General features: G+C 41.2%; 121 protein-coding genes, 3 riboswitches and 1 other annotated feature (2 of these 125 running past the window's edge). Of the genes, 81 read left to right on the forward strand and 40 right to left on the reverse strand.

All coding sequences use genetic code 11. The annotated features are described in order from the left end of the window. The 3 genes in view from sbcD to NSQ52_RS05405 are tightly spaced (at most 17 nt apart) and all read left to right on the forward strand, a layout consistent with a single transcriptional unit that may run on beyond the window. Window positions 1-457 carry the final stretch of an exonuclease subunit SbcD gene (sbcD, locus tag NSQ52_RS05395; RefSeq protein ID WP_342467931.1) on the forward strand. The gene continues 719 nt to the left of window position 1, outside the view, so only the last 457 of its 1176 coding nucleotides appear in the window; its start codon lies beyond the left edge, outside the window; the stop codon is at window positions 455-457. Continuing rightward, window positions 454-3849, forward strand: a complete 3396-nt coding sequence (gene sbcC / locus NSQ52_RS05400; protein WP_342473981.1) for an exonuclease subunit SbcC — start codon at window positions 454-456, stop codon at window positions 3847-3849. Before sbcD ends, sbcC begins: the two co-directional genes overlap by 4 nt. A gap of 17 nt (window positions 3850-3866) precedes the next feature. Then, window positions 3867-4166: a hypothetical protein gene (locus NSQ52_RS05405; protein WP_017360217.1), complete on the forward strand. Its 300-nt coding sequence runs from the start codon at window positions 3867-3869 to the stop codon at window positions 4164-4166. Window positions 4167-4213: 47 nt separating this feature from the next. Here the strand turns inward: NSQ52_RS05405 and NSQ52_RS05410 are convergent, their stop codons facing one another. The 8 genes from NSQ52_RS05410 to NSQ52_RS05445 form a co-directional block, all read right to left on the reverse strand. Beyond that, window positions 4214-4432 carry a spore germination protein gene (locus NSQ52_RS05410; protein ID WP_003211468.1) on the reverse strand — a complete coding sequence of 73 codons (219 nt, stop codon included), beginning with the start codon at window positions 4430-4432 and terminating at the stop codon, window positions 4214-4216. Between the two features lie 22 nt (window positions 4433-4454). Next, window positions 4455-4889 (reverse strand): spore germination protein GerPE, encoded by a 435-nt coding sequence (locus NSQ52_RS05415; RefSeq protein ID WP_008348609.1) that lies wholly within the window; start codon window positions 4887-4889, stop codon window positions 4455-4457. Continuing rightward, window positions 4889-5065, reverse strand: coding sequence for a germination protein GerPD (locus NSQ52_RS05420; RefSeq protein ID WP_003210893.1), 177 nt, complete (start codon window positions 5063-5065; stop codon window positions 4889-4891). The genes NSQ52_RS05415 and NSQ52_RS05420 overlap by 1 nt, the downstream gene beginning before the upstream one ends. After that, window positions 5062-5676 (reverse strand): spore germination protein GerPC, encoded by a 615-nt coding sequence (locus tag NSQ52_RS05425; protein ID WP_008348607.1) that lies wholly within the window; start codon window positions 5674-5676, stop codon window positions 5062-5064. Before NSQ52_RS05425 ends, NSQ52_RS05420 begins: the two co-directional genes overlap by 4 nt. 31 nt (window positions 5677-5707) lie before the next feature. Then, entirely contained in the window at window positions 5708-5941 is a 234-nt protein-coding gene (locus NSQ52_RS05430) for a spore germination protein GerPB (RefSeq protein ID WP_035392485.1), read from the reverse strand. A 14-nt stretch (window positions 5942-5955) separates the two neighbouring features. Beyond that, window positions 5956-6177 carry a spore germination protein gene (locus NSQ52_RS05435; RefSeq protein WP_003211745.1) on the reverse strand — a complete coding sequence of 74 codons (222 nt, stop codon included), beginning with the start codon at window positions 6175-6177 and terminating at the stop codon, window positions 5956-5958. Between the two features lie 127 nt (window positions 6178-6304). Next, window positions 6305-6466: an aspartyl-phosphate phosphatase Spo0E family protein gene (locus NSQ52_RS05440; RefSeq protein WP_008348605.1), complete on the reverse strand. Its 162-nt coding sequence runs from the start codon at window positions 6464-6466 to the stop codon at window positions 6305-6307. A 122-nt stretch (window positions 6467-6588) separates the two neighbouring features. Continuing rightward, window positions 6589-7683 carry a CotH kinase family protein gene (locus tag NSQ52_RS05445; RefSeq protein WP_342473982.1) on the reverse strand — a complete coding sequence of 365 codons (1095 nt, stop codon included), beginning with the start codon at window positions 7681-7683 and terminating at the stop codon, window positions 6589-6591. Window positions 7684-8589: 906 nt separating this feature from the next. Here NSQ52_RS05445 and NSQ52_RS05450 point away from each other — a divergent pair. After that, the gene (locus tag NSQ52_RS05450; RefSeq protein WP_007499116.1) at window positions 8590-9495 is read left to right on the forward strand and encodes a fumarylacetoacetate hydrolase family protein; all 906 of its coding nucleotides are present in this window, start codon (window positions 8590-8592) and stop codon (window positions 9493-9495) included. Between the two features lie 91 nt (window positions 9496-9586). Then, window positions 9587-9955, forward strand: a complete 369-nt coding sequence (locus NSQ52_RS05455; RefSeq protein ID WP_007499115.1) for a YisL family protein — start codon at window positions 9587-9589, stop codon at window positions 9953-9955. Window positions 9956-9993: 38 nt separating this feature from the next. Here NSQ52_RS05455 and NSQ52_RS05460 read toward each other — a convergent pair whose 3' ends face one another. After that, window positions 9994-10521: a DUF2777 family protein gene (locus tag NSQ52_RS05460; RefSeq protein ID WP_342473983.1), complete on the reverse strand. Its 528-nt coding sequence runs from the start codon at window positions 10519-10521 to the stop codon at window positions 9994-9996. Between the two features lie 155 nt (window positions 10522-10676). On the opposite strand from NSQ52_RS05460, the gene asnB reads away from it, so the two are divergent. The 4 genes from asnB to NSQ52_RS05480 all read left to right on the forward strand — a co-directional run bounded on the left by asnB (window position 10677) and on the right by NSQ52_RS05480 (window position 16487). After that, window positions 10677-12518: an asparagine synthase (glutamine-hydrolyzing) gene (gene asnB / locus NSQ52_RS05465; RefSeq protein WP_047945600.1), complete on the forward strand. Its 1842-nt coding sequence runs from the start codon at window positions 10677-10679 to the stop codon at window positions 12516-12518. A 147-nt stretch (window positions 12519-12665) separates the two neighbouring features. Next, window positions 12666-14183: a phytoene desaturase family protein gene (gene crtI / locus NSQ52_RS05470; protein ID WP_058337497.1), complete on the forward strand. Its 1518-nt coding sequence runs from the start codon at window positions 12666-12668 to the stop codon at window positions 14181-14183. Then, window positions 14180-15655 carry a phytoene desaturase family protein gene (gene crtI, locus NSQ52_RS05475; protein WP_342473984.1) on the forward strand — a complete coding sequence of 492 codons (1476 nt, stop codon included), beginning with the start codon at window positions 14180-14182 and terminating at the stop codon, window positions 15653-15655. Before crtI (NSQ52_RS05470) ends, crtI (NSQ52_RS05475) begins: the two co-directional genes overlap by 4 nt. Beyond that, window positions 15648-16487 (forward strand): phytoene/squalene synthase family protein, encoded by an 840-nt coding sequence (locus NSQ52_RS05480; RefSeq protein ID WP_178897181.1) that lies wholly within the window; start codon window positions 15648-15650, stop codon window positions 16485-16487. Before crtI (NSQ52_RS05475) ends, NSQ52_RS05480 begins: the two co-directional genes overlap by 8 nt. A gap of 84 nt (window positions 16488-16571) precedes the next feature. Here NSQ52_RS05480 and NSQ52_RS05485 read toward each other — a convergent pair whose 3' ends face one another. Continuing rightward, entirely contained in the window at window positions 16572-17948 is a 1377-nt protein-coding gene (locus tag NSQ52_RS05485; RefSeq protein ID WP_019743129.1) for an MATE family efflux transporter, read from the reverse strand. Window positions 17949-18061: 113 nt separating this feature from the next. Here NSQ52_RS05485 and NSQ52_RS05490 point away from each other — a divergent pair, with 113 nt between their 5' ends. From NSQ52_RS05490 to NSQ52_RS05500, 3 genes are all read left to right on the forward strand, one after another. After that, complete coding sequence (locus NSQ52_RS05490) at window positions 18062-18928, forward strand: AraC family transcriptional regulator (protein WP_024720034.1); 867 nt, start codon at window positions 18062-18064, stop codon at window positions 18926-18928. 14 nt (window positions 18929-18942) lie between these two features. Further along, complete coding sequence (locus NSQ52_RS05495; protein WP_024720035.1) at window positions 18943-19503, forward strand: GNAT family protein; 561 nt, start codon at window positions 18943-18945, stop codon at window positions 19501-19503. A gap of 63 nt (window positions 19504-19566) precedes the next feature. Beyond that, window positions 19567-19842, forward strand: coding sequence for a hypothetical protein (locus tag NSQ52_RS05500; RefSeq protein WP_008348576.1), 276 nt, complete (start codon window positions 19567-19569; stop codon window positions 19840-19842). A gap of 111 nt (window positions 19843-19953) precedes the next feature. Here NSQ52_RS05500 and NSQ52_RS05505 read toward each other — a convergent pair whose 3' ends face one another. Then, the gene (locus tag NSQ52_RS05505; protein ID WP_017360201.1) at window positions 19954-20490 is read right to left on the reverse strand and encodes a serine O-acetyltransferase; all 537 of its coding nucleotides are present in this window, start codon (window positions 20488-20490) and stop codon (window positions 19954-19956) included. 386 nt (window positions 20491-20876) lie between these two features. Between NSQ52_RS05505 and NSQ52_RS05510 the strand changes: the two genes are divergently transcribed. The 6 genes from NSQ52_RS05510 to NSQ52_RS05535 are packed head-to-tail and all read left to right on the forward strand — an operon-like array spanning window position 20877 to window position 29187. Then, the gene (locus NSQ52_RS05510) at window positions 20877-22223 is read left to right on the forward strand and encodes an aspartate aminotransferase family protein (RefSeq protein WP_008348573.1); all 1347 of its coding nucleotides are present in this window, start codon (window positions 20877-20879) and stop codon (window positions 22221-22223) included. After that, window positions 22210-23706 (forward strand): aspartate aminotransferase family protein, encoded by a 1497-nt coding sequence (locus NSQ52_RS05515; RefSeq protein WP_342473985.1) that lies wholly within the window; start codon window positions 22210-22212, stop codon window positions 23704-23706. The genes NSQ52_RS05510 and NSQ52_RS05515 overlap by 14 nt, the downstream gene beginning before the upstream one ends. After that, the gene (locus NSQ52_RS05520; RefSeq protein WP_056407991.1) at window positions 23703-25484 is read left to right on the forward strand and encodes an IucA/IucC family protein; all 1782 of its coding nucleotides are present in this window, start codon (window positions 23703-23705) and stop codon (window positions 25482-25484) included. Before NSQ52_RS05515 ends, NSQ52_RS05520 begins: the two co-directional genes overlap by 4 nt. Next, window positions 25481-26035, forward strand: coding sequence for a GNAT family N-acetyltransferase (locus NSQ52_RS05525; protein WP_342473986.1), 555 nt, complete (start codon window positions 25481-25483; stop codon window positions 26033-26035). Before NSQ52_RS05520 ends, NSQ52_RS05525 begins: the two co-directional genes overlap by 4 nt. Then, window positions 26010-27359, forward strand: a complete 1350-nt coding sequence (locus NSQ52_RS05530; RefSeq protein ID WP_342473987.1) for a lysine N(6)-hydroxylase/L-ornithine N(5)-oxygenase family protein — start codon at window positions 26010-26012, stop codon at window positions 27357-27359. Before NSQ52_RS05525 ends, NSQ52_RS05530 begins: the two co-directional genes overlap by 26 nt. 13 nt (window positions 27360-27372) lie before the next feature. Next, a complete protein-coding gene (locus NSQ52_RS05535) occupies window positions 27373-29187 on the forward strand; it encodes an IucA/IucC family siderophore biosynthesis protein (protein ID WP_342473988.1) in 1815 nt (604 codons plus the stop codon). Between the two features lie 45 nt (window positions 29188-29232). On the opposite strand, the gene NSQ52_RS05540 is transcribed toward NSQ52_RS05535, so the two are convergent. The 5 genes from NSQ52_RS05540 to NSQ52_RS05560 form a co-directional block, all read right to left on the reverse strand. Further along, on the reverse strand, window positions 29233-30090 hold the full coding sequence (locus NSQ52_RS05540; RefSeq protein WP_342473989.1) for a GNAT family N-acetyltransferase: 858 nt from the start codon (window positions 30088-30090) through the stop codon (window positions 29233-29235). A 97-nt stretch (window positions 30091-30187) separates the two neighbouring features. Then, window positions 30188-31123, reverse strand: coding sequence for a hypothetical protein (locus tag NSQ52_RS05545; protein WP_024720042.1), 936 nt, complete (start codon window positions 31121-31123; stop codon window positions 30188-30190). Window positions 31124-31240: 117 nt separating this feature from the next. Then, complete coding sequence (gene metH / locus NSQ52_RS05550; RefSeq protein ID WP_342473990.1) at window positions 31241-34669, reverse strand: methionine synthase; 3429 nt, start codon at window positions 34667-34669, stop codon at window positions 31241-31243. Next, window positions 34653-36494, reverse strand: a complete 1842-nt coding sequence (locus NSQ52_RS05555) for a bifunctional homocysteine S-methyltransferase/methylenetetrahydrofolate reductase (protein ID WP_007499079.1) — start codon at window positions 36492-36494, stop codon at window positions 34653-34655. Before NSQ52_RS05555 ends, metH begins: the two co-directional genes overlap by 17 nt. Before the next feature lie 78 nt (window positions 36495-36572). Further along, window positions 36573-36691: riboswitch (SAM riboswitch) on the reverse strand. 81 nt (window positions 36692-36772) lie between these two features. Beyond that, window positions 36773-37264 carry a YajQ family cyclic di-GMP-binding protein gene (locus tag NSQ52_RS05560; protein WP_024720044.1) on the reverse strand — a complete coding sequence of 164 codons (492 nt, stop codon included), beginning with the start codon at window positions 37262-37264 and terminating at the stop codon, window positions 36773-36775. Window positions 37265-37485: 221 nt separating this feature from the next. Here NSQ52_RS05560 and NSQ52_RS05565 point away from each other — a divergent pair, with 221 nt between their 5' ends. The 3 genes from NSQ52_RS05565 to NSQ52_RS05575 all read left to right on the forward strand — a co-directional run bounded on the left by NSQ52_RS05565 (window position 37486) and on the right by NSQ52_RS05575 (window position 41115). Then, window positions 37486-38334 (forward strand): S1 RNA-binding domain-containing protein, encoded by an 849-nt coding sequence (locus NSQ52_RS05565; protein WP_024720045.1) that lies wholly within the window; start codon window positions 37486-37488, stop codon window positions 38332-38334. A 157-nt stretch (window positions 38335-38491) separates the two neighbouring features. After that, the gene (locus tag NSQ52_RS05570) at window positions 38492-39469 is read left to right on the forward strand and encodes a BMP family ABC transporter substrate-binding protein (RefSeq protein ID WP_025207132.1); all 978 of its coding nucleotides are present in this window, start codon (window positions 38492-38494) and stop codon (window positions 39467-39469) included. Next, window positions 39466-41115: a methyl-accepting chemotaxis protein gene (locus NSQ52_RS05575; protein ID WP_058337490.1), complete on the forward strand. Its 1650-nt coding sequence runs from the start codon at window positions 39466-39468 to the stop codon at window positions 41113-41115. Before NSQ52_RS05570 ends, NSQ52_RS05575 begins: the two co-directional genes overlap by 4 nt. Before the next feature lie 41 nt (window positions 41116-41156). On the opposite strand, the gene NSQ52_RS05580 is transcribed toward NSQ52_RS05575, so the two are convergent. After that, window positions 41157-42014: a DegV family protein gene (locus NSQ52_RS05580; protein WP_008348544.1), complete on the reverse strand. Its 858-nt coding sequence runs from the start codon at window positions 42012-42014 to the stop codon at window positions 41157-41159. Between the two features lie 141 nt (window positions 42015-42155). On the opposite strand from NSQ52_RS05580, the gene NSQ52_RS05585 reads away from it, so the two are divergent. Both NSQ52_RS05585 and NSQ52_RS05590 read left to right on the forward strand, forming a co-directional pair. Beyond that, complete coding sequence (locus NSQ52_RS05585) at window positions 42156-42998, forward strand: YitT family protein (RefSeq protein WP_007499067.1); 843 nt, start codon at window positions 42156-42158, stop codon at window positions 42996-42998. Between the two features lie 14 nt (window positions 42999-43012). Continuing rightward, the gene (locus NSQ52_RS05590; RefSeq protein ID WP_159159537.1) at window positions 43013-43468 is read left to right on the forward strand and encodes a BsuPI-related putative proteinase inhibitor; all 456 of its coding nucleotides are present in this window, start codon (window positions 43013-43015) and stop codon (window positions 43466-43468) included. A gap of 40 nt (window positions 43469-43508) precedes the next feature. Here NSQ52_RS05590 and NSQ52_RS05595 read toward each other — a convergent pair whose 3' ends face one another. From NSQ52_RS05595 to NSQ52_RS05605, 3 genes are all read right to left on the reverse strand, one after another. Continuing rightward, window positions 43509-43700 carry a DUF3813 domain-containing protein gene (locus NSQ52_RS05595; RefSeq protein WP_008348541.1) on the reverse strand — a complete coding sequence of 64 codons (192 nt, stop codon included), beginning with the start codon at window positions 43698-43700 and terminating at the stop codon, window positions 43509-43511. Continuing rightward, window positions 43697-43849 (reverse strand): hypothetical protein, encoded by a 153-nt coding sequence (locus NSQ52_RS05600; protein WP_008348539.1) that lies wholly within the window; start codon window positions 43847-43849, stop codon window positions 43697-43699. The genes NSQ52_RS05595 and NSQ52_RS05600 overlap by 4 nt, the downstream gene beginning before the upstream one ends. An 88-nt stretch (window positions 43850-43937) precedes the next feature. Then, on the reverse strand, window positions 43938-44750 hold the full coding sequence (locus NSQ52_RS05605) for a Cof-type HAD-IIB family hydrolase (protein WP_039167379.1): 813 nt from the start codon (window positions 44748-44750) through the stop codon (window positions 43938-43940). Window positions 44751-44887: 137 nt separating this feature from the next. On the opposite strand from NSQ52_RS05605, the gene NSQ52_RS05610 reads away from it, so the two are divergent. The 13 genes from NSQ52_RS05610 (at window position 44888) to NSQ52_RS05670 (ending at window position 59367) form a co-directional block, all read left to right on the forward strand. Beyond that, window positions 44888-45673, forward strand: a complete 786-nt coding sequence (locus NSQ52_RS05610; protein ID WP_008348536.1) for an alpha/beta fold hydrolase — start codon at window positions 44888-44890, stop codon at window positions 45671-45673. Window positions 45674-45719: 46 nt separating this feature from the next. Continuing rightward, on the forward strand, window positions 45720-46028 hold the full coding sequence (locus NSQ52_RS05615; RefSeq protein WP_003211530.1) for a metal-sulfur cluster assembly factor: 309 nt from the start codon (window positions 45720-45722) through the stop codon (window positions 46026-46028). 122 nt (window positions 46029-46150) lie between these two features. Next, window positions 46151-47596: an FAD-binding oxidoreductase gene (locus NSQ52_RS05620; RefSeq protein ID WP_340939423.1), complete on the forward strand. Its 1446-nt coding sequence runs from the start codon at window positions 46151-46153 to the stop codon at window positions 47594-47596. Continuing rightward, on the forward strand, window positions 47593-48141 hold the full coding sequence (locus tag NSQ52_RS05625) for an MFS transporter (RefSeq protein ID WP_178930025.1): 549 nt from the start codon (window positions 47593-47595) through the stop codon (window positions 48139-48141). The genes NSQ52_RS05620 and NSQ52_RS05625 overlap by 4 nt, the downstream gene beginning before the upstream one ends. Before the next feature lie 138 nt (window positions 48142-48279). After that, window positions 48280-49317 (forward strand): N-acetyl-gamma-glutamyl-phosphate reductase, encoded by a 1038-nt coding sequence (argC, locus tag NSQ52_RS05630; protein ID WP_340939420.1) that lies wholly within the window; start codon window positions 48280-48282, stop codon window positions 49315-49317. A 20-nt stretch (window positions 49318-49337) separates the two neighbouring features. After that, window positions 49338-50558, forward strand: coding sequence for a bifunctional ornithine acetyltransferase/N-acetylglutamate synthase (gene argJ, locus NSQ52_RS05635; RefSeq protein ID WP_342473991.1), 1221 nt, complete (start codon window positions 49338-49340; stop codon window positions 50556-50558). Between the two features lie 14 nt (window positions 50559-50572). Beyond that, window positions 50573-51349: an acetylglutamate kinase gene (gene argB, locus NSQ52_RS05640; RefSeq protein ID WP_340939417.1), complete on the forward strand. Its 777-nt coding sequence runs from the start codon at window positions 50573-50575 to the stop codon at window positions 51347-51349. After that, the gene (locus NSQ52_RS05645) at window positions 51346-52497 is read left to right on the forward strand and encodes an acetylornithine transaminase (protein ID WP_342473992.1); all 1152 of its coding nucleotides are present in this window, start codon (window positions 51346-51348) and stop codon (window positions 52495-52497) included. Before argB ends, NSQ52_RS05645 begins: the two co-directional genes overlap by 4 nt. 70 nt (window positions 52498-52567) lie before the next feature. Then, on the forward strand, window positions 52568-53629 hold the full coding sequence (locus NSQ52_RS05650) for a carbamoyl phosphate synthase small subunit (RefSeq protein WP_017367005.1): 1062 nt from the start codon (window positions 52568-52570) through the stop codon (window positions 53627-53629). Further along, the gene (locus NSQ52_RS05655; protein ID WP_342473993.1) at window positions 53622-56702 is read left to right on the forward strand and encodes a carbamoyl phosphate synthase large subunit; all 3081 of its coding nucleotides are present in this window, start codon (window positions 53622-53624) and stop codon (window positions 56700-56702) included. The genes NSQ52_RS05650 and NSQ52_RS05655 overlap by 8 nt, the downstream gene beginning before the upstream one ends. Beyond that, the gene (gene argF / locus NSQ52_RS05660; RefSeq protein WP_024720054.1) at window positions 56699-57649 is read left to right on the forward strand and encodes an ornithine carbamoyltransferase; all 951 of its coding nucleotides are present in this window, start codon (window positions 56699-56701) and stop codon (window positions 57647-57649) included. Before NSQ52_RS05655 ends, argF begins: the two co-directional genes overlap by 4 nt. Before the next feature lie 103 nt (window positions 57650-57752). Continuing rightward, window positions 57753-57932, forward strand: a complete 180-nt coding sequence (locus NSQ52_RS05665; protein WP_008348517.1) for a YjzC family protein — start codon at window positions 57753-57755, stop codon at window positions 57930-57932. A gap of 169 nt (window positions 57933-58101) precedes the next feature. Next, window positions 58102-59367 (forward strand): MFS transporter, encoded by a 1266-nt coding sequence (locus NSQ52_RS05670; protein WP_007499050.1) that lies wholly within the window; start codon window positions 58102-58104, stop codon window positions 59365-59367. A 119-nt stretch (window positions 59368-59486) separates the two neighbouring features. Here the strand turns inward: NSQ52_RS05670 and NSQ52_RS05675 are convergent, their stop codons facing one another. Further along, window positions 59487-59681, reverse strand: a complete 195-nt coding sequence (locus NSQ52_RS05675) for a YjzD family protein (RefSeq protein ID WP_024720055.1) — start codon at window positions 59679-59681, stop codon at window positions 59487-59489. Window positions 59682-59893: 212 nt separating this feature from the next. On the opposite strand from NSQ52_RS05675, the gene NSQ52_RS05680 reads away from it, so the two are divergent. The 4 genes from NSQ52_RS05680 (at window position 59894) to NSQ52_RS05695 (ending at window position 62550) form a co-directional block, all read left to right on the forward strand. Beyond that, a complete protein-coding gene (locus tag NSQ52_RS05680; protein ID WP_326242248.1) occupies window positions 59894-60634 on the forward strand; it encodes a hypothetical protein in 741 nt (246 codons plus the stop codon). A 75-nt stretch (window positions 60635-60709) separates the two neighbouring features. Next, window positions 60710-61285, forward strand: a complete 576-nt coding sequence (locus NSQ52_RS05685; protein ID WP_041093111.1) for a hypothetical protein — start codon at window positions 60710-60712, stop codon at window positions 61283-61285. A 90-nt stretch (window positions 61286-61375) separates the two neighbouring features. Then, a complete protein-coding gene (locus tag NSQ52_RS05690) occupies window positions 61376-62341 on the forward strand; it encodes a BMP family ABC transporter substrate-binding protein (RefSeq protein ID WP_017360174.1) in 966 nt (321 codons plus the stop codon). 11 nt (window positions 62342-62352) lie between these two features. Further along, window positions 62353-62550 (forward strand): ComZ family protein, encoded by a 198-nt coding sequence (locus NSQ52_RS05695; protein WP_024720057.1) that lies wholly within the window; start codon window positions 62353-62355, stop codon window positions 62548-62550. Window positions 62551-62562: 12 nt separating this feature from the next. Here the strand turns inward: NSQ52_RS05695 and NSQ52_RS05700 are convergent, their stop codons facing one another. Next, on the reverse strand, window positions 62563-62796 hold the full coding sequence (locus NSQ52_RS05700; protein WP_008348506.1) for a hypothetical protein: 234 nt from the start codon (window positions 62794-62796) through the stop codon (window positions 62563-62565). A gap of 169 nt (window positions 62797-62965) precedes the next feature. Here NSQ52_RS05700 and NSQ52_RS05705 point away from each other — a divergent pair, with 169 nt between their 5' ends. From NSQ52_RS05705 to NSQ52_RS05745, 9 genes are all read left to right on the forward strand, one after another. Next, window positions 62966-63904 carry a beta-ketoacyl-ACP synthase III gene (locus NSQ52_RS05705; RefSeq protein ID WP_024720058.1) on the forward strand — a complete coding sequence of 313 codons (939 nt, stop codon included), beginning with the start codon at window positions 62966-62968 and terminating at the stop codon, window positions 63902-63904. 21 nt (window positions 63905-63925) lie between these two features. Beyond that, on the forward strand, window positions 63926-65167 hold the full coding sequence (gene fabF, locus NSQ52_RS05710) for a beta-ketoacyl-ACP synthase II (RefSeq protein ID WP_008348501.1): 1242 nt from the start codon (window positions 63926-63928) through the stop codon (window positions 65165-65167). Between the two features lie 77 nt (window positions 65168-65244). Next, window positions 65245-66039 (forward strand): DUF2268 domain-containing protein, encoded by a 795-nt coding sequence (locus NSQ52_RS05715; RefSeq protein ID WP_056407963.1) that lies wholly within the window; start codon window positions 65245-65247, stop codon window positions 66037-66039. Between the two features lie 170 nt (window positions 66040-66209). Continuing rightward, complete coding sequence (locus tag NSQ52_RS05720) at window positions 66210-67190, forward strand: ABC transporter ATP-binding protein (protein ID WP_047945538.1); 981 nt, start codon at window positions 66210-66212, stop codon at window positions 67188-67190. Window positions 67191-67213: 23 nt separating this feature from the next. Next, window positions 67214-68209 carry a dipeptide ABC transporter ATP-binding protein gene (locus tag NSQ52_RS05725; RefSeq protein ID WP_029575386.1) on the forward strand — a complete coding sequence of 332 codons (996 nt, stop codon included), beginning with the start codon at window positions 67214-67216 and terminating at the stop codon, window positions 68207-68209. A gap of 86 nt (window positions 68210-68295) precedes the next feature. Then, complete coding sequence (locus NSQ52_RS05730; RefSeq protein ID WP_039167353.1) at window positions 68296-69930, forward strand: peptide-binding protein; 1635 nt, start codon at window positions 68296-68298, stop codon at window positions 69928-69930. 77 nt (window positions 69931-70007) lie between these two features. After that, a complete protein-coding gene (locus tag NSQ52_RS05735) occupies window positions 70008-70958 on the forward strand; it encodes an ABC transporter permease (protein WP_007499031.1) in 951 nt (316 codons plus the stop codon). A gap of 33 nt (window positions 70959-70991) precedes the next feature. After that, window positions 70992-71891 carry an oligopeptide ABC transporter permease gene (gene opp4C / locus NSQ52_RS05740; protein ID WP_008348491.1) on the forward strand — a complete coding sequence of 300 codons (900 nt, stop codon included), beginning with the start codon at window positions 70992-70994 and terminating at the stop codon, window positions 71889-71891. 165 nt (window positions 71892-72056) lie between these two features. After that, window positions 72057-72809: a YjbA family protein gene (locus NSQ52_RS05745; RefSeq protein ID WP_025207150.1), complete on the forward strand. Its 753-nt coding sequence runs from the start codon at window positions 72057-72059 to the stop codon at window positions 72807-72809. Window positions 72810-72844: 35 nt separating this feature from the next. Here the strand turns inward: NSQ52_RS05745 and trpS are convergent, their stop codons facing one another. Together trpS and NSQ52_RS05755 are read right to left on the reverse strand one after the other, a co-directional pair. After that, the gene (gene trpS, locus NSQ52_RS05750) at window positions 72845-73840 is read right to left on the reverse strand and encodes a tryptophan--tRNA ligase (RefSeq protein ID WP_008348488.1); all 996 of its coding nucleotides are present in this window, start codon (window positions 73838-73840) and stop codon (window positions 72845-72847) included. Between the two features lie 53 nt (window positions 73841-73893). Next, window positions 73894-74112: a binding site (T-box leader), on the reverse strand. A 44-nt stretch (window positions 74113-74156) separates the two neighbouring features. Further along, complete coding sequence (locus NSQ52_RS05755; protein ID WP_223255625.1) at window positions 74157-74420, reverse strand: DUF3899 domain-containing protein; 264 nt, start codon at window positions 74418-74420, stop codon at window positions 74157-74159. Between the two features lie 449 nt (window positions 74421-74869). Between NSQ52_RS05755 and NSQ52_RS05760 the strand changes: the two genes are divergently transcribed. The 8 genes from NSQ52_RS05760 (at window position 74870) to spxA (ending at window position 82292) form a co-directional block, all read left to right on the forward strand. Then, complete coding sequence (locus NSQ52_RS05760) at window positions 74870-76528, forward strand: peptide ABC transporter substrate-binding protein (RefSeq protein ID WP_050827153.1); 1659 nt, start codon at window positions 74870-74872, stop codon at window positions 76526-76528. Between the two features lie 109 nt (window positions 76529-76637). Beyond that, window positions 76638-77567, forward strand: a complete 930-nt coding sequence (gene opp3b / locus NSQ52_RS05765) for an oligopeptide ABC transporter permease (protein WP_035392438.1) — start codon at window positions 76638-76640, stop codon at window positions 77565-77567. Further along, the gene (gene opp3C, locus NSQ52_RS05770; protein ID WP_035392435.1) at window positions 77567-78595 is read left to right on the forward strand and encodes an oligopeptide ABC transporter permease; all 1029 of its coding nucleotides are present in this window, start codon (window positions 77567-77569) and stop codon (window positions 78593-78595) included. Before opp3b ends, opp3C begins: the two co-directional genes overlap by 1 nt. A gap of 18 nt (window positions 78596-78613) precedes the next feature. Beyond that, on the forward strand, window positions 78614-79675 hold the full coding sequence (locus tag NSQ52_RS05775) for an ABC transporter ATP-binding protein (protein ID WP_035392433.1): 1062 nt from the start codon (window positions 78614-78616) through the stop codon (window positions 79673-79675). Beyond that, window positions 79668-80594, forward strand: a complete 927-nt coding sequence (locus NSQ52_RS05780) for an ATP-binding cassette domain-containing protein (protein WP_035392432.1) — start codon at window positions 79668-79670, stop codon at window positions 80592-80594. Before NSQ52_RS05775 ends, NSQ52_RS05780 begins: the two co-directional genes overlap by 8 nt. Before the next feature lie 105 nt (window positions 80595-80699). Then, window positions 80700-80987: a hypothetical protein gene (locus NSQ52_RS05785; RefSeq protein WP_144678923.1), complete on the forward strand. Its 288-nt coding sequence runs from the start codon at window positions 80700-80702 to the stop codon at window positions 80985-80987. Between the two features lie 137 nt (window positions 80988-81124). Further along, window positions 81125-81703: a GNAT family N-acetyltransferase gene (locus NSQ52_RS05790; protein WP_144678922.1), complete on the forward strand. Its 579-nt coding sequence runs from the start codon at window positions 81125-81127 to the stop codon at window positions 81701-81703. 193 nt (window positions 81704-81896) lie between these two features. Then, window positions 81897-82292, forward strand: a complete 396-nt coding sequence (gene spxA, locus NSQ52_RS05795) for a transcriptional regulator SpxA (protein WP_003211421.1) — start codon at window positions 81897-81899, stop codon at window positions 82290-82292. Window positions 82293-82332: 40 nt separating this feature from the next. On the opposite strand, the gene NSQ52_RS05800 is transcribed toward spxA, so the two are convergent. Continuing rightward, complete coding sequence (locus tag NSQ52_RS05800; protein WP_007499010.1) at window positions 82333-82998, reverse strand: TerC family protein; 666 nt, start codon at window positions 82996-82998, stop codon at window positions 82333-82335. 264 nt (window positions 82999-83262) lie between these two features. Here NSQ52_RS05800 and mecA point away from each other — a divergent pair, with 264 nt between their 5' ends. From mecA to pepF, 4 genes are all read left to right on the forward strand, one after another. Next, a complete protein-coding gene (mecA, locus tag NSQ52_RS05805; protein WP_008348474.1) occupies window positions 83263-83928 on the forward strand; it encodes an adaptor protein MecA in 666 nt (221 codons plus the stop codon). A gap of 85 nt (window positions 83929-84013) precedes the next feature. Then, entirely contained in the window at window positions 84014-85534 is a 1521-nt protein-coding gene (gene cls, locus NSQ52_RS05810; protein WP_008348473.1) for a cardiolipin synthase, read from the forward strand. Between the two features lie 161 nt (window positions 85535-85695). Further along, a complete protein-coding gene (locus NSQ52_RS05815) occupies window positions 85696-86856 on the forward strand; it encodes a competence protein CoiA family protein (RefSeq protein WP_342473994.1) in 1161 nt (386 codons plus the stop codon). A 214-nt stretch (window positions 86857-87070) separates the two neighbouring features. Then, window positions 87071-88897, forward strand: coding sequence for an oligoendopeptidase F (pepF, locus tag NSQ52_RS05820; RefSeq protein ID WP_282746884.1), 1827 nt, complete (start codon window positions 87071-87073; stop codon window positions 88895-88897). A 227-nt stretch (window positions 88898-89124) separates the two neighbouring features. Here pepF and NSQ52_RS05825 read toward each other — a convergent pair whose 3' ends face one another. The 5 genes from NSQ52_RS05825 to NSQ52_RS05845 all read right to left on the reverse strand — a co-directional run bounded on the left by NSQ52_RS05825 (window position 89125) and on the right by NSQ52_RS05845 (window position 92545). Then, the gene (locus NSQ52_RS05825) at window positions 89125-89298 is read right to left on the reverse strand and encodes a hypothetical protein (protein ID WP_041092061.1); all 174 of its coding nucleotides are present in this window, start codon (window positions 89296-89298) and stop codon (window positions 89125-89127) included. A gap of 297 nt (window positions 89299-89595) precedes the next feature. Continuing rightward, window positions 89596-90507, reverse strand: coding sequence for a ClpXP adapter SpxH family protein (locus NSQ52_RS05830; RefSeq protein ID WP_007499002.1), 912 nt, complete (start codon window positions 90505-90507; stop codon window positions 89596-89598). Beyond that, window positions 90504-90902, reverse strand: coding sequence for a thiol management oxidoreductase (locus tag NSQ52_RS05835; RefSeq protein ID WP_007499001.1), 399 nt, complete (start codon window positions 90900-90902; stop codon window positions 90504-90506). Before NSQ52_RS05835 ends, NSQ52_RS05830 begins: the two co-directional genes overlap by 4 nt. A 277-nt stretch (window positions 90903-91179) precedes the next feature. After that, complete coding sequence (locus NSQ52_RS05840; protein ID WP_008348461.1) at window positions 91180-91944, reverse strand: lytic transglycosylase domain-containing protein; 765 nt, start codon at window positions 91942-91944, stop codon at window positions 91180-91182. Between the two features lie 25 nt (window positions 91945-91969). Beyond that, window positions 91970-92545, reverse strand: coding sequence for a CYTH domain-containing protein (locus tag NSQ52_RS05845; protein ID WP_144678919.1), 576 nt, complete (start codon window positions 92543-92545; stop codon window positions 91970-91972). Window positions 92546-92762: 217 nt separating this feature from the next. Here NSQ52_RS05845 and NSQ52_RS05850 point away from each other — a divergent pair, with 217 nt between their 5' ends. The 4 genes from NSQ52_RS05850 to NSQ52_RS05865 all read left to right on the forward strand — a co-directional run bounded on the left by NSQ52_RS05850 (window position 92763) and on the right by NSQ52_RS05865 (window position 95568). Then, entirely contained in the window at window positions 92763-93128 is a 366-nt protein-coding gene (locus NSQ52_RS05850; protein ID WP_008348459.1) for a hypothetical protein, read from the forward strand. 33 nt (window positions 93129-93161) lie between these two features. After that, the gene (locus tag NSQ52_RS05855) at window positions 93162-93791 is read left to right on the forward strand and encodes a GTP pyrophosphokinase family protein (protein ID WP_008348457.1); all 630 of its coding nucleotides are present in this window, start codon (window positions 93162-93164) and stop codon (window positions 93789-93791) included. 65 nt (window positions 93792-93856) lie between these two features. After that, window positions 93857-94657: an NAD kinase gene (locus NSQ52_RS05860; RefSeq protein WP_008355343.1), complete on the forward strand. Its 801-nt coding sequence runs from the start codon at window positions 93857-93859 to the stop codon at window positions 94655-94657. A gap of 17 nt (window positions 94658-94674) precedes the next feature. After that, a complete protein-coding gene (locus NSQ52_RS05865; RefSeq protein WP_178897242.1) occupies window positions 94675-95568 on the forward strand; it encodes an RluA family pseudouridine synthase in 894 nt (297 codons plus the stop codon). Window positions 95569-95608: 40 nt separating this feature from the next. On the opposite strand, the gene prpE is transcribed toward NSQ52_RS05865, so the two are convergent. Then, window positions 95609-96352, reverse strand: coding sequence for a bis(5'-nucleosyl)-tetraphosphatase PrpE (gene prpE / locus NSQ52_RS05870; RefSeq protein ID WP_144678918.1), 744 nt, complete (start codon window positions 96350-96352; stop codon window positions 95609-95611). 160 nt (window positions 96353-96512) lie between these two features. On the opposite strand from prpE, the gene NSQ52_RS05875 reads away from it, so the two are divergent. The 10 genes from NSQ52_RS05875 (at window position 96513) to NSQ52_RS05920 (ending at window position 105421) form a co-directional block, all read left to right on the forward strand. Continuing rightward, the gene (locus NSQ52_RS05875; RefSeq protein WP_342473995.1) at window positions 96513-98360 is read left to right on the forward strand and encodes a monovalent cation:proton antiporter family protein; all 1848 of its coding nucleotides are present in this window, start codon (window positions 96513-96515) and stop codon (window positions 98358-98360) included. 53 nt (window positions 98361-98413) lie between these two features. After that, window positions 98414-98523, forward strand: a riboswitch (TPP riboswitch). Between the two features lie 78 nt (window positions 98524-98601). Continuing rightward, entirely contained in the window at window positions 98602-99312 is a 711-nt protein-coding gene (gene tenA / locus NSQ52_RS05880; RefSeq protein WP_017367022.1) for a thiaminase II, read from the forward strand. Then, window positions 99287-99904: a thiazole tautomerase TenI gene (gene tenI / locus NSQ52_RS05885; RefSeq protein WP_144678917.1), complete on the forward strand. Its 618-nt coding sequence runs from the start codon at window positions 99287-99289 to the stop codon at window positions 99902-99904. The genes tenA and tenI overlap by 26 nt, the downstream gene beginning before the upstream one ends. Beyond that, the gene (gene thiO, locus NSQ52_RS05890; protein WP_178930038.1) at window positions 99888-101000 is read left to right on the forward strand and encodes a glycine oxidase ThiO; all 1113 of its coding nucleotides are present in this window, start codon (window positions 99888-99890) and stop codon (window positions 100998-101000) included. The genes tenI and thiO overlap by 17 nt, the downstream gene beginning before the upstream one ends. Beyond that, window positions 100997-101200, forward strand: coding sequence for a sulfur carrier protein ThiS (thiS, locus tag NSQ52_RS05895; protein WP_008348442.1), 204 nt, complete (start codon window positions 100997-100999; stop codon window positions 101198-101200). Before thiO ends, thiS begins: the two co-directional genes overlap by 4 nt. A 4-nt stretch (window positions 101201-101204) precedes the next feature. Next, on the forward strand, window positions 101205-101972 hold the full coding sequence (locus tag NSQ52_RS05900; protein ID WP_007498979.1) for a thiazole synthase: 768 nt from the start codon (window positions 101205-101207) through the stop codon (window positions 101970-101972). Further along, window positions 101969-102982, forward strand: coding sequence for a thiazole biosynthesis adenylyltransferase ThiF (locus tag NSQ52_RS05905; RefSeq protein WP_024720132.1), 1014 nt, complete (start codon window positions 101969-101971; stop codon window positions 102980-102982). The genes NSQ52_RS05900 and NSQ52_RS05905 overlap by 4 nt, the downstream gene beginning before the upstream one ends. Before the next feature lie 17 nt (window positions 102983-102999). Continuing rightward, window positions 103000-103806 (forward strand): bifunctional hydroxymethylpyrimidine kinase/phosphomethylpyrimidine kinase, encoded by an 807-nt coding sequence (gene thiD, locus NSQ52_RS05910; RefSeq protein ID WP_024720133.1) that lies wholly within the window; start codon window positions 103000-103002, stop codon window positions 103804-103806. A gap of 149 nt (window positions 103807-103955) precedes the next feature. Beyond that, window positions 103956-104732, forward strand: coding sequence for an enoyl-ACP reductase FabI (gene fabI / locus NSQ52_RS05915; RefSeq protein WP_003211867.1), 777 nt, complete (start codon window positions 103956-103958; stop codon window positions 104730-104732). Between the two features lie 113 nt (window positions 104733-104845). Further along, entirely contained in the window at window positions 104846-105421 is a 576-nt protein-coding gene (locus NSQ52_RS05920; RefSeq protein ID WP_274660967.1) for a CotO family spore coat protein, read from the forward strand. 37 nt (window positions 105422-105458) lie between these two features. Here the strand turns inward: NSQ52_RS05920 and NSQ52_RS05925 are convergent, their stop codons facing one another. From NSQ52_RS05925 to NSQ52_RS05945, 5 genes are all read right to left on the reverse strand, one after another. Beyond that, window positions 105459-105902 (reverse strand): CotY/CotZ family spore coat protein, encoded by a 444-nt coding sequence (locus tag NSQ52_RS05925; RefSeq protein ID WP_008348434.1) that lies wholly within the window; start codon window positions 105900-105902, stop codon window positions 105459-105461. A 209-nt stretch (window positions 105903-106111) separates the two neighbouring features. Continuing rightward, window positions 106112-106603 (reverse strand): CotY/CotZ family spore coat protein, encoded by a 492-nt coding sequence (locus NSQ52_RS05930; protein WP_144666782.1) that lies wholly within the window; start codon window positions 106601-106603, stop codon window positions 106112-106114. A 147-nt stretch (window positions 106604-106750) separates the two neighbouring features. Next, entirely contained in the window at window positions 106751-107236 is a 486-nt protein-coding gene (locus NSQ52_RS05935) for a spore coat protein (protein ID WP_008348431.1), read from the reverse strand. Between the two features lie 88 nt (window positions 107237-107324). Continuing rightward, window positions 107325-107660, reverse strand: a complete 336-nt coding sequence (locus NSQ52_RS05940) for a hypothetical protein (RefSeq protein ID WP_035392394.1) — start codon at window positions 107658-107660, stop codon at window positions 107325-107327. Between the two features lie 44 nt (window positions 107661-107704). Then, window positions 107705-108091 (reverse strand): spore coat protein, encoded by a 387-nt coding sequence (locus tag NSQ52_RS05945; RefSeq protein ID WP_007498962.1) that lies wholly within the window; start codon window positions 108089-108091, stop codon window positions 107705-107707. 177 nt (window positions 108092-108268) lie between these two features. Between NSQ52_RS05945 and NSQ52_RS05950 the strand changes: the two genes are divergently transcribed. From NSQ52_RS05950 to NSQ52_RS05970, 5 genes are all read left to right on the forward strand, one after another. Then, entirely contained in the window at window positions 108269-108619 is a 351-nt protein-coding gene (locus NSQ52_RS05950; protein ID WP_035700339.1) for a DUF1360 domain-containing protein, read from the forward strand. A 71-nt stretch (window positions 108620-108690) separates the two neighbouring features. After that, window positions 108691-108819, forward strand: a complete 129-nt coding sequence (locus tag NSQ52_RS05955; RefSeq protein WP_008348422.1) for a hypothetical protein — start codon at window positions 108691-108693, stop codon at window positions 108817-108819. 84 nt (window positions 108820-108903) lie between these two features. Next, on the forward strand, window positions 108904-109125 hold the full coding sequence (locus tag NSQ52_RS05960) for a hypothetical protein (protein ID WP_008348420.1): 222 nt from the start codon (window positions 108904-108906) through the stop codon (window positions 109123-109125). Window positions 109126-109209: 84 nt separating this feature from the next. Further along, window positions 109210-109347 carry a YjcZ family sporulation protein gene (locus tag NSQ52_RS05965; protein ID WP_008348419.1) on the forward strand — a complete coding sequence of 46 codons (138 nt, stop codon included), beginning with the start codon at window positions 109210-109212 and terminating at the stop codon, window positions 109345-109347. A 136-nt stretch (window positions 109348-109483) separates the two neighbouring features. Beyond that, complete coding sequence (locus NSQ52_RS05970; RefSeq protein WP_008348417.1) at window positions 109484-109741, forward strand: stage VI sporulation protein F; 258 nt, start codon at window positions 109484-109486, stop codon at window positions 109739-109741. A gap of 16 nt (window positions 109742-109757) precedes the next feature. On the opposite strand, the gene NSQ52_RS05975 is transcribed toward NSQ52_RS05970, so the two are convergent. Beyond that, entirely contained in the window at window positions 109758-112067 is a 2310-nt protein-coding gene (locus tag NSQ52_RS05975) for an ATP-dependent helicase (protein WP_144678914.1), read from the reverse strand. 126 nt (window positions 112068-112193) lie between these two features. On the opposite strand from NSQ52_RS05975, the gene NSQ52_RS05980 reads away from it, so the two are divergent. Further along, a complete protein-coding gene (locus NSQ52_RS05980) occupies window positions 112194-112451 on the forward strand; it encodes a hypothetical protein (RefSeq protein ID WP_008348414.1) in 258 nt (85 codons plus the stop codon). Window positions 112452-112534: 83 nt separating this feature from the next. Here the strand turns inward: NSQ52_RS05980 and NSQ52_RS05985 are convergent, their stop codons facing one another. The 3 genes from NSQ52_RS05985 to NSQ52_RS05995 are packed head-to-tail and all read right to left on the reverse strand — an operon-like array spanning window position 112535 to window position 114284. Then, a complete protein-coding gene (locus tag NSQ52_RS05985) occupies window positions 112535-112969 on the reverse strand; it encodes a GNAT family N-acetyltransferase (protein ID WP_047945552.1) in 435 nt (144 codons plus the stop codon). A 6-nt stretch (window positions 112970-112975) separates the two neighbouring features. After that, entirely contained in the window at window positions 112976-113491 is a 516-nt protein-coding gene (locus NSQ52_RS05990) for a YjcG family protein (RefSeq protein ID WP_024720139.1), read from the reverse strand. A 52-nt stretch (window positions 113492-113543) separates the two neighbouring features. Beyond that, window positions 113544-114284: an esterase family protein gene (locus tag NSQ52_RS05995; protein WP_019743058.1), complete on the reverse strand. Its 741-nt coding sequence runs from the start codon at window positions 114282-114284 to the stop codon at window positions 113544-113546. Window positions 114285-114504: 220 nt separating this feature from the next. Then, window positions 114505-114584: riboswitch (SAM riboswitch) on the forward strand; it runs 42 nt beyond the window's last position.

A 114584-nucleotide genomic window follows, 5' to 3' on the forward strand; every position in this document is an offset into this window, starting at 1 on the left:
ACTTGCATACAGCTTTTCTGAAGCAGGCTACGCCAAATCAGTCACCATTGTGGATGCAAAACCGAATGAAACAGCAAGCTGGAAAGAAGTGTTTTTATCAAGCGGTAAACCACTTATGAAGTGGAAGGCGACTGAAGGGCTGAGCCAAGTACACAATTGGCTGGATGAAAAGCGGGATCTTCAAGCCTGGATTGATTTAGAGATTCACTTAACAGATCAGCTGTCGATCGAACAAATTCATCAGCTTAGAAAACAGCATAGTGGATTTGTCCATATTAGACCAAAGTTTAAAGAGTTACAGCAAAAAGAAGAACAAAAACAAGTGGAAAAGCTCTCGATTGAAGAGCGGTTCGTGAAATTTTATGAGCGTCAGACAGGTGGAGGTCTACCTGATGAAAAAACCGTCAAGCTATTTTTAGAGCTTGCCAATGACATGCAAGAGGAGGAAGCGAATTGAAGCCGATCACGTTAACCATTAAAGGACTTCATAGCTTCAGAGAAGAGCAAACCATTGACTTTAGCTCCTTATGTGATGCAGGTGTGTTTGGTATTTTTGGACCGACTGGAAGCGGAAAATCGTCCATATTAGATGCCATGACACTCGCACTCTATGGCAAGGTCGAACGTGCACTCAATAATACGCATGGTATTTTGAACCAAGCTGAAGAAAAGCTGTCTGTCTCCTTTACGTTCGCTTTGCAAAGAGAACACCATATTTCTTATAAAGTGGAACGTGCCTTTAAACGTGCAGATGAAATGAAGGTTAGAACGACGTTATGCCGATTGATTGAAATTGGTGATACGCAGACAGTTCTTGCAGATAAAGCAAGTGAGGTCAATCGTAAAATAGAAGAATTACTTGGTTTAACCATTGACGATTTTACGAGAGCGGTTGTTTTACCCCAAGGAAAGTTTGCGGAATTCCTTTCATTGAAAGGAGCCGACAGACGCCAAATGCTTCAGCGTTTGTTTAATTTAGAGAAATATGGTGATCAGCTCGTCAAACGTTTACGCGCAAAGGCTCAAAATCACTACGGACAGAAAAACGAACTGCTGGCTGAATTGACTGGATTAGGAGAAGCTGGGCCAGAGGCATTAGCGAAAGCTAAAGAAGCAGCTGCGCAGGCGCAAGCTATTTTTCATGAGAAAAAACAAACGCGGGACGAAGCGTTCACTGCTTTTACAAAAGCGCAAGCCATCTGGCAGTATCAAAAGGAACAAGAAGCGTACGAGAAGGAACAACACAACCTCAATCTGCTGGCATCCACGATGGAAGAGAAAAAGAATCAACTTCACATTGCAGAGCAGGCAGAGACATTAAAGCCTTATGCGGATGCATTAACAAAGGCTGAAAAGCAGCTCTCTCAAGCATCAAAAGAGAAGCAGGAAGCAGAAAAACATTTACTTCATCAACGAACGATCTATGATCAAATGACGCAGGAGTATGAGCAAACGCGGCAAAAGAAAATGGAAAATGAGCCAGAGCTTCTTCAAAAGAAAGAGCAGCTTATTCAATTAAAAGAAATTGAACGAAAAAAAGAAACAGCTCTTCAGGAAAAGACCGTACTAGAGCAGCAAAACCATGAAAAAGCGCAGCAATTGACTCAAAAAAAAGCGGAAGCCGAAAACGTGCAATCTTTATTAGAGCGTGCGCTTGCGAAACAAACACAGTTGAAGCATGAGCTGGAACAATTACAAGTCTCTGTCAAAGAGCGGAAACTTGTACAAGACGCACTTCGTTTCAGTGAAAATGTTCAAAGAATGAATGTGAGCATTCAAAAGGAAGAACAAAAGATTGAGAAGCTAAGACAGCGTTCAGCAAAGGCGACACAATCGTATGAAAAGCTTCAAAAACAGCAAAAAGATCATCATGAAAAAATAAATCAATCGTTTCAAGCGATAGAGCAATTGTATTTTTATGTATGTGAATTTGAACGAGGTCTTACAGAATGGAGTCATAAAGAGCAGGACAAAAAACAAGAAAAATTAAAACAGCGTGATGTTGTCAGATCGGCAGAATTAAGAAAAGAATTAGCGGCAGAGCTAGTAGACGGTGAACCATGTCCTGTTTGTGGATCGATTCATCATGATCCAAAGGCTGTGATAGACAATGACCATGAAGAAACGGTTGCCCAAATTGATGAATGGATTGTAAAAATGGATAAAGAGCTCAAGCTGGCAGAGGAATATGCTAGAGACATGTTTGCTGCAAAGCAGCTGCTTGAAACGCATGCCAATCAATTAGTTAAACAGTTCTCCTTTTTATCTCAAAAAGCCCCCGATTCGGAAGTAGCTGCAGCAGTAGAAGCAGTACAGAATCCGCAGTCTTTGCACCAGCTGATTCAAGAATGGAAAGGCGTAAAACAAGATATTCAAGCAATCGAAAGCAAACGAGCTCGTTTAATGGACGTCACTTATGATCAAGCGGCAGAAATGAGCAAAGTAAAAGACCAACTGACATTTGAGCAGCAGCGCATACAAGAACTAGACATGCTGATCAAGGAGCTTCGATCTGAGCTTTCCGAACAACTGACGCAATTTGAACAGACCTTTCCTCACCTGACAATCAACCAAGTGCAGGAAATGCAGCAACAAATTGACGAAAAGGATCAACAAGCGGAAGGTTATCAAGAGCGTATTGAGAAGAGTATTTCTTTTCTAGAGGAAAAACAGCAGGCAAAAGAGCATCTGCAAACAGCTATATACGATCTAGAGAAGGAACTCGATAAGCTGGCGCATCAGCTGGGAAGCCAGCAACACCTGATCGATCAATATGAAACAGATTTACAGCGATATCCTTTAAAAGCGGCTTCTCTTTCTGATGAACTGTACGAAGTTCAACAATCTCTTGTTCATCTAAATGAAAAAGAACAGCAATCGTACGAGCAATTTAAGCATGCACAGCAATTATTTAGTGAGGCACAAAGCCATTTCTCAAGCAGTGAACGTCAGCTCCAAGAGGCGAAGCGGCGAAAACAAGAAGCTGAGAAAGCGTGGCAAAAAGAAACAGCATCTACTCCTTTTGCTCATCCTCAGGAGATAGCACCTGCTTTAATGGATCGATCTGTACGTCTTACAGTCAAACAGGAAATTGAGGAATTTGAGGATAAAAGAAAGCAATGTGCAGCAAACTTAAAGCGAATTTCTGAACTGTTAAAAGGTGAGTCGCTGGATGAAGACGAGTGGACAGACATTCAACTAAAAAAAGAAGCGGCAGAAAAAGCGCTTGAAGAAGCGACAGCGCTGAGTGGATCTGCACAGGAGCATCTGCGAGTGATTGAAGCAAACCATCAGCGCTTTGCAAGCATTCATGAACGCCTTGAAGAACTGCAGCAAGAAATTGACCGGCTGGATAAGCTTCAAACGGTGTTTAAAGGGAATACATTTGTTGAGTTCCTAGCAGAAGAACAGCTAGAAAGTGTCAGTCGTGATGCTTCTCATCGTCTTGGGATTTTGACAAGACAAAGGTATGCCATTGAAGTCGATTCAGAGGGCGGTTTTGTGATGCGGGATGATGCCAATGGAGGTGTCAGACGTCCGGTATCCAGCTTGTCTGGGGGAGAAACTTTCCTGACGTCTTTAGCACTTGCCCTTGCTCTGTCTGCACAAATTCAGCTGAGAGGTGAGTTCCCGCTGCAATTCTTCTTCTTAGATGAAGGATTTGGTACACTCGATCAAGACTTGTTAGATACGGTGATTACAGCATTAGAGAAGCTACAATCTCAAAATTTGGCTGTTGGTGTGATCAGCCATGTGGAAGAATTAAAGATGAGACTGCCAAAGAAACTGATTGTCCACCCAGCAGATCCAAGCGGGAAAGGAACAACAGTCTCGATGGAATTAATGTAAAGTGAGGTGATCTCAGGATGGCAAAGCAAACGATTGGATTATGTGAGCTGTGCGGAAGACAAGAGGTCGTCCTTACAGAACATCACTTAACGCCAAGAGAAGAAGGAGGGGCCTTTCTACCGACTGCCTTCCTGTGTATCCCTTGCCATAAACAGGTACATGCTCTTTATACAAACCAGGAGCTTGCCGCACGTTTGAATACGCTGGATGCCCTAAGACAAGATGAAAAGCTTGTTCCGTACATCAAATGGATTCGAAAGCAGCCGGCAAGCAAGCTGGTCAAAACAAAGAAATCAAGACAACGCAGAAAGAAATAAGCATAAAAAAGCGCTCCTCTAAATGAAATGAGTGTAGAGGAGCCGCTTTATGCATTGCCTACCATATTCTGATCATTTAAGTCAGGATCCACATAGTTGGTGGCGCTAATGCCATTATTTAAAATCAAGAAATCTCCGGTATTCCCCGCTCCAGAGCCTAAAGCAGATTTTGAAGAACTTTTAGGCGAAAGATAAAATGAGTCACCGACGTTTACGACGCCCCCAGAAATCGAGTTAATGTAAATGGGTCCGACAATTGCTGGCATAATCGACATCCTTTATTCGAAGTCATATCACCATCATATGCGCAGGTAGGTCCAATTGTGAGTTTGGCGGATGTTCGTCGTTGTTGCTAAATAACTCTCGAATATGCTTCACTCGCGCAACGGCATTTATTCCGCACGTAGAGCCAATTTGATAGATAGAGGAGGAAGAGACCCCTTCTACATGAATGGACGACACTTTAATGAGAGGCTTTTCATGATAAAAGGCCGTTCTAACCGCTCGTTCTGGCAGCATCAATGGGATCGGCTCATAATACACTTCAAATTCTTTTGCATCTAGGTTTTCAGCTTCATTTCCATAAAATAAACTAATCGTTCGCTGGACAGCTAGCACCTTCACGTTCGGACAGAGCTCTTGTGTATCACCAATTTGAACAACACTTGCAATCCCGACAGAATTCACCTTCGAGAACTTCACTTGAGATGTGCGCTTGATCATTATCGAGGGGCTAGAGGAACAAACGGGCCAATAATTAATGATTCTGGCGGTGTATCGAAAATCGATGACAGTTGTACATGGTCCGTGTCCCCGATAATAAATAGGGAAGAGGACGATACCCCAACTACTTTAATGCTTCCAGTTTCGATGTTGCGGTTGACGACTGTGAAATTCATCCGTTTTCCTCTCCTTTCGTTTCATTTGGAATATGGGCTAAAAAGTGCTCGATTGCCCGTTTGACATCATGTTTCACGTATTCAGCAATTTGCTCGGAACGTTGAAGCGGGGTCATATCTTCCCTTTGTGGCAGCTGCCCCGCATAATATTTGATTCTGCTGTCTATTTGTTTTCGAATGTCCTCAATGATATGGTGTTTGTTGCTTTCATCAAGCGAGCCTTCGTATCGCTGCTCTAGTTCTTCAAGAAGCTGCGGTGCTTCTTCATTTAAGAATGCATCGACAAGCTGGCGTGTTTGATTGAAAAATTGATCAGCCATTTCTTGCTGCATCATTCCAATTCCCGGGGTTGTTGTTTGGCCCACTTCAAAATTTTGAACACTATTTGGATCAGATGGATTGAGGCCGATATTTAATGTGCCTTCCAGCCGCTCGATTTTCAGTTGATCAAATTGATAATCAATCCGTTCAATCGTTGTTGTCGGTTTATCTTTGATCATTTGCATTTCCTGCTGAAGCTCGTTAAGCCTTTTTTCAAGCATCATGATTTGCTGTGTTTGCTTTTGAATGATGCCATACATTTGTGAAGCGCTGTTTTGATAGTCATACATATGCATACACCTCCGGGGATTGCAGATGAACTTATGTTGTTGGTGACTGAAGCGGTACAAAAGGTGCCGTGCTTGCGCCTTGAGACTCTTCAATTCCTTGTGTGCCTGCTGCGGCAGGTGCTGACTCTACATAGCTTCCAGTGTTATACAGATTGGAGAGTGCCTTGATTGATCCAGCACTGCCGATTTGCAGAACGGATGAGTTACTCACAGACTCCACACGTAAGTAATTAATTTGTATCGCTTGATTAATATAGAAGTTCAATGGATTCTCACTCCTTACAAGTTACCAACAAGCGGTTGATCAATGACATCACTATCATACGTATTTGTCACACTTTTATAGTTGCTAATGCGTAATTGATCACCAGTGTTAAAACTGCCTGCGCCGGCAAACGTTTTAACCTGACTATTTGGAGAAATGGTGATGCAGTCTCCAACATGAACGACTCCGCTCGTTCCGACGGCATTTACTTTAAAGGCTCCAACAATAGCCGGCATAGCGGTGCACATCCTTTAGAAAAATAGGGCACTTCGTTTTTGGGCGTTTCACCATAGCTTATGATGGGTCTTTTAATATGTGATTGTCTTTTTGAAGAACTTTGATGAGAGGAATGAAGTGTATGGTTTACCCTTTATTCGAGCATTCTTTAGAGGTGGTTTTGATGCCTTTATTTAAGAGTGTGTCAAGCTCTTGACTGCACCTGATGGTTTCTTCGGCATTCATTCCGAATTTTTTTGCGGTCTCAATCAAATGTAATCTTTTTTGTTCAATTTCATAATTGATCATAACGGACGCCAACTCTCACATTTTTTATCAAATAGAAGGATATGGTTAGTATACCCTATTTTTCTATAAAAAAAGCTCTTTCGTCAATATGAGAACTAAAGTGACAAAATTCGAAAGTGTGTTTACAGGCGCGATGTCTCTTTTTTAATCTCAGTTTGTAAATAACGTCGTCTTTTGTTGATATACTGTCGGATTAATTCTCGCTCTGAACGCAGCATGTCTTGTCGGTTTTTCGTATATGGATCATCTCCAATTCGCTGCTCAATCGAAGCATGCCATGTCTCAATGATGGGGAGAAGCCGTTTTTCTAAAAAATGTGTATCTAGTACGTGCTGGAAAAGGGCATAATAGTCTCTTTTAAATGCAGGGATGTCTAGTAATCTAGCGGTTAATGTATTGAAACCGCTGACTGGAATATAATCAAACGCCATTTCTTCTCCGTGAATATCACGACCCCAAGTCGCATCATAATCCCAAGGCATTACTTGAAACCTTCCTTGATCATTCACATAAAGCGCATAGTTATGAACAAAGCCATCAAAATTTTGGGTACACACGACACCAATGAGCCAGCGGAAATATTGTGTTACATCAAGGTACTGCTCAATCTTATTTGCAAACGTGTCGTCCCTTGCGGTGTTCAAAAAGTAAATAAATTCACTCAGCTGCTTGTCGTGTTCAGGAGTTCCCGTTTTTTTCTCATAACCGAGAAGAAGATGTTTTTTTGGCTTTTTATCAAATGAACTTAAAAGAGAGAAATTGGCGTCATCATCTACAGCATAATAAATGCCGCCTCCATGCAGCTGTCGTTTTTGGAGGAACAGCTCATCTACAGATTCTATTTTTAAATAAATGCCTTCTTTTCTTCCATTAATGGTCAGAAACACATGAGAAGCGGATGGGCTGAATACACCCATCTGTTCAAAGAAATAAAAAGACAGCCTGTTGCGAATGAAAGAAGGATCATTGTACTCTGCATTTAAGTGAAAAAGGGATTCGCCCTGTCTTTGCTTTGGTTTTCGATATTCAATTTGATAGGATTTTTTCTTGAGCTTTCGGATGTGTGATCCTCGGTATGAGGCATAAATATGTGACTTCGTTTGGCCGGTTTTCAGAATGGCCTCGACGGGTTCATCGTTCCATACGTCCTTTTTTAATTCCATGAGATCTTTTGGATGAATCCAGATATCCAGTTGTTTTAAAGGTTCTTTGTCCATGCGTTCATCACCCTCCTATATCTCCTCCACTATATGAAAATGAAGGAATGTCCTGTACCTGCTGGTAGGTATTCATGGAGTTTTCTAAGAAAGAGGCATTCGCCAAGAACACTTGTCTATCGAGTCTCGTAACATAAAGCAGAGAAGATAAACAGCTTTGTCTGTTTGTTTTGTCAGAGCACAGATTGGGAGGGGAATTGTTCGTGAGCACATTTGATCATTCGCATATTGAACATGCAGTTGATTCACTTCGAAGTGAGGGGCGTGATCATCACTTAGATCGTGAACCAGAATCGGGATATTCGCACAAATCATCTCGTTCTCGTCATTCAAATCGCCGTCACTGGTTCTTTGGTGGAGGAGGCTGCCGTAAGTCACATCGCAGCAAAAAAAGCCATAAAAGCTATCGTTCTAAAAAAAGCTATCGCTCTAAAAAAAGTCGCTGCTCAAAGAAAAGTGTAAAGAGCGAGAAACCATGCAAAAGCAAAAAGTCGTATAGAAGCAAGAAATCATGCAAAAGCAAAAAGTCGTATAAAAGCAAAAAGTCATACCGCAGTAAAAAGAGTAAACCAAAAAAATCATGCCGCAGCAAATACAGATCTCATAAGAAAAGCTGCCGCAAATCACATCGCAGCCATCGATCTAAGCGTTCTCATCACCATAAACGGAGTCACTCTTGCCGAAGATGCGGAAAGAAAAAACATCATTCCCGCCATCAAGGAAATGTTGATCGTAAATGGGATCAAGGGAATATGTGGGAGTATCGACGCTACCGCTAAATATCAGGTCTTCATTTTTGAAACCCTTTTTAAAAGAGAGTATGATAAAAAAGGGTTTTTTTTATTTCGTAGAGAAATAAAAATGAGACATCATAATGTAGTGAAATGAAGATTGTGAGGGGAAAACATGAAGTTTTTTACAGGTGAGATACATAACAGATTGTTTATCGGGGTCGTCATTGATGATGAATGGGTGATGGACGTCAAAAAGGCAGAAGCAAAACTATTTGAGCTGGAGACATTGCCAAACTCTTTATCTGAATGCATCAACATGGGGGACAAGTTTGTCGAACACGTCAAACAGCTTCTTGATTGGGCGGAGAAAAAAGAAGAAGACCGTGGCTCTTATGTCTATCCGCTTTCGGACGTGACACTCCATGCACCGATTCCAAAACCAACGAAAAACATCATGTGTGTTGGGAAAAACTATCAAGATCACGTCATGGAAATGGGAAGTGCGGCAGATATTCCTAAAGACGTGATGATCTTTACAAAGGCGCCTACCTCTGTTGTAGGGCATGAAGCGGACATTCTTCTCCATGAAGATGTGACAAGTGAATTGGATTACGAAGGGGAGCTTGCCATTGTCATTGGCAAAACAGGAAAGAATATTGCTCCTGAAGAGGTCCACGATTACATTTTCGGTTACACCATTTTAAATGATATAACGGCAAGAGATTTGCAGAAAAAACACAAACAATTTTTCATCGGAAAAAGCTTAGATACAACTTGTCCAATGGGACCTTATATCGTTCACAAGTCAGTGATCGAGGATCATGGAGCACTCCATGTGGAAACAAAGGTAAACGGAGAGGTTCGTCAGTCTGCCAGTACGGAATTAATGATCTTCCCAATTGAAGACATTGTGTCAACTCTTTCAAAAGGGATGACGCTGGAAGCGGGAGACATCATTGCAACAGGTACACCTTCTGGAGTCGGCAAAGGTTTTGAACCGCCAAAATTTTTAGCCTCAGGCGATCAGGTTGAAGTAACAATTGAACCAATTGGGACGTTATCAAATCGCGTCAAATAAAGGCGTGTTGACACAGGATTGTCGCTTTGTGTTCGACTTATTTCGTGGTACGATGAGAAGGTAATTGTTCTGATAAAGGGGGAAATCACAAATGGGAACACATTTACATATTACAGCGTGGGTGCTAGGTATTATTTTATTTTTCGTTGCCTTTGCATTAGCAGGTAAAAACGATAAAGGCGCTAAAATTGTGCATATGATCGTACGACTGTTCTACTTGATTATTATTGCAACAGGCGTAGAGCTGTATGTTCGCACAGGAATGAAAATCCCGGGTTACGGGGGCGAGTATGTTGGAAAAATGATACTTGGTATTCTTGTGATTGGTTTCATGGAAATGGTCCTTGTACGCAAGAAAAAAGGAAAATCGGTGACGGGTGTATTCATTGGTTTTATTGTGGTTGCCATTGTGACCATTCTTCTCGGCTTACGTCTGCCGATCGGTTTCCATATCTTTTAAGATAAAAAGGGCATTGCTTATCAAAAGCAGTGCCCTTTTTATGTGAGATCAAACTGAGACATCAGCCGGTGACCGTCAGACGTCGTCCATTCCAATTGAACTTGATTTGTACCCGAATGATGGTGGAATTGAAGGGCAAGTGATTGCATGTCTCCTGAAAACTGAAAAAAAGACACGCGATGAGAAGGATGGAAGGAAGAGAAGACACAATCATAGACGGAAAAGCCAAGCTGTTCTACATAGTCAATGATCTGATAAAAGACGCTTTCCGGTACGAACATGAGCAAATCAAGCCACCCTTTAGAAAGAGACGCTGGATATTGAATACATTCTCCGCCTTTTACCTCCATCAACTGTCCGTTTTCACAAAGAACGACAGACCCGAGCAATTCTCCTTTTGTCCATCGCTCCTTTTCTTTCAAACAGATCATAGAACTTTGAAGGCTTTCAGGCAGCATGATGTCTCCTTCTTCGTCTTCAATCAGACAATGACCGTTTTCCATCAGTAAGTACCCGTTACACCATTTTGGGTGGTTTTGCTGAAGATATGTCATTCGGTTCTCCATTCGCAAAACCTCCTTTCCTCTTTCTTTTCTTACCAAATGAAGCTTGTCCTATACACAGGGGGAAAAAGGACAAATCAACTATCAAGGAGCCGATGCATAAACTAAGAAAGGCTAAATGAGAACACTTGATGAAAAACGGATGGGAGCTGATGATGATGTGTGGAATAACAGGCTGGGCAGACTTTAAAAAGCAGCTCATCCAACAGGATCATGTAATCAATCAAATGACAGAGACATTATCTAAACGAGGGCCGGATGATACAAATACGTGGAAAAGTGAGCACGTTCTTTTCGGCCATAAACGGTTAGCCGTTGTCGATGTTGAAGGCGGAAAGCAGCCGATGACATATACCCATCAACACCATGATTATACGGTGGTATACAATGGAGAACTTTATAACACGGAGGATATACGAAAAGAATTATTCAAAAGGGGGCACCGCTTTCTTGGGCATTCTGATACAGAGGTTCTTCTTCACGCCTATACAGAATGGAAGGAAGAGTGTGTGACCCATTTTAATGGAATTTTTGCATTTGTCATTTGGGATAGTGAACGTGAATTATTATTTGCAGCGAGAGACCGGCTCGGTGTCAAGCCATTTTTCTATACAGAACGTCATCATTCCTTTTTGTTTGGCTCAGAAATCAAAGCACTTCTGGCTCATCCTGAAATGAAAGCCAAAGTGGATCATGAAGGGTTATCAGAAATCTTTGGTTTAGGGCCGTCTAGAACACCAGGGCAAGGCGTATTTAAAGGGGTGAAAGAGCTGAGACCTGCTCATGCCTTAACCTTCTCAAAAGATGGTTTGCGTGTGTGGAGGTACTGGAATGTCAAAAGCAAGCAGCATACAGATTCGCTTGATGACACCGCTCAGCACGTGAAGGAACTCTTTACGGATGCTGTTACAAGACAACTCGTCTCTGATGTGCCTGTATGTACGTTTTTATCGGGCGGTGTGGATTCTAGTGCCATTACGGCCATTGCCGCCAAGCACTTTGAGAAAATAGGGAAAGCCCCGCTGCATACGTATTCCGTTGATTACGACGGAAATGATCAATTCTTTGAAGCAAGTCAATTTCAGCCGAATGCTGACGGCCCGTGGATTGATCGAATGACCAAAGCGTTTCAAACGAATCATCACAGCTGTATCATTGGGCAAAAAGAGCTGGCTTCTTATTTGAAAGAAGCGGTTGAAGTGCGAGATTTGCCGGGGATGGCAGATATTGATTCATCCTTACTATGGTTCTGTCGAGAAATTAAAAAGGATTTTGTTGTCGGTTTATCAGGTGAATGTGCAGATGAAATTTTTGGAGGTTACCCATGGTTTCACATGGCAAGCGAAACCAATGGATTTCCGTGGATGAGATCAACGGAAGCACGCATTCAGCTTCTTCAAGACTCATGGCAAAAGAAATTATCACTGAAGGAATATGCGCAAAGCAAATATGAAGAAACCGTGGCAGAAACCCCTCTTTTAGATGGGGAAACTGGAGTAGATAAAGCCCGAAGAGAACTTTTTTACTTAAATATGATTTGGTTTATGACAACACTGCTGGATCGAAAAGATCGTATGAGCATGGGGGCGAGCCTTGAGGTACGTGTACCATTCGCAGATCATCGTCTTGTTGAGTATGTATGGAATATTCCTTGGGAAATGAAAATGTATGGAAATCGGGAAAAAGGGGTTTTGAGAAAAGCATTAGAGGGAATTTTACCGAATGAAGTGCTTTATCGCAAGAAGAGCCCTTATCCGAAAACACATCATCCTGCTTATACTCAGGCGGTAAAAGAGATGTTAACAGATTGTCTCGCGCAAAAGGATTCTGTGCTTCATGAATTTTTAGATCCACATCAATTAAAACAGCTGATTGAAACAGAAGGGGCTTCTTTCCAGGTTCCTTGGTATGGTCAGTTAATGAAAGGCCCACAGCTCATTGCCCATTTGGCACAGATTCATCATTGGTTTGAAACATATCGAATTGATATAGAAGCATAACAAAGGGTCGGCTTTCTTGCACTTGTTGAAAGGAAGTCGGCTTTTTTGATACATAACATGAGACTTTTAGAGCACATCAAAAGTTGATCTAACCGCTTCAATTTGTATAATTAACTTAAAGTGAATTAATTTGGAGGAAAAAGGATAATGAAAATCATTGTGATCGGAGCAGGACCAGGGGGACTTGCAGCAGCTATGATGTTGCAAAGCAAAGGACATGATGTTCATATATATGAAAAACAGTCCTTTGTTGGCGGACGTAACTCTAAGTTTCAACTTGGTGATTTCACGTTTGATACAGGTCCTACTTTTCTCAGTATGATTCATATTGCAGAGGAACTATTCACCTTTGCCGGTAAAAATCTCTATGATTATATAGATGTGATTGAATTAAAAGAAATGTATAGATTAATCTTTCAAGATGAGAAGCTTGATATGATTCGAGATCGAGACGAAATGTACAAACGTCTAGAAGCCTTTGCACCTGGTGAGGGCGAGGGGTATGTACGTTTTATGAATGATACAAAACGAAAAATGGACCGCCTAACGCCGATTCTACAAAGTAAAATGGATCGTTTCCATCATTATTTGCGTCCAAAAGTCATCAAAGCACTTCCTCAGCTCTCATTAAATAAAAGCTTATATGATGTGCTGTCGGATTATTTCTCAAATGAATCGGTGAAATATGCCTTTACATTCCAATCAAAATATTTAGGGATGTCACCTTGGGAATGCCCAGGAGCGTTCTCAATTCTTTCCTTTATGGAGCATGACACAGGCGTTTATCATCCGAAAGGCGGAGTGAATCAGCTGTCAGAAGCGATGGCAAAGGCAGCTGTTGAATCTGGGGCTACCCTTCATCTATCAACTGGAGTTGACAAGTTGCTGACGGAAGGCAGGAAAGTGAAGGGCATTCGCTTAGAAACTGGTGAAGAAATACAGGCAGATGAGGTGGTCGTAAATGGTGATTTTGCACACGTGATGACAAAGCTTGTAGAGCCGGGTCTTTTAAAGAAATATAGCGAGAAGAAACTGAAAAAGAAAAAATTCTCATGTTCCACCTTTATGCTGTACCTAGGTTTAGATACGATATATGATGAGCCACATCATACCATCGTTTTTTCCGATGACTATGCGAAGTTCGTCAAAGAAATTACGACAACCTTTGAGCTGCCGGATGACCCGTCCATTTATATTCAAAATGCAAGTGTGACAGATGATTCGCTTGCGCCAAAAGGCAAGTCCGCTCTTTATGTGTTAGCACCCGTTGCCAATAATCAAAGCGGTATTGACTGGGAAGCGCATCAAGAAGAATTTAGAGAGCTTTTGCTGGATACGCTGGAGCGGAAAACAGGCTTTAAGAATATCAGGCAGCATATTGAAGTCGAGCGGATGATCACGCCTAAGCACTGGGAAGAAGAGATGTACGTGTATGAAGGAGCTACATTTAATCTTGGTCACCAGTTGACGCAGATGATGGTACTCAGGCCGCATAATGAATTTGATGAGTTGAAACACTGCTGGCTCGTTGGTGGAGGAACCCACCCGGGCAGCGGATTGCCAACCATTTTAGAATCAGCGCGTATTACGACAAATGCGATTCTGTCAAAAGAGAAACATACGCACAAAAGAGTGCCACATCAAGAAAAGGGGAGCGCCTCATGAAAAAACATATATTGATTGCTGGCGGCGGTATTGGCGGAATGATCTCAGCCCTCTATTTAAAAAAAGCTGGACATGATGTCACCCTTGTTGAAAAAAATGAACGGCTCGGCGGGAGACTTGCTTTTGTACGTGAGAAAGGATATAAAGTAGATGAAGGTCCGACCATTGTCCTACTTCCTGATATGTTAAAAGGCATTTTACATGACGTAGGCATTGATGAAACATCTCTTGATCTCTTGCAGCTCGATCCGCTGTATACGATCCACTATCAAGATGGAACCTCCTATACGAAATACTCTGATACACTGCGACAACTAGAAGAAATCAAACGTGTATTTCCAAAGGAAGAACAGGGATATTTAACATTTATGCAAGAAATGACGGATCGGTTTCAAGAAGGGCAGGAAGCTTTTCTAGAAAAATCATTTCATGAAAAACGAACCTTTTTTACAAAAGCGAACATGAAGATTTTAATGAAATTAAAAGCATATCGAACCGTTCAAAGTTCTCTCAAAAGATATTTTTCAGATGAGCGCCTCCGAGATGCATATGCACTTCAAACCCTCTATGTCGGAGGAAATCCGTATGAAGCATCTGCCATTTATTCGCTTGTTTCATATAGTGAGCACGCACACGGAATTTACTATTTAAAAGGCGGATATGCGAGTTTAGTAGATATATTGGAGAGACAGCTCTTAAAGACGGGTGTACACATAAGAAAAAGTGAAGAAGTCGCACAATTTGAGTTTGAGGGGAAACGTGTGGTCAAGGCAAAAATAAATGATGAGCACATAGCAGCTGATGCATTTGTGATGAACGGAGATTATCCAGCGGCGTTAAAACAGCTTGGTTTAGGTGAACAAGACCGGCGTAAATACGTTCCATCCTCCGGCTGCGTGATGGTGTATCTAGGGTTAAACAAAGTATACGATGAAGCACCTGTTCATCAATTTTTCATTGGAGAACACTTTGATCAGCATATGAGAGAGGTGTTCCAAACGAAAACGATACCTCAAGATCCATCATTTTATACATTTAATCCATCGACCATCGATCCATCCCTTGCCCCAGAAGGCAGCAGTGTCCTATATATGCTCATTCCTGTTCCATCAGGAGATCACATCAATTGGGAACAAGAGACAGACTTTGTGGATAAAATGGTGGAGCGTCTTGAGAAAAGAGGCTTTCCACAGCTGCGAGAGGCGGTTGTCTGGCAAAAGGTGAGAACACCGAATGATTCAATGCGAGAAGGATTGTTTGAAGGCGGCAGCTTTGGACTCGCTCCTAATTTGTTTCAATCAGGTGTGTTTCGCCCGCAAGTAAAGGTTGCAGATGTAGACAATCTATATGCGGTAGGTGCTTCCATCCATCCCGGCGGCGGGGTACCGATCGTGATGCAAAGTGCAAAGCTCATGGCTTCTGTACTGCTTAAAGAGCTGAACAACAGAAAGGAAGTGAAGCTAAGTGGTTGATGTGCAAACAGCATTGAAAATATGTGAAGAGACCATTCAAACCCATTCAAAAACGTTTTATCGTGCCTTTTCCATGCTGCCTAAAAAGAAAAGACAGGCTGTTTGGGCCGTATATTCTTTTTGTAGGAGAGCGGATGACATTGTAGATGAGTCTCCTTCACCAAAGGAAGAACTGGCGTCTTTTCAGGAGGCATTTGAATGTTTCTTGCAAGGAGAAGTAGATCGTGATGATCCAATGTGGGTGGCGCTGGAGTATACATTTCAACAGTTTCGTATGGATGAATCCCCATTCCGTGACCTGCTGCGAGGACAGGAGATGGATTTAGAGCAACATCGATATGAAACGTTAGATGAACTGCTCATCTATTCCTATCATGTCGCAAGTACAGTTGGATTAATGCTGCTTCCGATCATTGCACCGCGTAAAAAAGAACAGCTAAAAGAAGCTGCGATTTCCCTTGGGATTGGCATGCAGTTGACCAATATTCTTCGAGATATTGGTGAGGATAAGGCGGAAAGGAACCGCATTTATTTGCCAAAACAAGTCATGGATCAATTTGGGTATACAGAGCAAGAATTACAAGAAGGGATCGTCAATCAAGCCTTCCAGCATGTATGGGAATATATTGCTTTTGAGGCAGAGGCGTACTATGAGGAATTTTTTGACCATCTCCATGAATTCCCACTTTATTCAAGGATACCAGTGAAAGCAGCTGCTCACTTTTATAAGGCTATTTTAGATAAAACTAGAGAAAACGAATACCGCGTCTTTACGAAGCGGTCATATATTTCAACACAAGAAAAAGCACTTATTTTAGAAGATATTACGTAATGAAAAGAAGACAAAGGGTAAAATAGAGTTCGTTCGTTTTAGCCCCTTGTCAACAATCTGAAAGGACTGCACCCGCAGTCCTTTTTATGTGGAAGTAAACCGGTACTCCGTCCATACCCTTGAACGCCACCGCCTATACATGAAGATACCTCTTACCCATTCATCCACGATAAAAGAAATCCAAACCCCGATAAGGCCCATCTCAAGTTGAATGCCTAATAAATAAGCGATCGGAAGGCCGATGCCCCACATTGAAATCATCGCCATATAGACTGGAAACTTCGCGTCACCAGCTGCCCGCAAGGAGTTGATGATGACCATATTAAAAGAACGTCCAGGCTCTAAAATAATTGTCAATATGAGGAGGAGACTCGCTATTTGAATGATCTCACTGTTGCTAGTGAAAAAAGTAAGTAAATGCGTCGATGATAAAGATAAAGCAGTAGAAGAAAGAAGTGAGATGGCAATGGCCCAGTATAAGCTTTTCATGCATCTTCGATAGGCCGCATCAAATTCTTTCGCCCCGATCAGGCGCCCAATTAAGATTTGCGTTCCTTGGCTAATGGCGGCACCAAATAACATAATGAACATCATCAAATTCTGGGTATAGACTTTTGCTGCCAGTGCTTGGGTGCCCATAAATGTGATAAACAGCGTAATAATCATTTGAGAGCCATTATAAGAAAGTTGTTCTCCAGCAGAAGGAATGCCGATTTTTAGCAGTTTTTTTAAATGCGTTCGCTGGATGTAAAACATTCGCTTGAATGAAAACCGCAATCCAATGCGGTGTCGAACAATGAGAATCATGGCTGTAAGACCGATCAACCGTGCAAATGATGTGGAAAGAGCGACACCCATGACACCTAATACAGGGAAGCCAAATGGTCCGAAGATGACCAAATAATTACCAGCAACGTTTAACAGGTTCATACCGATGGTGACATACATCGTATCTCTCGTGAATCCATAGCTTTTTAAAATAGCACTATATGTCATAATGAGCGCCTGAATAAAAGAAAGCAGGCCGACAATCTGTAAAAAGACGGTTGCATCTGGCATGAGCTCGCTTGATAATCCCATCATATGCAGGATGGGCACAGCTAACACAAACATAAGAAGACTGATCACAAAGCTAATGAGGAAGTTGGTGCCTAGTGAAACATAGGCAACTTGGGTCGCTTCCTGCTTGCGGCTCGCTCCTAAAAGCTGCGCAATGACAATCGTCGTCCCAGTCGTAATGAAGCTGAACATCACAATCAATAGATTTAATAGCTGATTGCTTACCCCTACTGCGGCAACACTATTGTCAGAATATTGGCTGAGCATCAGTGTATCTGCGCTCCCCATCAGCATATATAAAGAGATTTCGATAAAAATAGGCCAAGTTAATGCAAATAATGAAGGGTGGGATTTTTCACTTTTGGCTTGAACCTTTTGTATTGTCAGTGCTTGTGGTTTCATCACATCGCCTTCTTTCGTATAAATCCGATTTATAGTGTACCTTGCATCGACTATAATAAGAAGAGATGAAACCGAAACTTATTGGAGAAATCCGACTTCATAAGGGGATGAATATGGGTCCGTTTATTACATTTACTGTACCGCCATTTCCAGTCTATATTGCTTCAGGCAAAGGTGTATTCCATCGAGGAGAACGACATATCTCCAGAATTTTCACCGTATTTGATCTTCTTTATGTCACGAAAGGTGAACTATGGATCACAGAAGACGAGGTGCCTCATCACGTAAAAGAGGGAGAATATATCATCTTATCACCGGGACTTGCCCATGGTGGACATCTGCCATGCAAAGAAGAAACACTTTATGAGTGGCTGCATTTTTCAATTGATTCATTTGAGTTTACAGATCGGCCGAGAGAACACTGGTTTGACATGAAGCAAAATCAAGCCACTTTTGAAAAAGCAGCAAGCTATGAATTTCGTCTGCCCCGAAAAGGAAAAGTGAAAGGGGGAAGCGTGCTACAGAAGCATCTTTCAGCGATGCACGCTTTAAATGATGATGCGTCTGAACTTCAGCTCAAAAAGCAGCTTCAATTTGAGGAAATGCTCATTCATTTACAAAAAGAAGCATTTCATATTCCAAGTGCAAAGGAGACTGTCGCTTCAGAAGTGGTTCACTATCTTGAACGTCATTTTACGCAAAAATTACAGATGGAGAAGCTGGCAGAGATTCTTCATTATCATCCTGATTACATGACAAGGTGCATGCAGACCGTGTACGGACTGACGCCGAGCCAGTACATCAATCGACTCAAAATTGAAAAAGCCAAAAGCCTGCTTGCTTCAACGAATGAAAAAATAGCTCTTATTGCAGAACATGTAGGCATTGAAGACCCTACTTATTTTTCAAAGCTGTTTCGGCAAAATGAAGGCATGACGCCTATCGAGTATCGTCATCTTGCTAAAAGAACGACAAAGTAAAGGAACGTGAACAGATGAAAGGGAAAAAAGAAGAGATTGTGAGCATACGTCCATTAGACGAAACCGATTTAGAAGTGGTATGGCATTTAAGGTTTAAAGCACCAGACCAGGCCTATCGAAAGTGGAATGCACCGTATTTTATTGAACATGACATATCGCTTGCTGCATTTAAAAAACGCTATTTACAGGATGATTCTGTCCTGCCAAAACTATTTGGCATTGATGTCGGAGGTGAATTAAAGGGCACAGTTTCTTATTATTGGGAGAATGAACGCACACGCTGGCTGGAGTGTGGGATTCTTATTTATGACTCACGTTTTTGGAATGGGGGCGTTGGAACAAAGGCATTGCGTCTATGGATCGATGAACTCTTTTCACACATTGATATCCCACGCATCGGTCTGACCACCTGGTCTGGAAATGAACGCATGATGCGTTGCGCAGAGAAATGCGGGTTTATCCTTGAGGGAAGACTGCGTAAGGTACGTTACTATCAAGGGGAGTATTATGATTCGATGCGGTATGGGATGCTGAGAGAAGAATGGCAAAGCCTTCCGCACCATTCATTTGAATAGTTGTTTTTAAGATTAGGAAAAAAGTATAGTAAGATTAAATAAATTGAAAAAGAAGGGTGGCGGATGAATGTGAAATGGATTACAGGTTGGTTTGTATCCATCTTAGTCGCAATCTACCTATTCGTCGATGCACCAAAACACGGGAAAAATAAATGGTTATGGGCCATCTTAGGCCTTTTACTCGGGCTCTTCACACTTGGAATATATCTCATTCAAACAGGAAGAAAAGGGTTGGGCTGGACAGTACTGATTGTGTCCATTCTCATCTATGCGATTGCCATCCTCGTCTTTGTCTTGTACTTTCTCATGCTGGTCTTCGGGTACTCCAACGCAAATTAGAGAGTACGGCTGTCATAGGATAAATGGTGATGGGGCTCGGGCAGGATAATCCTCATGTTTAACCATCTTATTTTATCTCATGTGGTTCACTGCTTTGGTCAAGTAAGTCCTTCATAAAGAAGGGCTTTTTTCTTTTATTTTCTGAGCAGGGACACCTGCAATGACAATCCGCTCTTCATGAAAGGAGCGATTCACTACTGCATTTGCTCCGATGGAAATATGATTCGCAATATAAATATTTCCAAACAGTTTAGCGCCAGGGCCGATCCATACATGATCTCCGATGACGGGCACATCTTTTTCATGATGGTTTTGACCGATATTTACGCCTTGATGAATATCACAAAACGCGCCGATTTTGGCATGCTTGTTCACAATCAACAGCCCAGTATGGTTGATTCTGAGCCCAGGTCCAAATACACCAATTGGGATATCAAAGCCAAGCTGCATGCCTTTCTTTTTATGTAAGTAACGATAAAACCATTTGCGTAACGTAGCACCGCTATTCGTATAGTACTCATATTTTCGTAAATATCTTTGATATTTCCAAATATCATCCCCAAGCCACTTTGGTCTTTTTCGATTGATGGCAAGTGCTTTCTGATCTTGTGCCAAGTAGTGGTGAAGGTCATGCTTCGTTAAAATCATCAGATCTCCCTCGATTCCCTTTCGTTTCAGAGAAATTATACCATCATAACCATTTATATCAAGATAAAATAACGTTCATTTTTTGTTTTACTACATTCATTTCATTCTGCCGTCCCGTATCAAACAAGGGAGCTACAACGAATAGAGCAAAAGAACCAGGAAAATTGATTTGTAATTTTTTTCAATATTTTTCATACTCAAACGTTACATCGCCTTATGGCTGTAGATGTTTGTAAAAAATACACGAAATTACTCGTTAAAAAGAGAATATAGCATTCATATGCTTTTAGAATCATCTTTTTGAATACAATTGACTTTCGTATCTTACATCCTCTAGGCTAGTAAATGAAAATGATAATCTTTATCAATTGGAGGAGTGTTTTATTATGTCCATCAAAACCGTTTCTAAAAATCAGCAATTTTTAGAGCAACAAAGTCAAAGAGAATCTAATGCAAGGTCTTACCCGAGACGGTTCCCATTAGCCATGCAAAAAGCCGAAGGTATGATCGTGACAGATGCAGATGGTAGAGAATTTTATGACTGCCTAGCAGGTGCAGGAACCCTTGCCCTTGGTCACAATCACCCGGTTGTTATAGATGCTATTGAACGTATGCTTCATGAAAAAAGACCGTTGCATACGCTGGACATCACTTCAGAGATTAAAGAAGAATTTGTGAATGAGATTTTTTCTCACTTGCCAGAAGAGTTTGCAAAAAGAGCGAAAATTCAATTTTGTGGACCAACTGGTGGTGATGCTATAGAAGCAGCAATTAAATTAGTCAAGACAGCGACGGGAAATCGTTCCATTCTATCATTCCACGGAGCATATCATGGTGCTACACATGGCACGATGTCATTAAGCGGCAACTTATCGCCAAAGGAAAAAGTACAAGGATTAATGCCAGATGTTCACTTCCTGCCTTATCCATATGAATACCGCTGCCCATTTGGAATTGGCGGTAAAGACTCACATCGCATTTCAAGCTCTTATATTGAGCGTGTATTAAATGACCCTGAGAGTGGAATTCTCCCGCCAGCAGGCATGATCTTTGAAGCGGTGCAAGGGGAGGGCGGCTCCATCCCGGCATCAATTGAATGGATACAAGAAATGAGACGAATCACAAAAGAAAAAGGAATTCCACTTATTATTGATGAGGTTCAATCAGGCATCGGCCGAACTGGTAAGATGTTTGCCTTTGAACATGCTGGTATTGTGCCAGATGTCATTGTGTTATCAAAAGCAATTGGGGGAAGCCTTCCACTATCCGTTGTGATTTATGACAAAGACTTAGATCAATGGAATCCAGGTGCACACATTGGCACGTTTAGAGGAAATCAAATGGCGATGGCAGCTGGAACTGCTACGCTTAAATTTATAAAAGAAACCAATCTGCTTGATCATGTAGAAGCGCTTGGTCAGCGTATGCAGGCCAATCTAAAAGACATTCAAAAACAAGTGCCTGCTCTCGGTGATGTGCGAGGAAGAGGATTAATGATTGGTGTTGAAGTTGTGAATCCAGATGAGAAACAGGATGTGGACGGCAGTTATCCAGCAAATCCAGAGCTAGCCAGTCTCATTCAAAAGAATTGTTTTGATAAAGGCTTAATTGTGGAGACAGGAGGCCGTTTTGGAAGTGTGATTCGATTCTTACCGCCTTTGATCATGACAGAAGAACAGCTTGAAAAAGTCATCACGATTTTTAAAGAGGCAGTTTACGATGCAGTCAACTAAACCATCTGTCGATTCATTATTTATTCAACAAAGCCAGCTTGGGAGGGAGTCCTTCCAAGCGGCTCTCTACACATCCATCGACAGCTTACTGGCAGAGTGGCAAACAAGCAGAGGACCGTATAGCGGAATATTGCCTGGGAAATTAGCGGCTCATGTCGAATCGTTATTCCAGATTCAACCGGCTGGTGAATCCATTGAGTCTGTTTTTCAAGATATAAAAAATCATCTTTTACCACATTTAGTTGATGTGTCACACCCTAAATGCTTGGCACATTTGCATTGCCCACCTCTTATCCCTGCTCTGGCAGCAGAGGTGATCGTAAGTTCCTTTAACCAATCAATGGATTCCTTTGATCAAAGCGGCATTGCATCTTTGGTTGAGGAGGAAATCCTCAAGTGGTTAGGTGAAAAGTTTTCTTATGGAGAACGAGCAGATGGGACCTTTACGAGCGGTGGAACCCAATCTAACTACATGGGACTGCTTTTAGCAAGAGATGCATTTTGCGAAAATACTTGGCAATGGAACGTACAGCAGAAAGGGTTGCCGAGCGAGGCAAACCGTATGCGGATTCTTTGCTCCAAGAATGCCCACTTCACTGTGAAAAAATCAGCATCTCAGCTAGGTTTAGGTGAACAGGCTGTTGTGTTAGTTGAGACGGACGAACATCACCGAATGGACCTGCATGATTTGCAGAAGAAGCTTATGGAGCTTAAAGAGCAGGATTTGCTTCCATTTGCAGTCGTGGCGACTTGCGGGACAACTGATTTTGGCAGTATTGATCCTGTACGTGACATATATGACATGGTGAAGCCTTTCGGTTTGTGGATTCATGCAGATGCTGCCTATGGAGGGGCGCTTGTATTAAGCAAAACCTTCCAAGGAAAATTAGATGGCATCGAGCTGGCTGATTCGATCACGATTGACTTTCATAAGCAATTTTATCAGCCGATCTCCTGCGGGGCATTTTTACTAAAGGATAAAAGACATTTTGGTTTGATTGATTACCACGCAGATTATCTCAATCCAAAGGAAGATGAACTGGAAGGCATTCTGCATCTCGTGAATAAATCTGTTCAGACGACGCGCCGGTTTGATGCGCTAAAACTCCTTCTCTCTCTGCGTATGATTGGAGAAGAAGGGTTTGCAAGTATCATTGACCATACCATCCATTTTGCGAAAGATGTGGCTACGTTGATTGAGAAAAATGAGCATCTTGAGGTGATCAATCCTGATCCTGAAATCAATGCAGTCGTGTTTCGTTTTATAGATGATCAACAAGCAGAGGACATCAATAAAATCATTCATCGCACACTTTTCCAAACAGGAACGGCTGTCGTAGCAAAAACAGTAGCCGATGGTCAAACTTGCTTAAAATTCACTTTGTTAAATCCGAGAACGACTATTACACATATTGAGGAAATCCTTTCTGACATTGTTGATATCGGGATCGCTCATATTCAATCCGGGAGGGTACTACGTTGAGTCAATATAAACAAATGGCTGAAAATGCAACTATGCAAAGCTTTTTAAACTGTTTTTTACGTGAAACAGGAATTGATCGATCTGCAAAGAAAGAGACAAAAGCAGACGGCTCACTTGTATTTGTAGCGGCATTAGCAAAACAAGATCTTGAGCTTGTCATTCCGATTCGATATTTTTCGCCTGTAGGCCGTCATCTCTTTGATTTTCCCGTTCGCTTTCGCCCGCAAGGCAGTGAGCAACAGGGAACGATCATCGATTACACCACACTTGTTGCTTTATGTTCAAAGGAACTTCTCATTGAATATGGCCGCACAGATGCAGAGGATGAGTTCATGCTTCGCATCATTTTAAGCTGCCGGAATATTGAACGATTTATCAGAGAGAGAGAAAGTGATCGAGCGGCTCTTTCTTCAGCTGATTTTGAATATATTGAAGCGGAGCAGTCACTTCTTCTTGGGCATTTAACGCATCCTACACCAAAAAGCAGACAAGGAATGACAGAAGAGGAGGAAGCTATTTATTCTCCTGAGTTGAAAGGCTCTTTCCAGCTTCATTACTTTAAAGCACATCCGTCAATTGTGCTTCAGGATTCTTCTCTTTCACAATCTGCGGCAAGTCTCATGTTTGAGGAGCTCATGCGCCAGATGCCAGAAGAAAAAGAGAGACTGACGACGTTAACAGAAGGCGGTGAATATGTCCTGATTCCGATTCATCCGCTACAAGTCCAAGTGGTCATGGAGAAAGCGTTCGTCAAGCGTTATATAGAGGACGGGATGCTGACGTATTTAGGGCCGCTAGGATCTGAATACACAGCGACATCTTCCTTTAGAACGGTCTATCAAAAAGACTCTGCGTACATGCTTAAATTCTCTGTCCCTGTAAAGATCACAAACTCTTTACGCGTTAACAAACAAAAGGAACTTGATCGTGGAGTTGAGATGTCTCGTATCTTAAAAACAGAATTAGGCGTTTCTTTATATGACAAATTCTCTGGATTCCGTGTGATTGAAGATCCTGCGTATCTATCTATTCAAGGGGATGAGGCGGAATCTGGCTTTGAAGTCGTCATTCGTCAAAATCCATTTTTGCATCATGAAAAAGGGGCAAGCTTAATTGCAGGGCTATGTCAGGATCATGCATATGGAGAAAAATCACGCCTTTCAGGCATTATCCATGAATTAGCAGACGCTGAAGGCAGATCAACAGAAGATGTCAGCCGTGATTGGTTCACACAATATTTATCGATTGCGTTAGAGCCGATGCTTTGGCTGTTTGAAACGTATGGACTTGCCCTTGAAGCCCATCAGCAAAATGCTGTCGTACAGCTAAAGAATGGATATCCGCACACATTCTATTATCGTGACAACCAAGGCTACTATTATAGCGAATCGAAAAAGGATCAGCTTGCGAAGCTTGTTCAAAACTTAAGCGTCAGAAGTGAAACCATTTGTGCAGACGATGTAGCGGTTGAGAGACTGCGTTACTATTTCTTCTTTAATCATTTGTTTGGTCTTGTGAATGGTTTTGGTACAGAGGGGCTTGCAAAAGAAGAAGATTTATTAGCCCTGATTAGAGACACACTGCTTGCGCATGAAGAGACATATGGTGCATCTGAGCTGACGAACAGTCTTCTTCGGTCACAGGAGCTGCCTTCAAAAGCGAACTTACTCACGCGGTTTGAAGATATGGATGAGCTGACCGGTTCTTTAGAAACTCAATCCAGGTACACGTCTGTGTTGAATCCGCTCTTTTTACATAAGGAGGCGCTGATTGGATGAGGCATCGAATTGGGTTCATTCGCGCTGAATATGAACGGGACGTCCAGCTTGTCCACAAGTGGATGCAAGAAGAGTATGTCCACCCATTTTGGCATTTGAATATTCCATTTCCTGCTTTTGAAAAGCACTTTTATCAGGCCATTCATGATCCGCATCAAACCCTTTATTTAGGAACCATTGATGGCATGCCGATGAGCTATTTTGAAGCATACAATGTGAAAGGGGATATCATTGAATCGTACTATCAGCCTTCTCCGCATGATCAAGGCATTCACCTGTTAATTGGAGAGCCAGATTATGTAGGGAAAGGATTTGCGGCTCCGCTGCTTCAAGCCATGACAGCATTTCAGTTTGAGCAGAACAAACGAACAGAAAAAATCGTGGCTGAGCCAGATATTCGGAACGAAAAAATGATTCATGTCTTTGAAAAGTGTGGATTCGAACGAGTGAAACCAGTTACTTTACCAGATAAAACAGGTCTTTTGATGTTTTGTCATCGAGATCGATTTGAAAGGAAGTATAACCATGACGCGGTTCAACAAGCAAAATAATGTAGTGGATGTCATTGGGATTGGCATTGGACCATTTAACCTAGGGCTTGCTGCATTATCTGAAGAAGTAGACGAAATTGACGCTTTGTTTTTTGAAAGAAGTGAAGCGTTCCACTGGCATCCAGGTATGCTCATTGAAGGGACAACACTTCAAGTCCCCTTTTTAGCGGATCTTGTCAGTATGGCAGATGTGAAAAGCAAATATAGCTTTCTCAACTATTTGCAGGAACAAAACCGTTTGTATTCATTTTACTTTCTAGAAAACTTCCATATCCCGCGCAAGGAATATAGCCATTATTGCCGCTGGGTCGCGGATCAATTAAATTCTTGCCGTTTTGGCATGAATGTCGAATCTGTCTCCATCGTTGAAAAAGCTGGAGAAAAACGATATGAAGTGCATGTCCGTCATGTGAAAGATCAAACGGTAGAGGTGTTTGAAAGTAAGCATCTTGTTTTAGGTATCGGTACACAGCCTGCGGTACCAGCATCTCTTCAGCCAGCTTTAGGGGATCGGGTGTTTCATTCTGCTGATTACTTGAAACGAAAGAAAGAAGGCTGTTTTAAAGGAAAATCCGTGACGGTCATCGGTTCTGGTCAAAGTGCAGCAGAAGTATTCTATGACATTTTATCAGACGATGAGGCGAAGGATATTCATTGGTTTACACGCTCTAAAGGGTTTTTCCCAATGGAATATTCAAATTTGGGTCTTGAGTATTTCTCTCCAGACTATATTGATTTCTTTTATGAGCTTCCGCAGCCTAAAAAAGATGCGCTATTAAAGCAGCAAGATTTGCTGTATAAAGGCATCAGTTCAGCGATGATCCGAGATATTTATCACTTGCTTTATGAACGTTCTGCTTGCGGAGAGCAGCTGAACACCGTGCTGCAGGCGATGACGGAAGTCAATTTGATTGAGGAAACGAGGGACGGCTTATCGCTTTCATGCAATCAATGGGTCAAAGAGGAATCCTTTACGCATGAGACAGACATTGTCGTCTTGGCAACGGGCTATCAATCTGTATTACCGCCATTTATTGATCCGATTTCCCATCATATTCAGTGGGATCATCAAGGACGCTTCCAGGTTGAACGTGAATATCGATTGAAAACAGACACATTAAGTGAGAATGATATTTTTGTACAAAATGCAGAGCTTCATACACATGGAGTAGGCGCACCAGATTTAGGGCTAGGGGCGTACCGAAACAGTGTCATTATCAATGAACTGGCTCGTCGACCTGTGTATCCACTTTATCAAAAGCATGTTTTCCAGACATTCGGTACACATAAACACGCAAATACATTTGAAGAAATCAAAGGGTAAGGAGGATGAACCGATGAGTGTACAAGATGAATTGAAAAAAGCGGTCAATCCTGCTGCTTGGAAAAAAGCAAACCAGCGAATGGTGGCAAAAATGCTGTCCGAATATATGTATGAGGATATGCTTCATCCCGTTCAGCTAAATCATCAGGATGGCATCGCCCAATATGAATTAATCATTCACGAACAGAAGAAATATCGTTATCTCGCAAAACCTCGTTTGTTTGATAGTTTTGATACGATTGCTGAATCGATCGAGTGCTGTCAAGACGGAACATGGACAAAGGATGTTAGTGCCATTGTGTTTTTACTAGACATTCAGCCAATCATCCCAATGTCTTCTGAAACAACTGGTCATCTGATCAAAGAGCTTCACCATACCTTGTTAGCGGATGTTCATTTGCTGTCGAAAAAAGCACTTCGTGCAGATGAGCTAACAGATACAGATTATGCATGGATTGAGGGCGAGATGACTGGTCATCCGTGGATCGTCTATAACAAAGGGCGTATTGGATTCAGCTACGATGATTACTTAGCCTATGCACCTGAAAGGCAGGAATGTGTGCAGCTGTCTTGGATTGCTGTTCACCGAGAACTTGCGACTTTCCATGCGGTCGATCATGAGAACTATGAGCACATCATTGCCAAAGAATTAGACGAAGTCACGATTCGTCAATTCCAACGTGTGTTAAAGGATGAAGGGCTGAATGCGGCTGATTATTATATGATGCCTGTTCATAAATGGCAGTGGACGCATATGATCATCCAGCATTTCCCTGAAGATTTAGCCATGCGCCGTATTGTGTATTTAGGAGAAGGGCTGGATCAATATATTCCACAGCAATCGATCAGAACCTTTACAAACATCTCAAATAAAGGCAAGCATCATATTAAACTGCCAATGAGTATTTTAAATACGCTAGTGTACCGGGGGCTCCCATCAGAACGTACGGTGATTGCACCTCGTATTACAGCACATATTAAAGGAATCGCCGATCAAGACGCCTTTTTATCCGATGTATGCCGCGTGATTTTACCGGGTGAGAATGCGAGTATCAATGTTGATCATCCTTATTACAGCAAGCTACCTGGTGCGCCATATCAATACCTTGAAATGCTTGGGGTCATTTTTAGAGAAAGCATTTATACGTATTTAGATGAAGGGGAGAGCCCTGTTACGTTGGCGGCACTGACGTATGAAGATCATGAAGGCGAGCCTTATCTGAAGCAGCTCATTGAAAAATCGGGTCTGTCAGCAAAAGAATGGATGGCGTCATTCTTCCACGTTGTCATGCCGCCGCTTCTGCACTTTATGTATCAATATGGCACGGTGTTTTCACCGCACGGACAAAATACAATTCTTGTATTAAAAGATCACAAGCCGCATCGTTTGGCGATCAAAGATTTTGTTGATGATGTGAACATTAGTGATCAACCGCTGCCTGAATTGGCTTCATTAGAAGAAGAACTAAAGGAAGTGCTGCGTAGTGAGCCGCCTGAGGGTCTTGTACAATTTATTTTTACGGGTCTGTTTATTTGCAATCTTCGTTACGTGTCAAACGTGTTAGACAATCACAATCTGTTAGATGAAACGACGCTTTGGCGCTTGCTTGCAGAAGAAATTCAGCAGTATCAAAAGCAATTTCCACAGCTAAAAGATCGTTTTGCTTTATTTGATCTATTCCAGCCTCAGCTGACAAAGCTTTGCTTAAACCGTAATCGCATGATTGATTACGGCTATGGAGATGGAGATGACCGGCCGCATGCATCAGAGCATGGCAAGGTCACAAATGCACTCGCTCAAGTTCTCTCATCCGTAGGCGAAAAATAAAAAAGAAAAGCTGTAGACAACATCTGTCTACAGCTTTTTGATTTTTTAAGAAAATGCTTGTGAGGCCAGGAAATAGAGAAGCGCCGGATCGTTCTGCTTTTCGTTCCCGCGAATCATCATAAAATGTGCGACGTTTGTTTTCGTAAATCCTGCTTCTACAAGTGATGCATGCAGGCGTTCAGTTGTTTCTTCCTGCATATCTAAACGAAAGGCGCCAGAATAAGACGTGAGAAGTGATTGAATGAGTGATAGCGCCGTTTGTTCATCGTTTGCTGCAAGCGGGCCAATCATCAGATTAGCTGGTGTTTCCACACCAAAAGCGAAGCCGGTGATTTCGTGGTGTTCATCCTTTGCGATCAGTTTAAATGCTGCTCGCTCCATTCGCTTTATTAAGAAGTTTGATCGATTGGTCCCTGCGCCTTTTTCATCCAGCCTTTCAATAGACGGGAGGTGCGTTTGATCAGCGGGAAAAAGATGAATCTGATGTGACGGGTGAAGGGCACTAGGATTTGTTTTTTGTGCTTTGTATGTATGAATATAACCGGCTGTCTGAAAGCCGATTTTTTCATAAACTGGGCGTCCTTGTACAGTAGCAGTTAAAACGACAGGGACACTTGGATCACTATGACGAAGCAGTGTGTCAATCATTTGACGGGCAAGACCGAGGCCTCGATGTGTCTCAGATACAATCACCGCCCCAATTGATGCCACACTGTCATACTGAAAAAGTCCAGCGCATGAAATGACTTGTCCGTCAGTTGTTGTAAAACCGGTAAAATGTCCATTTGTTAAAAGAGATGTGAGCTCTTCCGCATTGTAATCAGGCCAGTCGACCTCTTTTGACAATGCGACAAGGTCTGGTATGTCATCAAGGGTTAAAGTTCGTTGTATAACGTTTGGCAATACACGCAACTCCTTCTTAGCTGATTTCACTATATGTATCGTACCATAAGAACGCATAAGAAAAAGGAAAAGGGGATACCTTTTCCTTTTGTATAGTTTAATAATTGAGGTCACGGTTGTATTCATATTCAAAGGTGAGCTGTAAGTTTTTAATTGAGACAACGCCTACTTTGATTAGCCGTCCACCGATCAATTGAGGAACCTCGGTTGCATTAAAAGAAACAAAAAAGCGGTCTTTAGCTGGCACTTGACTTGTTTTATAAGAAGAGATGTCAACTTTTTGACCGTTCCAAGGTACGTTCACTGTTCCGCCTTTTAAGGAAGAGACGGTGAATACATAATTATATGCATTTGTACTGCCTTTTTCAGCTTCTAATGACAGGCCAGTGACAACGGCATCCTGCGGCAAGCTGCTTAAATCAAAAGAAGAATTGGGAGATCCGGCTTCATTGAAACTATTCAATGTGGCAGGTGATCCATATCGTTTGGTTGTGGCTTTTTCAATACTTTTATCAAAGACAATACGATACATGTTGTCCTCTTCATTTAATAATTGCTTTGGTTTGACGGCTAAATAGTAGTCAGTGCTTGCGGCAATTTTTGGCATATGGATGATTTCATTTTGGTTGTTTGTCCGCACAGAGGAAGACACGAGTGACCCGCTCTGATTGTAAAGATAAAGATCAAAATCATTTCCAGCTTTCACATTGACGAGTTTGATAGAAAAGCGGCCATCTGCTCCATCAAATTTAGAGCTGGTGAACCGGTAAAAATCAATGTCATTCATAGAAGAGATACTACCTTCGTGATATAAATAGGTCTTGTTTAGATGAAGAGAGTGCTGTAAGAATTGAGCTTTTTCCATCGTATCATTGTTTGCATAATCACTGTCTGGATACAGATGCTCCAATTCTTCTGTATAATATGTTGTTTGTTTCGTAGAAGTTTCACTCGCTTGAGCAGGTGATTGGAAAAGAGGGCTAGCGATAAAGAGGCCTGTAAGCAATAAAACCCCGATCTTCTTTTTGAACATGACAAACATCTCCTTTTAAGTAAATGACTTTCATTTATAATATCGGTAAATAAACGTAATTTTTCATATTTATTCCATTTTTATTTATAAAAAGAACCTCCCATTCAGGAGGTTTTTTTAGTGAACGTTAAAATATCGAGCTTCAGGATGAGAAACGACAATGGCTGAAACGGATGCTTCGGGCTCCATCATAAACCCTTCTGTGAGATGAATCCCGATTTTTTCTGGCTGCAGCAGGTGGAATAGTTTTTCTTGGTCTTCTAGATTAGGGCACGCTGGATAGCCAAAGGAATAGCGCTGACCTTGATATTTGGCTTGGAACCGTTTCTCCATCGTGAAATCGACTGGGTCTGGGAATCCCCATTTATCACGAATTACTTGATGCGTTCGTTCAGCCAATCCTTCTGCAAGCTCAAGTGCTAAAGCTTGGACCGCATGCATTTTCAAATAGTCACCCTCTTGTTTAAATTGCTGCGCAACCTCTCGTATGCGGGCGCCAGCCGTCACTGCAAATAAGGCGATATAATCTTTATCGTTCTCTCCGCTTTTCCGCACATAATCAGAAATAGACCGGTACGGAAGTTTTTCCTGTCTTGGAAATTGGAATGTCTCAATGACGCGGTCAGGCGCTTTTGGATCATAGATATGCAGGTCATTCCCATTTGAATTGGCAGGGAAGAATTGATAGACGAATGCAGGTGCAAACCAGTTTTTCTCTCTGCCTTCTTGAAGAAGATCTGTGATCAGCTGTTTTAACTCCAATGCTTTTGGATGCTGTTCAGCCAAGAGCTTTTTGACCTTTCCTTTTAAACCGAGATGATGGCCGATCAGCATTTGCTCATTGACATAGGGCATTATGTGGTGCAAATCAATATCCCGTACATAATGGCGTTTCGTATTTTCTGGCGTGAAAATGGCTGCCTCCGGAAGTGTCGCGCGTTTTTCTAGTAATTCAATCACGGCTTTTGGCTGCGTTGTTTCTTTTTCCTTATGGAGTGTTTCTTGATCCTCTAAGGGTTTTGTTTGAAATTGAAGAGGGTTCGCTCTTAATTCATTCGCTAAAGACAGGCCGTCCATTGCATCTTTGGCGTAAAGGACGGGGCCATCATATTGAGGCGAAATTTTCATCTTCGTAAACTTCCGGGAAAGCGCCGCGCCGCCCACCAAAATGGGAACAGAGATGTTTGCTTTTTGTAAATCTTGAGCGGTCAAGACCATTTGCTGTGCTGATTTGACAAGTAAACCTGATAATCCAATCATATCTGGCTTTTCTTTTTGCACCGCTTCAATCAATGTTTGTGGGGTTACTTTGATTCCGAGATCGACGACGTGAAAGCCATTATTGCTCAAAATGATGTCGACCAGGTTTTTCCCTATATCATGGACATCGCCTTTGACGGTGGCGAGGAGAATCTTCCCTTTGCCGCTTGCGTCCTTTTTCTCCATAAATTGCTCAAGGTATGAAACAGATGCTTTCATGACCTCAGCGGATTGGAGGACTTCAGCTACAATCAATTCGTTTTGATTAAAAAGGCGCCCAACCTCTGACATTCCCTGCATTAATGGTCCATTGATGACATGAAGAGGTGATTCAAATTTCTCCAAAGCAAGGGCCAAATCATCAATCAGGCCTTCTTTGGTCCCTTCGACGACATAGAGTGCCAGCCTTTCATCAAGTGATAAGGAGATCTTTGGTTTCTTCTCTGTTTTCTTTTTCCCGCGATAAAATTGGGTAAACTCAGCAAGGGTTTGATCATTTGTTTCATAAAGTAAAGTTTCAGCCAGCTTGATTTCTTCCTTTGGAATTGAAGCGAAGCGTTCAAGCTTTTCAGTATTCACGATCGCATAATCAAGCCCTGCTTTTACGCAGTGATACAAATAAACGGCATTCAATATTTCTCTGCCAACTGGCGGGAGTCCGAAAGACACGTTACTAATGCCTAAAATGGTGAGACATTCAGGCAGTGCTGCTTTGATTCGCTCAATGCCTTTAATCGTCTCTTCAGCAGCACCAATATACTGTTCGTCTCCAGTACCTACTGGAAAGACAAGCGGGTCAAAAATGATATCACTCGCAGGGATTCCATATTTTTTCGTGAGCAGGTCATGGGATCTTACGGCAATCTCAAGTTTTCGATCTGCAGTGACGGCCATCCCTGTTTCATCGATTGTTCCCACAACAAGTGCGCCGCCATATAGCTTGACAAGCGGAAGAATCTCTTCAAAGCGCTCTTCTCCATCCTCTAAATTAATAGAATTGATAATGGCTTTTCCTTGAGAATACATGAGTGCTTTTTCGATGACATGTTTATCGGTTGAATCAATGACAAAAGGAGCTTTCACTTTTTTCATGGCTTCTTTTAAAAAGCCTTCCATGTCTGCTATCTCATCACGATCAGGGTCTGCTAGACACACATCAATGACGTGAGCGCCATTTTTCACTTGAGCACGGGCAATTTCTGCCGCCTCTTCAAACTTTTGTTCTGCAATGAGCCGTTTGAATTTGCGTGAACCAATGACATTTGTGCGCTCACCAACAAAGAGGGGGCGCATCGCTTCTTCATAAATGAGGGGCTCGATGCCTGATACGGTATGCGGTGATGACTCATGCGTCATGCTGCGGGGCTGAAGCGAACGTACTTCATCTGATAATGCCTGAATATGTGCAGGCGTTGTACCGCAGCAGCCGCCGACGATATTTAACCAGCCTTCTTTTGCAAAAGCGGCAATTTTTTTAGCAAGCGAAGTAGGGGATTCGTGATATTGCCCTTCTTCATCAGGGAGACCAGCGTTTGGATAGCAACTGACAGCCGACTTTGAGATGGAGGAGAGTGTACGGATATGGTCTGTCATAAATTCTGGACCAGTTGCACAGTTTAGTCCGACGCTGATTGGTTTCATATGCTCAAGTGAGATATAAAAGGCTTCAATATCTTGACCGGCAAGGGTGGTGCCCATTGGTTCAATCGTCCCTGACACCATCAGTGGTAGCTCAATACCGGTTGCTTGAAAGGCTTCTTGAATACCTTTAAATCCAGCTTTGACATTCAGCATGTCTTGACTCGTTTCTAAAAGAAGAGCATCACATTTCCCATCAATCAGGGCGCGGGCTTGTTCTTCGTAATTTGCAACGAGCTCTTCAAACGTTGTGCCGCCTGTTACGGATAATGTTTTTGTAGTGGGTCCCATTGCGCCTACAACAAAGCGGGGCCAGTCTGGTGTCGACAAACGGTCTGCTTCACGCTTTGCCAGCTGAGCTGCTTTTACGTTCAATTCATAGGCGAGATGGCCAAGTCCATATTCATCGAGAACGAGCTTCGTCGCGCCGAATGTATTTGTTTCGATTAAATCTGCACTTGCTTCAAGATATTGCCGGTGAATCGTGGAGATAATATGAGGGGCTGTGACGTTCAAATATTCGTTACAGCCCTCATACTCTTCTCCGCCAAAATCCACTGCTGTGAGATCGGCGTTTTGAATCATTGTGCCCATTGCACCGTCAAGGACGAGGATGCGTTTTTTGAGCTGTTCAGTGATAGTTGGCATGGATGTTTGGCTCCTTTTCTTTCTGATGGATGTAAGTTGTCAGTTCTGCTGTTAAATCTGATCGAAGGAAAGGGGTAATTAAATAGATACCATTAAACAATTCGCAGGCTGTATCTAATAAAGAGCGGGCAATCGCTAACCCTTCTGTCCGCTGCTTTTCTTTATCTTCGCCTGCCTTGGCCATAATCTCACGAATCGAGTCAGACAATTTAATGCCGGGAATTTCATGATGAATAAACTCAGCATTTCGGCTGCTTGTTAGCGGCATAATACCAATGTAAATCGGTTTATCCAAATGTCGGCTTTCTTCATGAATCTTCACAAGCTGTTCTTCAGAATAAACAGGCTGTGAGATAAAGTAATCGGCACCGTATTCGATTTTCTTCTCGAGGCGTTTGACCGCTTTATCAATATGACGGACATTTGGATTAAACGCACCAGCCACTGAAAAATTGGTCTTTTTCCCGAGCGGCTTCCCAGAGAAAGATAGTCCCTCGTTAAATTGTTTGATCAGACGGATCAAATCAAAGGAGGTTAAATCATACACAGATGTCGCACCTGGGAAGTCTCCAATTTTAGACGGATCGCCTGTGATGGCTAAAATATCGGTTAGTCCAAGCGTGTCTAGCCCCATTAAATGAGATTGTAGTCCAATCAAATTGCGATCACGACATGTGATATGGACAAGTGAACGCATATCAAGCTGCTGTTTTAATAAAGCGCCGCATGCCACATTGCTAATACGCGGGGTAGCTAGAGAGTTATCGGCCAGTGTGAGGGCATCAATGCCTGCACTTTTTAATTCGTTCGCTGCGACGAGGAATTTTTCAAAGTTCAGCTTCTTCGGCGGGTCCAGCTCGACGATAATCGAACGTTTTTTCACAGCAAGCTCGTCAAGACCTGGTTCTGTCCGTTGATCTTGGATGGAAATGATTTCTTCTTTTAATACTTTCACTTCTTTTTCGGTGATAGGTGCTAAATCTTTGACCGCCTCAGCCATGGCGCTTATATGCTGAGGGGTTGTTCCGCAGCAGCCTCCAATGATTCGTGCGCCCTGATTTCTAAACTCAAGTGCACTTTTTCGGAAATAATCATTATCTGTATCATAGACGAGTCTGCCTTCTTCAAGGGAGGGAAGACTGCTGTTTGGATAGACAGATAAATGGGAATTTTCCAAAAGCGGAACGCCTTCAAGTGCCTGAATCATATGATAAGGGCCTAATCGGCAGTTAATGCCGACGACATCAGCGCCAAGTGAGGATAATTCAGATAAACCGTCTTTTAGCGGTGTACCGTCCTGTAATACACCTTGCTCATGCATGGAGACGTTCATGACAATCGGAAGCGCAGTTTCTTTGCGAGCAATCTCAAGAACGGCTTTTGCTTCTTCAATATCGTAATACGTTTCAAGCAGTAACCCATCAGGCTCTTCATTTAAAAGGATATAGAGCTGTTCTCTAAAGCTCCGTTTAATCTCGTCTAAAGAGTAGGCATTTTTGTTAAATGTTCGAATGCCGCCGATCGTTCCGAGGACATAAGCTGAGCCAGCGGCTGCTTTGGCAATTTGTACAGCTTTTGTGTTAATGCGTTTTGTTTCTTCCTCTAAACCGTAGCGGGATAGTTTAATATAATTCGCACCGTATGTGTTCGTTTGAATAATGTCCGCTCCAGCTTGCACATATGCTTCGTGCACTCTTTTGACTTCATCTTCTTTCGATAAATTTAATTCTTCAAAGCAGCGGTCAATGCCATAAGAGTATAAAAGTGTTCCCATTGCTCCATCAGCAATCAGTACGCGATTTTGTAAGTCTTGTAATAGGCCCATTGGTTTCCTCCTTATTTCTATGTAACAAAAAAAGCCTTCTGATAAGAAGAAGACTTTTTGGCTGTATTGAAATTCTTCTCCTTATCTTCCAAGCAGTTGCTTGCTGGATTTAGCACCTTGGTCATAGAAAATAGATTTCTACTACACCGGTTGCTGAGGCTTCACAGGGCCAGTCCCTCTGCCTCTCTTGATAAGAAAGCGATATGAACATGTCAATGAATTGAACTTCCATCAACTGTATCGAAAAAATCGGAAATAATCAATGGAAAATTTGAAATTTATCGAAAATTTATAAATTGGACGTCAATCGGTAAATCTGCCTTGCGCATGAGCGCCATCACTTCTTGTAAATCATCTTTATTTTTTCCTGTCACACGCACTTGGTCATCCTGAAATTGCGACTTTACTTTTAAACCAGATTGTTTGATCAAGGCATTGATCTTTTTGGCATTGTCCTTATCAATCCCGCTAATCAGCTTTGCACGCTGGCGAACGGTTCCACCTAGGGCATGTTCTGTTTTTCCATAGTCAATGTTTTTAGTCGGTACGTTTCGTTTAATCAGTTTTGTCACAAGGACATCCTTTAGCTGCTCCAGCTTGAAGTCATCATCAGAAATGAGAACGAGTTCTTCTTTTTCTAGTGAAATATCACTTTTACTTCCTTTAAAATCATAACGGTTTTTAATTTCTTTCAGTGCTGCTTGAATGGCGTTTTGCACCTCTGGCAGCTCCACCTTCGATACAATATCAAATGAACTTTCTTTTGCCATCACATATGACCTCCAACTATAGATATTGCGTCTATTTTATCATGCCCATAGGGGAAGAAGAAACTTTATCGAAGAGAGTTCAGATGTATGCGGTATAATTCAAGTGCAGTTTGTCCACTTTAGCTAACTAGAGATGTTCATGATGACAGAAGTATAGTAGAATAAAGTGAATCAAAAGATGAACGAACGCTCTTTTAAGGGCAGATAGGAAGGAAGAGAACATGAGACCAGGTGAGCAACTGACCTTGCAAATAGATAACGAGATGGAATACGGCTACTTTTTAACAGATGGCGAAGATTCTGTTCTCCTACATCGCAGTGAGATGACAGAGGATATTGGAGATCGTGATGAAGTAGAGGTCTACTTATATGTAGATCATGAGGAAAGACTGGCAGCGACGATGAAAATTCCTAAAATCAATGCACATACATACGATTGGGTAGAAGTCGTAGACGTTGTAGAAGATATGGGTGCTTTTGTCGATATAGGTTTGTCAAAGGATGCACTTGTTGCAACTGAACACCTCCCGCCATTTGAGGAAGCGTGGCCGAAAAAAGGCGACAAACTATACTGTATGCTCAAAGTGACAAGTTACGGGAGAATGTTCGCAAAACCAGCCACTGAAGATGTGATCAGTGAATTATTTACTGAGGCGCCAGAAACGTTAATGAACAAAGAAATGACGGGAACGATTTATCGCTTAATTGCGACAGGTTCTTTTATGCTGACAGATACAGGCGTGCGTGGGTTTATCCACCGCACGGAACGAAAGGAAGAGCCTAGATTAGGATCGACCGTGACAGGACGCGTCATTGCAGTGAAAGAGGACGGAACCGTGAACGTTTCTCTGCTTCCTAGAAAACAGGATGCATTATCTGTCGATGCAGAAGAAATTTTAACTTACATGAGAACGAGAAACGGTGCAATGCCTTACGGGGATAAAAGTGATCCAGAAGATATCCGGGAAAGATTTCAAATGAGCAAAGCAGCCTTCAAACGAGCATTAGGTCATCTGATGAAAAATGATCTTGTTTACCAAAAAGAAGGATGGACATACGAGAAAAAGTGAGCATTTGCTCGCTTTTTTTATTTTTATCTTAAATAATGGTTTTTTTCAGTGAAAAAAGTCATGAAAAAAGCTGAAAATCCTTCACTTTATCATTGAAACAATGCCTCTCAAATCCGATAAATAAGGGGTAAGGATGATAAAAGGAGTGTGTTTTTGGATGAAAGTGAAGATTTCATTACTTCTGATGGCAGCGATGATCATGGTACTCGCCTCATGCAGCAATCAGCAGGGAGGACCACCGATATCAAATGCGAAGCATATTGGTGTCATGCTGACGGATGATGGTCTTGGTGATCAATCATTTAACGATTCATCATTTAAAGGATTAGAAAAAGCACGTGATGAGCTTGGCATTGAATTCGATTATAGAGAAATTGCAGAAACCGATACATATGAAAAAGGGCTGACCGAGCTTGTGAAAGATGGAAATGACCTGATCATCGGTGTAGGTTTCAGTATGCAAGAAGACTTAGAAAAGGTAGCGAAAAAATATCCGAAAAAGCAATTTTTACTCATTGATGCTGTGTCTGAACTGAAAAATGTCACATCAGTGACTTTTAAAGAAGAGCAGGGCAGCTATCTAGCGGGAGCACTTGCTGCCATGACAACAAAAAGTGATGTCATTGGTTTTGTGGGCGGAGTCGATGCAGAGGTGATCCACCGATTTGAACAAGGCTATCAAAAAGGCGCAAAATCTGTGAATCCGAAAATCAAGGTCGTATCCACGTATGCTGGCACATTTAGTGATGCAGGTAAAGGCAGTAAAATAGCGAAAGACATGATCAAAAAGAAAGCAGATGTTTTATATGCTGCAGCCGGTTATACGGGTGTTGGTGTATTAAAAGAAGCGCAAACGCAAGGCAAATATGCAATTGGCGTGGACAGCGATCAGTATTATACAGCTGAAAAAGCCGTTATTTCGTCTATGGTCAAAAAAGTAGATGAAGTCGTCTATCAATTCAGCGAACAGCTCGTTAAAAGCAGCAAAATCAAAAGCGGGCATATCGTCTATGACTTAAGTAATGACGGAATCGATATGGCAAGAATCCGGGTGCTCAAAGATGCTGAGAAATTGACCAAAAAATTAAATGGACTGAAGCAGACACTTCTGAAAGAAGAGGGGGCAGCATCATGAGCTTACGCATCAAAATTTTGCTCAACTCACTCATTTCACTTCTTTTAGCGGTTGGCGTAATTGCTTTTATTATTGTGAGCATGACAAAGATTCAGTCATCAAGCGAAACAGAAGTTCAAACCTTACTGAACGTACAAAAAACGAAGGCCAGCTTTGAAAGTGTCGAACAAGCCATGACCAATTATTCCATGACCCTTTCAGATGAACAGCTAGAGGTCGTTCAAAGCGATATATCGACAGCGAAAAAACAGCTGCAAACGTTAAACAAAAACGCAGGAAATATGAACAAAGAAGCCCTCACACGGTTAAATTCAAAGTATGACACATGGACGCAAGAAGCAAACAATGCCATTGGTGAAAAAAATGCCTCTGATGCCAGACGAGTAGCTGCCAGAATTGACGGTGTTTTAAACGACGTGCATACGATGAATAAAAGAGCACAAGAAGCGTATGAATACCATTTAGAGGAGGCGGCAGACAATGTGCAAAGGATCATTACAAGCGCATCTGTCGCAGCCCTCACGCTGATTGTCATCGCCGTCTTTTTAAATATTGGTTTAACGAGATCCATTGTGACACCAATCAAATCCCTTTCTTACCGGGCAAAACAGATTGCCGAAGGAAACCTCGCTGTGGAGCGGATGAACATCAAGCGGAAAGATGAAATCGGCGGATTAAATGAGTCGTTCAATCAAATGACGGATCAGCTGATTAGCTTGATTCAAGAAATCAGTCATGTCTCAAGTCAAGTGGAATCATTCTCGATTCAGCTAGATGATGAAAACAAAAAGCTTATGGAATCAGCCAATCAAGTGTCTGTATCGACAGACGAAATGGCGAATGGTTCACAAGCGATTTCAGAAGACCTTCAGCATGGCGTTAGTTTGATTGAGAAAATGGATTCACATGGCCGTAAGAATTCGGAAAGATCACATACAGTCATCCGTAGTACAGAGGATGCCATTGAAGCGGTGGAAAGCGGGAAGCACACGTTAACAGAAACAAAAGCAGCCATTGAAAAAAATACACGTGCGACGAGACAAATTGAAGAGTCAGCAGGAGAATTCACTCAGTACGCAAGCGGAATCTCCGCAATGGCCAAAACGGTTTCTGATATTGCGGACCAGACAAACCTCCTTTCGCTCAATGCGGCGATTGAAGCGGCAAGAGCAGGAGAAGCTGGCAAAGGGTTTGCCGTCGTAGCGGACGAAATCCGTAAGCTGGCAGATGAATCGTCTCGTGCAACAAGACAAATTTTTGACATGGTGAGTCATATTGAAAAAGGCATTCAATCCATTAGCCAAACTGTACAAGAAGGGGTCAAGCTATCACTTCAGCAGCAAGATGCAATGGACAAAACCTCACACTCCTTTGAAGATATAGAAACAAAAGCACAACATATTAAGCAAGAAATGGCGGTCTTAAATGACCAAATTATTCAATCAACAGAGCTTGGCGGACAAGTGCTGCACTCGATTGAAAATATTAGTGCCGTTGTAGAAGAAACGGCAGCGGGCAGCGAAGAAATTTCTGCCTCGGCAAACGAACAGCTGCAATCTTTCCATCAAATGAACAAACAAGTAGAAGAACTGATGAGTATGACAGCAAGGTTAAACGAAACTGTTCACCGATTTAAGCTATCATAAGAAAAGCACCCTTCCCGTGATGTTTCAGGGAAGGGTGCTTTTTATGATGGGCTGCCTGTAAAGAAGATGGCAAGTGTGCTAGGGCCTGAGTGGGACCCAACAGCCGCTCCGATGACCTGGATGTCGATTTCTTTTGGGTGAAATTCCGCTTCGATTAATTGTCTCATTTCTTCTGCAAGTGCAGGGTCATCTCCATGACTAATGCCAACAGTTTGACTAGACCAGTCAGATCCGCGTTCTTTCATCAGCTCGATAATGCGTTTCAATAATTTTTTGCGGCCACGAATTTTTTCAAGGGGTATCAGTTTTCCATCCTCAACGTGTAAAATGGGTTTAATACTTAACAATCCGCCAACAAATGCGGACGCTTTACTGATTCTTCCGCCTCTTGCTAAATACGATAAATCGTCTACAGTAAAAATATGTTGTAAAGATTCACAAAAATGCTTTACAGACGTTTCAATTTCTTGTATTGTATTTCCGTCAATGGCAAGTGATTGAGCGTGTTTGACAGCTAGTCCATAACCAAGTGAAGCACATTTAGAATCAATGATTCGTAAATCGAAATCAGGGTATTCTTCCTTCACTTCGTTTGCCATCATCACAGCGGTTTGGTATGTCCCTGAAAGCTCTGATGAAAAGGCAACATAAATAGCCGATGTATGGGTTTGGGCCGCAGAAACAAAGGCTTCTTTGATCCGGTTCGGTGAAGCTTGTGATGTTTTTGGACTTGCACCTTGTCTCATCGCATCAAATACTTGTTTTGGTTCAATGGTGATCAAATCCTCAAATTCCTGCTCGCCGAGTAACACACGCAGCGGAATGAGTGTCATGTTTTGTTCATCATAATAAGAAAGAGGCAGATCAGCAGCACTGTCTGCTATGATATGAACAGTCATCAAAATCCCTTCTTTCTAAAAAAATCAACCATATTTTACATCTTTTTAGCCTAACTATATCATAGAAAATCATTTTTTCGTGTTCAAATTCTAAATTTTAGGGAAAACCATAGAGAGAATGGTAAGTGGAGGAATGACAACATGTTCATTGGAGAAGCAAAAAAATTCATCGTCGTCGTCATTGGTGCCTTACTTAATGCGATTGGGCTGAATTTATTTTTAATCCCTGCTGACGTATATGCAAGTGGTTTTACAGGGGTTGCCCAGCTGTTATCTAGTTTAATCGATCAATATGCACCGTTTTATTTATCAACAGGGATCCTATTATTTATTTTAAACATTCCGGTCGGCATTTTAGGCTGGATGAAGGTTGGTCGTTCCTTTACTTTGTATAGCATTATTAGTGTGGCACTGACAACGATTTTCCTCGGCATTTTACCAGAGACAAGTGTTTCTGAAGATATTTTATTAAATGCTGTATTTGGCGGAGTCATTTCTGCACTTGGCATTGGGATTACACTGAAATATGGGGCATCTACAGGCGGCCTTGACATTATTGCGATGATTTTAGCGAAATGGAAAGACAAACCAGTGGGCACGTATTTCTTCATTTTAAACGGAATTATCATTTTTACAGCAGGATTGTTACAAGGTTGGGAGAAAGCTTTATATACCCTTGTCACATTATATGTGACGACTAGGGTAATTGATGCCATCCATACGAGACATGAAAAGCTGACCGCCATGATTGTGACAAAGAAAGCAGATGAAATCAAAGAAGCCATTTATGGAAAAATGGTCAGAGGGATTACGACTGTTCCGGCAAAAGGGGCATTTACCAATGAACAAAAAGAAATGATGGTCATTGTCATTACAAGGTATGAGCTGTATGAACTTGAACAAATTATAAAGGAAGTCGATCCAAAAGCCTTTACAAATATTGTTCAAACAACCAATATTCTTGGATTTTTCAGACGAGATTAAAAGGTGGGTAGAAGATGAAAAAAGGGTTAGTGCTTTTTCTCGTTCTATTGGTTTTAACAGCTTGTGGACAACAAAAAAAGGATGAACCAAACAAGGAGGTATCCGGTCAAATGGGAGAAAAAACCGTTGTACTCACAGTAGACCCCGTCCAAAAAGGTTCTTCGGTTCAATTTCATATGTCACTAAAAAATGAATCAGATCGAGATATTGAATTCACGTTTAACACAAGCCAAAAATTCGAATTGAGTGTGTACGATGAAGACGGAAATGAAAAATACCGTTACTCGAAAGACCGTATGTTCACACAAGCCATCCAATCCTTTGTGCTGAAAGCAGATGAAACATATGACTTCCAAGATACGTGGTCAAACGGTGTGGAGCCGGGAACGTATGAAGCGGTCGTCACATTTAAAGGAAAAGCAGAAGGGCTAAAGCAAATCACTGAGAAGAAAACGTTCCAAGTGAAATAAGCATAAGAAAAGCTGTCCGCAAAGCGGACAGCTTTTTTCGTTAAAGATCATCAAGCAGGTCTTGGAACGTATGCAGCTGGTTTCTTTCTGCATCTGTCGAATTAGCAAATGCAGATGATACGGCGTTTTTAGCTCGCTGAACTGCTTGTTGACGCTCTAAACCAGATGGAAATGAAGAAGTAAGGGCTTCTTCAGTAAATGATTTGGCTTGATCAAAAAGTTCGTTTCTCACAATGAACCTCCAGAAGCATCAGTCTTCATATTTCCCCTGTCCTCCGCAGCTTCTTCAAGTGTGGAACGATACGGAAAACGTGCGTCATGCAGACTGACTGAATCTTTACCTTGTTGTATAAAGCGTTTCGATTTGCTTCTTTTACCCATTCGGAATCCGCCCCTTTACACAAGCTGACAGGACAACCTGTCTAACGGTAGTATGCCCGCTTCGACCTGCTATGTATGAATGGAAAAATTAAAGCGAGAAGTAATTCGTTAGGAATTTTGCAATCCCATCTTGTTCATTCGTATCTGTCACTTCATTAGAGACGCGTTTCACTGCATCAATTCCGTTGCCCATTGCAACCCCGCATCCAGCAAATTCAAGCATCTCTAAATCATTGTCTTCATCTCCGAATGCTACAATCCGCTCCTGAGGCACACCGTAATAATCACTAATTTTTTGCAGTCCAACGGCTTTGTTCATACCTGTTTTAATGATTTCAATGACATGCCACGGAGCAGCCCAGCGTCTGTGGTCAATCACTTCTGCATGAACATCTGTCAAATAGCTCCGGATCGCTCCGACGTCTTCTTCTTTTGCGTGAATTAAGACGCTTGTGACATTCTCTCCAAGATTGTCCCGAAGGTCACCAACGGTCACTTTGTTTGCATTCATATTAAATATATCAATGAGCTTTTCATCATGATAATGGAAATACAAATCGTCTAGCACTTCAGCTAACACATTGTGCACTTTATATTCCTCACTAATATCCACAAGCTGTTTCACGACTTGAAGATCAAGTGATGTGTGAAATCTGCCCCATTTTTCATCAAGAGGATGATGGACAAACGCTCCATTAAAGTTCACAATCGGTGAATCGAGCTGCAATTGCTGATAATAAGGAGAGCTGGAACGAAATGGCCGGCCAGTTGAAATACAGACATGATGCCCGCTGTCTTTCACTTTTTGAATGACATCAAGTGTGTGTGCAGAAATCGTTTTATCGTCTTTTAATAACGTGCCATCCAGGTCAAGTGCGATTAGATAAGGTTTAGTCTCCATAAAATCTCCTTTGATCTGTAAGTAATAGGAGGCATCTGGTGCGGGTGCCTCCACCTATAGTGTATCTTTATCACATCTTCGTTGTCTACATGTTAAAATAAACAAAGACGGGAATGATAAAGGAGGATTCATAAGCTGTGATCACCATTGATGAGCAAATGACGCACGATATTCCATTTTTACATATCGTAAAAGCTGAAAATAAAGATAAACCACTGCCACTTGTATTTTTTATACATGGATTTACAAGTGCACGCGAGCACAACTTACACTTCGCCTTTCATTTGGCGGAAAAAGGCATGAGAGTCATTTTGCCTGACTGTGCTTATCATGGTGTAAGATCAGAAAACCTCAGCTTAGAGGAACTGGCATCAAAGTTTTGGGAAATCGTCCTGAACGAAATCCGTGAAATCGATATACTTAAGACACATTTTCAAGAAAAACAATTGATTGAAGCCGACCTAATAGGTGTTGCAGGTACTTCCATGGGAGGCATCACGACCTTTGGTGCACTCGCAAAACATGATTGGATTAAAGCGGCAGTCAGCTTGATGGGCAGTCCGAAATATACGACATTCCTACAAGCACAAATTATGGACATGCGGCACAAAGGGTTGATGAAAGAGATTACAGATGAAGAGGTTCATCAGCAATTAGACGCGCTGCGCCCTTATGATTTAACGCTGCAAACAGATCGATTAAACAAAAGACCGCTGTTATTCTGGCATGCAGAAAACGATCCAGTTGTCCCTTACAGACATGCAAAAGCTCTTTATGACGAGTTAGCAGAAACCCAATATAAAGAAGATCCGCACCTGATTCGTTTTATCACAGATGGACAGGCTGGCCATAAGGTCTCAAGACAAGCAATGTTTGAAACCATTGACTGGTTTGTGACACACCTGAAAAGCACAAACGTTTAGCCAAAAGGAAAAGTACGTTATACTAGTTGAAAAAGGAGTGGATATCATGGATGAAGCATTGAAAGAAAATATTTTAGGCGCCCTAGAACAGGTGATTGACCCTGAGTTAAACGTAGACATCGTCAACCTTGGACTTGTCTATGATGTCGATCTTGATGAGAATGGAAAAGCGGATATCACGATGACTTTAACATCAATGGGGTGTCCCCTTGCACCAGTTATCGTCGATGAAGTGAAAAAAGCATTAAGTGACTTGCCTGAAGTGAAGGAAACTGAAGTTCACATCGTCTGGAATCCACCTTGGACACGTGACAAAATGTCAAGATACGCTAAAATTGCGCTTGGTATTCAATAAGTAAATACGAAAAATGCCTGGTATGAGTTGAACTCGTACCAGGTTTTTTTATGAAAAATTAAGGTAGAGGAGGAGTATGGCTTGATATAATGGATGTAATTTTATAGAACGGAGTACCTATAATGAAACGAAAGTGGATATGGATCGTTCTTTTGATGGGATATGGCGCTGCCTTTTTTGCATCAGTCTCTATACGTGAAGGTCAAGCACACAAAAGACAAGGACTTGAGGCGTTTACAGATGTGAGTCACCTTATGCCGGTCAAAATAAAAAAAGTCGTGCAAGGAAAAGAAATAGAATCTTTAAAAGAAGTATTAGAAGAAGCAAAAGAGAAGAATCTGCCCATTTCAATCGCCGGAAAGCAGCATAGTATGGGCGGCCACACGTATTATGAAAATGGCATTGTACTAGACATGACGAAATTTCGCCGAATCGTATCATTTAATGAAAAAAAGAAGACCATTCGGGTCCAGAGCGGCGCCACATGGGATGATATTCAAAAATATGTGAACCCATATGGTCTTGCAGTAAAGGTGATGCAATCTCAAAACATCTTTACGATTGGTGGCTCGTTAAGTGCAAATGCACATGGACGTGACATTCGCTACGGCTCACTCATTGACACTGTGCGCTCTTTCACACTGTTAAAAGCAGATGGAGAGATCATCACAGTAAAGCCTAGCGATGATTTATTTACTGCCGTGATTGGAGGATACGGCTTATTCGGTGTCATTTTAGATGTTGAGCTGTCCTTAACAAAGGATGAATTATATAAAATGGAGACAACCTCTCTACACTTCGATGAATACACTGATTATTTTCAAAAGCATGTAGAGAACAATAAAGAAGTGCGCATGCATCTCGCAAGAATCTCTACAGCGAAAACAAATTTTTTGAAAGAGATGTATGTGACGAATTATTCGCTTACTTCTGATCAACAGATCGATCCATACCGCGAGCTCAAAGAAGATCAGCTCGTCATCCCTTTAAAATTTATGCTCGGCCTTTCGAGAAGATTTGATATGGGGAAAGATTTGCTATGGAACTTGCAAAAGAAGTATTTTCAAAGTCAAAATGACCAGCTGATCACAAGAAATAACGTGATGCGGTCTGATTCTGCTTTTTTAGAATATGAAAATGAGTCAGATACCGATGTGCTTCAAGAATACTTTGTTCCAGTTGATCGTTTTCGTGCGTATATCGATGACATGAGAAGCTTTTTACAACAGGAAGAATTGAATTTAATGAACATCACGATCCGCTACGTACAAAAAAATGAAAAAGCGGATCTCTCATATGCGAAAGAAGATATGTTTGCACTTGTTTTGTTAGTGAATTATGGTTTTGAGAAAGAAGAGAAGGCAGAAGCGGAGCGGGTCATCCGGCAAATGACAGATATCACCTTGCGGCACCATGGAAGCTATTACTTACCATACATGCCGTATCAAACGAAAGCACAAATGAAACAAGCGTATCCAAAAACCGATCTATTCTTTCAAAAGAAAAAGCAAGCAGATCCAGATGGCAGATTTATCAACTACTTTTATGAAAGGTACAATACACAATGAATGCTAAAGCAATGAAATGGTTCGTCTATTCACAAAGTCTACTGTTTTTCGCCAGTAGTCTCATTTTCCCTTTTTATATTCTTTTTATTAAAAATGTTGGGTCGAGCTATTCTCAATTTGGTCTTGCTTATGGTCTGTTTGGTTTGAGCGGTGCGTTCATTCATTTATTATTAGGAAAACTTCCTGAAACGACCGACAAGCGTCTCTTTTTAATCATTCATGCGTTTGGTATGGCGTTTCTTCTTCTACTTTTTCCACATATCACAGAAGTAGAGCAAGTTTATATGATTCAGCTTGCCTTAGGTGTGCTAGGTGGTGTTCAGAAGCACGGAGAGAAATTACTCGTCACCGAACTCACAAACGAGAAAAAGCGTATGAAAGAAGTTGGGCACTATCATTTTTGGACAGCGCTTTTTTCATCGATCGCCATTATGCTTGGCGGCCTGTTTGCTGATTTCTTCACCATTCATTTGATTTTTTATGCAAGTTCCCTATTATATTTATGCAGTGCGCTTCTGGTCCTCAATATGAAGAACAATAGATAAAATCCGCATGTCTCACGAAGATATGTGGATTTTTTTATGAAAAAAAATGAAAACAAATATTAAATATACAATTGAATTAATTTTTATACATGTTATAATGTTAAATAATTTCACAAAGATCAAGAGGGTGTATTGACGTTGAAAATAGGTATTATAGGTGCTACAGGGTACGGCGGTGCGGAATTAGTTCGTATCTTTAAGCAGCATCCACATGTGGAGGAATGTATATTGTATTCATCAAGTGGTGATGGGCAATTATACAGTCAATCTTATCCGCATCTGACAACGATTACTGACCAAACATTAAAAGCCATTGATCCGGCGGCCATTGTGCAAGAAACAGATGCTGTGTTTTTAGCGACACCAGCAGGCGTTTCAAGTGAACTCACACCGAAGCTCATGAATCAAGGGGTGCCAATTATTGATTTATCAGGTGACTTGCGCATTCAAGATGGAACTGTTTATGAAGCGTGGTATAAACGAAGGGCAGCGGATGAAGCATCGGTTCAACAAGCTGTATACGGATTATCTGAATTGAATCGTGAAACCATTAAGCAAGCGGAAGTCATTGCAAACCCCGGCTGCTTTCCTACTGCAGTTCTTCTAGGTTTAGCACCGCTGATGAAACAGAATTTAATCGATGAATCTATGATCATAATAGATGCAAAAACCGGGGTGTCCGGTGCAGGACGATCAGCCTCACTTGGCACACATTTTTCAGAGCTGAACGATAACTTTAAAATTTATAAGGTGAATGAACATCAGCACACACCTGAAATAGAACAAGTACTTAGAGAATGGAACCCGCAAACGGCGAACATCACATTTTCAACACACCTTGTCCCGATGACAAGAGGGATTATGGCGACGATGTATACACAATTGAAATCAGATGTCACAAAAGAAGAATTAATGAAACAGATGAAGGATTTTTATGAAGATTCCTATTTTGTAAGAGTGAGAGATCATGGGATATATCCGCAAACAAAAGAAGTATACGGCAGTAACTTCTGTGACATTGGTTTTCATTTAGATGAGCGAACAGGTAGACTGACGATTGTATCTGTCATAGATAATCTCATGAAAGGTGCAGCCGGCCAAGCGGTTCAAAACTTCAACATCATCAAAGGCTTACATGAAGAGGCGGGCCTCACAATGACACCTCTCTATCCATAAGAACAGGGGAGACAACAAACATGATCGAATTGAATGAAAAAAGTATTGTCAAAATTGACGGGGACGTATCATCACCAAAAGGTTTTGAAGCAAAGGGGATTCATATAGGATTACGCTATTCAAAAAAAGACCTTGGCTTGATCATCAGTGAAGTACCAGCAGCGAGTGCAGCGGTATACACTCAAAGTCACTTTCAAGCTGCGCCTCTTCAAGTCACACAAAAAAGCTTAAAAAAGACGGGCAAACTAAAAGGTGTCATTGTCAATAGTGCCATCGCCAACGCATGCACAGGTGAACAGGGATTAAAAGATGCATACGACATGCAGGCAGCCTGTGCAGACATGTTAGGCACAGAGCCTGATTACATTGCCGTTTCTTCTACTGGTGTCATTGGAGAGTGTCTGGATATGGATAAAATCAAAACAGGCATTGCTCAGCTAAAAGAAGCAAAAGCAGGAAATGGCCACTTTGAAGAAGCGATTTTAACAACAGATACAGTCATTAAAAATACGACATATTCCTTGACGATAGACGGGAAAGAGATTCTCATTTCTGGTGCAGCAAAAGGCTCTGGTATGATTCATCCGAACATGGCAACAATGCTCGGGTTTGTCACAACCGATGCAAATGTCGAACAAGAAGCTTTGCAAAATGCTCTTCGTGACATTACAGATGTGACGTTTAATCAAATTACCGTCGATGGAGAAACATCAACTAACGATATGGTGCTTGTGATGGCAAATGGAATGGCAGAAAACCAGGCACTGAATGAAGAACATCCAGAATGGCCATTGTTTAAAGAAGGATTAAAACTAGCCTGTGAAGATCTAGCAAAAGAGATTGCAAGAGACGGAGAAGGCGCAACCAAATTAATCGAAGCGAAAGTTGTTGGTGCAAAAAACAACTTAGAAGCGGGTATTATTGCAAAAAAAATCGTAGGTTCAAGTCTTGTGAAAACAGCCGTATACGGTACGGACGCCAACTGGGGACGGATTATCGGAGCAATCGGTCATAGCGCAGCTTCTGTCACGCCAGAAGAGGTTGAAGTTTACTTAGGCGGGCAATGTCTGTTTAAACAAAATGAACCTCAGTCTTTCTCAGAAGAGGAAGCAAAAGCGTATCTAGAGCAGGATGAGATTACGATTTTCATTCAAATGAATGAAGGAAATGGTGAAGCGGCAGCATGGGGCTGTGACCTTACCTATGATTATGTGAAAATTAACGCGAGCTATCGCACATAATGAAGGAGATAGACATGGATAAAACGATCGTGTTCAAGTGTGGAGGCAGTGTCATTCGAGAACTTTCCGATACCTTTTATGAAAATGTCCGCTCACTTCAAGCTGCTGGATTTAAACTGGCTATCGTACATGGCGGGGGTCCTGAAATCACGAGCATGCTGCAAAAATTAGAAGTGAAAACGGAATTTGTAGATGGACAGCGCAAAACAACAAAGCCGGTGTTAGAGGTAGCCGAAATGGTCCTTTCAGGAACGGTGAATAAATACTTTGTTTCAGAGTTGGCAAAGCATGATATATCATCTGTCGGTGTATCTGGTAAAGATGGACAGATGCTTGTCGCCGATTTTCTCGATCAAGATGTATATGGGTACGTTGGCGAAATCAAAGAAGTCAATCCAGAGATGGCAAAAGCACTAATGGAGAAACAATTCATTCCCGTCATCGCGCCGCTATCTATGACCGAAGAATGCCAAACGTTAAATGTAAATGCTGATCTTGCAGCATCAGCAGTCGCAGGAGCTATGAAAGCTGATAAGCTCATGTTTGTCACAGATGTGGAAGGAATTTTAAAAAATGGTGAGCTGTTAGACGTTGTCACCGAACAAGAAGCTCTCAAGCTCATCGATGAAGGCATTATTTCCGGGGGAATGATTCCAAAAGTGCAATCTGCGCTAAGTGCTTTATCAGGAGATGTGGATGAAGTCATGATTGTGAATGGAAAAGGCAGTATTTTTACAGGAGATACCTTTAAAGGAACTCGAATTGTAAAACAAAAGGAGGCGGTCCTGTGAGTCATCTCTTTCAAACGTACGGACGGTGGAATGTTGAAATTAAAGAGGCAGAAGGTTCTTGGGCAGTTGATACAACTGGGAAAAAATATTTAGACTTTATACAAGGCATTGCGGTCACGAATTTAGGTCACAATCATCCAAAGGTTAATCAAGCCATCAAGAAGCAGCTTGACGAGGTCTGGCACGTATCAAATTTATTTGAAAATGGACTGCAAGAAAAAGCAGCGGAAAAGCTGGCAGCCAACAGTTCAGGAGATCTCGTATTTTTCTGCAACAGCGGGGCTGAAGCGAATGAAGGGGCTATCAAATTGGCCCGAAAAGCAACAGGTAAAACAAATATTGTGACGTTTTTGCACTCTTTCCATGGGCGCACGTATGCTGGTATGGCTGCCACAGGTCAAGATAAAATCAAAACTGGTTTTGGACCGATGCTGGAAGGCTTTCATTATGTACCGTATAATGACCCTGAAGCTATCACAGCGTGTGAAATCGATGATGTCGCAGCGGTCATGCTGGAAGTGGTGCAAGGTGAAGGTGGAGTGAATCCAGCTACAGCTGAATTTCTAGAAGCCGTTCAAATGTTTTGCAAAAAACATCAAGCACTGCTGATTGTAGATGAAATCCAAACGGGTATTGGGCGAACAGGGACAGCATTTGCCTATGAGCAATCGGGACTTGATCCTGATATTATTTCAGCCGCAAAAGGTTTAGGAAATGGATTTCCAGTCGGTGCAGTGATAGGGAAAAAAGCTTTAGGAGATGCATTTTCTTCAGGCTCTCATGGCACAACATTTGGTGGCAATATGCTCGCTATGTCAGCTGTGAACGCAACTCTTGATGTAATATTTAAAGAAGACTTTCTTTCAGAAGTGAAAGAAAAGGGTGCGTACCTCTTAAAGAGACTGCAAGAAGTCAAGCAGCTGAACATCGTGAAAGAAGTACGTGGCAAAGGATTAATGGCAGGAATTGAGTGTCATCAGCCAGTAGGTGATTACATCACAGCCCTTCGAGAGCAAGGTTTGCTTGTGCTTCCAGCTGGTCCGAATGTCATTCGTTTATTACCTCCGTTGAATGTCAAAAAAGTTGAATTGGATCAAGCCATTGAAGCAATCATTCAAGTGTTAGCAAATGAAACAGTAACGGTCTAAATTTTTTTTACACCAAAACGCATAAACATGCATTTATATTATTAATTATTCAATATGGGGTGACACAAGCATGAAAGGTTATTTAAATTTAGAAGATGGAGCCTCTTTTGAAGGAGATCTGACAGGAGAAGCTGGCATGACAGGTGAAGTGGTCTTTTTTACAGGGATGACAGGTTATCAAGAGGTGCTTACAGATCCTTCTTATAAAGGACAAATCATTGTCTTCACATATCCGCTCATCGGAAATTACGGCATCAATCATGAAGACTTTGAGAGCAAAAAACCACAAGTGAAAGCGGTCGTTGTCTATGAGGCAGCTGACCATTTTTCTCATCACCTTGCAGCCGTAAGCTTAAAAGATTATTTACAGAAGTGGAACATTCCGCTTCTTACACATACAGATACTCGCGCAGTCGTGCAGAACATTCGAGCAAATGGAACGATGAATGCAGTGCTTAGTTTAGACGAAAATGAAACGCCACCTGCAATGAAGCAAGACAATGTGGTTGAGCAGGTCACAGAAGATGAAGTATACACACAAGGCAGCGGTGAGGATCATGTAGCGCTCATTGATTTTGGCTTTAAAAAATCAATTGCGGACTCACTCGAAGCGCGCGGCTGTAAAGTCACAGTGATTCCGTACAAACAAATGGAAAAGGTATTTGATATCAAGCCAGATGCGATCCTTTTGTCAAATGGACCTGGAGATCCAAAAACAATGAAGCCATATTTAAAAACCATTCATGACATCATGATGACCTTCCCGACACTAGGCATTTGCTTAGGTCATCAATTAATTGCTCTTGCGCTTGGCGGGGATACGTATAAGCTTCCTTTTGGCCACCGCGGGGCGAATCATCCTGTACAAGATACAGAATCAAAACGTGTCTTTATGACAAGCCAAAATCATAGCTATGTGGTCAATGAAAAAAGCATGAATGACAAAGAAGTGGACGTCAAATTCCTCCACGTGAATGACGGATCTGTTGAAGGATTCATTCATAAAGAGAAGCTGATTATGTCCGTTCAATTTCATCCAGAAGCACATCCAGGCCCTGCAGAAAGTGAATGGGTATTCGATGATTTTATTGAGAAAGTGAAACAAGCAAGGAGAGAAGTCGCACATGCCTAAAGATCAAAGCATACAAACCATTCTAGTCATCGGGTCTGGTCCAATCATCATTGGTCAGGCAGCAGAATTTGATTACTCAGGAACACAAGGTTGTATGGCCTTAAAAGAAGAAGGCTACAACGTCATCTTAGTGAATAACAACCCAGCAACCATTATGACAGACGAGTCATTTGCTGATGAAATTTATTTTGAACCGCTTTCAGTTGATTCAGTGACAAGAATCATTGAAAAAGAGAAACCAGATGGTCTTTTAGCCAATCTTGGCGGACAGACGGCTTTAAACCTTGCTGTCGAGCTGGAAAAAGCCGGTGTGCTGAAAAAGCATGGGGTAAAACTGCTCGGAACGTCAGTTGAAACAATTGAAAACGGTGAAGATCGTGAGAAATTCCGTGCTCTCATGAAGCATTTGAATGAACCTGTACCAGAAAGTGAAATTGTAGATAATGCGAAAGACGCCCTTCAATTTGCAAGAGAAGTGGGCTTTCCTGTCATTCTTCGACCAGCCTACACACTTGGTGGTAAAGGGGGAGGCATCGCTTTAACTGAAGAGGCTTTTAAACCGCTGATTGAAGGTGCTCTTCTAGCGAGTCCGATTCATCAGTGCTTAGTTGAAAAAAGCATTGCTGGCTTTAAAGAAGTCGAGTATGAGGTCATGAGAGATCGTCAAAATACGTGTATCACTGTATGTAACATGGAAAATATAGATCCAGTTGGTGTGCATACAGGCGACTCGATTGTCGTTGCACCGTCACAGACATTAACGGATCAGGATTATCAAATGCTCCGTTCAGCGAGCTTAAAAATCATTTCAGCGCTTGATGTCGTTGGCGGCTGTAATATCCAGTTCGCTCTTGATCCACTTAGCAAAGAATATTTTGTCATTGAGGTCAATCCTCGGGTCAGCCGATCTTCTGCTCTTGCATCGAAAGCAACAGGCTATCCGATTGCCAAAATGGCGGCAAAACTTGCGGTCGGTTATACACTAGATGAATTGAAAAATCCGCTTACAGGAACAACGTATGCTAGCTTTGAGCCGGCACTCGATTATGTCGTGGTGAAATTCCCGCGTTGGCCGTTCGATAAATTTAAACAGGCAGACCGGAAATTAGGCACAAAAATGAAGGCAACTGGTGAAGTCATGGCGATTGATCGTAATTTAGAATCTGCCATTCAAAAAGCCGTCGCATCACTTGAAATCAAAACAAAGGGCTTCCACTTGCCTGAACTGAAAGAACATTCGACTGAACAGTTATTTGAATTAATCAAAACACCGGACGATCGCCGTTTCTTCGCTGTCATGGAGCTGCTTTCCAGACAAGAAACCGTTGAAACGATTCATGAAACGACGAAGATTGATCTGTTTTTCTTACATGTCTTCAAGAATATGATCACACTCGAACAAGAATTGAAGAATCATCAGGGGACGCTATCCAAAGACACCTTAAAAAAGGTGAAAGAAAAAGGCTTCCTTGATGAAACAATCGCTTCTCTGACGGATCGCAGTGAACAAGATATCAGACAGCTTCGCCAAGAGTATGGCATTGCCGCTTCATTTAAAATTGTCGATACATGTGCGGCTGAATTCGATGCAAAAACGAATTACTTCTATTCTACGTACTTTGGCAAAAGTGATGGAGAGCATCAAGAGAAAACAAAGGAGCGTGCACTCATCATTGGCTCTGGTCCGATTCGAATTGGGCAAGGGGTCGAGTTTGATTATAGTGCCGTTCACGGCGTTCTTACTTTACAAAAGCTTGGATTTGAAACCATCATGATGAACAATAATCCAGAAACGGTTAGTACCGATTATGAGATTGCAGATCGTTTATACTTTGAGCCGATCACGTTAGAACATATTTTAAACGTAGTTGAAGCGGAGCAAATTGATTTTGTCATCGTTCAATTTGGCGGGCAGACAGCAATCAATGTGGCGGAAGGTTTAGAAAAAGCCGGCGTTACCTTGTTAGGCACGTCCTTTGACACACTAGATGCATTAGAAGATCGCGATTTATTCTATCAGCTTCTTGATGAACTGAATCTTCCTCATGCAAAAGGAGATACAGCTCATTCAAAAGAAGAAGCACTGGGGCATGCTGCAAGCATCGGGTACCCTGTTCTTATTCGTCCATCATATGTCATTGGTGGAATGGGCATGATCGTTGTTCATACAGAAGCTCAATTGGCAGAACTACTTGATCAGCCAGATCATTTACCTTATCCGATCTTAATTGATGAGTATGTCACTGGAAAAGAAGTGGAAGTGGATCTCATTTCAGACGGACAAACGACATTCATTCCAACCATTGTTGAGCATATTGAAAAAGCGGGCGTACACTCAGGTGACAGCTTTGCCATCTTACCAAGTGTCTCTATTAGTGAAGACATCAAACAACAGGTGTATAACGCTTCTGAACAAATCGCAAAGAAATTAGCTTTTAAAGGCATTATGAATATTCAATTTGTGATAAAAGGGAACCAGGCGCTCGTATTAGAGGTGAATCCTCGGGCAAGCCGGACTGTTCCAGTTGTAAGTAAAGTCATGGGTGTTGACATGATTCCAATGGCGACTCAGCTGTTAGCTGGTGCAACGCTTGAAGAATTGAAACCTGTAACGAAGAATAAGGGGGGCACAGCTGTTAAATTCCCAGTCTTCTCCTCACATGCCATTCAAGATATCGATTTAAAGCTCACACCTGAAATGAAGGCGACGGGTGAAGGAATGTGTGTAGGAAAGAACGTCGAAAGCGCCTTGAAAAAAGTGTTTGCACCGATCTGGAAACAGAAAGGAAGCCTCTTTATACAAGGCAGTGAATTATTCGTAGATGAAGCAAAACGAGCAGGCTTTGACGTCTGGACTGGCAGCTTTGAATCGTGGCTGCAACAAGACGATAAATCGCTTCACATTCATTTAGGTGATGATGAAGAGGCAAAAGAACAGCGTGTAAAAGCACTCACACATGGTGTTCAAGTTCTAACCGAATATGAAACGGCGCAAGCGTTCCTGCAAGGAAAAGATGGAGATGTATCACCAGTATCTCTCCACGAATTATATAAAAAGGAAGTGACGGCATGAGCCAAGTCGACGTGCAACCGGCATTATACGGAAAAGACTTTTTATCGTTAAAAGACTTTTCGATCAATGACATTGCGTACTTAATTGAAAAAGCAGAAGAAATGAAACAACATCCATATCAAGATTTATTCAAAGGAAAAACATTAGCGATGATCTTTGAAAAATCTTCAACTAGAACCCGTGTCTCGTTTGAAGCGGGCATGACGCAGCTAGGCGGACATGCGCTCTTCCTCAGCTCAAATGATCTGCAAATTGGCAGAGGAGAAACGATTGGTGATACAGCGCAGGTGCTGTCTGGGTATGTAGATGGCATTATGATTCGAACCTTTGAACATGAGAAGGTAGAAGAACTTGCAAAATACGCCTCTATTCCAGTGATCAACGGACTAACGGACTACTCTCATCCATGTCAGGCACTGGCTGATTTACTGACGATTAAAGAAGCAAAAGGCACACTAAAAGGTGTGAAAGTGGCGTACATCGGTGATGGGAATAATGTGGCTCATTCCTTAATGGTCGGCTGCGCGCAGTTAGGCTGTGACATTGCCGTTGCATCACCAAAAGGCTATGAACCTCTTCAAGAGGTGACAGACACTGCTCGGGCGTTTGCAAAACAATCAGGCGCAGAAGTCATCGTCACAACAGATCCAGTAGCTGCTGTTCAGGATGCAGATGTCATTTATTCAGACGTATTTACAAGCATGGGACAGGAAGCTGAAACAGAGAAACGTCTAGCAGAATTTAAAGAATATCAAGTCAATGAGGAACTCATGCAACATGCAGCAGCAGATTATATCTTCCTTCATTGTCTGCCGGCACATCGCGGAGAAGAAGTGACGGCTGATATCATTGATGGACCACACTCTAAAGTATTCCAGCAAGCAGAAAATCGCCTGCATGTGCAAAAAGCGTTAATCAAAGAGCTCATGTATCAACAACCTAAATAAATCACAAGTGTCCCTGTCTCGACTGAGCAGGGACTTTTTACATATTGGATTGGAGAGGCAATGGACGGGACATAATAACATCAATCGAGAAAGGAGGATGGAAATGGGTCAACAGCATCAGTTTAAATCTGGTAATAAGGCACCTAATAATGGTGTTTATATCGAAATCGGTGAGACCGGTAGTATGGTGAAAGATCCTTTAAAGATAAAGCTTAAAGCAGGAGACGTCTTTCCGGATAACTCGAACCATAACCGCGTTTGGACTTACCAAAGGAAGCCGTAAGCAATTGACTAAGAGTCCATATGAATAAGTCTTTAGAGGCATGTGTCATGCCTCTTTTTTCTTTATAATAAAAAACAATTAAGTTCCAATTTTCAAATAAATAGTATGAAAAAAAGAAAGATTAAGGTAAAATATGTAAAAATAGTATAAGGTTGAAAGGATTTGTGTGATGGAAAAGATGAATCTCAGTGAAAGTGTTTGGAATAAACGCTTCACCTCATTGTTCATATCAAGACTCATAAAAAATACAGGAGAAAGTTTTGCTTTTACATCCGTTCTTTGGTTATTGATTTTAAGAGGGGATGGAGCGCTCGGTACCGGACTTCTTCTAGCAGTGACAGTTCTTCCTTCATCATTGTTGGCCCCAATACTAGGACCTCTTATGAAAAGACATCATTTATCTAAATGGATGTTTGCTTCAGATGTCATTCGAGCAACCATTGTACTCATTATTCCACTACTGCATTTTTCGCACATATTGCCTCTATGGTTATTGATCTCATTAATGGTTATTCAATCGGCAACAGGTGCAGCATATAACCCGGCTTCTGTGGCCATCCTGCCGCAGATTGTTCCAAAGCATCTCATTCAAAAAGCAAATGCGATCCTGCAATCATCTTTTGAAATTGTCGCACTTGCTGCGGTGATGGTCGCTGGTCTTTTGGTCAAATTAATTGGCCCTGCAGATACGCTCCTAATCACCACTGCTTTATTTATCATATCGGGCTTGTTCATTATTGGCGTTAAACTCCAAAAGTCAGATGCAGAAAAAGCAGCAGACATTAAACAAGCAAAGAATACATATCTGTATAACTTAAAAAGAGGCTTTCTAGTCGTTAAAAATCATCATATTTTATTTGCACTAACCCTTTATTGTATTTTAATGAATGTCGCTGCAGCTCCGTGGCAGGCATTATCCGCTGTATATGTAGCAGAAGCGCTGCAAAGTGATTCAATGGTGTATTCCATTTTAAGAGGTGTCGCTGCAGTCGGTGCGTTTATGATGGGCTTTGCACTGGCGAAGGTGAAAATCAAAAGATTCGGCTTGTTCTTTATTGTCGCAGGCATGATTGAAGGTGCTGCATTCTTTATCACTGGAATGAGTACATGGCTTCCAGTCGTTCTTCTAGCTTCCTTTATTTTTGGTGCAGCCGTCAGTGCGATCAATGTCCCAGAGATGGTTATTATTCAAACGTCTGTTGACCAAGAAGATCAGCCGCAAGTATATGCCGTGATCAATGCGTCATCAAATGTCTTTCTCCCGCTTGCAGCCGTCATATCGGGCGTCCTGGCAGAACGCTTTGGAGCAGGACCTGTCATTGCGGGGGGTGGTGTGCTTGAAATTTTATCGGGCATCGCGATCTTCCTGTTCACAGGGCTTGCGAAAAGCCATTTGTCAGCAGACAAACAGAAGTCCGAAACGGTTGAGGTGTAACTCAAAAACCCCCTGTAATTGACGGCAGGGGGTTTTAGCGTGCGCTCTCAACTTCTAGTCATCATTCTGAAAAAAAGAAAAAGAGCTAATCTCAAATCATTAGCTCTTTTCCAGCAATATTAAGAATGTTCTGTTGAACTTTCTGTTTCTTTCATTGGACTTACTTCAGCAAAGATGAATAAAATAACCGTAAACACTATGGCAAGAATGGAAGTTAACGTAAAATCATAAGCAGCTCCATTCATAGATGAAACGATGTAACCAGCCATATGTGTCAGCAGAAAAGTCCAAATGAGGGTGATAATGTAATGCATTATTCCACCGTCCTTTATGTAACAATCTATTGACTATCATACCATAGATACGAGTTCAGAGAAAAGACTGTTTTCCGCCTTTATGTGATCATTTTGAGACCTTCTACTATAAAAATAAAAAGAATTCTTCTGTCTTTAGGGGATTTCCTTATTCCTACAAGAGTTGTTGTTCATATCATAGAAAGCAGAATCACTGAAAGGAGGCTGGCCATATGGGTGTAAGCGAACGTTTTTTCCAGCTTGGTTCCCAGTGGAACGTCATTCACCTTCCTCAAAAACCAAATGGCTTTGGCATTCTAATCCTCGGTGACCGAAATCACTTTGTGCAGGAAAATACATCATTCTGGCTTCAGCATTACGGAAGAAACCAGCTATTAACTGCTTTAAAGGATGAAGGATATACATTGTTTAATAGTCATCTTCATGGGAATCACTGGGGATGTGAAGATGCTGTTTTTAGTGCGAAACAGCTTGTTCATCACACATTAAAACAAGAAATATTAAACCGGGAAATTCATGTGCTGGCAGAGGGAATGGGCGCACTTATCGCCATGAGTCTTGCCGAAGAAATGCCAGAAGTGCTAAGGTCTATAGCCATGATGAATCCATGTTTACACCTGCAAGCACAAAGAGAAAGAGAAAAGGAACACAAATTCTTCTACAAACAGTTCATGAAAGAACTCGCACAGAGCTATGGGTGCTCTGCAAAGGAAGCAGAAACGTATCCACTTCCTTCTTGCCCCGTTCATTCAGCTCATGTACCGATTCATATATGGCAGAGACTAAACGGCGCACCGTATGCCTATGAACTACATGCAAAGCCTTTTATTGATCAACATATGATGAATCCAGACCATTGTCAGATGGACCTTACCTTGCATATGTTTGATCATCCAAGAAGAATCTTTCAGTCCATTCACAAGTTTTATAAATCGCATGAAAGAGAATTGTAATGAATAGGATGATAACAGCCCTTCATGGAAAGGGCTCTTCTTTTTATTCGATATGCTAAAAAAGGGGACATGAACATGGAAACAGGACTGATCATAGGTGCAGATGAATTTTTTGGACTGACACTTTGTGAATATATGATGAAAGAGGGCATACAAGTGGATATCACATATCCTAAGGAGCAGTCAGAGGAGCAAAAAATGTTATTAGAAGAGCGAATGATGTGGCTCGGCCGCAATGATCTTGTCCGCGTTATTGATGGTCAAGATAGGAAAGAGGCATATGACCTGATCTTTTTTCAATCAGATGATTCAATGAACAGAGAGACAATCCTCGAAGCGAAGCATGGCATATACCGCTTGTTTTACGAAGAACCCGAAAGCCATTCGCATGAACAAAGCGTTTCGGCTGTTATCCTTCCACGCATGTTTGGTCCGTGGACACTCCATGAAGAGAGACGAATAAAGGACGATCACGCATTTTTTGTAGAAGATGTCGCAAAGGAGCTTTTAAAGTGGGCACGGACTGATCAAAGGCAGGAAATGATCCATCAATTGAAGGTAGAAAGACAAACAGGTGACAAACAAGCAGAAGAAATCATAGCAGAATGGAAAAGACAAAACTCAACATTTTTCGACAAAAAGCAAGAATGATCTTCCATCTTATCTTTTTTCAGTATAAAATAAACCTATATTTAACATACAGGTTCATGCCTGCGTGTTGCAAAGGGAGTTGAACATGGCATGAAGTACCAGCGGCTTGTCATGATCTTTTCGTTCCTTCTTCTTATGCTATCTGCCTGCTCGCAGGCGCCGTTAAAAGGACATATTGAGAAGGTGGGTTTACTCGTCCCCGATACGATTAATGATCAAGTTTGGGGAACGAAAGGTTATAAAGGCTTATTAAATATCCAATCAACATTTGGTGTAGATGTTTATTATAAGGAAGGGATGGTCGACAAGGAGAAAATCGTTGATGCCATTGAAGAATTTCATAAAAAAGGAGTCAATTTAATTATTGGCCATGGCAATGAATACAGCGAAATTTTCAACTTGATCAGTGAAGATTATCCGAAAACACAATTTATCACGGTCAATGGAGGCAAGCCTCAAGCTGATAATGTCACAAACGTCACGTTTAAAGGAGAAGCAATGGGCTTTTTCGGAGGCATGACAGCAGCACATATGTCCAAAACAAAAAAGATTGGTATTCTGGCTACATATGATTGGCAAAGTGAAGTAGACGGTTTTATCAAAGGTGCAAAATATCAGGACGAACATGTGCAAGTCCTAGCGGAATTTGTCGAAAATTGGGATGATGCTGACAAAGCGGTGAACCTCTATCAAAAATTGAAAAAACAAGGTGTCGATGTTGTGTATCCAGCAGGTGATGGTTATAATATCCCTGTCATTGAACAAATCAAAACCGACAATTTATCTGCGATCGGATATGTCACTGATCAATCCAACCTTGGAAGCCATACGGTGTTAACAAGCACTGTACAGCATGTCGATAAAGCGTACAGTATCATTGCGAAGAAGTTTAATGAAGGCAAGCTAAACGAACAAGGTGAGTACTCCTTTGACTTTAAAGAAGGAGTGATCGAAATGGGGAAATTTAGCTCAACCATAGACCGCGCTTTTGTGAAAGACATTGAGAAGGATATTGCGAATTACAAAAAAACAGGCAAATTGCCAAATGAAAAGTGAGGACGTTGAACATGCAACACGAAAAATCGATGGAGTTTTTACAAATTGCGATGAAGTATTTTCCACAAGCAAAAGAAGAATTAGATAAAGCAGGGATTCAGCTTGATCCAGAAGCACTTCAGCCGCTTCTCTCTTTGTTTACATCTGTCATGCAAGAGGCATATGAGCTTGGAAAAGCAGATGCAGCATCAGAAAAAGCCACAGAATAGTGGCTTTTTTTTTTATGATAATTTTTTCTTGAAGGCACTAATCATAGGACCAACATCTTTAAACACAGGCTTCAGCTCATCGATGGAGTTCATAATGTTTCCAATTTGATTCATGACATGCATGTAGTCAATGGAGTCATCACTTGAAGAAGTCTCTGCACGCTCCTCCTTTTTTTCTGTCTTGCTTTTCTCCTTTTCAAGCGGCTGACCAAACATCATTGCTGAGAAAATATCCTTTTGCGCCATATCACATGTTCCTTTCTACTATTGGTATATCATTAATCTATGAAAAAAGTGAGAGGAAAGGTTAGACGTTTGTATTGCCAAGGAGAAAAAAATAAGGTAAAATTAGTACCAGATACTAATATAAGATCACAATATCACATGCTCGTATGAGTAAAAGGAGTCTTATTCAATGAATGCTGGAATTATTGGCCTTGGCCGCTATATACCTGAAAAAGTATTAACAAATCGTGATTTAGAAAAAATGGTTGAAACTTCTGACGAGTGGATTCGTACTAGAACAGGTATAGAAGAAAGAAGAATTGCATCTGATGATGTCAATACATCTCATATGGCGCTTGCTGCTGCAAAAAAAGCATTAGCTGACGCAGATGTGGCTGCAGAAGATATTGATATGATTCTTGTAGCGACAGTTACGCCAGATCAAGCATTTCCGACAGTCGCTTGTATGATTCAAGAGCAGCTCGGTGCACATAAAGCATGTGCAATGGATATTAGCGCTGCCTGCGCTGGCTTTATGTATGGGCTTGTTACTGGAAAACAATTTATCGAATCTGGCACTTACAAACATGTGCTTGTCGTTGGTGTAGAAAAGCTTTCTCGCATTACCGACTGGGATGACCGCAACACAGCTGTTTTGTTTGGAGATGGAGCAGGTGCTGCTGTACTAGGAACAGTCAGCGAAGGCAAGGGAATTCTATCATTTGAGCTTGGAGCCGATGGAAGAGGCGGGAAGCACTTGTACTTAGATGAAAAAGATCATACAATCATGAATGGAAGAGAAGTATTTAAATTTGCTGTGAGACAAATGGGCGAGTCAAGTGTAAACGTGATTGAAAAAGCTGGACTATCAAAAGAAGACGTAGACTTCTTGATTCCGCATCAAGCAAACATTCGCATTATGGAAGCGGCACGCGAACGCTTAGAGCTGCCAGTTGAAAAAATGTCGAAAACAGTCCATAAATATGGAAACACATCAGCAGCATCCATTCCAATTTCACTATGTGAAGAAATCGAAGCCGGAAAAATTCATGACGGCGATGTGATTGTAATGGTTGGTTTTGGTGGAGGATTAACGTGGGGCGCAATCGCTATGCGATGGGGCCGATAAAAGAGTGGGGTGCACAAATTAATGGATAAGAAACGAGTAGTTGTTACAGGATTAGGTGCTTTGACACCTCTTGGCAACGATGTAGAGACAACATGGAAAAATGCTGTAGCAGGTGTATCAGGTGTTGGCCCGATCACACGTGTTGATTCAAGTGAATATACAGCAAAAGTAGCAGCAGAACTAAAAGATTTTAACATCGAAGATTACATGGAGAAAAAAGAAGCGAGAAAGATGGCACGCTTCACACAATATGCAGTCGTTGCTGCTCAAAAGGCTTTAGAAGATTCACGCCTCGAAATTACAGATGAAAACGCACCTCGTGTTGGGGTATGGGTTGGATCTGGTATTGGCGGACTTGAAACATTCGAAGAGCAATTCGAAGTGTATTCAAATAAAGGAGCAAGACGCGTAAGCCCGTTCTTCGTTCCAATGATGATTCCAGATATGGCGACAGGTCAAATTTCGATTGCACTTGGCGCAAAAGGGGTTAACTCTTGTACAGTGACAGCATGTGCGACAGGAACAAACTCCATTGGTGATGCCTTTAAAGTGATTCAGCGCGGAGATGCAGATGCGATGATTACAGGTGGAACAGAAGCACCATTAACGAAAATGTCGTTTGCTGGTTTCTGTGCAAACAAAGCCCTTTCGACAAATCCTGATCCAGATACAGCAAGTCGTCCATTTGATAAAAACCGTGACGGATTTGTGATGGGTGAGGGAGCGGGAATTGTTGTTCTTGAAGAATTAGAGCATGCGTTAAAACGTGGTGCGACCATTTATGCAGAAATCGTTGGCTACGGTTCAACTGGAGATGCATACCATATCACAGCACCTGCTCCAAACGGAGAAGGCGGCGTACGTGCAATGAAAGAAGCAATTCGTGATGCAGGTTTAACAGTGGAAGAAATTGATTATATCAATGCCCACGGAACAAGCACACCGTATAATGATAAGTTTGAAACAATGGCGATTAAAGAAGTGTTCGGAGAGCATGCGAATCAGCTTGCGATCAGTTCGACAAAATCAATGACAGGTCATTTACTTGGTGCAGCAGGCGGAGTAGAAGCGATTTTCTCTGTTCTGGCGATTAAAGACAGTGTCATTCCGCCAACGATTAACCTTGAAACACCAGATGAAGAATGTGATCTTGATTATGTAGCAAATGAAGCACGTTCAAAAGAAGTACAAGTTGCGTTGAGCAACTCACTTGGTTTTGGCGGGCACAATGCGACAATTATCTTCAAAAAATACGAAGCGTAATATGTCTTAAGAAGGCGGCGATCTATAAACAGATCGCCGCCTTTTTGCATATGATGAAAATGGAGGTGTTCAGCGGTATGGGTCTGATCAATACACAATATCTCATCCAACAATCATCATCATTTCAGGAGCTGGCGGCACGTTTTGTCCCTTATTTTAAAGGAGCGGAGAAAAAAGAAGGATCATCTATTCTCGCCCATTTACAACATCACGGAATGGTGCGATCATGGAACGCCTGCCAGGAAATGATCGACAAGCTCAAAGAAAAAGGGTATTTCAAGCTTGTGATGAAAGAATACAAAGCGCTGCAAAAAAAGTGGGGAGGTCCTGATGTCCCCGTCTTTATTTTGCCTGTTAATGAGAGCAGCAAAGAGATCAGAGAACAATTTTACTTTCAATCCGGCATGGCATTTGATGACAAAATCTTTCTTTTTTTATCCCCGCATACACCGAAGGAACGAATCGGTACGTTGCTGACGCATGAATATCATCATGTATGCAGGTTGCATTTTCTCACGAAAGAAGAAAAAGATTTTACATTCCTTGATACAATCATGATGGAGGGGCTCGCTGAATATGCTGTGTATCATAGATATGGAGAAAGCTATACAGCAAAGTGGACGACTTTATATGACGAATCGCAGCTGCAGCGCATGTACAAGAAATGGGTATCCAGTCACCTTTATCAGAAAGTGCAGGACGACGAAAGGCTGATACAGAATCTCCTTTATGGAAAAGGGAACTACCCCAAAATGCTTGGCTATGCCACTGGATTTTATATCGTGAAAAAGTATTTCGATGAGCACCGAATCAGCGAGGAGTCTATGATTGCGGAGCCAGCGGAAACGTTTTTAAAGGCGATAGAATCATAAAGACAATCATTCACAAAAAAAGTGACATATTACAATTTTACTAAATAATTCTTGATTTCGTCATGCTGATGTAATAATATACAAATATAAATTTTGATAATTCTTTTTATTCTAAAAAGGCAGAATTTTTCGATTCGGTTCATTTAATCTATGGAGAAAGGGGCGAATGCATGAGCACACTGCTTGAAGTGCAAAACTTAAAAACCTATTTTTTTCGAAAAAAGGAACCAATACCTGCTGTTGATGGCGTGGATTTTAGTATCAAAAAAGGGGAAACAGTCGCATTAGTCGGTGAGTCTGGGTCTGGTAAAAGTATTACGTCTTTATCCATCATGGGTCTGATTAATGGGACTGGTGGGAAGATTATGGATGGTTCCATTAAGCTTGATGGAAAAGACCTTGTTACATATAGTGAAAAGGAATTGTGCAATATTCGCGGTAATGATGTATCCATGATCTTTCAGGAACCCATGACCTCACTTAATCCCGTCTTAACCATCGGGGAACAAATAACAGAAATCCTCATTTACCACAAAAAACTTTCAAAAAAAGAAGCGACCAAAAAAGCGATTGATTTGCTAAAGCTTGTAGGCTTTTCCAGGCCAGAACAAATCATCAAAGATTACCCGCACCGTTTATCCGGCGGTATGCGTCAACGAGTCATGATCGCCATTGCGCTAAGCTGTGATCCGAAGCTCCTCATTGCGGATGAGCCGACTACTGCTCTCGATGTGACCATACAAGCCCAGGTGCTGACCTTAATGAAAGATTTATGTTCGACCTTTGGTACATCTATACTTCTCATTACGCATGATTTAGGTGTTGTGTCGGAAGTAGCAGACCGCGTCATTGTCATGTACTGCGGACAGGTTGTTGAAAATGGAACCGTTGAAGAGTTGTTTGATGAGCCGCTTCACCCATACACAGAAGGACTGCTTGAATCCATTCCAGTCATTGACGGAGACATTCAGCCATTAACGGCGATAAAAGGAAATGTCCCTGCGCCAGATCAGCTTCCGGCAGGATGCCGTTTTGCGCCTAGATGCCCGAAAGTAATGGAACGCTGCATAGGTGAATTGCCCAAACTGACAACCTTTGAAAATGGTAGAAGCGTCAGGTGTTTCTTATATGAGGAGGCAAGCCAAACATGACACTTGCTGAAAATCAACCATACATGACAGATCGATCTGAGAAAGAAACCATCCTGGAATTAAAAAATATACGAAAACACTTTCCGATTAAAGCTGGGGTGCTGCAAAAGAAAGTAGGAGCAGTCAAAGCGGTTGACGGCATCGACTTAAACATTTATAAAGGCGAAACGTTAGGCATCGTTGGAGAGTCTGGATGCGGTAAATCCACATTAGGACGGACGATGATTCGTTTATATGAACCAACAGAAGGACAAATTCTATTTAAAGGGCAAGATATCTCTCATGTATCTGAATCAAAACTAAGACAATCAACAAGGAAAAACATCCAAATGGTTTTTCAAGATCCCTTTGCATCACTCAACCCTAGAAAAACACTTCGAAGTATCATCAAAGAACCCTACAAAACACATCACTTATATTCCTTAAAAGAAAGAAATGAAAAAGTAGAACAGCTTTTATCCAAAGTCGGCCTTCACCCAAGTTTTGCGAATCGATACCCGCACGAATTCTCCGGCGGACAAAGGCAGCGGATCGGTATCGCTCGTGCACTTGCCATGAATCCTGAAATGATCATAGCAGATGAGCCTGTTTCAGCGCTTGACGTCTCCATTCAGGCACAGGTCATCAATTTGATGGAAGAGCTTCAAGAAGAGTTTGACCTCACCTATCTCTTTATCTCTCACGATCTCAGTGTGGTCCGCCACATTAGTGATCGAGTGGGCGTCATGTATCTTGGGAAAATGATGGAACTGGCGGATAAACATAGCCTGTACGATGATCCGCTTCATCCATATACACAGGCGCTTTTATCTTCCGTTCCAGTCACCCGTAAAAAAGGTCAGGTGAAAAGGGAACGGATTATGCTGCAAGGGGATTTACCAAGCCCTGCAAATCCGCCAAAAGGCTGTGTGTTTCATACAAGATGCCCGCATGCGAAAGAAGTCTGTAAAGAAAAAGTACCACAATTTCAAGAATTAAAAACGAACCACTTTGTGGCCTGCCACCTCTACGACGCTTGATCACGCTTGTATGATCTCATCTTTGAGAGGGGGGATAAAACGGGCTTCTGTCATCATTTTTTAAAAAAAGATAGGGGGAATTGTCTATGAAAGATAAAAAGAGAAAGTCCATTTTGGTCAGTTTGCTGCTGATCTTTACATTGATCCTTGCTGCTTGTTCTGGTGGAAATAAAACGTCTGGAGACAGTGAAAAGAAATCCACAGGTAAACCTGTACAAGGCGGCGATCTTGTCATTGGTTCGATTGCAGAGCCTACATTATTTAACTCACTTTACTCAACAGACGTGGCAAGTTCTGATATTGAAGAAAGAATCTATAGCTTTTTACTACAAACAGATGGAAAGCTAAACCCACAGCTGGCGTTGGCAGAAGATATTAAAGAATCCGATGACGGCAAACAGTTTGATGTGACCATTAGAAAAGGCGTGAAGTTTCATGATGGAGAAGAACTGACTGCTGATGATGTTGTGTTTACATACAGCATTCCGATTAATAAGGATTACAATGGTGAGCGTGGATCAGGCTTTGAAGTATTAGAGTCTGTCAAAAAAACAGGGGACTATTCGGTCGAATTTAAGCTGAATAAAAAAGATCCATATTTTTATAATGTCACGCTAGGAAGCTATGGGATTTTACCAAAGCATATTTTAGGTGATGTCCCTATAAAGGATCTTGGCGAAAATGAATTTAACCGAAAAAATCCAATCGGCTCCGGTCCATTTAAATTTGCCGAGTGGAAAGAAGGAGACTATGTCAAACTCGAAGCATTTGATGACTATTGGGATGGACGGCCATACCTTGATACAGTCACCATTAAAACGATTCCTGATCAAAATGCAGCCATGGCTCAGTTATCCGCAGGTGATATTGATTTCTTTGCAGTGCCTGGAGCAGAACTGCAAACAGCTGAAAAAGTTAGTAACATCAAAATTGAATCTGATCTAGGGCTAAATTATTCATATATTGGCTGGAATCAGAAAAACGAACTGTTCAAAAGTAAAAAAGTCCGTCAAGCTCTTACCCATGCCATTGATCGTCAAACGATTGTCGATCAAGTGTTAGATGGAGACGGGAAAGTAGCCAACATCCCAGAAAGCCCGCTGTCATGGAACTACCCAAAAGATGAAAAAGTCCCAGTATTTGAATTTGATCAAGAAAAAGCGAAAAAGATGCTGAAAGAAGAAGGCTGGGAGGATACAGATGGAGATGGTTATCTTGATAAGGACGGTAAGAAGTTCTCCTTCGTCTTGAAGACGAACCAAGGAAACAAAGTCCGTGAAGATATTGCTGTCGTTGTCCAGCAGCAGCTCAAAGAAATTGGCATTGAAGCAAAACCGCAAATTGTAGAATTTAGTGCATTAATCGAACAAACAACCCCGCCAAAATGGGATTATGATGCGTTATTACTCGGCTGGAGCTTAGCGACATTCCCTGACCAATACAGCATTTTCCATTCAAGTCAGTCTGAAAAAGGCTTAAATAACATTTGGTATAAAAATGAAGAAGTCGATAAACTGCTAGTTGATGCCAAAAACTTGAGTGATCGAAAAGAGTATTCAAAGGCGTATGAAAAAATTTATGAGCTGATTGCAGAAGACCAGCCGTATACGTTCCTTTATTATGCCAACTCACATCGCGCGATGCCATCTAATCTACAAGGCTACTCTTACCACCCGAAAGATGAATATTACAAAATTGAAAAATGGTGGATTGAACAGTAGTCTGCTAGTGAAGAAGGGGAGGGGTCTCCCCTTTTTTCATCATAGTATGGCCATCCGATGAAAAAGGAGTTGTGCACATGGTTACATATATCATTAGAAGGACACTTCTTTCCATCCCGATTTTGTTTGGTATTACGATTTTGTCCTTTGCCATTATGAAAGCAGCACCAGGCGATCCGATGTCACTCATGATGGACCCTACCATTAGTGCGGCAGATCGGGAAGCCTTTATTGATAAGTACGGCTTGAACGATCCTGAATATGTGCAATATATGAAATGGCTTGGCAATATGCTTCAAGGTGACTTTGGCACATCCATTGTCAAAAAGGGAACGCCCGTGGCTGATTTGATTTTTGCCCGGCTGCCAAATACCCTCATCCTCATGATCTTTTCTACATTAGTTGCCCTGATCATTGCCATCCCATTTGGTGTTCTTTCAGCAAAACGTCCGTATACAAAACTTGACTATGGTATTACGGTTACATCATTTATCGGACTGGCTATTCCGAATTTCTGGTTTGGTTTGATCCTTATTATGGTGTTATCAGTGAATTTAGGATGGTTTCCAACCGGGGGTGTCTCTACCTTAAATGCAGATTTTAATCTATTTGACCGGCTTCATCATATTATTTTACCGGCTTTTGTTTTAGCAACGGCTGATATGGCCGGCCTTACACGTTATACAAGGTCAAGTATGCTCGATGTGATGCGGCAGGATTACATTCGCACGGCACGAGCGAAAGGTTTTAGAGAGAACAAAGTCATCTTCAAACATGGATTGAGAAACGGTCTGATGCCTGTTATTACGATCTTTGGACTCATGATTCCATCCTTTATTGGCGGCGCAGTCGTGGTGGAACAAATCTTCACATGGCCAGGGCTTGGGAAACTGTTTATCGATTCTGCTTTTTCAAGAGATTATCCCGTCATTATGGCGATGACTGTTATCTCTGCTGTGCTCGTGGTCGTTGGAAACTTAATAGCGGATATTCTTTATGCGATCGTTGATCCGCGTATTGAATATTAGAAGGGAGCTGAAGCACAATTGGCACAACCTAATATGGGAACACCTCCAGTTGATCTCAAATTAAAAGAAGGCCTTCCGCCAAAACCAGAGACGATGCTTCGTTTATTTTGCGAGAAATTTTTCAAAAATAAATTGGCGGTTGCCGGCTCCGCTATTTTATTGGTCATTATCTTTTCCGCTATTTTCGCCCCGGTGATCGCACCTTACGCACCGGAACAGCAAGACTTATTGAAACGGCTACAGCCTCCAAGTGCAGAGCATTTTATGGGAACCGACAAGTTTGGTCGAGATATTTTTTCAAGGGTGCTATACGGAGCGAGGGTGTCTCTATTAGTTGGCTTTGTCTCAGTAGTCGGAGCCATCACCATTGGTACCGTCATTGGGGCGGTAGCGGGATACTTTAAAGGCTTTGTTGATTCTGTGCTCATGAGAATGGTGGATGTCGTATTGTCTATTCCAGATATTTTTCTCTTGATCACGCTAGTGACAATTTTTAAACCGGGTATTGATAAATTGATTTTAATCTTTGCGCTGACTGGCTGGACAACAACCGCCAGGCTGATCCGCAGTGAATTCTTGTCACTTCGCACAAGAGAATTCGTACTCGCAGCAAGAACGATCGGAACGAAAAACCATGTCATCATCTTTTCGCATATTTTACCGAACTGTATCGGCCCTATCATTGTGTCTGCTACATTGAAAGTCGGTTCTGTTATTTTAGCTGAGTCGACACTTAGCTATCTAGGGTTCGGCATCCAGCCTCCAACGGCGAGCTGGGGAAACATGCTTCAAGATGCACAAAATTTCTCCATAATGGTGCAAGCATGGTGGTATCCACTGTTCCCAGGTTTACTGATTCTACTTACCGTTTTATGCTTTAACTTCTTAGGTGATGGACTGAGAGATGCCCTTGATCCTAAAAAGCTAAAATAAGGTTCTGCTTATAGAAGATCGTGAAAGGACTCTGCGAGACGTTCTCCTTTTCCCAGGAAATAAAGCCGTCCTTCCGTCAGGGCGAAGTTTTAATAAAGTTGGAATAATTTCTCTATCCCTTGCCCATACTGTTGACAACAGTTTTTAAAAAGTGAGGGATTGGTTATGTTATTTCTTCATGACGTATGGGTGAATTGGTTTGAAGGGGAAGAGAATGGCTATAATGTGTGTCATTTTCATGAGTGGCGCAAGGAGGACAGCGTGGAGCTGTTAGATCAAGTACCTTTACTCAAGGTGCAGAGTCCTTTGTTTGATTACATAGAGAATGATCTATCAGAGCTGCCAAAGACGCTGCTAGAGACTGTATTTGAGAAATCATATATTCGAAAAAATCATGAACGCCGTAAATTAGAGTATTGCTTTGTGGTTACGGACGGGATTAGAATCATCGCTGTGGATACGATTGGTTATTCCATCCCTGTGAGAAAGAGCCGATTGATTCCAAGACAGGAGCAATTGGTCTATGAAATGGTGAAAGATGTGAAGGCAGAGGAGTATGAATTCACGCCGGACAGCCTTGAATCGACGAAAGAATATCACATCCTATCATTACCACCGCAGCATATCAGCGGATTAACGAGAAAAGAAAGACAGCTGAAGCAGCTGATGTTTATGGCGCTAGATCAACTAAAGGGGCTTCAAAACCGAGCAGAAATTGCCTATTGGTATACAGAATGGAATCCGCGTATGTACAACCAGATTAAACGAATGTCTTTCGAGGAAATTTGGAACATGCTTTATAACGAAACCATTGATGGATGGTCAGAAAACCATTTAGCCTTTTGTGAAAAAATGATTAAAGGACAGCCATTTTTTGAAAAACTTTGGGAAATGGAAAACGAATCAAAAGTGAATTAGAAAAAGCTTGCAGCTGAATATGCTGCAAGCTTGTTTTATTTGCGTTTCCGGCCAAGACCCATTGCATTCTCCATTTTTTTCAGCATTTTATTTGCCGCGCGGTTTGCCTTTTCAGCACCCTCATCTAAAATGCGATCAAGCTCATCTGACTCAATGAGTTCATAATAGCGATCTTGAATCGGTTTTAACGCATCCACGACCACGTTCGCAAGATCTCCCTTAAATTCACCATAACCTTTGCCTTCGTATTTTTGTTCAAGCTCTGCAATCGATACGTTCCCTAATACAGAATAAATCGTCAGCAAGTTGGCAATTCCAGGTTTGTTTTCTTTGTCATATTTGACGATGCCTTCTGAATCAGTCACAGCACTTTTGATTTTCTTTTCAAGCTGTTTTGGCTCATCTAATAAGGTAATGAAAGATTTTTGGTTCGGATCAGATTTGCTCATCTTTTTCGTTGGGTCTGTTAAAGACATAATCCGAGCGCCTTCTTTTGGAATTTTGACTTCAGGTACAGTAAAGATGTCGTTATACTTTCGGTTAAAGCGTTCAGCAAGCGTTCTCGTTAATTCAAGATGCTGCTTTTGATCTTCTCCTACAGGAACCAAGTCCGTACCGTATAATAAAATATCGCCAGCCATTAATGGCGGATACGTTAATAGTCCTGAAACGACTGCTTCCTTACCAGCAGATTTGTCCTTAAATTGAGTCATTCTTTCTAATTCCCCAATATAAGCGACACATTGCAGCATCCATCCTGCCTGGGCGTGGGCAGGTACCTCTGATTGGATAAACAATGTTGCCTTCTCTGGATCAAGTCCCACTGCCAAATAAAGAGCGGCTAAGCTTCTAATATTTTGTCGAAGGGCTAAACGATCCTGACTGACCGTAATGGCATGCTGATCGACCACACAAAAGTAGCCGTTGTAATCATGCTGAAGATCGACAAATTGCTTCATCGCTCCAATGTAGTTCCCCAATGTCACAGAACCGCTAGGCTGTATGCCTGAGAAAATCGTCTTTTTTGTCATACTAAAACCTCTTTTCTTCAATATAAAAAGGCCCATCCATCACTTTTCAACAGAAAAGGGACGAATGAACCGTGGTACCACCCTTGTTATTTCAATACGAAATCACTCAAGACGTTGATATCGGAGACTGCTCCGTCTAAGCCTACTGACTCTGTCAAGTGTTCGGTTAGCTGCTCCAAAGCCCATTCCATACATGCCATTATCTGCTTGCACCAACCGCAGACTCTCTGTAAATGGTGAATATATGTACTCTTCTTTTTCATCGCAAAAATGTAATTTCATTCATTATAAATAAGCAAAAATCAAAAGTCAAAACTTACATATAATAAATCAAGAGCAATATTAACATTTCAATGAGTAAACTCAAACCTAATGTTCTTAAGGTTGAAAAGTTACTTTGAAAAGATGATGATAAATGTTTGTTTAAACTGTCATCAACATGGTCCTTTTGCTTATTTAAAGAATCAAACACCTTTCGGAAGCTGTAAGATATTTGATCAAAAAATCCACTTTTTAAAGTGATGAACGATAACCACACTAGCAAAGTGCCAGAAGCTAAATAAAATGTGATGTTAATCATGCTTAAGAAAGATATGTGCCCATAAAAGAGGAAGCTTAAAATGAAAACAAGGCCATTAGAACTAAGTAAAAGAATAAAAAATCTAATAACAATCACTCCTGCGCATTAAAACTTTACTGTACTAAAATAGCAATAAAAACATTTAATTCAAGACTTTCACTATATAAGAAAAACGAAACAAGGAACGAAGCTGTTGTTTTAATCAATTTCTTGATATCAGTTTACAATGAATCAAGAAGATTGCCAATTGTATAGACAGGATTACCTCTGATTAGGTATTTAAGATCACAAAATCTCAGAAAAATAACCAAATTATTTCAATTTTTTAATAAAAATATTAAAAAACAGTGGAAATATGAAAATTTTCTTAAAAAAATGAATGCACAATTACTTATTTGCTAGTATAATAGTTCCTGTAGTTCATTTATGAAGGGGAGGTCAACAACTAGATGAAAAAGTCTAAATTTTCACTGCTTTTAGTTTTTTTATTGGTGCTGACTATTTTTGTATCTGCATGTTCAGGTAAACAAAGTAGCGACAAGGGCACTGCATCCAAAGATTCAAAACAAGAGGCTACAATTTTAGAATCACAGGAAATGCCTGCAATGGATACAATCCAAGCGAGTGATACAATCAGTTTTACGACTATGAATAACGTGTTTGAAGGTTTGTATCGTTTCAACGATAAAGAAGAATTAGTGCCTGGTATGGCTGATGGGGAACCAGTTGCTAACAAAGATAAAACAGTTTACAACATCAAAATTAAAGATGCAAAATGGTCTAATGGTGACCCAGTTAAAGCTCAAGACTTCGTATATGCATGGCAACGTGCTTTAGATCCAGAACAAAAGTCTGAGTATGGCCCATATATGATGGTTGGTAAAATTAAGAATGCTGATAAAGTTTACAACAAAAAAGCAAAGCCTGAGGAACTAGGAATTAAAGCTGTAAGCGATAAAGAACTGCAAATTACACTTGAAAAACCAATTCCTTACTTCCAATCTCTGCTTTCATTCCCAACATTCTATCCAGTGAATGAAAAATTCGTTAAAGAACAAGGTGACAAATATGCGAAGACTGCAAAGAACCTTGTATACAACGGACCATATGAACTTTCTTCTTGGGATGGACCACAAGCAACTACTTGGGAATACAAAAAGAATGAAGAATATTGGGACAAAAAGAACGTCTCTATGACAAAACTTACTTTTAAAGTATCTAAAGATCCACAAGCAGCTGTTAACGCATTTGAAGCGGGAGAAGCTGATATTACACCTAAATTATCAACACCTGCCATCATCTCTCAATACGAAGGTGATAAGCGGATGAAAAGATTACTAGAACCTACTGTGTTCTGGTTGAAAATGAACCAAGGAAATAAATCTTTAAAGAATGAAAACGTTCGTCGTGCAATTGCAACGGCAATTGATAAAGAAGCGTTTGTAAATGATGTATTGCAGAATGGTTCAGTTGCTGCATACTATCAAATTCCAAAAGATTTCGTACATGATGAAAGCGGAAAAGACTTCCGTGATGGAATGCCTAAATACTTAGAAACTAATAAAGATGAAGCGAAAAAGCTTTTTGAAAAAGGGTTGAAAGAATTAGGAACGTCTAAAGTAACGCTTAATTACTTAGGTGATGATTCTGAGACAGCTAAAACAATCGGTGCTTTCATTAAAGATCAGCTCGAGAAAACTTTACCTGGCTTAGATATCAATATTCAAAGTGTTCCTTTCGCTACTCGTATTGATCGTGATAAGAAAGAGGATTACGATCTTCAGATGGCTGGATGGGGTCCAGATTACCTTGATCCGATCACGTTCTCTGACTTGTTCATCACAGGTGGCGGAAACAACCACATGGGTTACTCAGATAAAAAATATGATCAGTTGTTAAAAGATGCATCTGGCAAATTAGCTGCTAAACCTGAAGAACGCTGGAAAGCTTTACAAGAAGCTGAAAAAGTATTATTACAAGATGACGCAGCACTTTCACCAATTTATCAGAGAGCAACTAACTATCTGATTAATAACAAAGTAAAAGGATTTGTCATTCACAAAGTTGGACCTGAATTCAGCTACAAATGGATGAAAATTGAAGGATAATTAACAATCTTATAGAAAAGAGAGTGTATTCTCTGAATATACTCTCTTTTTCACTGAGAGAAATATGTCGAAATATACAGAAAAGTCAGTTTTATCAGGAGGTGCAAGTATGCTGAAATACTTAATCAGACGGGTTGCCTACATGGTTGTTACCCTCTTCATCATTGTTTCAATCACTTTTTTCTTAATGAAACTTATTCCGGGTTCTCCTTTTGTTAATGCGCAAAAGTTATCAGAAGCTCAACAAGCTGTACTTAATGCAAAATATGGACTAGATCAGCCAATTCCTGTTCAATATTTTCATTACATGATTAATACATTCACTGGGGATTTAGGTGTTTCATTCCAATTCAACAATACCTCCGTAACAGAACTTCTTTCATATCGAGTAGGACCATCTGCTGTCCTAGGCCTTCAAGCGATTATTTTAGGAACGATTGTTGGTATCTTTTTGGGAGTAGTTGGAGCTTTAAGACAGAACACATGGGTGGATTACTCTGCTACTTTCTTGGCAGTTATCGGTAAATCAATTCCGAGTTTTGTATTCGCTGGATTACTTCAGTACTATATTGCGGTGAAATTGGGGTTATTACCAACTCAATTTTGGAATGGGTTTGAATATACAATTTTACCTACTATAGCGTTAGCAATGTTCCCTATCTCCATTTGTGCTCGTTTTATGAGAACAGAAATGGTTGAAGTACTTGAGACAGATTACATTTTACTTGCAAAAGCAAAAGGAGCAGGCTATTTTGAGATCGCATTTAAACATGCAATGAGAAATGCTTTAATACCTGTTGTCACAGTACTTGGTCCATTGACTGTTAGTTTAATGACGGGATCACTAGTAATAGAAAAAATCTTCTCAATTCCTGGAATTGGTGAGCAGTTTGTTAAAGCCATTACAGTAAACGACTACCCAGTTATCATGGGTACAACTATCTTATTTGCCGTTCTTTTTGTAGTGGTTGTATTTATTGTCGATATTCTATATGGAATTATCGATCCTAGAATTCGTGTAGCGGGAGGTAACAAATAATGAAACAGCAAGAAGAAAATATTGATAAAAGTCTGTTTGAACCCGCTGGTGTTGATACATTATCTGCTGAAAAAATTGAAAAACCAAGTCTAAATTATTGGCAAGACGCATGGCTTAGAATTAAAAAGAATAAAGCCGCTGTTGTTAGTATGGTGATTTTATTTTTAATTGTATTCATGGCGCTCGTCGGACCATTAATTAGTGGCAAAGACTTTAGTACTCAAACAACGTCTGAAGCGAACTTACCGCCGCGAATCCAAGGGTTAGAGCATGTTAGTTTCTTACCTTTTACTGGTGAAAGAACACTAAAAAATGGTGATGTGGTCAATCCATATGAACAAAAAGGGATTGAACATTACTACTGGTTCGGTACCGATAATCTTGGGAGAGATCTATTTACACGTGTGTGGAAAGGAACTCAAATCTCACTGCTTATTGCTGTTGTTGCAGCTGTGATCGATTTAATTATTGGTGTTGCCTACGGCGCTATTTCTGGTTATTTCGGTGGGAAAATTGATAATGCGATGCAGCGGATTTTGGAAGTTCTAATGGGGATTCCAAACTTAATCGTTGTCATATTAATGATTCTCGTCTTAAAACCAGGGATTATTCCAATTATTATTGCACTAAGTATTACCGGGTGGATCAGTATGGCTAGGGTCGTGCGTGCTCAAGTCATGAAGCTGAAAGAACAGGAATATGTACTAGCCGCTAGAACTTTGGGATTAAGTAACTTTAAAATTATCTTTAAGCACATGTTGCCAAACTTAACAGGTGTGATGATTATTAATACAATGTTCACTATTCCTAGTGCGATCTTCTTTGAAGCTTTCTTAAGCTTTATTGGATTAGGTCTGCAAGAGCCGCAAGCTTCACTAGGGACATTAATTGAAGATGGGTTTAAATCAATGATCGCTTTCCCATATCAGATGGTTTATCCAGCAATTATCATTAGTGTTATCATGATCGTCTTTAACCTTGTTGCCGACGGTGTGAGAGATGCACTTGATCCAAAAATGAAAGATTAGTACGGGGCGGTGATGTTGATGAATAAACAAGAAACGATTTTAAAAGTAAATGACTTAAATATTTCATTCCACACATTTGCTGGCGAAGTTAAGGCAATTCGAGGTGTGAATTTTGAATTGAAAAAAGGTGAGACGCTTGCCATTGTTGGAGAATCAGGCTCTGGTAAATCGGTAACTTCTAAATCAATCATGGGTCTGCTTCCTAAATCTAACTCCGAAGTGAAAAAAGGAGAGATTTTGTTTCAAGGTAAAAACCTAACAAAACTTTCTGACAAACAGATGCAGAAAATAAGAGGGAAAGATATTGCCATGGTCTTTCAAGATCCAATGACATCTTTGAATCCGACAATGACAATTGGCAAGCAAATTATAGAACCCATCTTAAAACATCAAAATGCAAGTAAAGAAGAAGCTAAAAAAAGAGCACTTGAGCTTTTGAGTCTTGTAGGTATTCCGAAACCGGAACAGAGGTTCAAGCAATATCCTCATCAATTTTCTGGTGGGATGCGACAAAGGGTTGTCGTTGCAATAGCTCTTGCTTGTAATCCGAAAATTTTAATTGCAGATGAGCCAACTACTGCTTTAGATGTAACCATTCAAGCCCAAATCTTAGAACTGATGAAAGATCTTCAAAAGAAGATTGAAACATCTATCATCTTTATCACACATGATTTAGGGGTCGTTGCGAATGTAGCAGATCGTGTAGCGGTTATGTATGGTGGTCAAATTGTTGAAATTGGCACCGTAGATGAGATCTTCTATAACCCAAAACATCCATATACTTGGGGATTACTGAGCTCTATGCCAAGTCTTGATGCAAAAGAGGAGAAATTGTTTGCCATTCCAGGCACGCCGCCTGATTTGCTGAATCCTCCAAAAGGAGACCCGTTTGCGGCTAGAAATCAATTTGCAATGAAAATTGATTTTGAACAGCAGCCGCCTTTATATCAAGTATCAGAAACTCATTTTGCAGCTACATGGCTTTTACATCCTAACGCACCAAAAGTAGAACCTCCTGAATCAATTAAGCAAAGAATGCGACAATTTAATGCGCAAAAAGGGGGGGATCACATTGAGTGAAAAAGATGTTATTTTACAAGTGAAAAATCTTAAGCAATATTTTAATGTGGGTAAACCTAATGAAGTAAAAGCTGTTGATGATGTCAGCTTTGACATTTATAGAGGTGAAACATTGGGTCTTGTAGGTGAATCTGGTTGCGGGAAATCCACTACTGGGAGAACCATCATTCGTCTATATAATGCAACAGGTGGCGAAGTTATTTTTAACGGGCAGAATGTGCATGATAAAAAATCAACAACAGATCTTAAACAATTTAACCGAAAAATGCAAATGATCTTTCAGGACCCATATGCCTCCCTCAATCCAAGAATGAAAGTTGTGGATATTATTGCAGAGGGTATCGATATTCATGGTCTTGCAAAATCAGCACAAGCACGTAAAGACCGTGTATATCAATTGCTTGAAACAGTTGGTTTGAATAAAGAGCATGCGAATAGATACCCGCATGAATTCTCAGGCGGTCAAAGGCAGCGTATTGGGATTGCTCGTGCGTTAGCTGTTGAGCCGGATTTCATCATTGCCGATGAGCCAATCTCTGCACTAGATGTGTCGATCCAAGCGCAGGTCGTCAACTTAATGAAAGAATTGCAAGAAGAAAAGGGCTTAACGTATTTATTCATTGCCCATGACCTTTCCATGGTGAAATATATCAGCGATCGTATCGGTGTGATGTATTTTGGGAAATTGGTTGAGCTGGCACCAGCGAATGAATTATATGAAAACCCGCTTCATCCATATACAAAATCATTACTATCTGCGATTCCGCTTCCAGATCCTGATTATGAGCGTAACCGCAAACGGATTAAATACGATCCATCTGTTCATAAAGGAACAAATACGGAATTTCGTGAAGTGAAGCCAGGTCACTTTGTCAGCTGTACTGAGGAAGAATTCAAAGAGATCAAAGCAAAACAATAAGAACAGAGAAGAAGCACTGCGATATCAGTGCTTCTTTTTTTATTTTACAAAAAAACAAGTTGATGGTAATTTTTATGTAAAGTGAGTAAACCAGGAGGAAATCAAATGTTGTTATGGAAGACGTTTCGCTATTCATGTCTTCACTTTTTTATCGTCACGATGCTTTTTTCAATATCTTTTTTATCGAAACCAAACGGGGGAAAGTGGATGATCGTATTTTTAGTGCTCATTTGCATCATTTCGTTTTCGGTTGAATTTGCTCTGTATCGGCGCACGAATGAACAGAAGGAAGAAGTCCGGCGTATGAAGTACCTTTATTTCATCATGTTTCAGATCGCCATGACACTTCTTTTGTTTACTTGCTTTCAAATGCTCATGAATCGTTCGATATAAAACTTTTTTGCTTTCTCTTGAAAAAAAGTGAAACCACCAATGGCATTGCTGCGTCTTACTAGTACAGGCGTTTAAATAGCAGGAAATCGGGAATAGATAAGGAAGTGGTTCTTAACTACATCATAAGGAGCGGATCCATGAATTGGTATGAAAAGCTCAGTGAATACTTCCCGATAGAAGAAATGAAGTCAAAAGAGCATATGGAAGCTTTATTAAAGGAAAGAAGTGATATTTATCATAAAGAAGAAGGGCCTCATCATGTGATGATGTACGCTGAATTTGATTCTTTCATCTTTATTGATTATTTATTTGTTTCCAAGGATGCAAGAGGTGAAGGCCTCGGCTCAAAGCTCATTCATAAGCTGAAGGAAAAAAGAAAACCGATCTTGCTTGAGGTCGAGCCTGTAGATGAAGATGATGCAGATACTGCAAAACGCCTAAAGTTTTATCAGAGAGAGCACTTCAAGCATGCTGAATCAATTGGTTATAAACGCAGGTCACTTGCAACGAATGAAGTGAACCGCATGGAAATTCTTTATTGGTCGCCTCGTACAGATAATGAGGAAGAAATGATGGAGGCCATGAGAAAGACGTACGAAAGAATCCATACGTATAAAGACGAAGAATGGTATGGACAATCGTATGAGGATGTTGATGATGTGCTGAAACTCATTGAAAATAGAAAACAAAAAAATATTTTCGATCATCTCGACTAAATGAGAATGTTCAGACTTCAAACATCAGCACAAAAAGAATGAAATTGTCTAGTTTTTGTCACAAAAATTGCAAGAAAATCTGTTCACACTTACTTTTTTATAGTATAATCACTATAAAGATTACTTATTTAGAACAATTTTAATTTAAGAATACAGATCAATATTCATTCTACAAATTGAGGAGTGAAGATTTATGGTAACATTATACACATCACCAAGCTGTACATCATGTAGAAAAGCAAGAGCGTGGTTAGAAGAGCACAATATTCCATACCAAGAGAGAAATATCTTTTCTGAGCCTCTTTCAATCGATGAAATCAAAGAGATTCTTCGTATGACGGAAGATGGTACAGATGAAATTATCTCAACACGTTCTAAAGTATTCCAAAAACTAAATGTAAATGTTGAGACAATGCCGCTTCAACAATTGTATAAACTAATCAATGAGCACCCTGGTCTTCTAAGACGTCCAATTATTTTGGATGAAAAAAGACTGCAAGTTGGGTACAACGAAGATGAAATTAGACGTTTCCTTCCTAGAACGGTTCGTACATTCCAACTTCGAGAAGCTCAGCGACTCGCTAACTAATAGACAACACGAAAAGCTGCCGATCATTTGGCAGCTTTTTTTATTTATTTTCAGCCGTTTGTTCGTAAAAGAGACTGGCTAAAATAACGGTTGCGACGGTTAAAAAAGGAAGCAACAATTCAAGTGTTGTATGCTGCGCCATAAATTCATTCAGTTTTACATCACGGACAATCATTTCTCCGCCAGTAAAAGCTAAAAGGGCACTCCCTCCGTATAAAAGAATCGGAAACTTGGTTAGTGCTGCATGAATCAGCTTACTCCCCCAAATAATAATCGGAACTGAAATCATTAAGCCAAAGGCAGTGAGCACCATGTTCCCCTTAGCTGCCCCTGCAACAGCGATCACATTATCAAGTGACATAAAAAGATCTGCAATCACGATGGTCTGAACAGCACGCCAAAGGGAGCCGCTGCTTTTAATCCGAATGGATTCTTTCTTTTGTTCAATTAACAAATTGTATCCTATATAAAGGAGAAAGAGACCGCCGATAAATTGCAAATAGGGGATGGTCAATAAATAAACGGCAGCACCAGTCATGGTGATTCTCATCAGCACTGCCAAAAGTGTGCCGATCCATATGGCTTTGTTTCGTTTTTCATTTGATAAGCTTCGACTGGCCATCGCAATGATTAATGCATTATCTCCGCCTAATATGAGGTCTATGCCAATAATCATCAGTAAGGATACGATCCACTCTGTTTCCATCCAGTTCACCTCATTTCACTAAAATAGCTCGTACAACCAATATATGAGGACAATTCAAATATATGTTTCTGCAAGTTTTCTCTGCAAAAAATGCGTTTTTATTTCTTTTATTCATGTTTTATCATAAAATAGACAGTACACAGCAATACCTCATTTCTTTAAATGGTTAACATGTAGACGGAACGGGTAAAGTGTAGTAAAGTACTATTAATTGGGAGCTTGTATGTCCCTTCAACATCTTATATAGAAGGGAAGGTTGGCAAAATGGAAATCGAAAGAATAAATGAACATACAGTCAAATTTTATATTTCCTACGGTGATATTGAAGATCGCGGTTTTGACCGTGAAGAGATTTGGTATAATCGTGAGCGCAGTGAAGAGCTGTTCTGGGAAGTGATGGACGAAGTGCACGAAGAAGAAGAATTTGCAGTAGAGGGACCACTTTGGATTCAAGTACAGGCACTTGACAAAGGTCTTGAAATTGTCGTGACAAAAGCCCAACTTTCTAAAGATGGACAAAAGCTCGAATTGCCGATTCCAGAAGATAAAAAAGATCAAACAGATGAAGAAAGTTTAGATGCTCTGCTTGATGATTTTCATAAAGAAGAGCAAGATCAAGAAGATCATAATGAGAAGGACAAAAAACTTCAACTTCAGTTCGTATTGAAAATGGATGACTTTGAAGATTTGATTGCACTTTCTCAATTAAATATGCAGGATTTTACGACAAGTTTATATTCGTTTGAAAACCGTTATTATCTATATGTTGACTTCCACGAGGATTTGTCAGATGAGCAGGTGGAGAATAAGCTTAGTATTCTGCTTGAATATGCTCATGAATCAGTGGTCAGCATCTACAGACTGCAAGAATACGGTCAGCTGATTGTCAAAGAGAATGCGCTTGAAACAATTCAACAGCACTTCTCGTAACAACCAAAAGTCGATTTCTATAGAGGAATCGACTTTTTTATCTGAATGAAAAAGTAAATAAAGTGATCGGCAAGGAGAAAATGAAATGAGAAATGTAGTCAAAGTTCTATTTTTTCTTATCATTACGATAGGTGCTTATTTGATTATCCAAATTTTTGCCGGTGATCTAGCGGTAAGTGTATTAAGTTCCGTCAGTGTTCTATTCACTTTATCGATTATCTTCATCGGGTTTGTCATTTTCTTAGAAAACAGAAATCCCTCTCAAACGATTACGTGGCTTGTGCTGCTTGGGAGCTTTCCGCTTTTCGGGTTTTTGTTTTATATTTTCTTTGGACGCAATATTAAAAAGCGCAGACTTTTTGAAAAGAAAGCGGTACTGGATGAACAGCTTGTTCAGGAAGATGAACGTATCCACAGAGAAGCAATTGAAAAAATGACTCATATGGGTGACCATCAGCAGCTCTTATTTAAGCTGGCCCACAGACTTGGACATACCCCTATTACGTATCGCACATCCTCTAAAGTTCTGACCAATGGAGAAGAAACGTTCTCTCATATTTTTGAAGAGATCAAAAAAGCAACACATCACATTCATCTAGAATATTATATTCTCCGTCATGATGATCTGGGACAAGAATTAAAGGACATTTTAATCGAGAAAGCAAAAAGTGGTGTGATTGTCCGCTTTTTATATGATGATGTAGGCAGCCTAAAACTCTCCCGTCAATATATTGCTGACTTAGAAAAGGCTGGCGTGCAGATCGTTCCGTTTTTACCAGTGAGACTGCCCTTATTAAATAATAAAATCAACTTCCGAAATCACCGGAAAATCGTGGTGATTGATGGAGAAGTAGGATTTGTCGGAGGACTTAACATTGGGGACGAATATATGGGTAGAAGCAGACAATATGGATTTTGGCGTGATACACACCTGATGATTAAAGGTGAGGCTGTTCGTGATTTGCAGCAGATTTTTATGCAGGATTGGTATTACATGACCAATGAAAGATGCTCGGGTGTGGATTATTTTAAAGATTTCAGCCATATGGAGAGTCGAGCAGAAGGCGTACAAATGATTGCGGGTGGTCCTGATAAACAGTGGGAAGTCATTAAAAATCTTTTTTTCTCCATGATTATCTCCGCCAAAAAATCAATTTGGATTGCTTCACCTTATTTTGTACCTGATGATGATATTTTGTCCGCACTGAAAATTGCTGCGTTGAGCGGAGTCGATGTGCGAATCATTGCGCCGAAAAATCCAGATAAACGCATCGTATTTCATGCGTCCCGTTCATACTTCCCCGAACTTTTAGAAGCAGGTGCGAAGGTATACGAATATGATCAAGGCTTTATGCATAGCAAGTTTATCATTGTGGATAGTGAGCTAGCATCAATTGGTACAGCAAATATGGATATGAGAAGTTTTCATCTGAACTTTGAAGTGAATGCTTTCCTCTATAAAACAAAAAGCACAGAGAAGCTGGTCAACGATTTCTTAGGTGATTTAGAGCAGTCGCATGAAATTGTTCCAGAAGAATTTGCGAAGAGACCTTTGAGGGTGAGGCTGTTTGAATCAACAGCAAGATTGTTATCACCACTTTTATAAAAATTGTATTTCCCCCTTTTCTAAAAGGGGGATTTTTGATTTTACTAAGGGAAAGCAGGTTGAAATCGTGTTTTGACACGGTAAAAGTTCATTTTCGATATTCGCTTTCTTGTGAGAGAAAAAGCTATAATACGGTCATCAAAGAGCAAGGGGCGAAATATATGAATGCAGCGATCATGGAGAATGGCAAGCTGGTTCGCATCACACAACATCTGACTAAAAGGCGGCTAGAGCATGTAAGAGCTACGTGCAAATTTTACTGTCCTGAATGTAGGCAGGAGGTTCTATTAAAGCTAGGTGAGCATCGTGTCCATCATTTTGCACATAAACAGCTCTCGGCATGTCCATTAGCGTCCACCGGTGAAACAGCTTATCATCAGGCAGGGAAAATGGCTCTTAAGGATTGGCTCACGCAGCTTGGATATGAGCCGTTACTAGAGAAATATGTTTCAAACATTCAGCAGCGCCCTGATGTGACCGTTGCTATAGAAAATAAAAGCTATGCCATCGAATTTCAATGTGCAAATATTTCGTGGAAAGAGCTACATAAACGAACGGAAGGTCTCCATGCTGCGGGGCTCTATCCTATATGGATCATAGAGGCGAATCGTTTAAAACGAATGGCTGGCCAACTCTTTTCATTCTCCTCCATTCATTGGGGAATTTTAAGGCAGTCAAAGAATAGGAGACTCATTTTTTATTGTCCGATCCAAAATAGATTCATCCACCTGGATCAACTTCTCGTGTTTCAGCCAACGAAAATATGTGCCTCAATGACCGTTAGACCGCCTTCAGCTTATCGCCAACTACCAGCACTCTTATCTGTTTCCTCGAGCAATCATCAATTGTATAAAGAGTGGCTCAAGTGTATTCGGCAATTTAGGGAGCGGCCACCCCGCATTTTAGCAAATGAAAGCAAGCGTTTAAGAACCATTTTTTATGAGCATCATCAAACAGCATGGCCATTTCTACCGACAGAATTATTTATCCCCCTGACAGAAGCATATATCTTTTCAAGCCCTGTTTATGTGTGGCAAGGATGTCTTTATGATTGGATGGTTAGAAAGGGAAAAGAACAAGTGACCATTCATCTACTTTTAAAAGAAATTAAGCGATGTGTCCAGAATAAAGAAGTGAAGCTCCGATATACCAATGTCACAATAGAAGAAATCAAAGGGGTGATCATTTCATATGTACGGGCGCTTGTGAATCTAGGGTTTTTATACATGACGAAAGAGGGTAATTATCAAGTAACGTCGAATCAAAAGCCTATACAAACAGCAGATGAAGCGATAAAACGAGATGCTTTCTTATTTCATTAGCATGTTTCATGCCCACTTTGATCATGATAAGAAAAAGGTGGTGCTGCTATTGAATAGAAAGAAACGCTTTTTTCTCATTTTTTTAGTTTGTTTGGTATTTATTTCTGCATATGATTTGACAAATATAGTTCAAAACAAAGAAGATAAATACAACACCAATTTCTTTCACTTTCCGAAAGGTTGGTTCAACACAACTCATGCAAGGGGGATTCATATGACTTCACAAAATAACAACAATCATTTACCAGACAGAAGCGAAGTAAAAGAAGAAAACAAATGGCGCCTTGAAGATATTTTTGAAAGTGTCGATTCTTGGAATAAGGAATTCGAAGCTGTAAAAAAAGAAATTCCGAAGCTCGCCCAATTTAAAGGCAAGCTGGCCCATTCTGCTGATGTCTTGTATGAAGCCCTAACATTTCAGGATCAACTTTCTGAAAAGCTTGGCAAGCTTTATACATATGCGCACATGAAATACGATGAAGATACAACAAATTCATCATTTCAGGCTTTAAATGATAAAGCATCCAATTTATTTACACAGCTGTCTAGTACATCTGCCTATATTGTTCCGGAAATTTTATCTATTCAAGAAGATAAGCTGCAGCAATTCATTTTGGAAAAAGAAGAATTAAAACTTTATTCTCACGCTCTCGAAGAAATTAACAAAGAGCGTCCGCATATTTTAAGTGAGGAGCAAGAAGCTTTATTAGCTGAAGCCTCTGAACCTTTATCAACATCATCCACTACGTTTAGTATGTTTAATAATGCAGATATTTCGTTCCCTTCTGTTAAGGATGAAAATGGAGAAGAAAAGAAAATTACTCATGGCAACTTCATTACCTTTTTAAACAGTGATGATCGTGAAGTGAGAAAGAATGCTTTTAAAGCCGTTTATAAAACGTATGATCAATATAAGAATACTTTGGCGTCTACACTCAGCGGCTCGATTAAAAAGGATAATTTTTATGCGAAAGTACGTCATTACAAATCTGCAAGAGAAGCAGCGTTATCACGCAACAGTATTCCTGAAGAAGTGTATGACAATCTAATTGATACAGTTCATCAATATTTACCGTTATTACACCGCTACATTGAATTGCGTAAAAAGGTATTAAAGCTTGATGAAGTGCACAATTATGACTTGTATACACCATTAGTAAAAGATGCTGGCATGAAGCTGACCTATGATGAAGCAAAGGATTATATGCTGAAAGGGTTAGCGCCATTAGGAGAAGAATATGTTTCGGTATTAAAAGAGGGACTCGAAAATCGCTGGGTAGACGTTTATGAGAATAAAGGGAAACGAAGCGGCGCGTATTCTTCTGGAAGCTATGGTACGAATCCTTATATCTTAATGAACTGGCAAAATAATATTGATAATTTATTTACACTGGCTCATGAATTTGGTCACTCTGTTCATAGCTACTATACAAGAAAGCATCAGCCATATCCGTACGGAAACTACAGCATTTTTGTAGCGGAAGTAGCTTCTACAACAAATGAAGCATTACTAGGCGAATACTTACTCAATCATTTAGAGGACAAAAAGCAGCGCTTGTATGTGCTCAATCATTTGTTAGAAGGATTTAGAGGGACGGTATTCAGACAAACGATGTTTGCAGAGTTCGAGCACCTGATTCATGTGAAAGCGCAAGAAGGGGAGGCATTAACGCCAGAGTTTATGACGAACCTGTATTACGACCTGAATAAGAAGTATTTTGGCGAAGGTATGGTTGTGGATAAGGAAATCGGATTAGAATGGACGCGAATTCCGCATTTCTATTACAACTATTATGTGTATCAATATGCCACAGGCTATAGTGCGGCTCAGGCATTAAGTAAACAAATTTTAGAAGAAGGGAAACCTGCGGTGGAGCGCTATACAGACTTCCTTAAAGCAGGAAGCTCTGACTATCCAATCAACGTGCTGAAAAAAGCTGGTGTAGATATGGCATCGAAAGAGCCAATTGAGGCAGCATGTCAATTGTTTGAAGAAAAATTAAAGGAAATGGAAGAGCTCATCTCAAAGACTGGTGAGTAACGAGAAGACTTCTGTCAGATGTGTGAGTGCAAACTCACCTTTTGGCAGGAGTTTTTTCTTGAAATAAAAAAGACCAGATTGTTGACAAAGGGCTAAAATGAACTTGATTTTAGCCCTTGGACTTCTTTTTAGCGTGATAGAAAACCTTTGCAGGACTGACACCGAATGCGAGGTTTTGCCTACACGCTAGACCTCGTCTATATGAACGAGGTTTGTACATTCAATGATTACGTTTTAAAACCTTTGAAGGTTTTCCGGTGATTCATTCGATAGAGTGTAAAGAGAATGGAAGCGAATAGGAGTGGAGACGTTAGGTAAAGAGGCAGCATCTTCATTAAGCCTAATATATTTAAACAGAAACATAAGCCAATGGCAACAAGTCCAATGGTTGTGCTGCGCATGCAGATCCCCCCATTTTTTTGTTACTTTCACTATATGAAAGTGACAGTCCTCTTATGTTTTGTGACAAAAATATGAACATATAGTATATCGGTTGTCATAAGTCGACAAAATTTGATATACTACAGATGTGAAATTAATCACATACAAACATTACCCCTTTGTTTGACCGTGAAAAATTTCTCCCATCCCCTTTGTTGTCGTTAAGACATAGTGAAACCGCGCTTATCCCGGCGCGGTTTCTTCGTACTTATAAATAGAACAAGTGTTCTTTTGGGGGGTAAAGAAAAAAACATGGGTCAGCACCCATGTTCATTCTCACAGCGGTAGACATCAAGATCTGAATGATTGTCTCCTTCTGTATAACGCCAAAACATTTCCTGATGTACTTGTACACGTTCTACCTTTTTAGCGAATGCGAGCTTTTTCATCTCGCGTTCAACTTCTTCAAGGGTCAGGTCATATACAACGGCAATTTCTTTTGCTGATGCAAATTGAAAGTAAGCGATAAACCATTCAATTGGCGGTCGTTCTGAAGGTGTTGGTTTTTCGCCAATCATTTCAAAGAGAATTTCCTCGTAAATATCATAAGAATATGCACCTGAAATCTTTAATCCTTCTTCACCATTTATCGTATTAAAAAAGGCGAAAGTGGGAAGCTCAGACACATCCATTTCAGCTGCGATTTTCATATCACATTGGAGCGCTTTGACAGCACTTTGAGAATGGATATCTCGCTGGAACTCTTCAATGTCCAGTCCAGCCGTTTTTGCATTTTCTAGCAAGACTTGTTCACTGGTGACGTCCTGCTGATGGCAAAAAAGCGATTCTTGAATGAGTCGTAAAAATTTCATTCCGCATTTTCTGCCCTGAAGTTCAGCTGCTTTTAATGCAAGAGAGGCGAGATAAGGTGATGTCACAATTTGTTCAGACAGCATTTGTTCTTTTTTGGTCTGAGTTTTCGTGGCAAATTTCCCCCACGCTTCGGTTAGTAAATGTTTTTTTCGTTTCCGGTTCAAAGCATTAATACTAGAACTTGTAACCGTTCGTAAAGTGAAGAAACGGCCATATTTCATTTTCAACTTTTTAATTGATGGCTCTAATAACCAGCAGTCCGGGCTGAGAGGATCAATGAATACATAGATTTCAATCGGCTTTTGAGGATGTCCGTGACAATGTGAGAAATATTGCTCATGCGGATTGCAGCTCAAGATCGTCCGTCCTTTTCAGGTATTTGGTTGACCATGTGACGAGCCGTCAAAGACAGTCGCTCAAATAAAAAGTCACGAATATCGCCGGTTAGTCCTACTTGATCCATTGCATCCTCCATGCATTCAAGCCATGCGTCCGCCCGCTCCTCAGTAATCGGAAAAGGGAGATGTCTCGCCCGTAGCATTGGGTGACCATGCTCCTCAGTATAAAGCGGCGGTCCGCCTAAATATTGAGTTAAGAACTGTTTTTGTTTTCTTGCTGTTTCTTTTAAGTCATCCGGGAAAATAGGATGAAGCAAAGGATGACACTTTACATTTTCATAAAAAGTATCAACAAGTTGCGATAGAAGTTCCTCTCCAACCGCTTCGTAAGGTGCGTTAAACGATTGTACCATGTTGACTACTCCTTTAACTCGTAGCTAATAGGATGGCTCACCCTATTGCGAATTTCATGTATTTCAAAAGTGATATTCAGTTTGTTCTATTTTGTTGTTTCTATTCTTGTATACTTATTTTAACAACCTCTACTCAATTCCACAAACAAACCGCTTTGGTCCTTTGGGAATAGTGAGGGAAACAGGGTCCGTGTTCAATTGACCATATCATAACACATTCAGTCAAAAAAGGGTGAAAAGCGACATACAAAAAACCGAAGAGGTTATTCTCTTCGGTTTAGGCGAAATATTGAGCTGTGATTTTCTTTACATAATTTTGTGTTTCTTTAAATGGAGGAATGCCTCCGTACTTATCTACATTCCCTGAGCCTGCGTTATAAGCGGCTAAGGCAAGTGAGACATTTCCATTATATTTTTGCAGCATTTGTTTTAAATACTTCGTTCCGCCTTCAATGTTTTGGGCTGCATCAAAGGCATTGTTCACGCCAAGTGATTTAGCAGTAGACGGCATAAGCTGCATCAGTCCAAGTGCACCAGCATGGCTGACAGCATTCGTGCGATAACCGGATTCTTGCTTGATCACTGCGTGGATCAGCTTTTCTGGAACTCCGTGCTTTTGAGCCATTTGTGAGACGATCTGATTAATCTCTTTTGATGAAGAGCCTGAAACAGCTTTTTGAAGCGGTGGTGTGTAGCTGTTATTTAAGACGTTTCCAATACCATTTGCGGTATTCAATTGGCTGTCATTTGCATAAAGAGACTGAGATTGAAGCTGTTCACTGCCCGCTATCGCAGATAAATATGGATTCATGCGTGCATATTGCGTGTTCGGAGACGTTGATGGGTCCGATCCCATGAAAGCAGAAATGGAAAGCGGGAGACGAGATAATTCTGATCCGCCTAAAAAATCTTGCAACAGCGACTGGAATGAAGTCTCAGCGCTTGATTCTTGTCCAGCTGTGAGTTGTGTTTGTCCATTATCAGATTGTAACGTTTTGAGTGCTTGAAGCTGCATAAAGGATTGAAGTTGATTGACGTTCATCATGTTCCTCCTTCAAGGAATTCATCTATTCTTTTGTTTTCATTTTTTCTTCATAAAAACGTACGACTTTGTTTTTCGTGTGTCTTGGTGGGATCTGAAATTGCTGAAGCAATGCTGTGAAAGCGACTTGTCCAATGTCTAAATCGCTTACTTCAAATTCAAGTTCATAGTCCTCTACTGTTAAATATCGGCTGTGATCCAAAACAATTAAGCCTTCTTTGATCATTTTTTCTGCTCTTGACGTTTCCAGTGAACCAAAATACACGATTTGATCCTTTTGAATGTGAAGGTGTACTAATCTGTCTGCTACTTCACCTTCTGGCAGGTGGAAATGTTCAAGACTTTCGGGAGGGTCGATCGTTTGGTGCGTTTCCAAAAGGCCGATCTCATGCGGTTCCTTTAATGTAAGGACCCACTGCCCGCCTTTTTCTCTCGTTCGTAATGCAGCGAATTTGGATTTTATATCAAATTGTGGTGTATCAAAATAATAGTTGGTTTGAGTGTGGAAGTCCTCGTCCTTTAATTGAAAATATTCTTTTAGCTGTTCAAATTCTTCTTTCATTAATAATTGTTTTAGTTCTATCTCAATTTCCTGTGCCATTTTGACATCAACCTTTCATTTAGAGGAAATATGATTATTGTACATGAAAAGCTTCTTTTTTTCTTATTTATTCCTTAAAAAGAGACGTATATAGATGCTAAATGAGGCAAAATGAACAACGAAATGGAGAAATCAAATTTTCTCAAAAAGTTCGGTTTATCAATATTGAACTTGATATGATAAAATAAAGCTGTACTTTGTTGTAAAGGAGATCATGATGCAAAACAGAATTGAAATCACAGAAGCAACTTTAAAAGAAGACAGGCTGATCTTGACGGTCCAGTCAGATGAGCAAATTCAAAAAGCAAAAGCATCAGGACAAATGCTTGTTGATTCTGATCACTTTGCGTTCGTTTACATACTTGAGACTGAGGAGTCTTTTACGTATCTTATTTTAGGAGAACATACATGGGCTCCATTAAAAGAAGCAATGAATCGTGAAATCCCTGTCTATTTGGCGGCGGAAGAGCAAACGCTAGAACTCATTCAACTTCATCAGGAATTAAACTATTTAATCGACAATATTAAAGACAATGCCAATTACGGAGATATGGAAGAGAAAGTGAAGAGCACATTCCTCTGAAATAATTAGGTATTTGGAATTGGGGGAAGTTTCATGGACAAAAAACAATGGGATCAATTCCTCGCACCATATAAGCAAGCAGTCGAAGAATTAAAAGTGAAACTAAAAGGCATTCGAAAACTGTATGAATTTGAGGATGACCATTCACCAGTAGAATTTGTCACTGGCCGAGTGAAACCCGTTGCCAGCATATTGGAAAAGGCAAAGCGTAAAAACATCCCGATGCATGAGATTGAAACGATGCAGGATATTGCAGGGCTTCGCATTATGTGCCAATTTGTAGAAGATATACAAGTCGTCAAGAAAATGCTCCAGTCACGAAAAGATTTCGTGGTTGTAGATAAACGCGACTATATTGCAGAACATAAAGAAAGCGGATACCGCTCGTACCACCTTGTTGTGTTATATCCGCTGCAAACGATCAATGGAGAGAAGCAGCTCCTCGTCGAAATCCAAATCCGTACATTAGCCATGAATTTTTGGGCGACCATCGAGCATTCTCTGAATTATAAATATAGCGGGAATATCCCGGAGAAGGTCAAGCAGCGCCTTCAAAGAGCTTCTGAGGCAGCATCTCTTCTTGATGATGAGATGTCTGAAATAAGAGGCGAAATTCAAGAAGCACAAGTGGCTTTTTCCCGGAAAAAGAAAAACGATAGCTGAGCCTGAGCTTAAACAAATATGATGCTGCTTTCTCGTCGCAGCAAGGTGGAAAAGGAGAAGAATTCATGAAATTTGCAGTTTCTTCGAAAGGGAATTCTGTATCTGACACACTTAAAAATAAAATACAGACCTACTTATTGGATTTTGGAATGGAATTAAATGAAGAGGAACCCGATCTCGTCATTACAGTTGGCGGAGACGGAACCCTTTTATACGCTTTTCACCGGTATAGCAACCGTCTGAACGAAACCGCTTTTGTCGGCGTACATACAGGCCATCTTGGTTTTTATGCGGACTGGGTCCCGAGTGAAATTGAAAAGCTTGTGTTAGCCATTGCCAAAACGCCTTATCATATTGTGGAATATCCGATTCTTGAAGTCATCGTCAGGTACAACGATGGGGGCAGGGAAGAAAAATATTTAGCAATGAATGAATGTACGATTAAAAGTATGGAAGGTACACTTGTGGCAGATGTTGAGATTAGGGGTCAGCTTTTTGAAACATTCAGAGGAGATGGTCTTTGTTTGTCTACACCATCTGGCAGTACAGCCTATAATAAGGCACTTGGCGGGGCTATTATTCACCCATCCATTAGGGCGATCCAGCTGGCAGAAATGGCTTCAATCAACAACAGAGTGTTTAGAACGGTCGGTTCGCCGCTCATTTTGCCGGACCACCATACGTGTGTGATCAAACCGATTAATGATGTGGATTTTCAGGTGACGATAGATCATTTGTCGCTGCTGCATAAAGATGTGAAATCCATTCAATGCCGAGTGGCAGACGAGAATGTCCGGTTTGCCCGATTTAGACCATTTCCGTTTTGGAAAAGGGTGCAAGATTCCTTTATCGGCAAAGGAGAATAAGAAAGAGGTTGTTCTCGCTGGAATACTTTAAGATAAACAAAACCATATCAGCCAAAGAAGAAGGCAGGCTGCTGAAGGATTACTTAATCGATCTTGGCATTTCAAAACGAATGCTGACAGATATTAAATTTGATGGCGGTGACCTTCTGATTAATGGAGAGCATGTGACCGTGAGATATGAGCTACGCGAGGGAGACAGGCTCACCATTTTATTTCCCGAGGAAAAAGTGAGTGAAGGGCTAAAACCTGCGGCCATTCCGCTTGATATTTTATTTGAGGACGAGCACGTGCTTGTGCTGAATAAAAAGCCGTATATCCCATCGATTCCTTCTCGAGAGCACCCTGAGTATAGTATTGCAAATGGGGTGCTTCACCATTATGCTGAACAGTCCGTTCGGCTGACTGTCCATTTGGTGAACCGTCTTGATCGTGATACTTCTGGTGTCATGTTAGTCGCTAAACATCGCTTTGCACACAGCCTTTTATCAAAGGCGCAGAAAAAAGGGGAAGTCAAGCGAACGTATAGAGCCATTACACATGGCATGATCACGCAAAAGGAAGGAACAATTAGAGCAAAAATTGCTCGAAAAGGGGACAGCATTATTGAACGAATGGTGGATGAATCTGGTCAGGAAGCCGTAACACATTATACGGTGCGGGCGGTACATACTCATTTAGATATGTCTGATGTGTCCCTTACCCTTGAAACGGGAAGAACTCATCAAATTCGTGTTCACATGCAATTCCTTGGTCATCCGCTTGTTGGAGATACGCTATATGGTGGAACAAGCGAGAGAATAGGCAGGCAGGCACTTCATAGTGAAACCCTTGTTTTTCCGCATCCGATAACAGGGGAGTCCATGACCTTTTCGGCTCCTTTGCCGGATGATATGACATTATTGCTTCAGTAAACAAGTAAACCCGGTCACCTGTCATGGTGGACCGGGTTTTTTATTGCATGAAATGCTGAAATCTTGAATCATCATATGACATAGATGAAGGAACAGATACTGTCTCAAGCTCTGGATATCTAAGGGCAGAGAGCTTGTGGCCAAAGACGCAGCCTGTATCAATGTTAACCGTTCTACCGATAAATCTTGGTTCTTTTACGGGTGTATGCCCGTACACAATCCATGGTTTTCCGTGATATTCCTTTGCCCAGTCCTTCCTGACAGGTCGACCGTCTGGCCATGTTTCTCCGGTGACTGCTCCAAATAATAGATAAGACCTCATCTGTTTGTTCGGTTTTTTGCCAATATCCTTTTCCTTCATCGCTGCGTGTGCAATGATCAGTTCATTCGGAATCAGTACATCATAAAGCGGTGCCTTTTCAAATAAATGTTTAAATTCACGTGATAAAATGGTTTGTTCATCATGCGGCAGGTTTTTGATTTCATTCACTGTTGTTTCAATGCCATGCAGTAATTTTACGGGATTTCCTTTCAAATAGCGATACAGCTTAAAACAATGGTTACCAGGCACATAGCGGATTGCGCCCTTAGAATAGGCGTGTATGACAAATTGCATGACGGCAACTGATCGAGGGCCGCGGTCTGTTAAATCACCAACAAGGGCCAGTGTTCTCTTATCAGGGTGGACAGGTAGTCCATGTTTGAGTTCGTATCCTAGTTTGTGTATGAGGGTAAGCAGCTCTTCGTAGCAGCCGTGGATATCGCCGATGATATCGAATTTCATAAAGGTTCCTCCTGATTTTTTCATCCATTGATCGGATATAAAGAAGTTTGAATTTTAGAAAATATAACGAATGGCTTTCATTTCATTTGCGCAATTGTTAGAATCAATGCTTTAACGTAAAACTTAAAAATTAAACATGAATGTTAGGAGGCTTTAGCCAATGGAGCATACATCTGTTTCATCACTTGTTGTCGTTATTATTGTAGCCTTTTTCACCCCCATTTTATTGCACCGATTTAAGCTGACCATCCCGGTCGTTGTCGCTGAAATCATCATGGGGCTCATCATTGGAAAAAGCGGTCTTCAACTAGTTGTTGAACACGACGCATGGCTAGATACGTTATCCATGCTAGGTTTTATTTTTCTTATGTTTTTAAGTGGACTTGAAATAGATTTTTCTTCTTTTGAATCAAAGAAGAAAGCGCGAGAACTACCAAATGGTTTAAAAGAACCGAATACATTTAAAACAGCGACCATTATTTTTGTTGGGGTATTTTGTATGTCCTTTATCCTGTCTTATGCGTTTGTCCTTGCAGGATTTATTCAAAATGCCTTTTTAATGACGCTTATTATTTCCACCATCTCATTGGGTGTGGTGGTTCCTACCTTAAAAGAGGAAAAGTTGATGCAGACGAATATTGGTCAAATCATTTTGCTTGTAGCCGTCATTGCTGATTTGGTGACAATGATTTTACTTGCTGTGTTTTCCTCCATTTATGGCGATGGAACAGGGAACATGTGGTTGCTCTTATTATTATTTACGGCAGGTATTCTTCTTTATTTATTTGGCCGGGTATTTAAGACAAAGTCCATTTTTCAGTCCATGTCAAAAGGAACGGTGCAAATTGGGACAAGAGCCATCTTTACTCTCATTATAGTCTTAGTTGCCTTATCTGAATCACTCGGTGCTGAAAATATTCTTGGGGCTTTTTTAGCAGGTGTGCTTGTGTCTCTTCTTTCGCCTAATAAAGAGCTCGTACAGCAGCTGGACTCGTTTGGCTATGGATTTTTAATTCCGATCTTTTTTGTGATGGTCGGTGTGGACCTGAATATATGGTCACTCTTTAAAGATCCAACCATCATGATCATGATTCCGCTGCTGTTTATCGCATTATTGCTTAGTAAACTCGTTCCGATTCTTTATTTAAAAAAATGGTATGACATGAAAAAAGTCATTGGTTCTGGTTTTTTATTAACCTCGACGTTATCCCTAGTTATTGCTGCTGCAACGATTGGTGAGCGGCTTGGTGTCATTGATCATAAAATGTCAGGAGCCCTTATTCTAGTCGCTGTGCTCACGAGTGTTTTAACGCCTGTTTGGTTTAAGGCGTTATTTAAACAAGAACGTGAAACCAATCATAAAAAGCGTGTGACGTTTATTGGAGCAAATCAGCTGACGTTACCTGTGACGCTTGATTTGCATCAGGATGAATATGACATCCGTATTTTACACGTCTTTCAGGAAAATAAAGAAGCCTTGCTTGCTGACTCCATCTTTGAAGTTGAAGCGATTGAACAATATGACGATGATACGCTCAGGCAGGCTGGCATCGGGCAAGAGGATGTGCTCGTTGTAGCTACAGGCAGTGAAACGAAAAATAAGGAAATTGCTTTATTTGCAAAAGAAGAAGGGTCTAAACAAGTCATTGCAAGTGTTAACAAAGCGGAAGCCGAGCTGACTTTAAAGGAAGCAGGGATCGATACCTTTTCTAACTTCTTATCATCTAAAACGGTGCTGAGGGCATTGATTGAAGCACCTGATGCGATTCGCTTGTTAACAAATGAGGATTCTTCTTTGTATCAAATTCAAATGAACAATCATCGGTATCATAATGTCATGCTGAGGGAATTTCCTTTTACCGGCGATTTGGTGTTTGTCCGTATTTTTAGAGGAATTGACAGCTTAGTACCGCATGGGGATACGACGCTTAGAAGCGGTGACCGCGTGCTTGTGTCTGGCTCCCGGGAGTATGTGGCAGGACTTAGAGCCCAATTAGAGTTGCAATGAACCCTTGACCGATGAACAAATCCTGATTAAGATAGAGGTACAACAATATATGTTTGATCCACTAGGGGAGTCCTTTATAAGGGCTGAGATAAAAGTGTAGACTTTTAGACCCTCATTACCTGAACAGGTTCATACCTGCGTAGGGAAGTGGTGCGGTGTTTGACTATGCTTTTTACAAATTCCAAACCACTTTCCACGCGGAAAGTGGTTTTTTTATATGGAAAAACAGGAGGAGAGGAACATGACATTTTCGAACGAATGTAAAGAAGCAGCAGCTAGATGGTGGAATGGGAGCTTTACACACCCTTTTGTGAAAGGGATTGGTGATGGCACACTTTCACTCGATCGTTTCACTTATTATGTGATGCAGGATTCGTACTATTTAACTCATTTTGCAAAAGTACAATCGTATGGAGCCGCTATTAGTGAGGACTTACATACGACAGGCAGAATGGCATATCATGCGCAGGGTACGTATGAAGCAGAGCTATCACTGCATAGAAAGTTCACAGAACTGCTCCAGATCTCTGATGAAGCGCTGGCAAACTTTAAACCTTCTCCAACTGCTTATGCATATACCTCGCATATGTACCGATCTGTGAAAAGCGGTCGTTTTGAAGAAATTTTAGCCGCATTATTGCCGTGCTACTGGCTTTATTATGAGGTAGGAGAAAAACTGAAACAAACAACGCCTGACCATCCGATTTATCAAGAATGGATTTTGACATATGGCGGGGATTGGTTTAAAGAGCTTGTTTTTGAACAGGTGAACCGTTTTGATGAACTTGCAGAAAAAGCGCCAGAACATGTGCGGGCTAATATGAAAGAAAATTTCGTGATTTCGAGCTATTACGAATACCATTTCTGGGAGATGGCGTATGAAAAAGAAATGTGGCAAACAGCATGCTTAGATGGGGTTGGTGCAAATGGAACTCCATGCAGTGACAAATGATATGCTTCCTGTCAGGGAGCTCATCAAGCAAATAAAAGACATTGCGTCTGAAGTAGACTTTATTCATATTCGTGAACGATCGAAGGCAGCAGGTGAGCTGGTTCACCTCGTGAAACAACTCCTAGCAGAAGGTGTTCCGAAAGAAAAGCTGATTATAAATGACCGAGTTGACGTTGCGCTGCTGACCAATATTCACCGGGTTCATCTTCCAGGACACAGCTTTTCGCCAAAGGAATTAAGACAAAAATTTCCTCACCTCCATGCGGGGGTATCGGTTCATTCGATAGAAGAAGCCAAAGCAGCAGAGAAGAACGGGGCAGAGTATGTCATGTTTGGGCATGTGTATGATACCGCATGCAAACCCGGACTACAGGCGAGAGGCATAAAGATTGTGGAAAACATGACTTCTGCGCTGTCCATTCCAGTCGTTGTCATTGGTGGAATCACACCAGAACGACTGCCAGAATTGATGCATGTTGATTTAAAGGGAATAGCCGTCATGTCGGGGATTTTTGCTCATCCTCATCCGCGCAAAATGGCGCAAACATTTTCTAAAAAGCGAAAGGAGAATCCTTATGAACAAGCATTATGATGTTGCAATCATTGGTGGTGGAATCATAGGGATGTCGATCGCTTATCACCTTGTAAAAGCAGGAAAGCAGATTGTCTTATTTGAGGCAAATGAGATCGGGAAGCAAACGACGAGTGCGGCTGCTGGCATGCTGGGTGCACATGCTGAAGGAGAAGGTGATGAGGATATTTTCTTTCAAGTAGGCAGACAAAGTCAGGTTTTATATGAAAAATTAACGGTCGACCTTCAGCGTGAATCGGGCATTGATATTCGGACATCAGTGGGCGGGATTATGAAGGTGGCTTTTACAGAACAAGAAAAGCGAGCGCTTTGCCGGATGCAGCATTTGCCCACATTTGAATGGCTTGAAGCAAGCAGCGTAAAAGAACGTATGCCTCAAATAGCAGATAACATCGTAGGAGCAGGATTGATAGCAGATGATGTACATGTCGAGCCATATGCGGTATGCAGGGCTTTTTGGCAGGCGGCTGTTCGGCACGGAGCGGATGTGAAGGAGTTTACCCCCGTTATCGATGTGAAGAGGGGAAAAGAAACATTGACAGTCAGTACAGCTAAAGGCATCTTCACATGTGATCATCTGACTGTAGCAAGTGGTGTATGGTCAGGCCGTTTTTTAGAAGAACTGGGGTTATCACACTCTCTCTATCCTGTAAAAGGAGAATGCGTGTCTGTTTGGAATAACGGTCCAGCGCTTGCACACACCATCTATCATGATCATTGTTATATCGTTCAAAGGGATAGCGGTAAGCTAGTGATTGGTGCAACGATGAAACCGAATGACTGGCAGGCCGTTCCGACACTTGGCGGTATTGAAGCAGTTATTCACAAAGCATCTCAGCTCATGCCTTCTATTCGAGAGATGCCGATTGATCAATGCTGGGCAGGTCTTCGGCCAGCGACAAGCGACCGACACCCCTATATTGGAAAACATCCAGAAGACGAGCGTATTCTTTTTGCAACGGGACATTACCGAAATGGCATTTTACTTGCGCCAATTACGGGGGAAATCATTCGCGGCTTAATAGCGGGCGAGTCTGTTCACAAGGAATGGCTTCATGCGTTTCGTATTGGGCGAAAGGAGGCATTGTTCGTATGAAAATTCAATTGAATGGAAGAATGGTTGATTTCGATAAGGAAAATGGCACGATTTTTGATCTGCTATCAGCCTATCAACTTGAAAACCGAGTGGTGATCGTTGAAAAGAACCAAGAAATTATAGATAAAGAAGCCTATCAACAGGTAAAAATTCAATCAAATGACACGATTGAAATCGTTCACTTTGTAGGAGGAGGATGACACCATGCTGCGTATTGGCGGAAAAACATTTACATCAAGACTATTACTAGGGACAGGAAAGTATCCATCATTTGAAGTTCAAAAAGAGGCGGTCAACGTATCAGAAGCTGAAATTTTGACCTTTGCTGTGCGAAGAATGAACATATTTGAACCATCACAGCCTAATTTTTTAGAGCAGCTTGATTTATCAGCCTATACATTGCTGCCAAATACTGCCGGGGCAAGTACAGCGGAAGAAGCGGTGCGGATTGCCCGTTTAGCGAAAGCTTCTGGACTGTGTGACATGATCAAAGTAGAAGTCATTGGCTGTTCAAGGTCTCTTCTGCCAGATCCAGTCGAAACGTTAAAAGCATCTGAAATGCTATTAGAAGAAGGTTTTATCGTGCTGCCATATACGTCAGATGATGTGGTGCTGGCAAGGAAATTAGAAGAACTTGGTGTCCATGCCATTATGCCAGGTGCTTCTCCAATTGGATCAGGTCAAGGGCTTTTAAACCCTCTGAATCTATCGTTTATTATCGAACAGGCAAAGGTGCCAGTTATTATTGATGCGGGTGTTGGTTCTCCGAAGGATGCTGCTTATGCGATGGAATTGGGCGCTGATGCTGTATTACTGAATACAGCCGTGTCTGGCGCAAAGGACCCTGTGAAAATGGCTAAAGCGATGAAGCTGGCGATTGAATCTGGAAGACTCGGGTTCGAGGCAGGCCGTATTCCACTCAAAAACTATGGAACAGCCAGCAGTCCGCAGGAAGGAATGCCAGCATTTTGAGCACACGTTATTCACGCCAAGAGCTTTTTAGGCCTATTGGAGAGGAAGGACAAAAACGGCTACATGCCTCAAAGGCCGTCATTATTGGGGCTGGGGCACTTGGAACAGCTAGTGCCGAAATGCTCGTTCGTGCCGGCGTAGGGTCTGTCACCATTTTGGATAGAGATTATATTGAATGGAGCAACCTGCAGCGTCAGCAGCTATACACAGAACAAGATGTTCTTGATCGGCTGCCAAAGGCTGTGGCTGCTGAGAAAAGACTCAAGCAGGTGAACAGTGACGTTCATGTGAGAGGAATCGTCATTGACGTGACCGCTCAAAATATTGATGAGTACGTCAGCGGGGCATCCATCATCGTGGATGCAGCGGATAATTTTGAGGTGAGAATGATTGCGAACGATGCAGCCGTCAAACATCAAATTCCGTTCCTTTACGGAGCCTGTGTAGCAAGCTACGGTATTCAATTCACAGTGATTCCTGGTGAAACACCATGTTTACACTGCCTGCTTGAGCATTTACCTGCACAAGGCATGACATGTGATACAGCAGGAATTATTAGTCCAGTTGTACAGCAGGTTGCGGCCTATCAAGTGGCGGATGCACTGAAGCTTTTAACAGGACACCACATCACGCCGGTATTAAGATCGTTTGATTTATGGACAAACGAGCGATCTGATATTCGATCCGTTACGTCTTTAAAAAAGAAACAATGTCCAAGCTGCGGTCTTAAGACATACCCATTTCTCTCATATGATCAAAGAGCAAAAGCAGATGTATTATGTGGACGAAATACCGTCCAAATTCGCAGTGCACTAGGGGCACCCCCGGCGCTGCATGAAGTAGCCCGTCAGCTAAAGAAAGCAGGAATGGATGTGCTGGAAAATCCTTATTTGCTTTCGTGTCAGAAGGATGAGTACAAGCTCGTTTTATTCAAAGATGGCAGAGCGCTTGTACATGGGACAAATGATATTGCGAAAGCGAGAACGATTTATCATCAATGGATTGGCTAATGAGAGGGTGAGATGACATGACGATTAAAAAAGCATTAACCATCGCAGGTACTGATTCTGGTGGTGGAGCAGGTATTCAAGCAGATTTGAAAACCTTTCAGGAGCTTGGTGTGTACGGAATGTCCGCCATTACGGCCATTACAGCTCAAAACACACTTGGTGTTCACGGTATTTATCCACTGTCTATCGAGGCGCTCGAAAGTCAAATTGATGCAGTAGCAGAAGACTTGTTGCCAGATGCCGCTAAAACAGGGATGCTGTGGAGTGCCGACATGATCAGTGTCGTTGCTGAAAAGACGAAGCAATATGATTTGAAACTAATTGTCGATCCAGTCATGATTGCCAAAGGCGGCGCTTCTTTATTAAATGAAGATGCGGTCTCTGCTATGAAAACACAGTTACTACCTGTCAGTTATGCAGTCACACCGAATCTCCCTGAGGCAGAAGTGCTGACAGGCATGCGCATTCAGACAAAAGACGATCGCCATAGAGCAGCAGAACGACTTTATGAGCTTGGCACGTCCTATGTTGTGATCAAAGGAGGTCATAGCCCTTCAGACGGCCTCATTACAGATCTTTTGTACGATGGAAAAAGCTTTTTTGAACTCAGTAATGAACATATTGATACACCACATACACACGGAACAGGCTGTACATTTGCAGCGGCATTAACGGCAGAAATAGCAAAAGGTCGTTCCATGAAGGAAGCCTTTGAAACGGCAGAAACCTTTGTCCATGAGGCGATCAAATTTCCTCTGAATATTGGCGCTGGGCACGGACCGACTAACCACTTTGCTTATCAGCAAAACAGAGTCAAAGCATAAAAAGAAGACTGTCTTCACTTGTGAGGGCGGTCTTTTTTCTGAAATAAAAACTTTCTTTCAGAGGAAATTGTCAATATCTCATGATTTGTGATAAGATTATGATCAGGTACTAATACTATGTCTTGAAAAAATAGGAGGCTTTAATACATATGAATTTTTCTTTAGAAGGCCGTAATATTGTGGTGATGGGTGTTGCCAATAAACGAAGCATCGCTTGGGGAATTGCTCGTTCACTTCACGAAGCAGGAGCTCGTTTGATTTTTACTTATGTTGGAGATCGTCTGGCAGAATCAGTGAAAGAGCTAGCAAGCACGCTAGAGCGTGATGATTCCATTATTCTTCCTTGTGATGTGACAAGTGATGAAGAAATCGAAAAATGTTTTGCAACGATTAAAGAAAAAGTACAAGTCATCCATGGTGTTGCACATGCGATTGCATTTGCGAACAAAGAAGAGCTTGTCGGTGAATATTTGAACACGAACCGTGAAGGTTTCCTTTTAGCGCACAACATTAGTGCCTATTCACTAACAGCTGTAGCAAAAGCAGCACGTCCGCTCATGACAGAAGGCGGAAGCATTGTCACACTTACTTACCTAGGCGGAGAGCGCGTTGTCTCTAACTACAATGTCATGGGTGTAGCAAAAGCAGCCCTTGAAGCAAGTGTGAAATACTTAGCAGCTGATCTTGGAGCGGAAGGCATCCGTGTGAACAGCATTTCTGCTGGTCCAATTCGTACGTTATCTGCAAAAGGAATCAGCGGCTTTAATACGATCCTGAAGGATATTGAAGAGCGTGCACCGCTTCGCCGTACAACGACTCCTGAAGAAGTTGGCGATACAGCACTATTCTTATTCAGTGATTTATCGCGCGGCATGACAGGTGAGAATCTTCATGTTGATTCTGGCTTCCATATCATTGCCCGCTAAACGAATAAATGATTTGCAGCATACCAATCACTGGTATGCTGTTTTTTATTTTTCTTCTGATTTGGGGTGTCCTCTCATATATATAAGGAATGAATCATTCGGGAGGGATTAGTATGTCAAATAAAGGTGATGAGAATCAAAAGCCGCTTATGTATATTGTTCAGCCGAGCTATGATGAATCAGCGCCGGCCATGCAAAATATTGTGAGAAAGCGCAAGAAGTCAGAAAAACCTTCAGAAACCAAAAAAAGCGACAAAGAGCATGCAATCGAAGAGAGCGTGCAAGAACCTGTATCACAGGAAGTAAAGCAGAAAAAAGAAGAGCCGCCTACGCTACAGCAAGAGCGGGAGATCAATCAAGAAAAAGATAATTCACAAAATCGAGAGCCAGTACAAGAACAAGAAAAACAGCCAGAAGGCGTATTTCATGAAACAAAAGAAGAACCAAGAAGAAAACGAGTGAAGAAGCCGTTAAGCCAAATGAATATCGAGGAGAAAGTCGATTTTCTTACAAGTCTGCCGCATAATATGCCGAGAGCGCTTTGCCTCATCGAAGCCGATGGAAAAACATACAGAGGAATCATCATGGAGAGAAAAGACAATATGGTCGTCATCCGCACAGCAGGCGGCGGTAATCCAGTGGAATTAGCGATTGGTGATATTTCTTCTATTCATCCACTTGGTTTTTAATGAACATAAAAAAAGTCCCATAACGGGACTTTTTTTGTTAGCAGCTACGGTTGATGAGTCTTGGATTTAAGCACTCGATTGCGCAGAAGCAGTCAAGGTCTACTTCAATGCAATATTTTGATTTTTCTAAACGGAACACATCACATACGGAATCTTTATCTGTAAAATCTAAAATATGACGATCTTTGTCAAATGCAATAAGCAAGCTGAGTGTTGCGCAGTGATCAGAGATGTGTTCGACTCTGAAAAATGCAGTGCTGAAGCAAGGGCCAGCATCTACTTCTCCGACGTTTCCGAATGCGACGAATGGTTTTGATTTTGAGGTAAATAGAACAAACGGGACAGTGTCACCTAATGAATGTGATGGAGAAAGGAGATTGCTGTAACAGCTGGTCGGGCAATCCTCTTCGACGGCATTTTGTAAGTCGTTTATGTTTTCAACAGCCTCTGCTACACAGTTCCATGAATGTTTGCGGCTCATATTCAACCCTCCTATACAAGGAAATTTGTTTGAGTGTTTGAGCACTGTCATCATCTATAAGCTTTATTACGTGTCTCGCCGGTTGATGCATCTAATGTCAATCAATGCGGAAGCGGCCGCCTTTTGCTGACTGCTCCGCATGATTGGTTGTCATTCGTGAGGAAGGGGATGCTTTGACTTATGACAAGTTAGATGAGCGGGCGATTGGTTTAGCCGTGGTGATGATGCTTTTTATCTTTTGTTGGCAGGACTCTGTCGACAAGTTCTGGATTTAAACATTGGATCGCGCAGAAACAGTTCAAATCAACTTCGATACAAAAGTCCGCTTTTTCTAAACCAAAGAAGTCAGGATCGCAAGGGTGACAAACGCTTAGCGTATGTCCGTGTACATCAACAGGTCTTAATACAGATAATGTGGCACAGCAGTCATGCAATTTTTCAACCCGGAAGAAAATGGATTCGAAGCATTGGCAATCGTCAACAAATCCTCCAATGTTTCCGAAAGTAGAGAACAATCCGCCCTTTTTATCAAAAAGTAAAAACGGAATCGTATCTTTTCCAGAAACTGTCGGGCTTAATAAATTACTGTAGCAGCTCGTAGGACATTTATCTTCTACAGCTTCCTGCTCTGCTAAAATCTTATCAACCGCATCGCATACACAGTTTTCATCATGTCGGCCATGGTGTTTTCCGCAGCTCATGGATTTCAGCTCCTTTAACAAGGTATTTGACTTTAGTCCTTAACAACATATGTATGCGCCCTCTAGTTGGTGTGGGTAAATGACTATTTATCTTTGTTGTATTTTTAGAAAAAGGAAAAGCAGAGCTTTTCGCTCTGCTTTTGTACATTAGAGGATACCAATTGCAACGATCGTCGCAACAAGTGTCTGTGTAAGCGTTTGGATGGCAATAGAGATGTCTGCATCGATTGTAGAAACTGTAACGTTTCTAGAGTTTTCGATAACAAGTTTCTGGCGATTTGTTTGTTTGTGGCTAGCTGCTTGCAATAGATCTTGCGTGACGCGGTCAGCTAGGTCACCATCAGCGATTGAGATGTTTGTAATGGTGATGATCGCTGTTTGAACAGCTGCTTGGATAGATGCTGCAACCTGTGCATCAACAGAAGAGACGTTAATGTCACAAGAATCTCTAACGATAATGACTTCCTCAGATGTCTGCTTTGTTACACTCACTTGATCAAAGTCTTGTAAAACATCTTCATCATCATAATAGTGGCCGTCACAAACTGCTTTTCTTTCGTAGTTATGATGGTAATCGCCGTGGTGTGTACAGTTGCGATCTAGAGCGACCCAAGAGTATGGTTTAGAATCCATTTCTTTTCCTCCTTCCGTTTACTTTATTAAATGCTGGAATGATTGGTTTTGTCTCGGGCATTTATCCTAGCAGGCAACCCATTTTTATTTAATCGTTATTTTGCTGCGCTTGACGACGCTGCTGGATACGTTCTCGAAGTGAATTTCGTTTAGGGCGCACTTGTGGTTCAGGCTCGACCTCTTCTGCATGTTTTGCTGCCTCTGCCTGACGCTTTTTCTCCTGCTGCTGCTGTACGAAATCATCTGCTTTCTTTTGTAAATCCTGAACCAGCTTCAAAATCATCCTTCTTTGATCTTCTGAAAGGTTTGCTTTCTGATCATCTGTGACATTATTTTTGTTTAAAATATCACTCACAAGAAGGCTTGTTAATGGATCAACATCAGTGTTGATTTGAAACTCCTTTTTTTCGTTCTCTTCAGCCACGATTATTTCACCTCTTTCATACATGATGTTAGAAAAAGAAAGGGTCAAAGAATGCCGGCTTCAACTAAAAGTACATTCAGTGTTTGAGTGAGAATTTGTACGGAGTTCATAATGGATGCATCAGATAATGTAATCGTGACGTTATAACAATTGATGATTTGAATCACGGTTTTCTTTTGAACTGTCACTTGTTGTGCAGCTAAAAGCTGTTCTGTGATGTCTGCAGCCAATTCATCATCTGGTACAAGAATTTGAATTAAAAGAGTAATGATTGTCGTTACGGTCGCTTGAAGGGAGAGTGCGGCTGTTACATCTGTTTTATGAATCGTGACATTTTCGGAATCCTTGATCTCGATGAAATCATCATAATTGCTGATTAATTCGTTCAACAGTTGTGTGTATAATAAATCAGCACTTTCTTCAATAGACAATACTTTCACTCCTTTCTTATCTATACATTATTTAATGCAGCAGAGGCTCAAGGTGGAATCGGAAAGCATGAAAAAGTACAACCCAATTTTATTTGCACCCGATTCATCATGGCGGTCTTTCTTTTTGCATATATAAAGAAAGGACGGAAAAAGAAGAATGAAGGAGGTGGAGGTTCCATGAGCGGCGCTTTGTCATTTGCTATATTTGCCCTCGCATCCTTTAGGCTGACGAGATTGATCGTGTTTGATACGATTACAGCCCCCTTTCGCCGTCTATTTCATGAAGAGCAAGAAGAGGTAAACGAACAAGGTGAAGTCGAGACCTATATCGTCATTAAGGGGAAGGGACTGCGATCTTGGATAGGAGAGCTGTTAAGCTGTTATTGGTGTACGGGTATGTGGTGCACTGCTGCTTTACTACTGATATACATATTTTTTCCTGTCATCAGCATGTGGCTTAATTTACTATTAGCGATTGCCGCAGCAGCAGGCTTGATTGAAGCAGTCGTGTCGAAGCTTGTGAAATAAACAGGCATTCTGATCAGACACGCTTAAAGAAAATGCATATACTAACATGGAATAGGAAAGGAAGGGTTGCGATGAAACCAACTGAAACACCGTCACATATGCTTCAAGGGTATCCAGCGCAGTCAAATCAACAATCTGTATATACGAAGAAAATCAAGAAGACTGGCTGCGGCTGCGGGAAGAAAAAGAAACCTCAATAGGGAAAAACAAAAGCCGGATTTATCCGGTTTTTTTGTTGCCCTTTTTTTGGGTGATGCATATGTAAGAGAGAAGGGGTGACCAGAATGGATGCATTCGAACAATTAATCGGTTCCTTGTTCACTAAACCCCATGATGGGAAAGAGCAAGCGCACGAAAAAGCTGAAATGGATCTAGCGAATAAAGCGAAGGATCTTGAAGAGCACTTAAAAGCATTTGGCGAGAAAATGGATACTTTTGCGAAAGAAACAGAAGCATTCATGATCCGTCATGGAGAGGCAGATTACGTCTTTAAACAGCAGAAATAAAAATTCCGCACTTTTTTATGTGATCGTCCAAACCATTTCATGTATTTTTCATATTTTGTAAGGGAGAAGAGGAGGTGCTTAAATATGAGTTGTTACGGTTACGGTGGCGGTTATTGCGGAGGTTATGGCGGCGGCTACGGCGGCGGTTATGGTTCAACTTTTGTTCTTGTCGTCGTGCTTTTCATTCTTCTAATCATCGTTGGTGCTTCTTTCTTTAACTAAACAGTAAGAAGGTGAGGGAAGCAATAGGGAAGCCTTTTGCTTTCCTTTCTCTTTGCTAACAAGGCAGCAGGATAGGCACATATCTCGCCTATTTTCATATAGTAAGGTGATTACTCCACAAAGAGGAGGCAAAGGAATGGATAATAAGTTCTTTAAAAGTGTGGAAAATAAAACAGGTGTAAATATGAATGATGTCTTTAAGCTTGCAGGTTCTTTGCAAAACGCGAACTTTAAAGATGAGAATACCGTTCGAGGTGTCATTAAAAAAGTGGCGCAGCTTGCAAACAAACGTGTACCTAAAGAAATGGAAGACAAAATCGTTCAATCGATTACAAGTGGAAAAGAAAAGCTTGATTTTAATACAATCGCTAAAATGATGAACAACAAAAAATAAACAACAGGCTCTCCATTTAAAGGGGGGCCTGTTGTTTTTGGGTAAAACCTTCACGATGTTTCTTTAAAAGAGGGTACAAAAAGCGGGAACGATGAGCAGTTTTTCCTCTTCTATATGATGGAACGGATAGATAAAGGGATTGTTCTGCTCTCGTCATGGCAACGTATAATAAGCGCCGCTCCTCTTCAATGGCTTCTTCATCACCGCTTCTCAGCTCATCAAGTGCAAAGTCATGAGGGAGCGCCCCATCAACCACGCTCGTGATGTACACTGTTTGGAATTCTAGTCCCTTCGCACGGTGGATCGTCATGAGCTGAACGCCTGGTTCATCTGATTTTTCCTTTTCAGCAGATTTCATATGTTCGGCATGAGCGAGGAAGGCTTCAATTGTTTCAAAACGTTTCGCCGCTGTTTTCACATCTCGTACATCATCTGTTCCTTTTTCAAGCACATTCGTATCATTCACACGTTTTTTTAAATAATCACCAAGTCCCATCCTTTGTTCAATAAACGCTACAGCTTCAGATGGCTTTAACGATTTTAACGTTCGAAACAGGGGAACGATCGATTGCAGTTTTTTGCGCTGAAACGGCTGAATGTCTGTTAGCTTTCCAAGTGCCTCTACCATAGAACAATCTTCTGTAATGGTCAGCGCCTTCAGGGTATTCAGTGTTTGCTGCTTTAAAAAGAAAACGGGCAGCAGCAGCTTCATTGCGGCGACATCATCTGCATCCTGACTTAGCGAAAGAAAAGCGAGCAGCACCCGAACAATTCTTCTGCTATAAAAGGCTTTTACACCAGCATCGGTTTGATACGGAATCGCCGATTGATGAAGACGTTCATAAATCGCGCGGCCTCCTGTATTCGTTCTAAACAGCACGCAAAAGTCATTCGGTTTTGCACCGTTTTTAATTTTCTCCTGAATATCTGCTACGATCATGGTCGCTTCCTCTTCCTCGTCATATGGATAAAAAAGAGTCGGCGGAATTTTCTCCACGCGAACGGCTTTTAACGTTTTCTCGTAACGATGCTGGTTCTTCTTAATAATGGCGTCTGCACTTGCGACAATCGTATGATGAGAGCGGTAATTTGCATGTAAATGGACGATCTCGGCCGAAGGATAGTCCTGTTTGAAGTCAAGAATAAAAGCAGGATTGCTTCCTCTAAATGCATAGATGGCTTGATCATCATCGCCTACACAAAATAGCTGCTCGGATTCTCCAGCTAAAAGCTGGATTAATTGATATTGTACGGGATTAATATCTTGAAATTCATCTACTAAAATATACTTGAATCGTTCTTGATATTGTTTGAGCAATTCAGGCTGCTTATTCAGCATGTGTAAACAGGCAATCGCCATGTCATCAAAGTCAAATTGTTGATTTTCACGCTTTTGCTGTTCGTATGACTGATAGATTGCCCACATTTGCTTTTCCTTTTCATCTTTCAGCTCAGGAAGTTCGTTTGGTAAAAAAGCATTTTTCCAATAGCCGATTGATTGCAGCACTTGATCGGTTGGATAGTCTTTTTCATCAAGTCCTTCATTCATGATCGCTTTGCGAATATACTGCTCTTTTTGCCAGTCGAATTTAATCAAATGCTGTCCGTTCCATTTACCCCGATCATCGTGAAGCAGCATTTTATAAAATAGACTGTGGAATGTGCCTGTCACAACTTGGCTCGCCTGTGAAGGATGAAGCTGATACTGCATACGCAGTCTTTCTTTCATTTCACTGCTTGCTTTTGTGGTGAAGGTCACGAGCAGGATATGGTGAGCAGGGATTTGATGGTATGACATCAGATAAGCAGCTCTTGCTGTCAGTACCCTTGTTTTCCCGCTGCCGGCGCCAGCTAGCACAAGCATCGGACCGTCTTTGTGTGTGACTGCTTGAAGCTGTGGTGCGCTAAAGGTGATGTGTGGAAAGAGGTCAATGGTATGCACTTCTTCATTCTTTTCTAAATGAAAGGTTTCGCCAAATTGAATGGACCGTGGTTCCTGCCAGTCATCCGAATCTTCTGTTTGTGAGATGATCTGTTTGCCGGTTGGAAAGCGAAAGCCGCCAAGTTCTTTGTAGGATGCATCTTCCTCTCGTTCAGCCGGTTTCTTTTCCTCTTGTTGTTCTCTTTTTTCGCAAATCTCTTGCTGAGATATTTGCTTATGGATAAAGGCAGGTTCTTCATGTATATTTAATCTAAAAAAGACGGGTTGTCCGCAATATGGGCAAGATAAATGCCCTTTTTTCCCCTCATCATGGAGGAATTGATAGTGTTCTCTCGAATATGTATGTAATGAGATCGTTCGATCATGTCGTCGTGCGCATTTCAAAGCTAGTCCTCCAATAGTCAATCAATCTTAAAAAGAAACACATCTAATCATATCAAATGAGGCGTGTTTCAAACAGTCATAATTAGGGAATAGTAGAATAGAAGAGAAGCAAAGGAGGCGTTCTTGATGGGATATATAGCCCCGATTCAGCCGGATCTGTATTTTCAATATATCAATCGTCCTGCTCCTCAGGATAAAGAAGACTATGCGAAAGTGACGAAGGTCACCCGCACCTTTCATGACAAGGTATACAGAGAGCTGGAGAAAAAAGAGGACTTAGTGACAGAAGCGGAAACGAAAGTACAGCAAAAAAAGCGGGAACGCTTTGTACGAGATATGTTTATGGAAGAAGGTAAGGGCGTTCATATCAATACTTACGTCTAAATGACTGCGCTTTCTTCCTGAGCGAACGAGATGGAATCAATAAAAAGCCAGAGCATCCATGATGCCCTGGCTTTTTATTTTCGTTAAACGGATAGTGTTTTTGTCATTTTGACATGTGTAATCCCTGCTTCTTCAAACGGTTCTGAAATGGCTTTGTAGCCTTTCTTTTCGTAGAAAGGAAGAGCTTGGACTTGTGCATGCATGACAGCTTCTTTCGCTCCGTTTGCCATCGCTTCAGACTCAAGTGCTTCTAAAAGCTGGTGGCCAAGACCGAAAGAGCGCGCCTCTTTTAATACACAAATTCGTTCAAGCTTTGCTTTATGACCTTCAATTATGCGCAGTCTAGCAGCAGCTTGTGGTTTGTTGTCATCATTATAAATGACAAAGTGAATGGCTTCGTCCTCAAGTTCATCAATTTCGATCTCTAACGGGACTTCTTGTTCTTTTACGAAAACTTCTTTTCGAACATAATAAGCATCTTCTCGTTGTGTTTGTTCTTTTACGATGACTGTATTCAAATGTCTTTAACCCTCTTCTCCTAAGATAAATGTTTCATAAACGGTCCAAGAACCGTTCTCTAATTGATATAAAAGGTGGAAGCGGTCAACCGTTTCCTCGTGGTCAATTTTTCTCAGCTTCAATGTGCCTAGAACGTCTGAATGCTCATCGTCTGATAACTTTTGAGCCACTGTCACATGCGGGACAAATGCATATTCAGGTGTACCAGCAAGCGGATCAGTGTACAACTTCTCATTAAGAGTCATTAATTCTTCGTTCGGTTCTACTTTCATATAAATCACGTTGTTTACAGGAGCGAATGAACTGAATTTTTTAATACGTAACGTAATAGGAGAAGCATTTTTTGCGTACTCTCGCAAGGTGGAGACGACCTCAGCTGCTTCTAGATCCGTTAATTCAAAAGGTGTTCTTAATGTTAAATGAGGTGGTATGAGTGCATAGTTCGGATCATAACGTTTCCGATAAGAGTTCGCAATGTCTTGCAATTTTTTTGATGGAAATAAAACAACTCCGTATTTCATCATGTTCCCTCCTGATTAAGAAAGTATTTATTATTTTTTATTATAACAAAATTCAGTTGATTAACGAATATGGGAGCATTCTTTTTAACGAAGGTGAAATGAGCGGCTGCCAAAACGTCCATTTATGATCGCCTTCGAATGTCTCAAATAAATAATCCGCACCGGACTTCTCCAAAAGGACCTTTAATTCTTCGTTCGGCTGAATAAAGTCTAGCACTTGCCCATCTGTCGTTTTCACAGCTGTTTCTTCTAACCCGATTTGATGGATAATGGCATAATGAGCAAGGGATGATGACTGTTTGACTGCTTGCAGAACCGACTCATCCACGTAAGGAGACTGCAAAATCAGTCCGCCAAATAACGAAGGATAATCAATGGCTGTCATAAGTGAGATCGTAGCACCTAATGAATCACCAATAAATGTACGACCTGATCCAACTTGATACGTTGGATAGTGTTCATCAATATACGGAACTAGTTCATTTGCCAAAAAGCGTTTATACGCCTCGAACTTTGGTCCGTCTGGATGATACGTATTTCGTCTTTCAGTAACATTTTCATATGGGACACCAATGATAATCGAGCGTTCCATTTCTTTGTTTTGCATTAATTCTTCCGCTTGTCTGCCTATTTTACCTAGACGGAAATAATCATGACCATCTTGTGCAATGATGACATGATATGTATAAAGGGGGGAGTAATTGACTGGCAAATAAATCAAAATGGTCATATCTGCCCCAAGTTCTTTTGACTGTAAGGTTTCTTCTTGAATGATGCCTGTTTTCTTCACCATAAACCATTCCTCCAGCTAACCAAATTCATCATAAGTGAAACGTTTCCATTCATTGTAACACGAAAAACAGCGTTGTTCCTATATGCTAACATGCAATCAAATTGGCTAACATTCAATCTGCTACAAAATACAGAAAATTTTAATTAATCGTTACATTTCCCCTTGAAAAATGAGGTTTAATGCGTTACAGTATTAAGAATTAGAACAGACAGACAACACATTCTTATCGTGAGAGGTGGAGGGACTGGCCCTTTGAAACCTCAGCAACCGGTATGCATCACTTCATGTGATGTACCAAGG

Origin of the sequence: Bacillus sp. FSL W8-1141 (assembly GCF_038593205.1) — a bacterium.
GTDB lineage: Bacteria > Bacillota > Bacilli > Bacillales > Bacillaceae > Bacillus > Bacillus altitudinis.

Excerpts from the sequence above, each read along its gene's own strand:
- NSQ52_RS05405 (WP_017360217.1), top strand. The coding sequence starts at position 3,867 with ATGGCAAAGCAAACGATTGGATTATGTGAGCTGTGCGGAAGACAAGAG.
- NSQ52_RS05410 (WP_003211468.1), bottom strand. The coding sequence starts at position 4,432 with ATGCCAGCAATTGTCGGACCCATTTACATTAACTCGATTTCTGGGGGC.
- NSQ52_RS05415 (WP_008348609.1), bottom strand. The coding sequence starts at position 4,889 with ATGATCAAGCGCACATCTCAAGTGAAGTTCTCGAAGGTGAATTCTGTC.
- NSQ52_RS05420 (WP_003210893.1), bottom strand. The coding sequence starts at position 5,065 with ATGAATTTCACAGTCGTCAACCGCAACATCGAAACTGGAAGCATTAAA.
- NSQ52_RS05425 (WP_008348607.1), bottom strand. The coding sequence starts at position 5,676 with ATGTATGACTATCAAAACAGCGCTTCACAAATGTATGGCATCATTCAA.
- NSQ52_RS05435 (WP_003211745.1), bottom strand. The coding sequence starts at position 6,177 with ATGCCGGCTATTGTTGGAGCCTTTAAAGTAAATGCCGTCGGAACGAGC.
- NSQ52_RS05440 (WP_008348605.1), bottom strand. The coding sequence starts at position 6,466 with ATGATCAATTATGAAATTGAACAAAAAAGATTACATTTGATTGAGACC.
- NSQ52_RS05445 (WP_342473982.1), bottom strand. The coding sequence starts at position 7,683 with ATGGACAAAGAACCTTTAAAACAACTGGATATCTGGATTCATCCAAAA.
- NSQ52_RS05450 (WP_007499116.1), top strand. The coding sequence starts at position 8,590 with ATGAAGTTTTTTACAGGTGAGATACATAACAGATTGTTTATCGGGGTC.
- NSQ52_RS05455 (WP_007499115.1), top strand. The coding sequence starts at position 9,587 with ATGGGAACACATTTACATATTACAGCGTGGGTGCTAGGTATTATTTTA.
- NSQ52_RS05460 (WP_342473983.1), bottom strand. The coding sequence starts at position 10,521 with ATGGAGAACCGAATGACATATCTTCAGCAAAACCACCCAAAATGGTGT.
- asnB (WP_047945600.1), top strand. The coding sequence starts at position 10,677 with ATGTGTGGAATAACAGGCTGGGCAGACTTTAAAAAGCAGCTCATCCAA.
- crtI (WP_058337497.1), top strand. The coding sequence starts at position 12,666 with ATGAAAATCATTGTGATCGGAGCAGGACCAGGGGGACTTGCAGCAGCT.
- crtI (WP_342473984.1), top strand. The coding sequence starts at position 14,180 with ATGAAAAAACATATATTGATTGCTGGCGGCGGTATTGGCGGAATGATC.
- NSQ52_RS05485 (WP_019743129.1), bottom strand. The coding sequence starts at position 17,948 with ATGAAACCACAAGCACTGACAATACAAAAGGTTCAAGCCAAAAGTGAA.
- NSQ52_RS05490 (WP_024720034.1), top strand. The coding sequence starts at position 18,062 with ATGGGTCCGTTTATTACATTTACTGTACCGCCATTTCCAGTCTATATT.
- NSQ52_RS05495 (WP_024720035.1), top strand. The coding sequence starts at position 18,943 with ATGAAAGGGAAAAAAGAAGAGATTGTGAGCATACGTCCATTAGACGAA.
- NSQ52_RS05500 (WP_008348576.1), top strand. The coding sequence starts at position 19,567 with ATGAATGTGAAATGGATTACAGGTTGGTTTGTATCCATCTTAGTCGCA.
- NSQ52_RS05505 (WP_017360201.1), bottom strand. The coding sequence starts at position 20,490 with ATGATTTTAACGAAGCATGACCTTCACCACTACTTGGCACAAGATCAG.
- NSQ52_RS05510 (WP_008348573.1), top strand. The coding sequence starts at position 20,877 with ATGTCCATCAAAACCGTTTCTAAAAATCAGCAATTTTTAGAGCAACAA.
- NSQ52_RS05515 (WP_342473985.1), top strand. The coding sequence starts at position 22,210 with ATGCAGTCAACTAAACCATCTGTCGATTCATTATTTATTCAACAAAGC.
- NSQ52_RS05525 (WP_342473986.1), top strand. The coding sequence starts at position 25,481 with ATGAGGCATCGAATTGGGTTCATTCGCGCTGAATATGAACGGGACGTC.
- NSQ52_RS05530 (WP_342473987.1), top strand. The coding sequence starts at position 26,010 with ATGACGCGGTTCAACAAGCAAAATAATGTAGTGGATGTCATTGGGATT.
- NSQ52_RS05535 (WP_342473988.1), top strand. The coding sequence starts at position 27,373 with ATGAGTGTACAAGATGAATTGAAAAAAGCGGTCAATCCTGCTGCTTGG.
- NSQ52_RS05545 (WP_024720042.1), bottom strand. The coding sequence starts at position 31,123 with ATGTTCAAAAAGAAGATCGGGGTTTTATTGCTTACAGGCCTCTTTATC.
- metH (WP_342473990.1), bottom strand. The coding sequence starts at position 34,669 with ATGCCAACTATCACTGAACAGCTCAAAAAACGCATCCTCGTCCTTGAC.
- NSQ52_RS05555 (WP_007499079.1), bottom strand. The coding sequence starts at position 36,494 with ATGGGCCTATTACAAGACTTACAAAATCGCGTACTGATTGCTGATGGA.
- NSQ52_RS05560 (WP_024720044.1), bottom strand. The coding sequence starts at position 37,264 with ATGGCAAAAGAAAGTTCATTTGATATTGTATCGAAGGTGGAGCTGCCA.
- NSQ52_RS05565 (WP_024720045.1), top strand. The coding sequence starts at position 37,486 with ATGAGACCAGGTGAGCAACTGACCTTGCAAATAGATAACGAGATGGAA.
- NSQ52_RS05570 (WP_025207132.1), top strand. The coding sequence starts at position 38,492 with ATGAAAGTGAAGATTTCATTACTTCTGATGGCAGCGATGATCATGGTA.
- NSQ52_RS05575 (WP_058337490.1), top strand. The coding sequence starts at position 39,466 with ATGAGCTTACGCATCAAAATTTTGCTCAACTCACTCATTTCACTTCTT.
- NSQ52_RS05580 (WP_008348544.1), bottom strand. The coding sequence starts at position 42,014 with ATGACTGTTCATATCATAGCAGACAGTGCTGCTGATCTGCCTCTTTCT.
- NSQ52_RS05585 (WP_007499067.1), top strand. The coding sequence starts at position 42,156 with ATGTTCATTGGAGAAGCAAAAAAATTCATCGTCGTCGTCATTGGTGCC.
- NSQ52_RS05590 (WP_159159537.1), top strand. The coding sequence starts at position 43,013 with ATGAAAAAAGGGTTAGTGCTTTTTCTCGTTCTATTGGTTTTAACAGCT.
- NSQ52_RS05600 (WP_008348539.1), bottom strand. The coding sequence starts at position 43,849 with ATGGGTAAAAGAAGCAAATCGAAACGCTTTATACAACAAGGTAAAGAT.
- NSQ52_RS05605 (WP_039167379.1), bottom strand. The coding sequence starts at position 44,750 with ATGGAGACTAAACCTTATCTAATCGCACTTGACCTGGATGGCACGTTA.
- NSQ52_RS05615 (WP_003211530.1), top strand. The coding sequence starts at position 45,720 with ATGGATGAAGCATTGAAAGAAAATATTTTAGGCGCCCTAGAACAGGTG.
- NSQ52_RS05620 (WP_340939423.1), top strand. The coding sequence starts at position 46,151 with ATGAAACGAAAGTGGATATGGATCGTTCTTTTGATGGGATATGGCGCT.
- NSQ52_RS05625 (WP_178930025.1), top strand. The coding sequence starts at position 47,593 with ATGAATGCTAAAGCAATGAAATGGTTCGTCTATTCACAAAGTCTACTG.
- argJ (WP_342473991.1), top strand. The coding sequence starts at position 49,338 with ATGATCGAATTGAATGAAAAAAGTATTGTCAAAATTGACGGGGACGTA.
- argB (WP_340939417.1), top strand. The coding sequence starts at position 50,573 with ATGGATAAAACGATCGTGTTCAAGTGTGGAGGCAGTGTCATTCGAGAA.
- NSQ52_RS05650 (WP_017367005.1), top strand. The coding sequence starts at position 52,568 with ATGAAAGGTTATTTAAATTTAGAAGATGGAGCCTCTTTTGAAGGAGAT.
- NSQ52_RS05655 (WP_342473993.1), top strand. The coding sequence starts at position 53,622 with ATGCCTAAAGATCAAAGCATACAAACCATTCTAGTCATCGGGTCTGGT.
- argF (WP_024720054.1), top strand. The coding sequence starts at position 56,699 with ATGAGCCAAGTCGACGTGCAACCGGCATTATACGGAAAAGACTTTTTA.
- NSQ52_RS05665 (WP_008348517.1), top strand. The coding sequence starts at position 57,753 with ATGGGTCAACAGCATCAGTTTAAATCTGGTAATAAGGCACCTAATAAT.
- NSQ52_RS05670 (WP_007499050.1), top strand. The coding sequence starts at position 58,102 with ATGGAAAAGATGAATCTCAGTGAAAGTGTTTGGAATAAACGCTTCACC.
- NSQ52_RS05675 (WP_024720055.1), bottom strand. The coding sequence starts at position 59,681 with ATGCATTACATTATCACCCTCATTTGGACTTTTCTGCTGACACATATG.
- NSQ52_RS05680 (WP_326242248.1), top strand. The coding sequence starts at position 59,894 with ATGGGTGTAAGCGAACGTTTTTTCCAGCTTGGTTCCCAGTGGAACGTC.
- NSQ52_RS05685 (WP_041093111.1), top strand. The coding sequence starts at position 60,710 with ATGGAAACAGGACTGATCATAGGTGCAGATGAATTTTTTGGACTGACA.
- NSQ52_RS05690 (WP_017360174.1), top strand. The coding sequence starts at position 61,376 with ATGAAGTACCAGCGGCTTGTCATGATCTTTTCGTTCCTTCTTCTTATG.
- NSQ52_RS05695 (WP_024720057.1), top strand. The coding sequence starts at position 62,353 with ATGCAACACGAAAAATCGATGGAGTTTTTACAAATTGCGATGAAGTAT.
- NSQ52_RS05700 (WP_008348506.1), bottom strand. The coding sequence starts at position 62,796 with ATGGCGCAAAAGGATATTTTCTCAGCAATGATGTTTGGTCAGCCGCTT.
- NSQ52_RS05705 (WP_024720058.1), top strand. The coding sequence starts at position 62,966 with ATGAATGCTGGAATTATTGGCCTTGGCCGCTATATACCTGAAAAAGTA.
- fabF (WP_008348501.1), top strand. The coding sequence starts at position 63,926 with ATGGATAAGAAACGAGTAGTTGTTACAGGATTAGGTGCTTTGACACCT.
- NSQ52_RS05715 (WP_056407963.1), top strand. The coding sequence starts at position 65,245 with ATGGGTCTGATCAATACACAATATCTCATCCAACAATCATCATCATTT.
- NSQ52_RS05720 (WP_047945538.1), top strand. The coding sequence starts at position 66,210 with ATGAGCACACTGCTTGAAGTGCAAAACTTAAAAACCTATTTTTTTCGA.
- NSQ52_RS05725 (WP_029575386.1), top strand. The coding sequence starts at position 67,214 with ATGACAGATCGATCTGAGAAAGAAACCATCCTGGAATTAAAAAATATA.
- NSQ52_RS05730 (WP_039167353.1), top strand. The coding sequence starts at position 68,296 with ATGAAAGATAAAAAGAGAAAGTCCATTTTGGTCAGTTTGCTGCTGATC.
- NSQ52_RS05735 (WP_007499031.1), top strand. The coding sequence starts at position 70,008 with ATGGTTACATATATCATTAGAAGGACACTTCTTTCCATCCCGATTTTG.
- opp4C (WP_008348491.1), top strand. The coding sequence starts at position 70,992 with ATGGGAACACCTCCAGTTGATCTCAAATTAAAAGAAGGCCTTCCGCCA.
- NSQ52_RS05745 (WP_025207150.1), top strand. The coding sequence starts at position 72,057 with ATGTTATTTCTTCATGACGTATGGGTGAATTGGTTTGAAGGGGAAGAG.
- trpS (WP_008348488.1), bottom strand. The coding sequence starts at position 73,840 with ATGACAAAAAAGACGATTTTCTCAGGCATACAGCCTAGCGGTTCTGTG.
- NSQ52_RS05755 (WP_223255625.1), bottom strand. The coding sequence starts at position 74,420 with ATGATTAACATCACATTTTATTTAGCTTCTGGCACTTTGCTAGTGTGG.
- NSQ52_RS05760 (WP_050827153.1), top strand. The coding sequence starts at position 74,870 with ATGAAAAAGTCTAAATTTTCACTGCTTTTAGTTTTTTTATTGGTGCTG.
- opp3b (WP_035392438.1), top strand. The coding sequence starts at position 76,638 with ATGCTGAAATACTTAATCAGACGGGTTGCCTACATGGTTGTTACCCTC.
- opp3C (WP_035392435.1), top strand. The coding sequence starts at position 77,567 with ATGAAACAGCAAGAAGAAAATATTGATAAAAGTCTGTTTGAACCCGCT.
- NSQ52_RS05775 (WP_035392433.1), top strand. The coding sequence starts at position 78,614 with ATGAATAAACAAGAAACGATTTTAAAAGTAAATGACTTAAATATTTCA.
- NSQ52_RS05785 (WP_144678923.1), top strand. The coding sequence starts at position 80,700 with ATGTTGTTATGGAAGACGTTTCGCTATTCATGTCTTCACTTTTTTATC.
- NSQ52_RS05790 (WP_144678922.1), top strand. The coding sequence starts at position 81,125 with ATGAATTGGTATGAAAAGCTCAGTGAATACTTCCCGATAGAAGAAATG.
- spxA (WP_003211421.1), top strand. The coding sequence starts at position 81,897 with ATGGTAACATTATACACATCACCAAGCTGTACATCATGTAGAAAAGCA.
- NSQ52_RS05800 (WP_007499010.1), bottom strand. The coding sequence starts at position 82,998 with ATGGAAACAGAGTGGATCGTATCCTTACTGATGATTATTGGCATAGAC.
- mecA (WP_008348474.1), top strand. The coding sequence starts at position 83,263 with ATGGAAATCGAAAGAATAAATGAACATACAGTCAAATTTTATATTTCC.
- cls (WP_008348473.1), top strand. The coding sequence starts at position 84,014 with ATGAGAAATGTAGTCAAAGTTCTATTTTTTCTTATCATTACGATAGGT.
- NSQ52_RS05815 (WP_342473994.1), top strand. The coding sequence starts at position 85,696 with ATGAATGCAGCGATCATGGAGAATGGCAAGCTGGTTCGCATCACACAA.
- pepF (WP_282746884.1), top strand. The coding sequence starts at position 87,071 with ATGACTTCACAAAATAACAACAATCATTTACCAGACAGAAGCGAAGTA.
- NSQ52_RS05825 (WP_041092061.1), bottom strand. The coding sequence starts at position 89,298 with ATGCGCAGCACAACCATTGGACTTGTTGCCATTGGCTTATGTTTCTGT.
- NSQ52_RS05835 (WP_007499001.1), bottom strand. The coding sequence starts at position 90,902 with ATGGTACAATCGTTTAACGCACCTTACGAAGCGGTTGGAGAGGAACTT.
- NSQ52_RS05840 (WP_008348461.1), bottom strand. The coding sequence starts at position 91,944 with ATGAACGTCAATCAACTTCAATCCTTTATGCAGCTTCAAGCACTCAAA.
- NSQ52_RS05845 (WP_144678919.1), bottom strand. The coding sequence starts at position 92,545 with ATGGCACAGGAAATTGAGATAGAACTAAAACAATTATTAATGAAAGAA.
- NSQ52_RS05850 (WP_008348459.1), top strand. The coding sequence starts at position 92,763 with ATGCAAAACAGAATTGAAATCACAGAAGCAACTTTAAAAGAAGACAGG.
- NSQ52_RS05855 (WP_008348457.1), top strand. The coding sequence starts at position 93,162 with ATGGACAAAAAACAATGGGATCAATTCCTCGCACCATATAAGCAAGCA.
- NSQ52_RS05860 (WP_008355343.1), top strand. The coding sequence starts at position 93,857 with ATGAAATTTGCAGTTTCTTCGAAAGGGAATTCTGTATCTGACACACTT.
- prpE (WP_144678918.1), bottom strand. The coding sequence starts at position 96,352 with ATGAAATTCGATATCATCGGCGATATCCACGGCTGCTACGAAGAGCTG.
- NSQ52_RS05875 (WP_342473995.1), top strand. The coding sequence starts at position 96,513 with ATGGAGCATACATCTGTTTCATCACTTGTTGTCGTTATTATTGTAGCC.
- tenA (WP_017367022.1), top strand. The coding sequence starts at position 98,602 with ATGACATTTTCGAACGAATGTAAAGAAGCAGCAGCTAGATGGTGGAAT.
- tenI (WP_144678917.1), top strand. The coding sequence starts at position 99,287 with ATGGAACTCCATGCAGTGACAAATGATATGCTTCCTGTCAGGGAGCTC.
- thiO (WP_178930038.1), top strand. The coding sequence starts at position 99,888 with ATGAACAAGCATTATGATGTTGCAATCATTGGTGGTGGAATCATAGGG.
- thiS (WP_008348442.1), top strand. The coding sequence starts at position 100,997 with ATGAAAATTCAATTGAATGGAAGAATGGTTGATTTCGATAAGGAAAAT.
- NSQ52_RS05900 (WP_007498979.1), top strand. The coding sequence starts at position 101,205 with ATGCTGCGTATTGGCGGAAAAACATTTACATCAAGACTATTACTAGGG.
- thiD (WP_024720133.1), top strand. The coding sequence starts at position 103,000 with ATGACGATTAAAAAAGCATTAACCATCGCAGGTACTGATTCTGGTGGT.
- fabI (WP_003211867.1), top strand. The coding sequence starts at position 103,956 with ATGAATTTTTCTTTAGAAGGCCGTAATATTGTGGTGATGGGTGTTGCC.
- NSQ52_RS05920 (WP_274660967.1), top strand. The coding sequence starts at position 104,846 with ATGTCAAATAAAGGTGATGAGAATCAAAAGCCGCTTATGTATATTGTT.
- NSQ52_RS05925 (WP_008348434.1), bottom strand. The coding sequence starts at position 105,902 with ATGAGCCGCAAACATTCATGGAACTGTGTAGCAGAGGCTGTTGAAAAC.
- NSQ52_RS05930 (WP_144666782.1), bottom strand. The coding sequence starts at position 106,603 with ATGAGCTGCGGAAAACACCATGGCCGACATGATGAAAACTGTGTATGC.
- NSQ52_RS05935 (WP_008348431.1), bottom strand. The coding sequence starts at position 107,236 with ATGGATTCTAAACCATACTCTTGGGTCGCTCTAGATCGCAACTGTACA.
- NSQ52_RS05950 (WP_035700339.1), top strand. The coding sequence starts at position 108,269 with ATGAGCGGCGCTTTGTCATTTGCTATATTTGCCCTCGCATCCTTTAGG.
- NSQ52_RS05955 (WP_008348422.1), top strand. The coding sequence starts at position 108,691 with ATGAAACCAACTGAAACACCGTCACATATGCTTCAAGGGTATCCAGCG.
- NSQ52_RS05960 (WP_008348420.1), top strand. The coding sequence starts at position 108,904 with ATGGATGCATTCGAACAATTAATCGGTTCCTTGTTCACTAAACCCCAT.
- NSQ52_RS05965 (WP_008348419.1), top strand. The coding sequence starts at position 109,210 with ATGAGTTGTTACGGTTACGGTGGCGGTTATTGCGGAGGTTATGGCGGC.
- NSQ52_RS05970 (WP_008348417.1), top strand. The coding sequence starts at position 109,484 with ATGGATAATAAGTTCTTTAAAAGTGTGGAAAATAAAACAGGTGTAAAT.
- NSQ52_RS05980 (WP_008348414.1), top strand. The coding sequence starts at position 112,194 with ATGGGATATATAGCCCCGATTCAGCCGGATCTGTATTTTCAATATATC.
- NSQ52_RS05990 (WP_024720139.1), bottom strand. The coding sequence starts at position 113,491 with ATGAAATACGGAGTTGTTTTATTTCCATCAAAAAAATTGCAAGACATT.
- NSQ52_RS05995 (WP_019743058.1), bottom strand. The coding sequence starts at position 114,284 with ATGGTGAAGAAAACAGGCATCATTCAAGAAGAAACCTTACAGTCAAAA.